Source organism: Peribacillus sp. NPDC097224 (assembly GCF_044761985.1).
In the GTDB taxonomy this organism is placed as follows: Bacteria; Bacillota; Bacilli; order Bacillales; family DSM-1321; genus Peribacillus.
The window spans coordinates 115,343-228,941 of sequence record NZ_JBIWDK010000003.1; the positions used below are offsets into that span (position 1 = coordinate 115,343).

121 protein-coding genes and 5 riboswitches (2 of these 126 cut by a window edge) are annotated in these 113,599 nt (G+C 41.9%); of the genes, 70 read left to right on the forward strand and 51 right to left on the reverse strand.

Translation table 11 applies throughout. The annotated features are described in order from the left end of the window. Positions 1-349, reverse strand: the 5' portion of a protein-coding gene (locus ACIQXR_RS07200) for an MFS transporter (RefSeq protein ID WP_402867561.1). The gene continues 947 nt to the left of window position 1, outside the view; 349 of the gene's 1,296 nt are visible here — the first part of the coding sequence; the start codon lies at positions 347-349; its stop codon lies beyond the left edge, outside the window. Positions 350-882: 533 nt separating this feature from the next. Here ACIQXR_RS07200 and ACIQXR_RS07205 point away from each other — a divergent pair. From ACIQXR_RS07205 to chrS, 11 genes are all read left to right on the forward strand, one after another. Next, positions 883-1,356 (forward strand): flavin reductase family protein, encoded by a 474-nt coding sequence (locus ACIQXR_RS07205; RefSeq protein WP_402867562.1) that lies wholly within the window; start codon positions 883-885, stop codon positions 1,354-1,356. 14 nt (positions 1,357-1,370) lie between these two features. Further along, positions 1,371-2,165 (forward strand): 2-keto-4-pentenoate hydratase, encoded by a 795-nt coding sequence (locus ACIQXR_RS07210; protein WP_403079776.1) that lies wholly within the window; start codon positions 1,371-1,373, stop codon positions 2,163-2,165. Beyond that, on the forward strand, positions 2,162-3,052 hold the full coding sequence (locus ACIQXR_RS07215) for an acetaldehyde dehydrogenase (acetylating) (protein WP_402867564.1): 891 nt from the start codon (positions 2,162-2,164) through the stop codon (positions 3,050-3,052). The genes ACIQXR_RS07210 and ACIQXR_RS07215 overlap by 4 nt, the downstream gene beginning before the upstream one ends. Further along, the gene (gene dmpG, locus ACIQXR_RS07220) at positions 3,049-4,041 is read left to right on the forward strand and encodes a 4-hydroxy-2-oxovalerate aldolase (protein ID WP_402867565.1); all 993 of its coding nucleotides are present in this window, start codon (positions 3,049-3,051) and stop codon (positions 4,039-4,041) included. Before ACIQXR_RS07215 ends, dmpG begins: the two co-directional genes overlap by 4 nt. A gap of 20 nt (positions 4,042-4,061) precedes the next feature. Then, a complete protein-coding gene (locus tag ACIQXR_RS07225; protein WP_402867566.1) occupies positions 4,062-4,859 on the forward strand; it encodes an adenylyltransferase/cytidyltransferase family protein in 798 nt (265 codons plus the stop codon). Positions 4,860-5,324: 465 nt separating this feature from the next. Continuing rightward, the gene (locus tag ACIQXR_RS07230) at positions 5,325-5,927 is read left to right on the forward strand and encodes a YdhK family protein (RefSeq protein WP_402867567.1); all 603 of its coding nucleotides are present in this window, start codon (positions 5,325-5,327) and stop codon (positions 5,925-5,927) included. Between the two features lie 200 nt (positions 5,928-6,127). Continuing rightward, positions 6,128-6,250 (forward strand): hypothetical protein, encoded by a 123-nt coding sequence (locus tag ACIQXR_RS07235; RefSeq protein WP_402867568.1) that lies wholly within the window; start codon positions 6,128-6,130, stop codon positions 6,248-6,250. 166 nt (positions 6,251-6,416) lie between these two features. Then, on the forward strand, positions 6,417-7,142 hold the full coding sequence (locus ACIQXR_RS07240; RefSeq protein ID WP_402867569.1) for a hypothetical protein: 726 nt from the start codon (positions 6,417-6,419) through the stop codon (positions 7,140-7,142). Next, complete coding sequence (locus tag ACIQXR_RS07245) at positions 7,135-7,869, forward strand: hypothetical protein (RefSeq protein ID WP_402867570.1); 735 nt, start codon at positions 7,135-7,137, stop codon at positions 7,867-7,869. Before ACIQXR_RS07240 ends, ACIQXR_RS07245 begins: the two co-directional genes overlap by 8 nt. Before the next feature lie 112 nt (positions 7,870-7,981). After that, positions 7,982-9,280 carry an arsenic transporter gene (locus ACIQXR_RS07250; RefSeq protein WP_402867571.1) on the forward strand — a complete coding sequence of 433 codons (1,299 nt, stop codon included), beginning with the start codon at positions 7,982-7,984 and terminating at the stop codon, positions 9,278-9,280. A 106-nt stretch (positions 9,281-9,386) separates the two neighbouring features. After that, positions 9,387-9,863, forward strand: coding sequence for a chromate efflux transcriptional regulator ChrS (gene chrS, locus ACIQXR_RS07255; protein WP_402867572.1), 477 nt, complete (start codon positions 9,387-9,389; stop codon positions 9,861-9,863). 94 nt (positions 9,864-9,957) lie between these two features. Here the strand turns inward: chrS and ACIQXR_RS07260 are convergent, their stop codons facing one another. Beyond that, positions 9,958-10,779 (reverse strand): purine-nucleoside phosphorylase, encoded by an 822-nt coding sequence (locus ACIQXR_RS07260; RefSeq protein ID WP_402867573.1) that lies wholly within the window; start codon positions 10,777-10,779, stop codon positions 9,958-9,960. 317 nt (positions 10,780-11,096) lie between these two features. Between ACIQXR_RS07260 and ACIQXR_RS07265 the strand changes: the two genes are divergently transcribed. The 3 genes from ACIQXR_RS07265 (at position 11,097) to ACIQXR_RS07275 (ending at position 13,574) form a co-directional block, all read left to right on the forward strand. Continuing rightward, on the forward strand, positions 11,097-11,843 hold the full coding sequence (locus tag ACIQXR_RS07265; RefSeq protein ID WP_403079778.1) for a hypothetical protein: 747 nt from the start codon (positions 11,097-11,099) through the stop codon (positions 11,841-11,843). Between the two features lie 11 nt (positions 11,844-11,854). Beyond that, positions 11,855-12,790, forward strand: a complete 936-nt coding sequence (locus ACIQXR_RS07270; RefSeq protein WP_402867575.1) for a S8 family serine peptidase — start codon at positions 11,855-11,857, stop codon at positions 12,788-12,790. A gap of 268 nt (positions 12,791-13,058) precedes the next feature. Next, a complete protein-coding gene (locus ACIQXR_RS07275; RefSeq protein ID WP_402867576.1) occupies positions 13,059-13,574 on the forward strand; it encodes a hypothetical protein in 516 nt (171 codons plus the stop codon). Positions 13,575-13,654: 80 nt separating this feature from the next. Here the strand turns inward: ACIQXR_RS07275 and chrA are convergent, their stop codons facing one another. Further along, positions 13,655-14,209 (reverse strand): chromate efflux transporter ChrA, encoded by a 555-nt coding sequence (chrA, locus tag ACIQXR_RS07280; protein ID WP_402867577.1) that lies wholly within the window; start codon positions 14,207-14,209, stop codon positions 13,655-13,657. Continuing rightward, positions 14,209-14,796 carry a chromate efflux transporter ChrB gene (chrB, locus tag ACIQXR_RS07285; protein ID WP_402867579.1) on the reverse strand — a complete coding sequence of 196 codons (588 nt, stop codon included), beginning with the start codon at positions 14,794-14,796 and terminating at the stop codon, positions 14,209-14,211. Before chrB ends, chrA begins: the two co-directional genes overlap by 1 nt. Before the next feature lie 267 nt (positions 14,797-15,063). On the opposite strand from chrB, the gene ggt reads away from it, so the two are divergent. The 5 genes from ggt (at position 15,064) to sipW (ending at position 20,868) form a co-directional block, all read left to right on the forward strand. Continuing rightward, a complete protein-coding gene (gene ggt / locus ACIQXR_RS07290; protein ID WP_402867580.1) occupies positions 15,064-16,644 on the forward strand; it encodes a gamma-glutamyltransferase in 1,581 nt (526 codons plus the stop codon). Between the two features lie 691 nt (positions 16,645-17,335). Next, positions 17,336-17,929, forward strand: coding sequence for a TasA family protein (locus ACIQXR_RS07295; protein ID WP_402867581.1), 594 nt, complete (start codon positions 17,336-17,338; stop codon positions 17,927-17,929). A 77-nt stretch (positions 17,930-18,006) separates the two neighbouring features. Further along, the gene (locus ACIQXR_RS07300; protein ID WP_402868512.1) at positions 18,007-19,596 is read left to right on the forward strand and encodes a M4 family metallopeptidase; all 1,590 of its coding nucleotides are present in this window, start codon (positions 18,007-18,009) and stop codon (positions 19,594-19,596) included. 236 nt (positions 19,597-19,832) lie between these two features. Next, positions 19,833-20,321, forward strand: a complete 489-nt coding sequence (locus ACIQXR_RS07305) for a hypothetical protein (RefSeq protein ID WP_402867582.1) — start codon at positions 19,833-19,835, stop codon at positions 20,319-20,321. Between the two features lie 31 nt (positions 20,322-20,352). Continuing rightward, positions 20,353-20,868, forward strand: a complete 516-nt coding sequence (gene sipW, locus ACIQXR_RS07310; protein WP_402868514.1) for a signal peptidase I SipW — start codon at positions 20,353-20,355, stop codon at positions 20,866-20,868. A gap of 110 nt (positions 20,869-20,978) precedes the next feature. On the opposite strand, the gene uraH is transcribed toward sipW, so the two are convergent. Genes uraH through ACIQXR_RS07325 form a run of 3 tightly spaced genes read right to left on the reverse strand, consistent with a single transcriptional unit; the run spans position 20,979 to position 23,222 of the window. Continuing rightward, entirely contained in the window at positions 20,979-21,338 is a 360-nt protein-coding gene (gene uraH / locus ACIQXR_RS07315) for a hydroxyisourate hydrolase (RefSeq protein ID WP_402867583.1), read from the reverse strand. A 46-nt stretch (positions 21,339-21,384) separates the two neighbouring features. Next, the gene (uraD, locus tag ACIQXR_RS07320) at positions 21,385-21,882 is read right to left on the reverse strand and encodes a 2-oxo-4-hydroxy-4-carboxy-5-ureidoimidazoline decarboxylase (protein WP_402867585.1); all 498 of its coding nucleotides are present in this window, start codon (positions 21,880-21,882) and stop codon (positions 21,385-21,387) included. Between the two features lie 14 nt (positions 21,883-21,896). Further along, a complete protein-coding gene (locus tag ACIQXR_RS07325; protein ID WP_402867586.1) occupies positions 21,897-23,222 on the reverse strand; it encodes a nucleobase:cation symporter-2 family protein in 1,326 nt (441 codons plus the stop codon). A 341-nt stretch (positions 23,223-23,563) separates the two neighbouring features. Between ACIQXR_RS07325 and ACIQXR_RS07330 the strand changes: the two genes are divergently transcribed. From ACIQXR_RS07330 to ACIQXR_RS07345, 4 genes are all read left to right on the forward strand, one after another. After that, positions 23,564-23,881: a DUF3870 domain-containing protein gene (locus ACIQXR_RS07330; RefSeq protein WP_402867587.1), complete on the forward strand. Its 318-nt coding sequence runs from the start codon at positions 23,564-23,566 to the stop codon at positions 23,879-23,881. Positions 23,882-24,029: 148 nt separating this feature from the next. Next, complete coding sequence (locus ACIQXR_RS07335; RefSeq protein ID WP_402867588.1) at positions 24,030-25,190, forward strand: DUF819 family protein; 1,161 nt, start codon at positions 24,030-24,032, stop codon at positions 25,188-25,190. Positions 25,191-25,205: 15 nt separating this feature from the next. Continuing rightward, positions 25,206-26,288 (forward strand): dipeptide epimerase, encoded by a 1,083-nt coding sequence (locus ACIQXR_RS07340; protein ID WP_402867589.1) that lies wholly within the window; start codon positions 25,206-25,208, stop codon positions 26,286-26,288. A gap of 26 nt (positions 26,289-26,314) precedes the next feature. After that, complete coding sequence (locus tag ACIQXR_RS07345; protein ID WP_402867590.1) at positions 26,315-27,322, forward strand: C40 family peptidase; 1,008 nt, start codon at positions 26,315-26,317, stop codon at positions 27,320-27,322. A gap of 86 nt (positions 27,323-27,408) precedes the next feature. Here the strand turns inward: ACIQXR_RS07345 and ACIQXR_RS07350 are convergent, their stop codons facing one another. The 4 genes from ACIQXR_RS07350 to ACIQXR_RS07365 form a co-directional block, all read right to left on the reverse strand. Next, positions 27,409-27,918 (reverse strand): DUF2798 domain-containing protein, encoded by a 510-nt coding sequence (locus tag ACIQXR_RS07350; RefSeq protein ID WP_402867591.1) that lies wholly within the window; start codon positions 27,916-27,918, stop codon positions 27,409-27,411. 149 nt (positions 27,919-28,067) lie between these two features. Continuing rightward, entirely contained in the window at positions 28,068-28,628 is a 561-nt protein-coding gene (locus tag ACIQXR_RS07355) for a TetR/AcrR family transcriptional regulator (RefSeq protein ID WP_402867592.1), read from the reverse strand. Between the two features lie 263 nt (positions 28,629-28,891). After that, positions 28,892-29,266 carry a VOC family protein gene (locus ACIQXR_RS07360; protein WP_402867593.1) on the reverse strand — a complete coding sequence of 125 codons (375 nt, stop codon included), beginning with the start codon at positions 29,264-29,266 and terminating at the stop codon, positions 28,892-28,894. A gap of 170 nt (positions 29,267-29,436) precedes the next feature. Next, entirely contained in the window at positions 29,437-31,053 is a 1,617-nt protein-coding gene (locus ACIQXR_RS07365) for a PucR family transcriptional regulator (RefSeq protein ID WP_402867594.1), read from the reverse strand. 290 nt (positions 31,054-31,343) lie between these two features. Here ACIQXR_RS07365 and ACIQXR_RS07370 point away from each other — a divergent pair, with 290 nt between their 5' ends. From ACIQXR_RS07370 to ACIQXR_RS07390, 5 genes are all read left to right on the forward strand, one after another. After that, the gene (locus ACIQXR_RS07370) at positions 31,344-32,399 is read left to right on the forward strand and encodes an aromatic ring-hydroxylating dioxygenase subunit alpha (protein WP_402867595.1); all 1,056 of its coding nucleotides are present in this window, start codon (positions 31,344-31,346) and stop codon (positions 32,397-32,399) included. 203 nt (positions 32,400-32,602) lie between these two features. Beyond that, positions 32,603-33,850 (forward strand): allantoate deiminase, encoded by a 1,248-nt coding sequence (gene allC, locus ACIQXR_RS07375; RefSeq protein WP_402867596.1) that lies wholly within the window; start codon positions 32,603-32,605, stop codon positions 33,848-33,850. 14 nt (positions 33,851-33,864) lie between these two features. Further along, positions 33,865-35,121 (forward strand): pyridoxal-phosphate-dependent aminotransferase family protein, encoded by a 1,257-nt coding sequence (locus ACIQXR_RS07380; RefSeq protein WP_402867597.1) that lies wholly within the window; start codon positions 33,865-33,867, stop codon positions 35,119-35,121. 53 nt (positions 35,122-35,174) lie between these two features. Next, positions 35,175-36,524 (forward strand): allantoinase, encoded by a 1,350-nt coding sequence (locus ACIQXR_RS07385; RefSeq protein ID WP_402867598.1) that lies wholly within the window; start codon positions 35,175-35,177, stop codon positions 36,522-36,524. 384 nt (positions 36,525-36,908) lie between these two features. Then, entirely contained in the window at positions 36,909-37,502 is a 594-nt protein-coding gene (locus ACIQXR_RS07390; RefSeq protein WP_402867599.1) for a DedA family protein, read from the forward strand. 43 nt (positions 37,503-37,545) lie between these two features. On the opposite strand, the gene ACIQXR_RS07395 is transcribed toward ACIQXR_RS07390, so the two are convergent. Beyond that, the gene (locus ACIQXR_RS07395; RefSeq protein WP_402867600.1) at positions 37,546-37,740 is read right to left on the reverse strand and encodes a YjcZ family sporulation protein; all 195 of its coding nucleotides are present in this window, start codon (positions 37,738-37,740) and stop codon (positions 37,546-37,548) included. A gap of 210 nt (positions 37,741-37,950) precedes the next feature. Here ACIQXR_RS07395 and ACIQXR_RS07400 point away from each other — a divergent pair, with 210 nt between their 5' ends. The 5 genes from ACIQXR_RS07400 to ACIQXR_RS07420 all read left to right on the forward strand — a co-directional run bounded on the left by ACIQXR_RS07400 (position 37,951) and on the right by ACIQXR_RS07420 (position 42,294). Next, positions 37,951-38,694, forward strand: a complete 744-nt coding sequence (locus ACIQXR_RS07400; RefSeq protein ID WP_403079780.1) for a metallophosphoesterase family protein — start codon at positions 37,951-37,953, stop codon at positions 38,692-38,694. Between the two features lie 72 nt (positions 38,695-38,766). Continuing rightward, positions 38,767-38,904, forward strand: coding sequence for a hypothetical protein (locus ACIQXR_RS07405; RefSeq protein ID WP_402867602.1), 138 nt, complete (start codon positions 38,767-38,769; stop codon positions 38,902-38,904). Positions 38,905-39,055: 151 nt separating this feature from the next. Further along, the gene (locus tag ACIQXR_RS07410) at positions 39,056-39,979 is read left to right on the forward strand and encodes a cation diffusion facilitator family transporter (protein ID WP_402867603.1); all 924 of its coding nucleotides are present in this window, start codon (positions 39,056-39,058) and stop codon (positions 39,977-39,979) included. A gap of 208 nt (positions 39,980-40,187) precedes the next feature. After that, positions 40,188-40,877, forward strand: coding sequence for a response regulator transcription factor (locus ACIQXR_RS07415; RefSeq protein WP_402867604.1), 690 nt, complete (start codon positions 40,188-40,190; stop codon positions 40,875-40,877). Further along, entirely contained in the window at positions 40,867-42,294 is a 1,428-nt protein-coding gene (locus ACIQXR_RS07420) for a HAMP domain-containing sensor histidine kinase (protein WP_402868516.1), read from the forward strand. The genes ACIQXR_RS07415 and ACIQXR_RS07420 overlap by 11 nt, the downstream gene beginning before the upstream one ends. Before the next feature lie 54 nt (positions 42,295-42,348). On the opposite strand, the gene spx is transcribed toward ACIQXR_RS07420, so the two are convergent. Beyond that, a complete protein-coding gene (spx, locus tag ACIQXR_RS07425; RefSeq protein ID WP_402867605.1) occupies positions 42,349-42,744 on the reverse strand; it encodes a transcriptional regulator Spx in 396 nt (131 codons plus the stop codon). A gap of 179 nt (positions 42,745-42,923) precedes the next feature. Here spx and ACIQXR_RS07430 point away from each other — a divergent pair, with 179 nt between their 5' ends. Continuing rightward, complete coding sequence (locus ACIQXR_RS07430) at positions 42,924-43,085, forward strand: hypothetical protein (protein WP_402867606.1); 162 nt, start codon at positions 42,924-42,926, stop codon at positions 43,083-43,085. Then, positions 43,082-43,735 (forward strand): molybdate ABC transporter permease subunit, encoded by a 654-nt coding sequence (gene modB, locus ACIQXR_RS07435; RefSeq protein WP_402867607.1) that lies wholly within the window; start codon positions 43,082-43,084, stop codon positions 43,733-43,735. Before ACIQXR_RS07430 ends, modB begins: the two co-directional genes overlap by 4 nt. On the opposite strand, the gene ACIQXR_RS07440 is transcribed toward modB, so the two are convergent. After that, entirely contained in the window at positions 43,736-44,179 is a 444-nt protein-coding gene (locus tag ACIQXR_RS07440) for a GNAT family N-acetyltransferase (RefSeq protein WP_402867608.1), read from the reverse strand. 109 nt (positions 44,180-44,288) lie between these two features. Between ACIQXR_RS07440 and ACIQXR_RS07445 the strand changes: the two genes are divergently transcribed. Continuing rightward, positions 44,289-44,783, forward strand: coding sequence for a hypothetical protein (locus ACIQXR_RS07445; RefSeq protein WP_402867609.1), 495 nt, complete (start codon positions 44,289-44,291; stop codon positions 44,781-44,783). Between the two features lie 203 nt (positions 44,784-44,986). Next, positions 44,987-45,184 (forward strand): cold-shock protein, encoded by a 198-nt coding sequence (locus ACIQXR_RS07450; RefSeq protein ID WP_028393295.1) that lies wholly within the window; start codon positions 44,987-44,989, stop codon positions 45,182-45,184. Positions 45,185-45,249: 65 nt separating this feature from the next. Here the strand turns inward: ACIQXR_RS07450 and ACIQXR_RS07455 are convergent, their stop codons facing one another. The 3 genes from ACIQXR_RS07455 to ACIQXR_RS07465 are packed head-to-tail and all read right to left on the reverse strand — an operon-like array spanning position 45,250 to position 48,991. After that, entirely contained in the window at positions 45,250-45,669 is a 420-nt protein-coding gene (locus ACIQXR_RS07455) for a flavodoxin domain-containing protein (protein ID WP_403079782.1), read from the reverse strand. Then, complete coding sequence (locus ACIQXR_RS07460) at positions 45,659-46,711, reverse strand: ribonucleotide-diphosphate reductase subunit beta (protein WP_402867611.1); 1,053 nt, start codon at positions 46,709-46,711, stop codon at positions 45,659-45,661. Before ACIQXR_RS07460 ends, ACIQXR_RS07455 begins: the two co-directional genes overlap by 11 nt. Positions 46,712-46,753: 42 nt before the next feature. After that, on the reverse strand, positions 46,754-48,991 hold the full coding sequence (locus tag ACIQXR_RS07465; RefSeq protein WP_402868518.1) for a ribonucleoside-diphosphate reductase subunit alpha: 2,238 nt from the start codon (positions 48,989-48,991) through the stop codon (positions 46,754-46,756). Between the two features lie 194 nt (positions 48,992-49,185). Further along, positions 49,186-49,367, reverse strand: a riboswitch (cobalamin riboswitch). A 288-nt stretch (positions 49,368-49,655) separates the two neighbouring features. Here ACIQXR_RS07465 and ACIQXR_RS07470 point away from each other — a divergent pair. Beyond that, a complete protein-coding gene (locus ACIQXR_RS07470; RefSeq protein WP_402867612.1) occupies positions 49,656-50,585 on the forward strand; it encodes a manganese-dependent inorganic pyrophosphatase in 930 nt (309 codons plus the stop codon). Between the two features lie 48 nt (positions 50,586-50,633). On the opposite strand, the gene ACIQXR_RS07475 is transcribed toward ACIQXR_RS07470, so the two are convergent. The 4 genes from ACIQXR_RS07475 to ACIQXR_RS07490 all read right to left on the reverse strand — a co-directional run bounded on the left by ACIQXR_RS07475 (position 50,634) and on the right by ACIQXR_RS07490 (position 54,664). Continuing rightward, complete coding sequence (locus ACIQXR_RS07475) at positions 50,634-50,780, reverse strand: hypothetical protein (RefSeq protein WP_402867613.1); 147 nt, start codon at positions 50,778-50,780, stop codon at positions 50,634-50,636. Positions 50,781-50,861: 81 nt separating this feature from the next. Beyond that, positions 50,862-52,310: a SulP family inorganic anion transporter gene (locus tag ACIQXR_RS07480; protein WP_402867614.1), complete on the reverse strand. Its 1,449-nt coding sequence runs from the start codon at positions 52,308-52,310 to the stop codon at positions 50,862-50,864. A 323-nt stretch (positions 52,311-52,633) separates the two neighbouring features. Next, positions 52,634-52,822 (reverse strand): hypothetical protein, encoded by a 189-nt coding sequence (locus tag ACIQXR_RS07485; RefSeq protein ID WP_402867615.1) that lies wholly within the window; start codon positions 52,820-52,822, stop codon positions 52,634-52,636. A gap of 624 nt (positions 52,823-53,446) precedes the next feature. Further along, positions 53,447-54,664, reverse strand: a complete 1,218-nt coding sequence (locus ACIQXR_RS07490; RefSeq protein WP_403079785.1) for an MFS transporter — start codon at positions 54,662-54,664, stop codon at positions 53,447-53,449. Positions 54,665-54,888: 224 nt separating this feature from the next. On the opposite strand from ACIQXR_RS07490, the gene ACIQXR_RS07495 reads away from it, so the two are divergent. Together ACIQXR_RS07495 and ACIQXR_RS07500 are read left to right on the forward strand one after the other, a co-directional pair. Then, positions 54,889-56,193 (forward strand): CitMHS family transporter, encoded by a 1,305-nt coding sequence (locus ACIQXR_RS07495; protein ID WP_402867617.1) that lies wholly within the window; start codon positions 54,889-54,891, stop codon positions 56,191-56,193. Positions 56,194-56,365: 172 nt separating this feature from the next. After that, on the forward strand, positions 56,366-56,992 hold the full coding sequence (locus ACIQXR_RS07500) for a superoxide dismutase family protein (protein ID WP_403079788.1): 627 nt from the start codon (positions 56,366-56,368) through the stop codon (positions 56,990-56,992). 269 nt (positions 56,993-57,261) lie between these two features. Here ACIQXR_RS07500 and trhO read toward each other — a convergent pair whose 3' ends face one another. Further along, complete coding sequence (gene trhO, locus ACIQXR_RS07505; protein ID WP_402867619.1) at positions 57,262-58,227, reverse strand: oxygen-dependent tRNA uridine(34) hydroxylase TrhO; 966 nt, start codon at positions 58,225-58,227, stop codon at positions 57,262-57,264. A gap of 142 nt (positions 58,228-58,369) precedes the next feature. On the opposite strand from trhO, the gene ACIQXR_RS07510 reads away from it, so the two are divergent. The 3 genes from ACIQXR_RS07510 (at position 58,370) to ACIQXR_RS07520 (ending at position 60,096) form a co-directional block, all read left to right on the forward strand. Beyond that, the gene (locus ACIQXR_RS07510) at positions 58,370-59,416 is read left to right on the forward strand and encodes a nitronate monooxygenase (protein ID WP_403079790.1); all 1,047 of its coding nucleotides are present in this window, start codon (positions 58,370-58,372) and stop codon (positions 59,414-59,416) included. Continuing rightward, on the forward strand, positions 59,406-59,867 hold the full coding sequence (locus ACIQXR_RS07515) for a GNAT family N-acetyltransferase (RefSeq protein ID WP_402867621.1): 462 nt from the start codon (positions 59,406-59,408) through the stop codon (positions 59,865-59,867). Before ACIQXR_RS07510 ends, ACIQXR_RS07515 begins: the two co-directional genes overlap by 11 nt. 67 nt (positions 59,868-59,934) lie before the next feature. Then, positions 59,935-60,096, forward strand: coding sequence for a hypothetical protein (locus ACIQXR_RS07520; protein ID WP_402867622.1), 162 nt, complete (start codon positions 59,935-59,937; stop codon positions 60,094-60,096). 44 nt (positions 60,097-60,140) lie between these two features. Here the strand turns inward: ACIQXR_RS07520 and ACIQXR_RS07525 are convergent, their stop codons facing one another. Then, entirely contained in the window at positions 60,141-60,719 is a 579-nt protein-coding gene (locus tag ACIQXR_RS07525) for a GNAT family N-acetyltransferase (protein WP_402867623.1), read from the reverse strand. Between the two features lie 105 nt (positions 60,720-60,824). Here ACIQXR_RS07525 and pdxR point away from each other — a divergent pair, with 105 nt between their 5' ends. Further along, positions 60,825-62,219: a MocR-like pyridoxine biosynthesis transcription factor PdxR gene (pdxR, locus tag ACIQXR_RS07530; protein ID WP_402867624.1), complete on the forward strand. Its 1,395-nt coding sequence runs from the start codon at positions 60,825-60,827 to the stop codon at positions 62,217-62,219. A 45-nt stretch (positions 62,220-62,264) separates the two neighbouring features. Here pdxR and ACIQXR_RS07535 read toward each other — a convergent pair whose 3' ends face one another. Then, positions 62,265-62,687 (reverse strand): MarR family winged helix-turn-helix transcriptional regulator, encoded by a 423-nt coding sequence (locus ACIQXR_RS07535; protein WP_402867625.1) that lies wholly within the window; start codon positions 62,685-62,687, stop codon positions 62,265-62,267. Positions 62,688-63,005: 318 nt separating this feature from the next. Next, on the reverse strand, positions 63,006-63,209 hold the full coding sequence (locus ACIQXR_RS07540) for a hypothetical protein (RefSeq protein ID WP_402867626.1): 204 nt from the start codon (positions 63,207-63,209) through the stop codon (positions 63,006-63,008). Between the two features lie 127 nt (positions 63,210-63,336). On the opposite strand from ACIQXR_RS07540, the gene ytvI reads away from it, so the two are divergent. Further along, on the forward strand, positions 63,337-64,383 hold the full coding sequence (gene ytvI, locus ACIQXR_RS07545) for a sporulation integral membrane protein YtvI (protein ID WP_402867627.1): 1,047 nt from the start codon (positions 63,337-63,339) through the stop codon (positions 64,381-64,383). A gap of 371 nt (positions 64,384-64,754) precedes the next feature. Here the strand turns inward: ytvI and ACIQXR_RS07550 are convergent, their stop codons facing one another. After that, on the reverse strand, positions 64,755-66,107 hold the full coding sequence (locus ACIQXR_RS07550) for a hemolysin family protein (RefSeq protein ID WP_402867628.1): 1,353 nt from the start codon (positions 66,105-66,107) through the stop codon (positions 64,755-64,757). 602 nt (positions 66,108-66,709) lie between these two features. On the opposite strand from ACIQXR_RS07550, the gene ACIQXR_RS07555 reads away from it, so the two are divergent. From ACIQXR_RS07555 to uptA, 4 genes are all read left to right on the forward strand, one after another. Next, entirely contained in the window at positions 66,710-67,285 is a 576-nt protein-coding gene (locus ACIQXR_RS07555; RefSeq protein WP_402867629.1) for a YitT family protein, read from the forward strand. Positions 67,286-67,373: 88 nt separating this feature from the next. Then, complete coding sequence (locus ACIQXR_RS07560) at positions 67,374-68,087, forward strand: FixH family protein (RefSeq protein WP_402867630.1); 714 nt, start codon at positions 67,374-67,376, stop codon at positions 68,085-68,087. A gap of 105 nt (positions 68,088-68,192) precedes the next feature. Further along, positions 68,193-68,366 (forward strand): Lmo0850 family protein, encoded by a 174-nt coding sequence (locus tag ACIQXR_RS07565; protein WP_402867631.1) that lies wholly within the window; start codon positions 68,193-68,195, stop codon positions 68,364-68,366. A gap of 165 nt (positions 68,367-68,531) precedes the next feature. Then, entirely contained in the window at positions 68,532-69,161 is a 630-nt protein-coding gene (uptA, locus tag ACIQXR_RS07570) for an undecaprenyl phosphate transporter UptA (protein ID WP_402867632.1), read from the forward strand. Between the two features lie 43 nt (positions 69,162-69,204). Here uptA and ACIQXR_RS07575 read toward each other — a convergent pair whose 3' ends face one another. The 3 genes from ACIQXR_RS07575 to ACIQXR_RS07585 all read right to left on the reverse strand — a co-directional run bounded on the left by ACIQXR_RS07575 (position 69,205) and on the right by ACIQXR_RS07585 (position 73,023). Further along, complete coding sequence (locus ACIQXR_RS07575) at positions 69,205-70,536, reverse strand: hemolysin family protein (protein WP_402867633.1); 1,332 nt, start codon at positions 70,534-70,536, stop codon at positions 69,205-69,207. Between the two features lie 266 nt (positions 70,537-70,802). Beyond that, complete coding sequence (locus ACIQXR_RS07580) at positions 70,803-71,912, reverse strand: histidine kinase N-terminal domain-containing protein (protein WP_402867634.1); 1,110 nt, start codon at positions 71,910-71,912, stop codon at positions 70,803-70,805. 223 nt (positions 71,913-72,135) lie between these two features. Then, complete coding sequence (locus ACIQXR_RS07585; RefSeq protein WP_402867635.1) at positions 72,136-73,023, reverse strand: cation diffusion facilitator family transporter; 888 nt, start codon at positions 73,021-73,023, stop codon at positions 72,136-72,138. A gap of 250 nt (positions 73,024-73,273) precedes the next feature. Beyond that, a riboswitch (TPP riboswitch) is annotated at positions 73,274-73,376 on the forward strand. Positions 73,377-73,474: 98 nt separating this feature from the next. Here ACIQXR_RS07585 and thiT point away from each other — a divergent pair. Continuing rightward, positions 73,475-74,056 carry an energy-coupled thiamine transporter ThiT gene (gene thiT, locus ACIQXR_RS07590; RefSeq protein ID WP_402867636.1) on the forward strand — a complete coding sequence of 194 codons (582 nt, stop codon included), beginning with the start codon at positions 73,475-73,477 and terminating at the stop codon, positions 74,054-74,056. 52 nt (positions 74,057-74,108) lie between these two features. Here the strand turns inward: thiT and ACIQXR_RS07595 are convergent, their stop codons facing one another. Further along, positions 74,109-74,633, reverse strand: a complete 525-nt coding sequence (locus ACIQXR_RS07595; protein ID WP_402867637.1) for a universal stress protein — start codon at positions 74,631-74,633, stop codon at positions 74,109-74,111. 290 nt (positions 74,634-74,923) lie between these two features. On the opposite strand from ACIQXR_RS07595, the gene ACIQXR_RS07600 reads away from it, so the two are divergent. Further along, positions 74,924-76,900 carry a transglycosylase domain-containing protein gene (locus ACIQXR_RS07600; protein WP_403079792.1) on the forward strand — a complete coding sequence of 659 codons (1,977 nt, stop codon included), beginning with the start codon at positions 74,924-74,926 and terminating at the stop codon, positions 76,898-76,900. Between the two features lie 176 nt (positions 76,901-77,076). Here ACIQXR_RS07600 and ACIQXR_RS07605 read toward each other — a convergent pair whose 3' ends face one another. After that, entirely contained in the window at positions 77,077-77,382 is a 306-nt protein-coding gene (locus ACIQXR_RS07605; RefSeq protein ID WP_402867639.1) for a hypothetical protein, read from the reverse strand. A 176-nt stretch (positions 77,383-77,558) separates the two neighbouring features. Here ACIQXR_RS07605 and iadA point away from each other — a divergent pair, with 176 nt between their 5' ends. The 3 genes from iadA to ACIQXR_RS07620 all read left to right on the forward strand — a co-directional run bounded on the left by iadA (position 77,559) and on the right by ACIQXR_RS07620 (position 80,722). Further along, complete coding sequence (gene iadA / locus ACIQXR_RS07610) at positions 77,559-78,734, forward strand: beta-aspartyl-peptidase (protein ID WP_403079794.1); 1,176 nt, start codon at positions 77,559-77,561, stop codon at positions 78,732-78,734. 78 nt (positions 78,735-78,812) lie between these two features. After that, the gene (locus tag ACIQXR_RS07615) at positions 78,813-80,084 is read left to right on the forward strand and encodes an MFS transporter (protein ID WP_403079852.1); all 1,272 of its coding nucleotides are present in this window, start codon (positions 78,813-78,815) and stop codon (positions 80,082-80,084) included. Between the two features lie 140 nt (positions 80,085-80,224). Beyond that, positions 80,225-80,722, forward strand: a complete 498-nt coding sequence (locus ACIQXR_RS07620) for a kinase (RefSeq protein WP_403079796.1) — start codon at positions 80,225-80,227, stop codon at positions 80,720-80,722. 149 nt (positions 80,723-80,871) lie between these two features. On the opposite strand, the gene ACIQXR_RS07625 is transcribed toward ACIQXR_RS07620, so the two are convergent. Beyond that, complete coding sequence (locus tag ACIQXR_RS07625; protein ID WP_403079797.1) at positions 80,872-81,270, reverse strand: carboxymuconolactone decarboxylase family protein; 399 nt, start codon at positions 81,268-81,270, stop codon at positions 80,872-80,874. A gap of 118 nt (positions 81,271-81,388) precedes the next feature. Between ACIQXR_RS07625 and ACIQXR_RS07630 the strand changes: the two genes are divergently transcribed. The 7 genes from ACIQXR_RS07630 to ACIQXR_RS07660 all read left to right on the forward strand — a co-directional run bounded on the left by ACIQXR_RS07630 (position 81,389) and on the right by ACIQXR_RS07660 (position 85,040). Further along, entirely contained in the window at positions 81,389-81,817 is a 429-nt protein-coding gene (locus ACIQXR_RS07630) for an Lrp/AsnC family transcriptional regulator (RefSeq protein ID WP_402867643.1), read from the forward strand. An 89-nt stretch (positions 81,818-81,906) separates the two neighbouring features. Next, positions 81,907-82,473: an RNA polymerase sigma factor SigY gene (sigY, locus tag ACIQXR_RS07635; RefSeq protein ID WP_402867644.1), complete on the forward strand. Its 567-nt coding sequence runs from the start codon at positions 81,907-81,909 to the stop codon at positions 82,471-82,473. Further along, entirely contained in the window at positions 82,427-82,774 is a 348-nt protein-coding gene (locus ACIQXR_RS07640; RefSeq protein WP_402955578.1) for a YxlC family protein, read from the forward strand. The genes sigY and ACIQXR_RS07640 overlap by 47 nt, the downstream gene beginning before the upstream one ends. Further along, a complete protein-coding gene (locus tag ACIQXR_RS07645; RefSeq protein WP_402955581.1) occupies positions 82,767-82,985 on the forward strand; it encodes a sigma-Y antisigma factor component in 219 nt (72 codons plus the stop codon). The genes ACIQXR_RS07640 and ACIQXR_RS07645 overlap by 8 nt, the downstream gene beginning before the upstream one ends. After that, complete coding sequence (locus ACIQXR_RS07650) at positions 82,966-83,280, forward strand: YbjQ family protein (RefSeq protein WP_402867647.1); 315 nt, start codon at positions 82,966-82,968, stop codon at positions 83,278-83,280. Before ACIQXR_RS07645 ends, ACIQXR_RS07650 begins: the two co-directional genes overlap by 20 nt. A gap of 102 nt (positions 83,281-83,382) precedes the next feature. Further along, complete coding sequence (locus tag ACIQXR_RS07655; RefSeq protein ID WP_402955584.1) at positions 83,383-83,925, forward strand: glutathione peroxidase; 543 nt, start codon at positions 83,383-83,385, stop codon at positions 83,923-83,925. Positions 83,926-84,110: 185 nt separating this feature from the next. Beyond that, positions 84,111-85,040, forward strand: coding sequence for a catalase family peroxidase (locus tag ACIQXR_RS07660; protein ID WP_402867649.1), 930 nt, complete (start codon positions 84,111-84,113; stop codon positions 85,038-85,040). Between the two features lie 79 nt (positions 85,041-85,119). Here the strand turns inward: ACIQXR_RS07660 and ACIQXR_RS07665 are convergent, their stop codons facing one another. From ACIQXR_RS07665 to ACIQXR_RS07680, 4 genes are all read right to left on the reverse strand, one after another. Next, positions 85,120-86,790: an ABC1 kinase family protein gene (locus ACIQXR_RS07665; protein WP_403079798.1), complete on the reverse strand. Its 1,671-nt coding sequence runs from the start codon at positions 86,788-86,790 to the stop codon at positions 85,120-85,122. Positions 86,791-86,805: 15 nt separating this feature from the next. After that, positions 86,806-87,108, reverse strand: a complete 303-nt coding sequence (locus ACIQXR_RS07670) for a phasin family protein (RefSeq protein WP_402955593.1) — start codon at positions 87,106-87,108, stop codon at positions 86,806-86,808. A gap of 242 nt (positions 87,109-87,350) precedes the next feature. Further along, positions 87,351-87,647: a hypothetical protein gene (locus ACIQXR_RS07675; RefSeq protein ID WP_402867652.1), complete on the reverse strand. Its 297-nt coding sequence runs from the start codon at positions 87,645-87,647 to the stop codon at positions 87,351-87,353. A gap of 3 nt (positions 87,648-87,650) precedes the next feature. Continuing rightward, entirely contained in the window at positions 87,651-88,442 is a 792-nt protein-coding gene (locus ACIQXR_RS07680) for a TIGR00266 family protein (RefSeq protein WP_402867653.1), read from the reverse strand. A gap of 251 nt (positions 88,443-88,693) precedes the next feature. On the opposite strand from ACIQXR_RS07680, the gene ACIQXR_RS07685 reads away from it, so the two are divergent. Beyond that, a complete protein-coding gene (locus ACIQXR_RS07685) occupies positions 88,694-89,158 on the forward strand; it encodes a CBS domain-containing protein (RefSeq protein WP_402955599.1) in 465 nt (154 codons plus the stop codon). 178 nt (positions 89,159-89,336) lie between these two features. On the opposite strand, the gene ACIQXR_RS07690 is transcribed toward ACIQXR_RS07685, so the two are convergent. The 4 genes from ACIQXR_RS07690 to ACIQXR_RS07705 all read right to left on the reverse strand — a co-directional run bounded on the left by ACIQXR_RS07690 (position 89,337) and on the right by ACIQXR_RS07705 (position 93,545). Continuing rightward, the gene (locus ACIQXR_RS07690) at positions 89,337-91,454 is read right to left on the reverse strand and encodes a peptidoglycan D,D-transpeptidase FtsI family protein (protein WP_402867655.1); all 2,118 of its coding nucleotides are present in this window, start codon (positions 91,452-91,454) and stop codon (positions 89,337-89,339) included. 280 nt (positions 91,455-91,734) lie between these two features. Continuing rightward, the gene (locus tag ACIQXR_RS07695) at positions 91,735-92,100 is read right to left on the reverse strand and encodes a hypothetical protein (RefSeq protein WP_402867656.1); all 366 of its coding nucleotides are present in this window, start codon (positions 92,098-92,100) and stop codon (positions 91,735-91,737) included. Positions 92,101-92,175: 75 nt separating this feature from the next. Beyond that, positions 92,176-93,291, reverse strand: coding sequence for a DUF2515 family protein (locus ACIQXR_RS07700; RefSeq protein WP_403079800.1), 1,116 nt, complete (start codon positions 93,289-93,291; stop codon positions 92,176-92,178). 83 nt (positions 93,292-93,374) lie between these two features. Further along, entirely contained in the window at positions 93,375-93,545 is a 171-nt protein-coding gene (locus tag ACIQXR_RS07705; protein ID WP_402867658.1) for a hypothetical protein, read from the reverse strand. A 519-nt stretch (positions 93,546-94,064) separates the two neighbouring features. Here ACIQXR_RS07705 and ACIQXR_RS07710 point away from each other — a divergent pair. Together ACIQXR_RS07710 and ACIQXR_RS07715 are read left to right on the forward strand one after the other, a co-directional pair. Further along, positions 94,065-95,816: an ABC transporter ATP-binding protein gene (locus tag ACIQXR_RS07710; protein ID WP_403079802.1), complete on the forward strand. Its 1,752-nt coding sequence runs from the start codon at positions 94,065-94,067 to the stop codon at positions 95,814-95,816. Next, positions 95,813-97,831: an ABC transporter ATP-binding protein gene (locus tag ACIQXR_RS07715; RefSeq protein ID WP_403079804.1), complete on the forward strand. Its 2,019-nt coding sequence runs from the start codon at positions 95,813-95,815 to the stop codon at positions 97,829-97,831. Before ACIQXR_RS07710 ends, ACIQXR_RS07715 begins: the two co-directional genes overlap by 4 nt. A gap of 159 nt (positions 97,832-97,990) precedes the next feature. On the opposite strand, the gene metC is transcribed toward ACIQXR_RS07715, so the two are convergent. Both metC and ACIQXR_RS07725 read right to left on the reverse strand, forming a co-directional pair. Further along, positions 97,991-99,172 (reverse strand): cystathionine beta-lyase, encoded by a 1,182-nt coding sequence (gene metC, locus ACIQXR_RS07720; protein ID WP_403079806.1) that lies wholly within the window; start codon positions 99,170-99,172, stop codon positions 97,991-97,993. Continuing rightward, the gene (locus ACIQXR_RS07725; RefSeq protein ID WP_402867662.1) at positions 99,169-100,281 is read right to left on the reverse strand and encodes a methionine biosynthesis PLP-dependent protein; all 1,113 of its coding nucleotides are present in this window, start codon (positions 100,279-100,281) and stop codon (positions 99,169-99,171) included. Before ACIQXR_RS07725 ends, metC begins: the two co-directional genes overlap by 4 nt. A gap of 85 nt (positions 100,282-100,366) precedes the next feature. Further along, positions 100,367-100,481, reverse strand: a riboswitch (SAM riboswitch). A gap of 331 nt (positions 100,482-100,812) precedes the next feature. Here ACIQXR_RS07725 and fumC point away from each other — a divergent pair. The 4 genes from fumC to ACIQXR_RS07745 all read left to right on the forward strand — a co-directional run bounded on the left by fumC (position 100,813) and on the right by ACIQXR_RS07745 (position 104,618). After that, the gene (gene fumC / locus ACIQXR_RS07730; RefSeq protein WP_402990220.1) at positions 100,813-102,195 is read left to right on the forward strand and encodes a class II fumarate hydratase; all 1,383 of its coding nucleotides are present in this window, start codon (positions 100,813-100,815) and stop codon (positions 102,193-102,195) included. A 107-nt stretch (positions 102,196-102,302) separates the two neighbouring features. Continuing rightward, positions 102,303-102,545 (forward strand): hypothetical protein, encoded by a 243-nt coding sequence (locus ACIQXR_RS07735; RefSeq protein ID WP_402867664.1) that lies wholly within the window; start codon positions 102,303-102,305, stop codon positions 102,543-102,545. Positions 102,546-102,771: 226 nt separating this feature from the next. Beyond that, positions 102,772-103,968: an MFS transporter gene (locus ACIQXR_RS07740; protein ID WP_403079808.1), complete on the forward strand. Its 1,197-nt coding sequence runs from the start codon at positions 102,772-102,774 to the stop codon at positions 103,966-103,968. 239 nt (positions 103,969-104,207) lie between these two features. Next, positions 104,208-104,618: a hypothetical protein gene (locus ACIQXR_RS07745; RefSeq protein WP_402867666.1), complete on the forward strand. Its 411-nt coding sequence runs from the start codon at positions 104,208-104,210 to the stop codon at positions 104,616-104,618. A 68-nt stretch (positions 104,619-104,686) separates the two neighbouring features. Here the strand turns inward: ACIQXR_RS07745 and ACIQXR_RS07750 are convergent, their stop codons facing one another. The 5 genes from ACIQXR_RS07750 to ACIQXR_RS07770 all read right to left on the reverse strand — a co-directional run bounded on the left by ACIQXR_RS07750 (position 104,687) and on the right by ACIQXR_RS07770 (position 109,503). Further along, positions 104,687-105,829 carry an ABC transporter ATP-binding protein gene (locus ACIQXR_RS07750; protein WP_402867667.1) on the reverse strand — a complete coding sequence of 381 codons (1,143 nt, stop codon included), beginning with the start codon at positions 105,827-105,829 and terminating at the stop codon, positions 104,687-104,689. Positions 105,830-105,928: 99 nt separating this feature from the next. Next, positions 105,929-106,825 (reverse strand): PucR family transcriptional regulator, encoded by an 897-nt coding sequence (locus ACIQXR_RS07755; protein WP_402867668.1) that lies wholly within the window; start codon positions 106,823-106,825, stop codon positions 105,929-105,931. 134 nt (positions 106,826-106,959) lie between these two features. Beyond that, complete coding sequence (locus tag ACIQXR_RS07760; protein WP_402867669.1) at positions 106,960-107,781, reverse strand: MetQ/NlpA family ABC transporter substrate-binding protein; 822 nt, start codon at positions 107,779-107,781, stop codon at positions 106,960-106,962. Positions 107,782-107,831: 50 nt separating this feature from the next. Then, positions 107,832-108,500, reverse strand: coding sequence for a methionine ABC transporter permease (locus ACIQXR_RS07765; protein WP_402867670.1), 669 nt, complete (start codon positions 108,498-108,500; stop codon positions 107,832-107,834). Beyond that, positions 108,487-109,503 (reverse strand): methionine ABC transporter ATP-binding protein, encoded by a 1,017-nt coding sequence (locus ACIQXR_RS07770; RefSeq protein WP_402867671.1) that lies wholly within the window; start codon positions 109,501-109,503, stop codon positions 108,487-108,489. Before ACIQXR_RS07770 ends, ACIQXR_RS07765 begins: the two co-directional genes overlap by 14 nt. A gap of 69 nt (positions 109,504-109,572) precedes the next feature. Beyond that, positions 109,573-109,682, reverse strand: a riboswitch (SAM riboswitch). Between the two features lie 326 nt (positions 109,683-110,008). Here ACIQXR_RS07770 and ACIQXR_RS07775 point away from each other — a divergent pair. Together ACIQXR_RS07775 and ACIQXR_RS07780 are read left to right on the forward strand one after the other, a co-directional pair. After that, positions 110,009-110,830, forward strand: coding sequence for an MBL fold metallo-hydrolase (locus ACIQXR_RS07775; RefSeq protein WP_402867672.1), 822 nt, complete (start codon positions 110,009-110,011; stop codon positions 110,828-110,830). Between the two features lie 91 nt (positions 110,831-110,921). Beyond that, positions 110,922-111,123: riboswitch (cobalamin riboswitch) on the forward strand. Between the two features lie 228 nt (positions 111,124-111,351). Then, complete coding sequence (locus ACIQXR_RS07780) at positions 111,352-111,576, forward strand: hypothetical protein (protein ID WP_402867673.1); 225 nt, start codon at positions 111,352-111,354, stop codon at positions 111,574-111,576. 29 nt (positions 111,577-111,605) lie between these two features. On the opposite strand, the gene ACIQXR_RS07785 is transcribed toward ACIQXR_RS07780, so the two are convergent. The 4 genes in view from ACIQXR_RS07785 to ACIQXR_RS07800 are tightly spaced (at most 60 nt apart) and all read right to left on the reverse strand, a layout consistent with a single transcriptional unit that may run on beyond the window. Beyond that, positions 111,606-111,797: a hypothetical protein gene (locus ACIQXR_RS07785; RefSeq protein ID WP_402867674.1), complete on the reverse strand. Its 192-nt coding sequence runs from the start codon at positions 111,795-111,797 to the stop codon at positions 111,606-111,608. Positions 111,798-111,855: 58 nt separating this feature from the next. Beyond that, entirely contained in the window at positions 111,856-112,059 is a 204-nt protein-coding gene (locus ACIQXR_RS07790; RefSeq protein WP_402867675.1) for a YheE family protein, read from the reverse strand. A 60-nt stretch (positions 112,060-112,119) separates the two neighbouring features. Continuing rightward, a complete protein-coding gene (locus tag ACIQXR_RS07795; protein WP_402955655.1) occupies positions 112,120-113,262 on the reverse strand; it encodes a YheC/YheD family endospore coat-associated protein in 1,143 nt (380 codons plus the stop codon). Between the two features lie 50 nt (positions 113,263-113,312). Further along, positions 113,313-113,599, reverse strand: partial view of a YheC/YheD family endospore coat-associated protein gene (locus ACIQXR_RS07800; protein WP_402867677.1) — the final stretch only. It continues 1,081 nt past the right edge of the window; the window shows 287 of its 1,368 coding nt (coding positions 1,082-1,368); its start codon lies off the right edge, out of view — the gene reads right to left on this strand; its stop codon occupies positions 113,313-113,315.

The window sequence follows — 113,599 nt, forward strand, 5'->3', positions numbered from 1 at the left end:
AGTGCACGATGCACAGACCGAGCGTACCACCTTCGAAGAAACCTAAGACAACACGCAGTAAAATTAAGTGTGTTAAGGTTTCTACAAAATAAGCGCTTGCTAATGAAATGGTCCATCCAGTAGCAATCATCATTAATAAGTATTTTGTGTTGAAGCGATACGTTAAGGTACCTAAAACGATACTTCCGACAGCGTAAGCAGCGAAGAAACTACTTCCTACTAAACCGAACTGATCATAAGATAGATTCAGTTCAGTCATGATTGGTTCTGCGGCTAATCCTAAAACCGATTTATCCGTATAATTTAAAACAGATAGTAAGAATAGAAAAGCTAATACAACCCAACGCATGAAAATCCCCCTTGTATTACCGTATTTTCCCCATCCACAATTGTTTTTCAAAAAAGTATTGGTGGTCTGATACTTCTGTCTTTTTCTGAAAAGTAGTGATAGCGCTTTCAATTCGGTATTGGAATCATCAAACACCTCCATTATTGTAAGTAAAGGCACACATTTCACCATTATTTTCACTTTTCTCTACAAGAATAATAGTGAATGGTGGGAAAATTCGGAAATTTTTCTTCCATGAACAGAATTCTATTTGAAAAAAAAGAGATTTACAAGCAAAAAAATAAGGATACTAATTTGTGTTTTGAAAGAGAACAAAAATGAAAAAGAAAAATTTCCGATTTACAATGTGGAATTTATAATGGAAGGATATATGATACAGCTGATTTTTTGTAAAAATAATTCACAAAGAATTCAAATTTATTTTCATGTGCAATTTTATTGTTTTTATCTGAATTTTCAATAAAAAATACAATGATAATTTTAAATGGACTGATTTATGATTGAATTATTCAGTTACGAATGGAGGAATTAGGATGGATGATCGTTTATTTAGAGATGCAATGGGAAAGTTTGCGACAGGTGTAACCGTTCTTTTAACAGAAAACGAAGGTGAAACACATGGAATGACGGCAAATGGTTTCGTGTCAATATCATTGGATCCTAAGCTTGTCTTAATTTCCGTTGGACATAAAGCAAAATTCTTAGAGAAAGTTTCACAATCCAAAAAATACACAGTTAATATTTTAGCCGAAGACCAAGAGCATTATTCACGTCATTTCGCTGGGAGACCTGGTGATGCAGTAGAATTCGAAGCATTGGCTGAACAACCTGTATTAAGAGGGGCCATCGCCCAAATTGCATGTGAAGTCGTATCGGAACATGTAGAAGGTGACCATACATTATTCATTGGTAAAGTAATCGACTTACATCTTGAAGATAAAAATCCGTTATTGTTCTTCAGTGGTAAATATCATCAGTTGAATGCGGTAGAAACAGTCAATTCATAAAAGGAGAATGGTCTATGAATACACAAATAATGGCGGAAGTATTGCTTGAAGCGGAACGTACGAAACAGCCCATTGCACCATTAACTGAAACTTATGAAAAGATTACCCCTGCTGATGCCTATGCCGTGCAATTGGCGCAAATTCATCAAAAGACGGACAACGGGGCGTCTGTAAAAGGGCTGAAAATTGGGTTGACGAGTAAAGCGATGCAAGAAATGTTGAATGTCTATACACCGGATTACGGCTTCATTTTAGATACGATGGTTTACGACGAGGCTGATGGTTTAAGGACTGAGTCCTTCATTCAACCAAAGGTGGAATTTGAAATCGCATTTGTTTTCAATAAAGAGTTAAAAGGACCTGACGTGACGGTGCAGGATGTAATCGATGCCACGGCATATGTTGTGCCAGCAGTGGAAGTGATCGATAGCCGGATTGTGAATTGGGAAATAAAGTTCGAGGATACAGTGGCGGACAATGGCTCTTCGGCAGGTGCCATTTTAGGAGAAAAGCGGACCCTGCTTGAAGAGATTGAAGACATCACGAATATACCAATGACCGTGCATAAAAATGGTGAATTCTTAGATGAAGCAACGAGCGCGGCCGTGTTAGGCAACCCGCTCCAAGCGGTGGTCTGGTTAGCAAATGAAGTGAGTACATATGGGATCTCCATCGAGCCTGGCATGTTTGTTTTATCAGGAGCCCTATCAAAAGCCGTGACCTTTGAAACAGGCGATAAATTCGAAGTGGACTTCGGTCAGCTCGGAAAAGTAAGCGTTAACATTTCTAAGGAAGTGGTGAAAAAATGACGAAGCTTAAAGTGGGAATCATCGGGTCAGGAAATATAGGAACCGACTTAATGTACAAAATCGAGCGCAGCCCCGTATTGGAAATGAGTGTGATGGTAGGCATCGACCCGAATTCCGATGGTTTAAAACGTGCAAAGAAGCGCGGATATGAAATAATTTCAAATGGGATTGACGGACTCATGGAACGTGTTGATTTAGTGGATATCGTTTATGACGCGACAAGTGCGTATGCACATAAGCATAATAGCGATCGATTAACGGCTGCCAATAAAAAAGTAATTGATTTAACACCAGCTGCAATCGGACCATTTACAGTTCCACCAGTAAATTTAAAAGAGCATATCGATAAACCGAATGTGAATATGGTTACGTGTGGCGGTCAGGCGACAATTCCCATCATTCATGCCATAAATCGGATTGTGTCCGTAGAGTATGCTGAAATTGTCGCAACCATTTCAAGCCTTTCTGCCGGTCCTGGTACACGCGCAAATATCGATGAATTCACAAGTACAACTTCTAAAGCGATCGAAGTGGTAGGAGGTGCGAAAAAAGGGAAAGCCATTATCATTTTGAATCCTGCGGACCCACCAGTTATTATGCGTGATACCATCCATGCTTTGGTCGAAGAAGAAGGTCATGAAGAAGCGATCACCAAGTCGATTCACGACATGGTAGCGGAAGTGCAAGCTTACGTACCAGGTTATACATTAAAAGTGTCGCCGATTTTTGAAGGTAGGAAAGTATCCGTATTTGTCGAAGTGAATGGGGCAGCAGACTATCTACCGGCTTACGCTGGTAACTTGGATATTATGACGGCAGCTGCCGTGCAAGTCGGCAATGAAATGGCACGTCATTTACAAAGAGGGAAGGAGGAGGTCATCTCATGACATTAAATATTTTAGATGTATCGTTACGTGATGGAAGTCACTCCGTCCGCCATATGTTTACAGAGGAACAAGTACGTGCTGCAGCAAAAGGTTTAAATGCGGCGGGTGTTCGCTATTTTGAAGTATCACATGGAGATGGCTTGGGTGGTTCTTCCTTACAATATGGTTTGTCAGCAACCGATGAACTGAAACTGATTGAAGTGGCTGTATCAGAATGTACGACTTCAGAAGTCGCTGTATTATTGATTCCTGGAATCGGTACAAAACATGACTTGGAAAATGCAGCGAACTTAGGGGCGAAAATGGTTCGTGTAGCAACGCACGTAACAGAAGCCGATGTAGCAGCCCAACATATTGAATTAGCACGCAAACTCGACTTGAAAACAGCTGGATTCTTAATGATGAGCCATATGGCGCCTGTTGAAAAAATCGTGGAGCAGGCAAAATTATTTGAAAGTTACGGAGCAGAGATCGTATATGTAACAGATTCGGCTGGAGCCATGTTACCAAAAGATGTAACCGAGCGGATTACAGCGCTTAAACAAACTTTACAATGTGATATTGGTTTTCATGCCCATAACAATTTATCGATGGCCATGGCTAATACAGTTGCAGCGGTGGAGGCTGGAGCCACTTATATTGATGGAAGCATGCGTGCATTAGGTGCAGGGGCCGGTAATACACAAACAGAAGTAATGGTCGCTGTTTTAGAAAAACTAGGTTTTGAAACGGGCATCGATTTATATACATTAATGGACACGGCGAATGATGTAATTGCGCCCATCATGCAACAATCACAAGAAATAACTGGCGGTAGCTTAACCTTAGGGTATGCTGGCGTGTACTCAAGCTTCTTATTGCATGCACAAAAGGCTGCAAAACAATTTGGTGTCGACGAACGGGACCTTTTAATGAAAATCGGCCAAATGAAAGCGGTTGGTGGGCAAGAAGATTTAATTTATGAAGTGGCACAAAATCTAGCAAGATAAAGAAAAAGGAGAGAATCGCAATGAAGGTAATCTATGTGAATGCGAATAATTTACAAGAGATTAAGCAAACCGCTCCCCATGTAGCGATGGCCCTTGGTTATTTTGATGGTGTGCATTTAGGGCACCAAAAAGTTATTCGAACCGCTAAAGAAAAAGCAAAAGCACAAAACTTATCACTAGCGGTTCTCTCTTTTTTTCCGCATCCTAAAAGTGTGCTATTTTCGGATAAAGAAGTTTCCTATCTTGAGCCGCTAGAACAAAAGGTTGAGAAACTAGAAAGGCTTGAAGTGGATATTTTTTATATCGTGGAATTCACAAAGGAATTAGCTAAAGTAGAAGCGAACGATTTTTTAGATGATTATATTATTGGGTTGAATGCTAAGGAAATCATTTGCGGTTTCGATTACACATATGGGGCAAAAGCGAGTGGAACTGTTCATACCCTGGCAACTTATGCAGCAATCCAGCAAGTAGGCCTCTCAGTTGTCGAAGAGCTAAAGTGGAATGATCAAAAAATCAGTTCGACCTTGATTCGGAGGTATTTATCAGAACGAAAGCTTAGTGAATTACCGAGGCTATTGGGACGCTTTTATAAAACGAAATATTGTCAGAAAAATGGTCTACTACCTAATTATTCGTTACCGAATGTAGGTAGCTATAAAGTATTGATAGAAGATCAACATTCTATTATTGAGTGTGTTGCGACAGTGAAGTGCAAAAAATATATTCAGATTCATCATGAACTGTCGACTCTGCCGAATTTATTAACGATACAATGGGTTGATCAAGTTGATCGACTAGAAACAATACCTAGCTAGCTGAATACTCTTTGAATCATGTGGCAGAACCATTACTGAAATTGTTCTGCTTTTAGTTTTTTTGAATGCAGATCCCCTAAAAACACTTATTTCAAATCTCTCCTCATGGACGACTTTCTTCTATTATATATTAACTGCAAACGCTTCCGATTTTCCCATATGAACTTTCCCTTTCAAGAATTCAGCAGACTCTAACCATCTCGGAATAGGGGCTGGAAACTATTGAGATTGCTTAAACAAACGAATCAATTTTAGTCCGAACAATCGGGTTAAGGAATCAATATAAAGAGATAGTGTTGTTCATCATGTCATATAATCCATGTTTATGGTGATTCTAATGGGGTAAAAATATAAGAGAGACAGGATACTTACACATGTAGTAAGGGTGAGCAGAGTACATACATATATTTTAGGCTAGCATTCTGTTTCGACTTATTAAATAATCTATTAGGAGTGACTACAACTATGAAAAGCAAAAAATTAGCAATTGGTTTGGTTTCTTTGGCATCAGCTTTCGCATTATCCGCATGTAATGATGATAATGAGGAGAAAAGCACGGATCAAACACCGAAAACGGAACAAAGTACGGATACAGATACGACTAAAGAGGAAACGAATCATATGGACCATGCTAAAGATACTTCCAATGAGGCAGAGGTTCCTGATGGTTTGAAAGCTGCAGAGAATCCAAAGTATGAAGTGGGAAGTAAAGCAACGATTAAATCAGATCATATGGAAGGCATGGATGGAGCCGAAGCAACAATTGTCGGAGCCTATGATACGACAGCTTATTCCGTTACGTATACACCTACAACAGAGGATAAAAAAGTTGAAAATCATAAATGGGTGATCCATGAAGAAATCGAGGATGCTGGGGAAGTTCCGTTAGAACCAGGTACTGAAGTGACTCTTGATACCGATCATATGGAGGGTATGGAAGGCGCAAAAGGTGTCATTGAGGAAGCCGATACCACTACCGTTTATATGGTTGATTACAAACCTACCGATGGTGGGATTGAAGTGAAAAATCATCAATGGGTAACAGAAAGTGAACTATCATCTAAATAATGATGATGAGCTGTCAAAAGACCTTATCCCTTTATCGATAAGGTCTTTTTGGCATTGAGTTCATATAGTCATTCATGACCTCTAAAAAACATGTCCTGCTAATGGAGGACATGTTTTTTATTTTAGTTTGTACAAATTATTTTGCCTTAAGGAAACATTTTGTCGGAATTGCATAGATTATAAAAAAGGAGAGGATTCATATGAATTTTACGAACCGTACCCAAAAGAAAATCATTGGATATTCCACCTTGTTCAAGAAGTTGGGAATCATCAATGATAAGGAATATAAAAATATAATGAATACTGTTCAATCGAAGGATTAAGCTGTGGATACCTATAACCGCGGTTTTCAATAAAAGGTAAGACCCCATCTTTATTACTAAGTAAGGTGGGGGAGGCTGCGGTTACAAAAGAGATGCGATATGATAGAGTGACTATATTACATTTAATAGGTAAATATCCGTTTAGTGGTGGGAGGATGAGTTGAAAATGAAGCAGAACGTGTTTGTACATATGCCCTCTTTTATTCTATTAGTCTTCAGTTATTTACTTATTGCCCTACTATTCTTTGTTGTTTACAAAAAACAACAGAATCCGCCAAAGGTATGGAAAGGGCTCCTAGTTATGTTCATCGGGATTTTTTCTTTTAGTATTCATTTTAATTTATCAAGTGAAGTGGCAAAGATACCAATATTGCCATTAGGAGTCGTCTTTTTATATTGGTTTTTGAGAAGAAAGGGAAATACAGAGCGTTGGTCGCGGTACCGTCGTTATGCTTGGTTAGGGTTTTGGGTGAACTTCATTTTTTTGGCTTCTTCATTCTTAAACTCGCCGCTTGAACATTTAATGTTCCCAAAAGATCAACCCTCGACCTATATGCAGGACGTTGAAAAAGCTTCCCTGATTATCACTCACCCAGCTAGCAAGGATGTCACATTGAATAATGAAGTGTTGCAAGTACAGGTGGACAAGATGAAACAAAATCAAATCAAAAGTGAATCTTGGTATTATAAAATTAATGAAAAGAACGGGTATAAAGAACAGTTCCCTTATCTTTTGATAGGAACGGTTCCTGAAAAGGGAAGCGGACTTAAAACAGTCATTTATGTAGAAGATGATGGAAAGGGTTTCCTCATTACACCGAATAATGGAGGCCAGGTTTACTTCCGGTCTGAAGAATCTGTGTTGATCGGAGGTGCTGAAAGAAATGAATAAAAAAACGAAAACCATCATTTTATTGATCGTGATTTTCCTTATAGTGGGTGTCCTTTTTATCATTCGAGCTCCTAGAGAACCTGAAGCATTTCTTACGGATAAACAAGTGATTAAACGAATCAATTCTTTTTTTCCTGAAGCAGAACCCAAGGTTATTCAAGACGTTCTTTATTTAGATGAAACCCATGTTTTTGTCCCTTTCATCAATGAAAGCAAAGAATATGGGATGAGTTTCTGGGTATGGAAGGACAAAAAATGGAGAGCGGCTTCCGTAGATAATGGGGGTGAGCCAAAGGCCTGGAATGGAGAAGGAGATTCATTTTTTATGTGGAATCTAAATCCAAAGGACGAAGTGTCTGAAATTAAGGCGTTTATGAAAAAAGATAGGAATTTCAGTGTATCAGGGGATGAGGCGACCTATGAACCCGGTTTAGAAGTGATGCACAGCATCACGGTTGAGGATAAATCATATGGAGTGGAAAAATATCCGGATAGCTGGCGGACTCTTATGGATCAGTATGCAGAAGTACAGAAAGAATCCAATTTTGATGAATTCTTTGAGGATAGACAAACATTTAAAATAGGTAATAGATTCTATGACAAGGACGGCAAGGAAGTTTTTCCGACGGTGCCTACCGATGGAATCGGGTATTCAACAGGGAATGATTATGTGGATGTGCCTTATCTAATGGATTTGGTAGATGATGAATTGGAAGGCTCATATTAACAGGGGGCTGCCAAGAAATTGGTGGCCTTTGTGCGTTGTGTAAAAACTAGTATTCTTATATAGTTAAGGGAAGAAAGTTTTATAGAAGGAGTGGCTTAGAGGTGCTGGCATCATGAGTTCGACGTTTTTAGCTCTACTTATTTTTATGATTACATTAGTGTTGGTCATCTGGCAGCCAAAGGGTCTGGGAATTGGCTGGAGTGCCTGCGGAGGGGCGATCATCGCTCTTTTGTTCGGTGTTGTTTCATTCCAGGATGTAAGTGATGTGACGCAGATTGTTTGGAATGCGACATTGACGTTCGTGGCCCTGATTATCATTTCGTTAATTTTAGATGAAATTGGATTTTTTGAATGGGCTGCGCTTCACATGGCCCGATATGCAGATGGTAAAGGCTTCCGTCTCTTCATTTTGGTGATGATTCTAGGAGCCATCGTTTCGGCGCTTTTTGCAAACGATGGGGCGGCATTGATCTTGACGCCGATTGTGCTAGCGATGGTGCGAGCATTGAAGTTCGACGATAAGATGGTGCTCCCATTCATCATGGCGAGCGGATTCATTGCCGATACGACTTCCCTGCCATTCGTCATCAGTAATCTGGTGAATATCGTGTCTGCGGACTTTTTCGGGATCGGTTTTGGTGAATATGCCAGCCGGATGATCGTTCCGACTTTATTCAGTTTAGGAGCTAGCATTCTCGTATTGTATTTGTTTTTCAAAAAGGATCTACCTGTAACCTATGATTCCTCTCATTTGAAGCGTCCTGCCGAAGCGGTAAAGGATCCACGTATGTTCAAGATTTCCTGGTTCGTCCTGGCTATTCTTCTAGTCGGCTATTTTTCAAGTGAGTTTGTAGGTGTACCCGTTTCGTTTGTGGCTGGTGCAATCGCCATTGTCCTTTTGATTTTGGCAAGAAGAAGTCCAGCCGTGAAAATCCGTACCGTCCTAAACGGTGCCCCATGGAATATCGTATTCTTCTCGATTGGGATGTATGTGGTCGTATATGGACTGCGAAATGTAGGACTGACTAGTTTGTTAGCTGACGTCATTAAGGCAACGGCCAATCAAGGTTTGTTTTCGGCGACGATTATCATGGGATTCATTGCGGCTATTCTATCTTCATTCATGAATAATCTGCCAACGGTCATGATTAATGCCTTGGCCATTGCGGAAGTTCAAACAACGGCGCCTATTAAGGATGCTCTGATTTATGCCAACGTCATCGGTTCCGATTTAGGACCAAAGATCACGCCAATCGGCTCTTTGGCCACACTTTTATGGCTCCATGTATTAAAGCTAAAAGGTGTCCGGATCACATGGGGATATTATTTTAAAGTAGGAATCATCCTGACTGTTCCAACACTATTCATCACTCTGTTTGGACTATATATTTGGCTATTGATTCTTCATTAACGAAACTGCCGGTTTTCTGGCAGTTTTTCTTTTGCATGAAAATAATTGGTGAAGGGCCCTATCCTTTGAGATAATAGAATAAATGATTCGAAAAGGAGTTACATAGATGGCAGAGGACTTTAGCATTCCAAGCACCAAGGTGGATGAAATCGATAAGAAAATCATTTCGATCTTGCATGAAGATGCGCGGATTTCGTATACGGATTTAGCAAAGCAAGTGGAACTGTCGAGAGTGGCGGTTCAAACGAGAATCAATCATTTAGTGGAAAAAGGGGTGATTGAACGTTTTACCGCTGTCATCAATCCGGCTAAGATAGGCATTCATGTTTCTGCATTTTTCAATGTCGAGGTGGAGCCTAAATATTTGGAATCGGTGGCACAACAACTGGAGGATGAGCCTGCAGTAACGAGTTTGTATCATATGACGGGGCCTAGTAAGCTGCATATGCATGGAATCTTCACGGATAATCAGGAGATGGAACGCTTCCTTAATGAAAAGTTATATCCGGTCGTCGGGGTTGTCAGCGTCGATTGCCAACTCCTTATTAAACGCTATAAGAGCCGGATGGGAATGAAGCTCTAGGAAAAGCTCCATGTAGAGATAAAAAAAGATTGTCGAGAAGATATAGTTATCTCGGCAATCTTTTTTTGTCGGCAAAATGCCTACAATTCTATTACTATTCCATTTCTTCCACAATTCCTTTGACCAATCCAACGAATTGCGTTCTAACTTTACTTGCAACTTCAATCACTTCATCATGACTTAATGGTTGATCTAAAATCCCGCAAGCCATATTCGTTAAGCAGGAAATCCCTAGCACTTTCATCTTGCCATGGACGGCTACAATGGCTTCCGGAACGGTTGACATCCCTACAGCGTCTGCCCCCAGCGTACGAATCATTCGAATTTCCGCTGGTGTTTCATATGCGGGACCACTCCACCAAGCATAGACGCCCTGTTGCAAGGAAATGTTCTTTTCCTTAGCTACTTTGGACGCAATGTTTCGCAAGTCAGGATGATAAGTTTGGGAAAGGTCAGGGAAGCGAGTACCCAATTCATCATTATTAGGTCCTATGAGAGGATTTGTACCAACTAAATTGATATGGTCGGTAATGAGCATTAAATCACCTGGATTAAAGTCTGTATTAACTGCGCCACAAGCATTGGTAATGATCAATTGCTCCACCCCTAATGCCTTCATGACACGTACGGGAAATGTCACTTCATCTAGTGTATATCCTTCATAATAATGAAAGCGTCCTTTCATAGCCACTACAGTCTTACCTTTCAATTGCCCGATTACTAGTTCGTTTGCGTGTCCGATTGCTTCGGATTTTGCAAAGTGAGGAATTTCACTATATGGAATTTTGAATGGGTTCTCAATTTCATCAGCAAGAGATCCTAACCCCGATCCTAAAATCATACCGATTGTTGGCTGATTGTCCGTTTTACTCATAATAAAATCTCTGGTCTCTAAAATTTCTTGTAATCTTTGCATACAAAATTCCTCCTCGATAAATGAAAATCCAAGTAAACTCAATTTGATTATTAGTTTAATGGCTTAATAACTATTATAAATAAAATATTGTGATAAATGGGAATTTTTATTTTTTTGAAAACATTCTTGTCTTAGAAATATCCCCAACACCTGCAACCCACTTTGCATGAAGGAGCGGGGAAGGGAACGGCCATTATAGGTCCAAGGATTCATTGATATTATCCTGAAATTTCATTAATATGAATATTGTGTTTTAATTGTTGGTATTTTCACAATATTACATAATTTAATTTGGTAAGAATTACGGGAGGGGATAAATGATGAAAACAATTAAATTTTTATTTGCTAGTCTTTTATTAATAACGGTTCTTTTCCAAGGGTCACAGACTTTTGCAGAAGAAGTTGTAGATTATAATGAGATTGCTAAAGAAATGATTTCTAACTATGAAACTATTAATGAAATCAAAACTGAACAAGCAGATCAAGATAATCGTTTTGTGAATGAAATGGTTGTAATGCAAGAGAACGCAAAAGAAGAGTTGGATAAAAGATTTAAAGCTGCAGAGAAAAAAAGAGAGAAATTTTATTCTTCAGATCAAATTTTAAAAGCTAGTGCAAAAGATTTTGGAATTAGTGAAGAGGATATGAAAAAAATAAAAGAACTTGTATTAGCTGAAAAAACTGATTTTGAAAATTTATTATTGGCATTTGAAAACTTAGGTCAAAAAAATCATCCTATTGCAAAAAATATAAAAAAAGAATCCCAAAAAAAAGTCCCAAAATCGGAGATTTATATTGATCATTCTGTAGATAGTCAAGACGGTAAGATTTCTGGAGGGGGTTGGCCATATTGTTTAGATGATAATGGATATGGCTATCAGAATTTTATAACTTCAGATTGTTATAAAGCTATTATCGGTTATCTAGTATGTGCTTCAGATTCAACATTAGGTAAAATGGACAGTAATTTAAGATATTGTAAAGCTTATTCAAAAAACTGTTCTCCCTTAATTGGTCATAGTAAATATAATCATACTCATGCTTGGTATCAAAAAATTCCATGAGGCTGGTAAAAATGCGAAATAGTATATTAATTTCAATTGTAATTATATTTTCTTTATTTTTATTAATAGGGTGTTCTAAAGCTAGTAGTTCTGAAATGGACCATTCTAATATGGACCATTCTGATATGGAGGATAAACCTCTTCCAAATACAAAAGATCAAGAAGAGGTTAAGCAACAAGAGTTTTCAAATTCTATTAGTTATTGGCATAATAAAAATATTAAAGGGGAAAATGTGAAAATTGCAGTACTAGATACAGGAATTGATAAAGATAATAAAGATTTAACTTATACTAAAGGTATAAATTTTGTTGGTAAAAACAAAGAAGACTTTGGTGATAACAATGGACATGGTACTAAAATATCAGGGATTATTGGAGCACGTAAAAATAATTACAATCTATTAGGTATATCACCAAATTCTGATCTTTATATTTCTAAAGTTGCTGATGAAAACGGGAATGTAAGGGTTGGAAATCTCATAAAGGGTATAAATTGGGCTGTTGAAGAGGGCGTTGATGTAATAAATATTAGTTTAGAACTTCCTAAAGGTACTAAAGAATTACATCAAGCTATCAAAAAAGCTTATAAAAACGATATAGTTGTTATATCATCATCAGGCAATATAAAATTCCCGGATGATACCGATTTGTCTTATCCAGGTGCTTATTCTGAAGTTATTAATGTTGGTATTTTGAATACAGAGGGAGAAATATATAGTCAGGAATTCAAAGAAAAGAAAGTTGATGTATATGCTCCTGGCGAAGATATTATTTCATTGTATTTAAATAATAAAATGACTATAGATACAGGTGTATCATTTTCAACAGCATATACAACAGGATACACAGCCTTATTAATCCAGAATTATAAGGACAAAAAAGAAAATTATAATACAAAAAAGGTCAAAAAAGATTTACAAAAATATTTAGATCCAGATAGAAAATAAAAGTTGTATTTTGATTATTCAGTACGACTATTTATAGTAAAAATTATTGTATCAAATAAGTACGACTATTTTCCCCTTAAATGATCTCATAATTAATTTCTATTTATCTTAAGTTAAGAAAAGATAACAGCTTATTCCATTTGAAAAGCAAAACACTACATTAAATAGATTAAAGTGGTGTTTTGTTTTTTTATGTAAAAGTAATAATTTATTTTAATTTTTGAGAGTACTTCAATGGCTATCAACTAATTTATAAGGAGACAATTTAATGTTTGGATTTTTCCGTATGTATCGATTTACATTATCAATTTTACTATTATCAATTATTGTATTAAGTGGTTGTGGAACCACTAATAAAATGGATTTCTATGAAAATACTGATAGCACAAGTTTGTCAGAGGAAGTAAATACAATTTCTTTAAATTCAACAGAAGATAAGATTAAAGAAGTTTTAGGAGAACCAGACTTTGTTGAAGAGGTAGAAAAATCAAAATCTACCTATTTAATATATGGGAAAGATAGAGATAATAGTGATATAGAATTTCAAATAGTTAATGGGCAAGTTGCTAGTTATTTTTTTTCAAACAATACATATAAAACATCAAAGAAAATAACAAAGGGCAGTTCAAAGGAAGATGTTATACAAGAATATGGAGAAAATTACTACGAAAGAGATGATTCTGGTGCGAAAATAATGGGGTACTTTGATAAAAACCAAAAGGTTAATATGGAATTTTCTTTTAATGAAACGATAGAGGGTATAATCATATCAAAAATTAATTAATTTAGCCGTTTAGTTATAGTATCCTTTTCAAATAGTTTTCTTGCTACCCTAATAAAAAAACCACCTTTAAGGTGGTTTTTTTATGTGATCGGGAGGATGAACCCTCCATAGGCAAAGGCAAAAATGATGACGAAGGCAGGGTGAATCTTGAATCTCCCCAATGCTAGGAAGGCAATTCCGGCAATGATTAAGGAATGAATATATCCAATGGAGCCGACAGCGTCAGCAGCCATCTGCCATGTAAGCAATAGCATCATGATGGCGATCACGGGCTGAACGAGTAAGGACATGCCTTTTACGATGGGCGACTGCTTGTATTTTCGCAAGATTTTCAATAAATAAATCAAGGCCACGGCAGAAGGAATGATCGTCCCCGCCAAAGCGACGAAGAACCCGGGCCATCCGTAAACATCGTAACCGACATAGGCGGCGATTTTTGTGGCAATCGGTCCTGGGAGGGAGTTTCCAAGCGCAAGCATTTGTGAGAATTCCGTATTAGAAAGCCAACCATAGCGGGTGACAATTTGGTCGTACATAAGCGGAATCGAAGCTGGACCTCCTCCATAGCCAAGGATATTCGCTATGAAAAATGCCAAGAACACAGCTACACCAATCGGGATGAAAATGGCACCCATTATGCTGATTCCTCCTTCTTATCCTGTTTCTTATTTTTCAATCTGTTCTTCAATTTAAAATGAAAGGCACCATATAAAAGGAAAATCATGATGACGATACCAGGATGCAGGGAAACGACCTGAAGAAGTAAGAAGGAGATGGAAAAAAATAAGATGCCAAGCACTTTCCCTAACCCTTTAACGGCCTTTTCACCAAACTCATATGCCATTTGTCCAAGCATGACAGCAACGACTGGCATCACGGCAGCAATCATATTGGTAATCATCGCCGAATTACTGAGGACGTTTATGAAGGCGATCAAGAATACCATGGCAAAGGCAGATGGTAAGATATGCGCCGCCACACTTACGATGGCACCAGGCCATCCTTTCAGTTTGTACCCCAGATAGGCGGCCATCTTTGTGGCAATCGGACCAGGGAGTGTATTGGCAATGGCCAATGTATCACCGAATTCGTCATCATCTAGCCAATGATAACGGGAAACTGCTTCATGCCGGATGAGTGGAATGACCGAGGGACCACCACCGAACCCTAAAATCCCCGTCCGCATCATTCCCACGGTTAATTCGCCATATGGATTGTTCATATTGGTTCCTCCTGTTCGAATAATAATTTCCATGATTATCTATTAATCATAACAAAATAGGTTTCGAAATGCTCATAAAATTTTAATAAAAGTATCGAATTGTATGTAATTATATAACTTATTAGTTCAATAGATGATTTAAAGATGAAAATGATTTCTATTTGTTAATAAAAACAAAAAAGTGGATTACGTATTGTGAGTTAATGGTTTATAATACAAATATAGTTAATTTTCAGAAAAAATAAAATAAATGAAAGGAGCAACTGTATGACACAATCGATTATCGGAACGAAGAGCATGGTAGTGAGCCCCCACTATTTAGCATCGATGGCGGGAAATCATATTCTCGAAAAAGGAGGCAATGCTTTTGATGCAGCGGTGGCTGTCAGCGCCTGCCTGGGTGTTGTTTATCCGCATATGACGGGACTTGGCGGTGATATGTTCTGGCTGAATTATGAAAACAGTGACGGGAAAATAAGTGTTTATAATGGTAGCGGACGATCTGGGGCAAATGTCAGCCGTGAAACGTATGCAGGGGAAGCGGCCATTCCCTTTCGTGGCATAAGGAGTGCCATCACCGTTCCGGGAATGGTAGATAGCTGGGATGCTATATTAAAAGAATTAGGTACCTTATCATTGGCTGAAGTTCTTGTACCGGCAATCGAGTATGCGGAAAATGGTTTTCCCATTACGAAGAACCAAGTGGACTATACAAAGCAGAACTGGGACTGGCTTTCAAAGATGCCGATCACAGCCGATATTTATGCGCCAGGAGGAAGAATTCCGGAAGTGGGGGAACGTTTTTTTCAAAAAGACTTGGCCCGTAGTTTAACCTTGATTGCTGAACGGGGGAGGGATGTTTTTTATCATGGCGAACTTGGTCAATCCATCGTTACTTATTTGCAGGAACAGGGTGGACTGTTAACCGCTGCTGACTTTGCCAACCATGAAGGTAACTGGGTCGAACCTATATCCACTACCTACCGCGACTATACCATTTATCAAGTCCCACCCAACTCTCAAGGGTTCGTCGGTTTGCTGGCGTTGAATATTCTAGAGAACTTTGACTTGGAAAACATGGAGCATGGATCTGCCGATTATTATCATCTATTGGCGGAGGCGTTAAAAGCAGGGTTTCGTGATAGAAACGAGGTATTAACGGATCCTGAATTCTTTGAGATTCCCCTGGGTAAGCTCCTTGATAAGCGATATGCTGCCAAGATCGGGGCAGCCATTCAACGAACGAAGGCAGAAAAGGTGGCTAGCCCGCCGATGGGCAGTGACACCGCTTATGCCGCCGTTGTAGATAAGGATGGGAATTCCGTATCATTCATTCAGAGCCTGTACTTCGAGTTCGGATCGGGTGTCGTTGCCGGGGATACAGGAGTGATTCTTCAAAACCGGGGGTCCTTTTTCTCGCTAGATTCCAACCATGTCAATACTTTGGAACCTAACAAGCGTTCCTTCCATACCCTGATGCCGGCAATGGCCTGTAAGGATGGAAAACCTAGCATTATTTACGGAACGCAAGGTGGGGAAGGTCAACCGCAGACGCAAACCGCGATCATTACCCGGATGATCGATTATGGGATGGATCCCCAAACGGCCATCAATGAGCCTCGTTTTGTCTGGGGCAGGACCTGGGGAGAATCTAGTGAGGCGTTACGCATCGAAAGTCGTGTCGAGCAAGACGCCATTAAGGAACTTCAAGAAAAAGGGCATCTTGTCGAAGTCGTGAAGGAGTTTGATGGAGCGATGGGACATGCGCAGGCCATCCGGATCGATGAGCATGGATTCCTTAAAGGTGGAGTCGACCCACGGGGAGACGGTGCAGCCGTCGGATCTTGAAAGAGTACGAACGTAACCTCGATATAACCTGATTTTATTTCATAAAAAACGTAGGGCCCAGGATTTTAAGCCGGGGCCCTACGTTTTTTACTATTACCTTTGATGGTCACCAATTTTGTTCATACGAACGGCGTATATCTCGAATCTCTGGAAATACTATTGTGGTCCAATAAGTTATTTTAATATAGAGAATGTCACACCTGTGATACGAAAGTTTCGAAGAAATCCAGAATTTCACTCGCCTTCTCATGTCATTTTAAGTCGTCAATTAAAAATAAACTTTAAGTATTTGTCAACTGTAATTTAGGATTATATACGCGAAAAGGTAGGAAAAATAAGATAAAATGACCGATTATATAGAACTAGTTTTCATTTGAGTATAAACCTATATGACTATTTACAATAATATGTAAATGTAGGTATGATTATGTCAACGCATTCTTTATAGAGAACTTACCAATCTTAATAAAGAATACAGTGGGTCTAAAGTTCTACTAATATAGTTTTGGAGTGGTAGCCTCATGAGGTTCCATCTGTATGTGAAATAAAAAGAGAGGAGATTATTTTTAATTTACTTAATATTTAGTCAATTAAATTTAATTTGTAACCATTTAAAAGAGTAAAGAACGCTGGGAAGTAGCTCAGCAAGTTTCATGGTATTTTAAAAAATAGAGATGCGGGGGGAAATGAAGTGGGTATTAAGAAAAAATTAGGTTTAGGCATTGCATCAGCAGCATTAGGACTATCACTGATTGGTGGGGGTACATATGCTTATTTCAGCGATCAAGAAGTGACGAATAATACGTTCGCAGCCGGTACATTGGATTTGTCCATTAATCCACAAACAATCGTCAATCTTGAGAATATGAAACCCGGTGACTCGAAAACAACTGAATTTAAATTAGCGAATAATGGTTCGTTGAAAATAAAAAACGTCAATCTTAAATCGGCCTATACAGTCATAGATGCTAAGGGTGACAATGGTTCTGAAGACTTCGGGAAGCATATCCGGGTGAATTTCTTATGGAACTGGGACAAAGAGAATGAACCTATTTTTGAAACAACTCTACTAGAATTAAAAAATATGGATCCAGACGTTGTTGAAAAAAATGTTTTCGATCCTTTCTTTGCGAAAAATGGAGGACTTGAGCCGGGTGCTGAAAATGATCTTTGGGTACAGTTTGAATTTATCGATAATGGTGAGGATCAAAATGTATTACAAGGAGATCAACTTAAACTTGACTGGACATTTATCGCCAATCAAGCGGATGGTGAAGCTAAGTAAAATTTTTCATATACCTATGAGAATTAATTTGAAAACTATTTATCAGGGAGATGAGATAATTGAAAGTAAATAAGAAAATGATTTCTTCTACTTTAGCTCTATCCGTTTTTTTAGGGACGTTCGGTACAGCTGGATCACTTGTAGGTGCTCAGGACACTATTAAATATAATGATGAATATAAAACTCCTTCTTTTATCGGGGAAACTTGGTCCCCAAAAGGGAAAAGTGGCTTAAGCAAGAAGGAAATCGCCTATTCTTTCCTTAACGAGAATAGTAAGAAGTTTAAATTAAAAGGTGATATGAAAAAAAACTTTAAAGTAATAGACGAACAAGCTGATAAAGAGGTCGGAACCCATCACTTTAGACTGGTTGAACAGTATAAAGGAGTTCCTATATTCGGATCGGATTCGACGATAGCGATTGACGAGGATAATAATGTTACGTCGTTCTTCGGTGAAGTAGTACCCGATCTAGAGAACGAAAATATCAAGACAGAGGTTGCCATTTCTGAAACAGAGGCGATTGAAGTAGCCAAACAGGATCTTGAAAAGAAAATTGGCAAGGTAGATCAGTACGATGGTGACATTGCTGTTGAACAGTATATTTATGAATTCGATGGAGCATTCCATAATACTTTTCTAGTTAAAGCCTCTACTATTGAACCCGAGGTTGGATACTGGCATTATTTCATTGATTCTACCAATGGAAAAGTTGTAGATAACTATAATGCTTCCCATGAAGTTACGGCATTTGGTAATGGCGTATTTAATAACAAGCAGATGTTTGAAGCGCAATATGCTAACGGGGTGTATGGACTCACTGATGTGACGCGAGGAAAAGGTGTAGTCACCAATGATGCAAAGAACGGCAATCAACTAGTCACAAGTCTTATTAAAATGTTTAAAGACGGTGCTGCTGTAGATGCACATGCAAATGCACAAAAGACCTATGATTATTTCAAAGGCACATTTGGCCGTAATTCGGTGGATGATAATGGCCAACAGTTAATTTCTTCGGTCCATGTGAATAATAATTGGAATAACGCATCCTGGAATGGAAGAACGATGTCATATGGTGATGGTGATGGCATCGCCTATCATAATTTCGCTGGAGGTTTGGATGTTGCTGCGCATGAGATGGCTCATGGTGTGACTCAACATACGGCAAATCTAATCTATCGAAATGAATCCGGGGCTTTAAACGAATCCATGTCCGATATATTTGCTGCCATGGTAGACAGAAGTGATGAAGAATGGCTAATTGGAGAAATGATCGTTAAAGATGGAAGAAAGGGTTTGCGTTCGATGAGTAATCCGGCAGAAATCGTTGACGTCAGAACGGATAGTGGCTATTCTCCAGATCATTGGAGTAAAAGGTATACAGGTTCTTTAGATAGTGGTGGCGTTCATATCAACAGTAGTATCAATAACAAGGCCGCTTACCTGATCTCAGAGGGTGGAACTCATTATGGAGTTACCGTGAGTGGGGTTGGACGTGAAGCGACGGAACAAATTTATTACCGCGCCCTTTCAAAATACCTGACAGCCAGTTCAAACTTTACAATGATGAAAGAAGCGGCCATTCAGGCTGCAACGGATTTATATGGAGCTAGCTCAAAAGAAGTAAGAGCTGTAAAAGCTGCATATATCGCTGTTGGTGTGAACTAAGAGTTTAAGAAGTGGAGGTGTCCCAAAAGTGTTCTTTTGGGCACTTCTTTTATATCGAATATCTCTTGAAATAAATTCTATACATAAGAGTTCCAAGAGAATATAAGTCTAAGAATCGTTAATCTGTAAGGCAGCAAGCACTATAAAGAATGAAGCCTAGGGAGAAGGGGTTTCCAATACTAAATAAAAAGGGAAATGAGAAGAGAAAAAAACGATTATGGACATTAACCAAGCTTGTGGCTATATGGTATTTATTTTTAGGAACAGTGGTGGTTGTTACGGGTCAAACGAATGCCTATTACACAGACATTGAACTAGTAAACCAAGAGATTCAAATTGGGATTTGGGAGATAGCCGAGGACATGGAGGACATGGATTGTTCTAACGCGAAAAAGAATGAAGATCATGAAGAATGTGAAGAAAAGAAGGAACCAATCGAAGATGAGCCAGATCCAAATGAAAATCAGGAGAATGAGAGTGATGAGCCTGAAACTGAAGAGAATGAAGAAGCAAAGGACTCTGATGAAAAAGTAGATGATTCCACTAAAGACGAAATTGAAAATATGCCTGAAGAAAATAAGGCTATCGATAAAGAACAAGAAAAAGAAGAAAGTGAGTTACCGATTGAAAAGGATTCTAGTACAAAGGATGAGAACACGGAGGGTAAGGGAGATAATAAGTCAGGAGGCGAAGAGTTTGAAAAGAACGCTGAAAATAATAAGTAATTTGATTACACTGGTACTATTTCTGAACTTAATGGTAATGGTATTTCTTATCATATCTTCAAAAGCGTCTGGGGGGGAACCCCAGGTTTTGGGGTATCAGCTTAAAACTGTTTTGTCCGGATCGATGGAACCTACCTTTCAAACCGGGTCAGTTATTGCTGTCAAGCCGCTAAGTTCAGACGAGAAACTAGCCCTTAAAAAAGGGGACATCATCACATTCCAAACAAGTGAGGAAATACTCATAACGCATAGGATTGCCAAGGTGAACAGTAGCGGAGAGCACGTTCTTTACGATACGAAAGGTGATAATAATAAAATGATAGATGCCGATCCGGTTCTATCCGATAATATTGTAGCTCTATACTCTGGATTCACTATTCCTTATGTAGGATATTTCATCGATTTCACCCAATCAAAAGAAGGTGCTGCTCTCTTACTGATTGGTCCGGGTTTATTGCTCTTAGCTTACTCAGGTTTTTGTATCTATCAAGGATTAAGAGAAATGGAATCAACTGAAAAACTAACACCCAAGAAAAAAATAGTGTGATGGTGTATGGGCTTAAAAAGACTAATGAATCAATAAGCAGGAAACCCCCGGCAAAGGGACAATGTATATGCCTCTTTGCCGGGGGTTTGTTTGTAGTATTCCTAAATTCATTAACTTCCCCGGTATACCTGATAGCCCCATGGGGAGACGAGTAAAGGCACATGATAGTGGGAAGCGGGGGACGCTAGACCGAAGCGGATAGGAACTTGGTCCAAAAAGGGAGGGTCAGGTAGCTCAATTGATTGACCGCGGAAGTAATCGCCGATATGAAAGACGATTTCGTACTGTCCGGTTTTTGCCTCTTCCCCGGTGAGGAGAGGGGCATCGAGCCGCCCATCCGCGTTCGTGACAGCTGTTTGGAGTAGCTGCCAGGTAGAGGATGATGATTCGGAGTAATATAATTCAATCGTGACGTTTGCAGCGGGTTTCCCGTGTGTTAAGTCCAAGATATGCGTTGTTAAACCAGACATATATGTCTCCTTATCCCTTGCATTCTTCGGCCAAGGCCGAGACTATTTAGCTTTTGATTTTTTCCTGTAAACGAAAGAACGCTATTTGATAAATCTCTGCTAAGGCCGTTTCAAACTCGGTTTCTTCTGTATGGTGAATCCTCAATTCCATTGCTTCATATATGTCATGCTTATCCTTGCCGCGTACTGCGAGGATGAAGGGGAAGTTAAACTTTTTTTGATAACGCCTATTTAATGAAAGGAAATTTTCGTATTCCAAAACGGTAAGGTCCTTTAATCCCGCTCCTCGTTGTTCCTTGGTCGAGTCAGCTGTCATTTCGACTTTGTCACCCAGGTTTGGGTGCTTCCTTATTAAATCCATTTGCATTTCCTTAGGTGCGTGGTTCACGATATCGACCATGCATTGATGAAGGCTTAATAAGGAAGAAAACGGCCTGGACGCTGAGGCTTGCTCTGGAATCCAAGGCGAGTCCTCGAAAATATCCCCGAGAATCTCCGTGAATTCCTTATGGCTTTTTTTCTGTAACATCTCCAATGTGATCATGTTCTAGACTCCTTTTATACGCTTTTGGCTAAGAGTTGGTCCGTTTCAGGCACCACTCTAGGATCTGATTTTTTATTCCGGGGAGTTAAAATTAAGTTCAGGATGATGGCTGTCAGGCTACCGGTAATGATTCCATCGCCGACAACAATACGAATCGCTTCCGGCAGGCTCGAGAACAATTCGGGAACGACCGTTGCGCCGAGACCCAATGATACCGAACATGCGATGACCAATAAATTCGAGTTATCGGAAAAGTCTACATCGCCTAACATCTTGATTCCTGAGGATACAACCATCCCGAACATGACGACAGTGGCTCCACCAAGAACGGCTGTAGGGATCAATGTAGCGAGTGCTGCAATTTTTGGAACCAGTCCAAGCCCGATTAAAATGAAACCTGCCGCGATGGTGATGGATCGTTTTTTCACGCCGGACAATTGAACCAGTCCGACATTTTGTGCGAATGTGCTATAGGGAAAGGCGTTGAAGATTCCTCCTAAAGTGAAGGCAAGCCCTTCTGCACGATAGCCCCGTACAATATCCCGTTCCTTTAAGTCACGCCCGGTTATTTTTCCAAGGGCAAGGAAGGCACCGGTCGATTCGATTAGGATGACCGTTCCGACTAGCATCATCGTCAGGATAGGCGCGATTTCAAAGGTGGGTATGCCGAAGTAGAATGGAGCTGGGACATGAAACCACGAGGCTTCCATGACGGTGGAAAAATCCATTTTTCCTGTAAATGCGGAAACGACCGTTCCTGCGATGATGCCGACCAATACGGAAATGGCACGGATGAATCCAGTGAAATACCGATTCATCAGTAAAATGATGGAAAGGACACCGAATGAGAGCATGAGGTTTTCAGCTGAACCAAAGTCTTTGCTTCCTGCACCGCCAGCCATGTTTTTAATGCCGGTGGGAACTAAGGATAATCCAATGATGATGACGACTGTCCCAGTCACGACAGGAGGAAATAACTTTAGTAGCTTGCCAAAAATATTGGAGAAAAAAATGATGAACAGACCTGCTGCGATGATCGATCCATATATGGCGGAAATGCCATAGTTACTTCCTATGGAAATCATGGGAGTGACCGCTACGAAGGAAGTCCCTAAAACAATCGGGAGCCCAATGCCGAAGAATTTGTTTTTCCATGCTTGGAGTAACGTCGCGATTCCACAGGTTAATAAGTCAATGGCAATGAGGTAAGCAAGCTGTTGAGGAGTGAAGCCTAAGGCGCCTCCGACGATGATGGGCACCAGGATTGCCCCTGCATACATGGCGAGGACATGCTGTAGGCCTAAGGAGAAAACCTTGGACTTGCCAACTTTTTCATTCATATAAGTAAAACTCCCTTCTTGAAAAAATGTCATATAATATAACGCATACTTGTTATGATTAATATCATCATAATAAATATTCTGATAATTGTCATTGGGTATTGTAACTAATTTTCAGAGGGGATTATGGACAAACTATATAAAGAGAGAACAAGGTAGTCCAAAGGATGATAGAGTATTTTCCTGCTGGCTTACTTGAAAAGTGGGGATTTGTCGTAATATGCGAAATATATTGACAGATTCATAATGAACATATTAGTATATATGTAATCATTTGGTTGGAATTTAGATATCTCCATATATACCTGTTGGATGTCTGTAATGACAGGAGGCCACTAAGGATGTTTCAGAAAAATACAGTGTACATAGTGGGCGAGTCAAAGGCGGCGTCCAATAATCCGATTACTCAGCAGTTTAACTGCTTTTTTATTGGATTGGTCATTGATAGTGATACACACGAGATCGTGGATGTGGAATGTTCGACTACAATATCGCTTACATCCAAGTTCATTCGCTCCATGTTGAATGGACATTCCATTCTTCAACCTGATGTGTTGGAGAAGGAAATTGAGAAACGGTATTTTGGTTCTTCTCAGAAAGCTCTGACCGTTGCCATAAGGAATGCAAGTATTAAATATCTTCAACTTAATAAGGTATAGCTGCTTCTTTTGTTAGACGCAATTGAAATCCAGCTGTTAAAGAGTGTATTCGTGCGCTCTTTGGCAGCTGGATTTTTTTATTAGGGACATGTTGACTAAATCATAGTTTAGTAGAACGGAATCCCTTGAATATAAGGAGGTATGGGAAATGATTCAAGATGGTGTGATGTTTGTCTGTTTTTTATTGGCATTTACTGCTGCGATTGCCGTAGTGGAGAAGAAAGTAGGAGGAAAGTTCTTCAAGTATGTACCTGGCATTGTCCTCATTTATATTGGAGCGGCCTTGATGAAGACATTTGGGCTCTTTTCAGACAGTGAATCAGTCGAAAATGCATATGGTACTGTCAGGGGTCTCCTGCTTCCAGCCATGCTAATGCTTATGTTGTTGCAATGTGATATGCGTAAAATACTGAGACTTGGACCGAAGATGCTTTTAACTTTTTTTGCGGCGTCAATCAGTATCATAGGAGGGTTCACTCTAACTTACGTCTTGATGAATGGTTTTTATGCGGAAGGAACTTGGAAGGCATTTTCAGCTTTGAGTGCAAGTTGGACTGGGGGATCGGCCAACATGGTGATCCTGCAAGGGATATTGGATGTACCTGAAAATATCTTTGGTTATGCGTTAATCATGGATACAGTCAATTACTCCATTTGGGTTATGTTTTTGTTCTGGTTGGTACCTCTAGCCGGGAAATTCAATTTTTGGACCAAAGCGGATACTTCTTTCATTGAACAAATGACCTCCGAGCTTGAAGCGGGGGAAACGACAAAGACGGAATTTGGCTTCGTGGAATTGATCGGTTTCTTGGCGCTCGCTTTAATCGTATCAGCAGGGGCAACGAAAATCGGGGAAAATCTGCCGGTGTTGGGTGCTGCAGTGAATGGGACGACGTGGACCATCATCATCGCGTCGACTGTAGGGTTGCTTCTAGCCGTCACGAAGGTTGGGCGCATCGCGGGCTCCATGGAAATTTCCAAAGTCATGCTGTATATAGTCATTGGTTTAATTGCCTCCCATGCCGATTTTTCACAGCTGTTTCAAGCACCTGTGTATATTCTATCCGGTTTCATGATTCTATTCTTCCATGGATTGATCATGGTCATTTTGGCAAAAGTCTTCAAGTTGGATCTATTTACAATGGGAGTTGCCTCATTGGCTAATATAGGAGGGGTTGCTTCAGCTCCGATATTGGCGGGCGCATTTAACCGGGCTCTAATACCCGTCGGAATTCTGATGGCTGTTTTGGGTAGTCTTCTGGGTACCTATTTTGGAATATTTACGTCATATATACTATCAAGCTTTTAAGGAAGGAATGTTACGATGAAGATTGAAAGTTTACAAGTATCAGTGGAAACTCTACCACTGGTCAAACCATTCAAGACTGCCTTGCGCACTGCAATGGAAATTGAGAACATCATGGTTTTCGTGAAGTTGGAGGATGGTACGGAAGGATTGGGTGCAGCAGCCCCAACGGTTGCCATCACAGGAGATTCCACTAATGGAATCATGACGGTCATTGAAGAAGTGATCGCGCCACATCTCATTGGCCGTGACATTGAGAGTATTCATGTATTGTCTCAGGTAATCCAACAATCCTGTGTAGGCAATACAAGTGCAAAAGCTGCTGTTGAAATCGCTTTGTATGATGCAGTCAGCAAAAGGTGGCAGCTCCCTTTATATCAATATCTGGGTGGGAAATCGAATGAGTTGAAAAACGATATGACAATCAGTATTGATACACCTGATGAAATGGCAAAGGCGGCCTTGTCTCTAATAGAAGGTGGATTTTCAACGATGAAAATCAAGCTGGGGAAGGATTGGAAGAGTGATGTGGAACGGGTCTCCCGCATTCGAGAAGCTGTGGGGGATCAAGTCATCATCCGGGTCGACGCGAATCAAGGATGGACAACAAAACAAGCAATCTCCATCATTCATGAAATCGAGGAGAGGAAGCTGAACGTTGATTTGGTGGAACAGCCTGTACAAGCACATGACATCGATGGTTTGAAAGAAATAAAGAGGTCGGTGAACGTGCCGATCATGGCCGACGAAAGTCTGTTTTCCCCTCGTGATGCCTTGAGACTTTTAAGTGAACGGGCTGTTGATTTACTGAATATTAAATTAATGAAAACCGGAGGAATTCGGCGTGCACTTCAGATCGCGGATATGGCAGAAGTAGCAGGGGTTGAATGCATGATCGGGAGTATGATGGAATCAACCATAAGTGTAGCGGCCGCAGCTCATCTGGCAACCGCGCATCCAAACATCACGAAGATTGACCTGGATGCACCATTATGGATTAAGGATGAACCATTTGAAGGACTTCAATTTAAGAAAGACCAACTCTTCATTACCGATAAACCTGGACTAGGGGTCAAGAGGAAATCCTCTTTTACTCAATAAAACTTTTTGGAAGGGTGATTATGTAAATGGAAAGAAAAAAGGTATTGGTTTTCGTGCTATCTTTCTTTGCACTTAGTATTTTACTATTCATTTCAAGTGAAGCAAGCGCAAAAGAAAAAGTGAGAAGTGCCTATGTAGATGTAGCGGTTGCCACTCTGTGGACGGAGCCGAACCTATTAAGACAATTGGATGCTCCTTCTGCGTCGAACCCCGTTGATTTGAATGCCTGGATCAAGTCCATGAAGTATGAGGACAAGCTGTGGCTTGTGGGTAACCTGGAAACACAGGCGTTATATGGGTCAAAAGTGACCATACTCGAAGAACGAGGAAATTGGGTGAAAGCAGCAGTAGCCAATCAGTTGACACCCCGAAATGAAGCGGGTTATCCAGGATGGATGCCAAAAGGGCAATTGAAGACAGCAAAGGCCTTTGAAAAACAACTCTCTAAAGGGTTAGTCCTTGTGGATGCTCCCAAGACTTGGCTTTATTCGGATTCGAAACAGCGGTCGAAATTCATGGAAGTCAGCTTTGATACACGCCTACCACTTTTACAGGTGAAAAAAGATAAGGTAAAAGTTATGACACCAAGTGATGGAGCCAAATGGATAGATAAGAAAGACGTAGAGATCTATCAAAATGAAAATCAAATTCCAAAACCGACGGGTACGGACATCGTGCAATCGGGCAAAGGATTTTTAGGTCTTCCTTATCTATGGGCCGGAATGTCTGGTTTTGGATTTGACTGTTCCGGGTTTACCTATACGATGTACCACGCTAATGGAATAACGATTCCAAGGGACTCTTCCGTTCAGGCGCAACAGGGGGAAATGGTGAAACGGGAAAACCTTGAACCAGGCGATTTACTCTTTTTTGCCTATGATAAAGGAAAAGGGAAGGTCCACCATGTAGGGATGTATATAGGAAAAGGGAAGATGATTCATTCGCCAAACACCTCTACACATGTAAGGATAGATGAAATCGATACATCGGGTTACGGTGAAGAATATGCTGGGGCAAGAAGATATCTAGATTGACTTTAGGCGTTATGATAGACAAAAGGGGTTCGAAATCTTCATTTCGAACCCCTTTTATTTTGATATTCAGTTCGTCATCCTGGGCATTATTTTATAATGGCAACGGCAGGATCTTTTTTATCTTGATTAGCATGTATTTTTACCATGGCCATTCTTGCAAGGGGTTGAATGACTAAACTCTCAGCAATAAGAACGATGAAGAAGTTTCTTGGCCAATATGAAATAAAGTTGCTAAAGGTATCCGAATTAAAACCGTTACCGATGATTCCGCCAATGAAAGTCATGCACATGGACATGCCGAATACAGTGAATACGATACGGAATAAAATCTTTGCGTTAAAGCTATCTGTTGGTTGGGTGAACTTTTTAACCATGTTTTCTGCAATGCGTCCTACAAGGACTGGCTCAATGACCATGGCGATAATAAACATGATTGGCCAAATTTTGATAATATCCATTGCAATTTCCCCATTAAATTCACCAGTTACTGTAATGATACTGAATGACGACATGAATAAAGAGGTAAGAAAACAGATGATACCTCCGTATAATGCGCCCTCTTTGCCGTTTCTTGGTAATCTAGTTTCGTTTTTCAATGTTTTCTTCCTTCCGAAAATACATATTTAGACGTTGTGGCTACGTGATCAATACACGTAAAAAGTATTTACACTACTGATTCTAAGGCGTAATGAAAATCCCTCAACAAGCAAGTCGAGGGGCTTTGTATGGACTTGATTATATTACATTAATACGCCTTTAATAAATTGGGCAATCCCTTCGAAATCGTTCTTAATGGTTCGCTCGAGTTTTTTGTTAAACAAAGCATGATCCCACCTTCGATGGTAGCGGTCAGCATTAATGCCAGTGCCTGAGCTGCTTCTTTGGAAAAGCCATCTTCTATTAATTTGATTGAATAAATATCTTGAATCTTTGTGAAAGTGAGAGCACATGTGGTTCTCACTGGTTCGCTTAGTGATCCCATTTCGCTTACGATACTACTGAATGTATAACCAGTAATCATCCCATCACGATCATACTGAACGGCCAGTTTTTCAATCATCGATTGAGTAGCCATTTGTGTAGTTGGATGTTGTTGGAAAATTTCTTTCATATCCGAAGTGATCATAGTATTCAAAGATTGAAGACAAGCGATGAGTAATTCTTCTTTTCCGTTGGGAAAGTGGTGATAAAGTGAGCCTTTTGAAATGTTACATTTCTTTAAGATCTCATTTAATCCTACGCCTAAATATCCTTTTTTCTGAAAAAGGTTTGTAGCGATGTCAATGATCAGTGATTTTGTATCCAATCGCAGGAAACCTCCTCTAAACCAACCGGTCTGTTTTTGAATATATCAAAATAATGTTTTATAAGTCAAGATAATTATAAATTCACATTTTTAAGAAATTAAAGTTTATCCCCATTCCCTGATCCTACTAGGATAACGCATATGTGGATGGTGTATACAACGGTATATTCTTTGCTTCCATAAAAAAGAGAGCCCTTAACAGGCTCCTGAATACTCCCAATCATTCTTATTCTTTGTAAGTTCTGTCTGGTCTTGGAAGGTATTTAGCTTTTGACCCGTTCAAGCAATTCCATGCGGTTACCGAAAGGGTCGGAAATGAAGAATCTTTTAACACCTGGGATTCTATCGTCCTCAGTGACATCGATTCCGTTTGTTACTAAATGCTGTTTTAAAGCTTCTATATTCTCTACTTCAAAAGCGGGATGAGCTTTTTTCGCTGGATAAAATGGTTCTTCGATTCCGATATGTATTTGGTGATTGGCGAATTCAAACCAAACGCCACCGCGTTTCTTTAGGGCTTCAGGTTTCTCGACTTCATCAAAGCCTAGCAGGTCCTTGAAAAATGTTCTTGCCTTGTCCTCACTGCCTTTAGGGGCGGCGAGCTGAATATGGTCAATGGACTTAAAAGTAAATGGCATGTAAATCAATCCCCTCTGGATCCAAATGGATAGTATGTTCTTGATTCAAACTTTACACTTATTGTAATAATAAGGAAATTACAATGTTGTTATTTAAACCGATAAGTCTTGCTTATGGTTAACGATCCTAACGTGTTTGTAATGGAAGGATATAATTGGAAAGGCGAAATCTAAGTGGTTAGCAGGGTGTTGATCCTTAGGGCAAGTCGTATTTGCAGTGTGGTTTCAGGGTCTTTCAAGCTCTTCCCAAGTAGTTCCTCGCATTTCTCGAGTCTGTATACAACGGTGTTCCGATGAACAAATAATCTCTTGGCTGTTTCGGAAATTTGGCAATGGGTCTCCAGGTAGACGGATAGTGTCTGCAATAATGGTTCTTGCTCTTCGTTCTTTATTTTCGAAAATCCTTGTAGGGCGAAGTGGTTAAAGTTCTTTAGGTCTTCTTCAGGGATGATTCGTAGCAATTCCATGATGTCTTTTGTCCGGAATGTCTGGATATATCCAGCCCTTTTTGATAGACCGCCTTCCTTGAGGGAGTCATTCGCTTCCTTGAAGGCGTGTTTGATCTGAAGAAATTTCGGGGCCATATGGCTGACTCCGAACGACATGGTACAGTCAAATTGTTTATTCACTGTTCTTTGCAAGGCATGTAAGGAGGATTCTACATATTGAAGGGAACGGTTTGAATCTTCGTTTACCTCATATAAAAGAATGCACTTCTTTCCTTTTGTAAAGAGGTGGATAGGGAGGGTTGAGTCGAGAAGTTCCTCTTCTAAAAATGCATAAACCGAATCGGCTTTTTCCTGTTGCTGTGTATAGTTTTTACTTTCATGGGTTTCGTCCATTTTCCCAACGACGCATATATATGTTTGTTCGTTATGTAAGGAGAACTCTTTTGCCCGGTTTATGATTTCCTCATGTGAGGAGAAGCTGCCATCAAGGACATGGAGGAAGAATTCATTTCGTATATTTCGATCATGCTGTTTGAGTGCGTGCTCTTTCATTAATGCGAAGGAGATGACGTTTGTGGCCTGTTCGATTGTTAAGGTAATCAAATTGTCGCTAGACTTGATTTCTCCTGAAATGGTCAAATATCCAAATGTTTTTCCATCCAGATAGATGGGGAAAACAGTATAGGTTTGCTGATTGGATAGGACTGAAAATGAGAAAAAAGGAGACTTGGTTAGTTGGAAATTGTATCCTTCACTGATCATTTTTTTGATTATTGAAAAAACTGAAGAGGTGCGATATGGATGAATCATCGGTTTAAGGTATTGATCAACCAATGTGATGGGATATTCAATCATATTGGATAAATGATCGAGTAATTTCTGAATTCCTTTTCCACGCATAATGAGATTGGTGAATTGTTTATGTGTTTCCATCGCGTGCGTTAATTCATTGGCTCGTTGATCGAGAATTTGCCGGAGTATGAGATTGGTGATTTCACCGAGAGACAAGTCTGCGGGAAGATCGATGATAGGAAGAGAGAGTTCGTTGGCAAGTTGAAGTATCTCCTCAGGTACTTCCTTCAAGTACCGTCGAGTCTTGATGCCGAGTGCGGCACAACCTTGTTTGGCCATGCCTTCGATGAGAGTCTTGAATAAGAGTGGCTGGTCCTTCAGGTGGTACGCGGTCGTTACGAGAAATTCATTAGGTTTTAGAAAATGGATGATATCCGGGGCATCCATCATGTTGACCGTTTGTACTTCCCCATCCAATCCTAATTCTCCAGCGATAACGTGCATGCCGGGTAAAAACGGCAAATGTAAAAGTTCGGCTACCTTCATCTAAACACACCTCATTCATTAAGATTTTGATTATCTAGGGGTGTGCGAGTGTAATAGTCTTTTCCTATAGAACGTGCTGTGGACTATTTCCTTATCGCCTTCATGATGTGAGTTTTTTTCTATCATATCATACAATTCCTTTGACAATCCTTACAAATTTTCCATTTTATTTTGTTGAGATAGCCAAAATTATATTTTAATGTAAGGTTTTATAACATTGGTGGTGACATAATGTCTGAATATTGGTACTATTTATAAAAAGCTATGAATGAAAAAGGGGAGATGAAGGAATGAAGGAAACCAATGTTGCTACGAAGAAGAAAAAAAGAGTGACACCCTATCCAAAAGAATGCACGTTCAGTAAAGAGGATTGGGATGTATTGACGCAGTATTGGTTTCCGGTGGCGGCGGTCGAGGAAGTGACGGAAAAGCCCCTCGGCATTAAATTGCTGGATGTCCATCTTGTACTTTACCGTGCGAGCGGAAAAATCATTGTGGCTAGGGATCTTTGTCTGCACCGGGGGGTTCCGCTAAGCATGGGGTGGGTGGAAGAAGACAATATCGTTTGTCCTTATCATGGATTTAGATACGGGCCAGAGGGGAACTGCACGGGAATTCCCGCACACCCTAATGCGAAAATATCTCCTCGTCTTTGCATTACTATCTATCCGACGGTAGAACGTTATGGATTGGTCTGGACTTCGATAGCAAGCGATGTTGAGGATATCCCGCCATTGCCGGCATGGGACGATCAGGCATACCTGAATATTCTGCCTCCGTTCATCGACATTGCTGGTTCTGCAGGAAGACAGATGGAAGGGTTTTTGGATGTATCTCATTTTGCCTGGGTTCACTCAGAAAGCTTCGCTGATCGTGATAATCCCGTTGTGCCAAGTTATAAAGTGGATAAAACGGAATACGGCTTACATGTCGAGTATAGAAGTTCGGTCAGCAATTACGGAAAAGACCTGAAACATTTGGAACCGCCGAATTTTGAGTGGCTACGCGTGTTTGACATTTATCCTCCATTAGCGGCGAGGTTGACAGTCCATTTTCCGGAAGGTGGGAAATTATTTATCCTGAATTGCGCTAGTCCAGTCTCGGCTAGGAAAACAAGGATGTTTTCCCCGATGGCGCGAAATTTTGATTTAGATGCACCTCTTGAAGACACATACGAATTCAATTTACAGATTTTTAATGAAGATAAGGAAATGGTCGAAAATCAAAAGCCGGAGGAGTTGCCGCTCGATCTTCAAGCGGAAGCCCATATCGCGGCGGATAAGACTTCGATTGCCTACCGTCAACTATTGAGGGAATTGGGGTTAGGCTCAAATTATACAAGTTGATGTGTGAGGGTGTCCTTGTGGACGCTCTCGCTTTTTTTCTACCAAATAAGTTTGTCGTTTAGTGATGGTGTACAAAAATATCTTTGATTTCTAACAGAATTGTCAATGAAGTTCATCATGTAAGCAAGTAAAATAATCTATATAACATAATTTTGTGAAGATTCATAACATACAATAGGGCTGAATAAGAGGAGGTAAACGTGATGGCCATGCAAATCAAGGAATCTCTTTATGAAAAAGATAATGTTGCTTCTATGATTGAATGGTTGGCTTCTTTCGGGTTAACGGAGAAGCAGGGAGTAACTCGGTTATTATATTCCAAGGCATGGGTGCAGGCCCAGCGAGCATTGAAAACGGAAATGGAAAAAGTGGGTTTACGGACGCATTTTGATAGCGTAGGCAACTTGTTTGGAAGATTGGAAGGGACGAATCCCGGAAGTAAAACAATCCTGACGGGGTCGCATATTGATACGGTTGTCGAAGGAGGGAAGTATGATGGTGCATTTGGGGTCATCGCTAGTTTTCTAGCGGTACAAAGGTTGCATCAAACCTATGGGCCTCCCCGGAAAACGATCGAAGTCGTTTCCTTTTGTGAAGAAGAAGGGAGCCGTTTCCCCTTGACATTCTGGGGATCGAGGAATATCCAAGGGGTGTATGGTCTGGACCAAGTGAAAGGGCTGATGGATTCAGAGGGGTATCCATTTTTGAAAGCCATGAAGGAAGCAGGTTTTGACCCTGATACATATATAACGCCAGTCCGTGATGATATTGAGGGATTCGTCGAGATTCATATTGAACAGGGAAGTATCTTGGAAAAAAATCAAAAGACGATCGGGGTCGTCAGTCATATTGTTGGGCAGCGTCGCTATACGATTAGGGTTCTTGGTGAAAGTAATCATGCAGGCACCACTCCGATGCATGATCGAAGGGATGCAGTCAGTGCAGCTTCGGAATACATTTCTTTTTTAACGAGTAAGGCCAAGGAAATGGACCCTCATTTAGTGGCGACGGTCGGTAAAGTGGATGTGTTTCCAAACGTTCCGAACGTCGTGGCTGGTGAAGTGGCATTTAGTTTAGATATCAGGCATCACCAAGAAGATGTCCTTGATTCGTTTTGTCGGGAGATTTTCTCTACCTTCCAATCTCATGCTGATGGTAACGAGATACAGTTGGAAGTTGCACAGTGGATGGATGTCGTGCCGGTTGAATTAAGTACAGAGATGAATTCCTTGGTTCGGGAAATTACCGAAAATCATAAGATTCCTTATCAAGATATCATTAGCGGTGCGGGGCATGATGCACAGGTGTTTGGTTCGATTTGTCCGACATGCTTGCTCTTCGTTCCAAGTCGGGATGGAATCAGCCATTCACCGAGAGAACTTACGAACATTCAGGACTTAGAAAAAGGAATCGATGTGTTAAGCGACCTATTATATAAATTAGCCTATTAAAGGGGGAAGATGAAATGGCATATAAAGAATTATGGACACCGGTCAGGACCATCATGACTCCAGGGCCCGTGGAAGTGGACCCCCGGGTTTTACGGGCGATGAGCACTCCGATTTTAGGGCAGTTTGATCCTGCCTTTACGAATATTATGAATGAAGTAATGGAAATGCTTCGTCTCGTATTCCAGACGAACAATCACTGGGCTTTTCCAATCGACGGGACATCCCGATCCGGAAATGAAGCGATACTATGCAGCATTATTGAGCCTGGCGATAAGGTCCTGGTTCCGATTTTTGGGCGGTTCGGTCATTTGCTGGTTGAAATTTGTGAGCGATATGGTGCGGAAGTGCATACGATCGAATGTCCGTGGGGGGAGGTTTTTGATCCAGCGGATGTCATTGCGGAAATCAAGAAAATATCCCCGAAAATAACGGCAATTGTTCACGGGGAAACGTCCACAGGATGCATGCAGCCGTTAGCGGAAATCGGTAAGGCCTGTCGGGAGCAAGATGTTTTGCTTGTGGTCGATGCGGTTGCGTCGATTGGAGGAACGGATGTAAAGGTGGATGAATGGTATATTGATGGGTTGATAGGTGGTACGCAAAAATGCCTGTCCGTTCCTTCGGGTATGGCGCCAATCACATATAATGAAAGAATTGAAAAGATCATTCAGTCCCGTAAAAAGGTGGAACGGGGGATTGAAACAGAAGAAGATCGTCAACGTATTTCTAGCCATCGTCCCATTCCCTCCAATTATTTCGATTTGGGCATGCTGCAGGATTATTGGGGACCACGTCGTTTGAACCATCATACAGAAGCAACTTCGATGATTTATGCATTACGTGAAGGACTACGCCTTGTGCTCGAAGAAGGATTGGAACAGCGATTTGCCCGCCATAGGCATCATGAGTCCGCACTTGTTGCTGGCATCAAGGCGATGGGGCTTACGTTATTTGGGGATGGGAAAAATAAATTACCATGCGTAACTTGTGTTGAAATTCCAGAAGGGGTGGATGGAGAGCAAGTCCGGTCGATGCTATTGAATGAATTTAGTATCGAAATCGCATCCTCGTTCGGTCCCCTTCACGGGAAGATTTGGAGAATTGGAACAATGGGATTCAGTTGTCGGAAAGAGAATATTCTCTTTGTGCTGGCTTCTTTGGAAGCGGTCCTTTTACGCCAAGGGTTCGAGGTGAATCGGGGGGGAGCTTTGCAGGCTGCACTCGACATATACGTAGGGGAATCGGGAAAACGGATCGGAGTGAAATCATAACGGGAAGGTGACTTCCTGTATCTTTTGCCAAACGATTTGAAGGAGTGAACAAGATGTCCACATACGAACTCATTATCCGTAATGGCTACGTGGTATTGCCTGAAGAAGTGAAAAAAGCCGATGTTGCCATCCGGGATGGCAGGATTGCCGAGATTGGCAATCTGATCGATGATAAAGGGCTCGAAGAATATGAAGCATCGGAACACTATGTTTTTCCTGGAATGATTGATGTTCATGTCCATTTCAGTGAGCCGGGACGTGCCCATTGGGAAGGGTTTGAAACCGGTTCGCAGATGATGGCAGCAGGCGGATGCACGACCTATTTTGACATGCCATTGAATGGGATCCCTTCCACGATTGATCAACTGGCGCTTCTTGAGAAGGCGAAAATCGGTGAAGCGAAGTCGGTTGTCGATTTTGGTTTATGGGGTGGTTTGGTACCCGGAAATATAGATGAATTGGAAGGGCTAGCTAAATCAGGGGTCATTGGTTTTAAGGCCTTTCTTTCTGCGACGGGCAATGATGAGTTTGAACGGGCGGATGATTTAACTCTGCTTCATGGTATGCGGGAAATCGCCAAGTTGGATAAGATTTTGGCACTACATGCCGAAAGTGATTCAATTACTCGCTGGTTGAAGCAAGGGAAAGAGGAGCAAGGATTATACAGCGCTGACGACTATGCGGCGACTCGTCCCGTATTAGCAGAAGCAGAGGCAGTCGAACGAGCCATTACATATGCAGAATTGACAGGATGCCGACTGCATTTTGTCCACATCAGCAGTGCATTGGCGATAGAAAAGATAGAACGGGCCAAGCGACGTGGCCTGGATGTAACGGTCGAAACCTGTCCTCACTATCTACTATTCAATCAAGCTACACTCATCGAGAAAGGGTCGGTAGCAAAATGCGCACCTCCACTCCGTGAGAGGGACGAACAGGAAAAGTTAATTGCTTTATTAATAGAAGGAAGGTTTGACATGATTTCATCAGATCACTCCCCAAGTCCTTATGAAATGAAGGATCCTGCGGTGCATAACCTGTTCGAGGCATGGGGTGGAATAAGTGGCGGGCAGTTTTCCTTACTATCGATGATCGAACTGGCCATTACATACGATATTCCTTTATCGAAAGTGGCTGATTGGATAGCGGCAGCACCTGCTGAGCGATTTGGACTTTCTTCAAGGAAGGGACAAATCAAGGAAGGAATGGATGCGGATCTTGCTGTTATTTCCCTGAGTCAAAACTATACAGTCAGTAGGGACAATTTTTATGCCAAGCATAAGCAAAGTGTCTATATGGGCCACACCTTCCCCTGTCAAATAACCGCCACCTTCAACAAGGGAAAGCTAGTCTATGATAAGGGCGAAATCAGGAAACAGGCGCGGGGAACGTGGCTAAAATAGTAGGGAAATCGAATTGCACATCTAATATTACAATATTATATGAAGTGGAAAGAAGGTGATTCTCCTATATTTAGATCGCCTTCTTTCGTTGTTTTTGCGGAAAGGGTGAAATGAAAAATCTATATAGTGTAGACTAGTATAGGTATAAGTAGCGATGAATGCAGGGAAGAGACTATCCTCCAACGGTACTAGAAAAATATCCCGGTAATAAAACGTTGACTCTTTATGAACCGTTGTTATAGGATTACGGTATGAAAAAATGTGTAATAGGTATAAAATCCACACGATAGATACCGGTAACTGTCCTTTTAGCAAACAAAGGGTGCCCGTGAACAGCGGGGGCATCCTTTTTTATATGTAATTGTCAGAAAGGGGGAAACCTCTATGGAATCTTTGATCATGGATATGATCGAAGCGTTTAAATCTTTATCTTATTTCGGGGTGTTGCTTGCGTTAACATTTGAATTCATCCCAGCTGAAGTCGTTCTGCCGCTTGCCGGCTATTGGGTATATCAAGGTGAATGGAATTTAGTCTTGACGATACTGGCTGGTTCAATTGGTGGGGTAACGGGTCCATTGACACTTTACGCCCTAGGAAAGTATGGGGGAAGGCCGCTAGTAATGAAGTTTGGGAAGTACTTCTTGGTGAAAGAGGAACAGCTGAACAAGGCTGAGTACTTCTTCGATAAGTATGGAGCGGGAATTGCATTTTTCGGAAGATTTGTTCCCGGAATCCGTACGGCCATTTCATTACCTTGTGGTATTTTGAAAATGAATATCTGGAAATTCATGCTTTATACATACTTGGCGATGCTTCCTGTGACCACGATATATGTGTATCTAGGGTATAAGTTAGGGCCACAATGGGAACAGGCTGGAGCGATTTTTGCGCAATATGCGAACTTCTTGCTCATCCCAATCGTCTTGATTGTCATTTGGTTGTTCTTCAAAGCAAAGAAAAGAAAAGCGAAACAATAACAAAGAAGGCGCCGTTTCAGGCGCCTTGTTTTTATTTAACTTGTTAGCAGCATCCGCCGTAGCCGCCGCCATAGCCGCCACCATAGCCGCCGCCATAGCCGCCGCCGAAGCCCCAGCTACAACCAATGATGACTAGTAGGATAAACAGTACGATTAATAAGGCAAAGCCGTTATCGAAACCGCCACCGCATCCATCGTTACAACTTTCGTTACATCCATTATGATTATGACCACCCATTAAATTTCCTCCTCATAACATTTGTGATTTACATACCTAGCAAAACATCTTTACTGGGAATACTCCATACTATGTATTCTAGGCCGAAGTGTTTGCTTATTCATTAAAAATGGGCGTGGGTAGACAGGGGGAGATGAGCCCGAATAATTTTTCCTGGATTTTAAAGATGTTATAATATACCACATATATAGAAGGGGGCTGGTCTTCTCCGTGAAAGTTGCGATTATGACAGATATACATGGCAATGCTTCGGCATTGAAAGCCGTTCTTAAGGAAATTGATGAAAGAAATGAAGTGGAGCGAATCTATTGTTTGGGGGATATGATCGCAATAGGACCCGATACCAATGACGTCTTGGATTTGTTATTTTCGAGAGATGACCTAACGATGATCAGTGGAAATCATGATGAAGCCGTATTGGCCATTGTTAAAGGGGAGGAACATCCAACGGGACATGTCCATGTTAAAGAGCACCATGAATGGATTGCGAAAAGGATGGACCTCCTATTCGTGCCGCTCCTGGAAAAACTGCCTCGCACCCTGGAGGTTCCGGTTCATGACCGCACTCTTTTCTTCACCCATTATCATATGGAAAAGGAAAAGGGGAATGCACACATCAGTGAAAATCCCTTCAGCAAGATCGTTGAACCCAATTTAGCTAACTTGGAGGCCCTTTTTAGAAATCGGTCAGAAGATTTGATAGGATTTGGGCATCATCATCCTCTTCATCACTTTCAAAACGACCAAACGATTTTCCTGAATCCCGGATCGCTTGGGTGCAATAGTGAACCAATTGCACGGTATGCCGTGGTTACCATCGAGGACAACGGCATTCAGGTTCATCTGGGAAATGCGTCGTATGATAATGCTGCCTTTCTTTCGTCCTACAAAAAGTTACAGGTCCCGGAGCATGAATTCATTATACGTGCCTTTCATGGAAATCAGATGATATAGATTCAAGCATAAAACATCTTCCTGAGGATATGATAAAAGTCAAACTGTTACATATTCGAGGAGGAGAGTCCCATGAAGGATTCGGAACAGAACCGTCATCTTCAAGATCCCGAAAATGCAGAGCAGCAACATAGCCTCGTCTGCAATGATGAATTATTCAATAAGGACCTGCGTGCGATCGTCGATGATACCATGCAAAATGAAGGATAGCTTGTTAGGACACTGTAGGACATCGCCTGCAGTGTTTATTTTTGCCCTCCCGTACCTTTTACGCTTTAAATGGGTAAGTCAATCATTTGAAACCATTCTGAAATTATCCCATACTATATATAAGGTTATAGATACGAGAGGAGGGGAAATCATGGGACATCATGAGGGTCACTCCCATGACCACGGACACCACCATCATCATTCAGATAATAAAAAAGCTCTGCTGGCGTCGTTTGTGCTGATCTCGACATTCATGGTAATCGAAGTGATTGGAGGGTTCATGACGAATAGTCTGGCCTTGCTATCGGATGCAGGGCATATGCTGAGCGATGCAGCGGCTTTGGGGCTCAGTTATGCAGCGATTAGGCTAGGCGAGCGAAAGGCGACCCAATCCAATTCCTTTGGATACAAGCGTTTCGAAATCATTGCCGCCTGTTTAAATGGTTTGACGTTAATCGTAATCTCGGTATTCATTTTCGTAGAGGCGATTCGGAGGTTTGTAGATCCGCCTGAGGTTCAAAGTTTGGGAATGCTAATGATTTCAATCATTGGCTTGTTTGTGAATATCATTGCCGCATGGATTCTAATGAGTGGCGATAAAGAAGAGAACCTGAATGTACGGAGTGCTTTCTTACATGTAATCGGCGATATGCTCGGTTCAGTGGGCGCCATTGTGGCAGCACTATTGATTTACTTTTTCGATTGGGGAATGGCGGACCCCATCGCGAGTATGATTGTCGCAATTCTAATAGTTATAAGTGGGTATAGAGTGGTGCGCGATTCTTTCCATATTCTAATGGAAGGCACACCAGAACGAATCGACATGGAAGAAGTGAAAGAGAATTTGAAGGAATTGCCGCATGTATCGGATGTCCATGACCTCCATATCTGGACGATTACCTCCGGATTTCTCTCGTTAAGCTGTCATGTCGTCATTGATGCTGGTGGAGACCACGATTCAACCCTTGCTGTTGCCCAAAAACTGCTTCATGACCGACATGGGATTGAACATAGCACGATCCAAGTGGAAAAACAGGATGTGGGGTGCCCGAACCCGCATGAGACATGTAATTGAAACAAGGCCGGCTCATCGATGAAGCCGGCTTTTTTGATGTGTCGTATTTCGGATGAAACCGAGAAGTGTCCAAAAATGTCGAGGAATGATTAGATGAACATATTCCTGACACATTAAGGGGATATGATGGGGGATAAAAGACTGATGCACAGTTAGGTTGGATAATGCAATATGATTCAACTATAATTTAAGAAGGAGGAATTCCTTTATGAAAAAAATTCTAGTCGTTGAAGATGAAATTGCCATTTCGATGGTGTTGAAAGCATATTTACAGCGTGAAGGGATGGAAGTCGTACAAGTTTTCGATGGACTCAAGGCTATTCCGACCTTCGAAGAAACGAACCCTGATCTGGTTCTACTTGATGTGATGCTGCCTGGTAAAGAGGGCTGGGACATCTTGAAAGAAATCAGGGAGAAGGATATGTGTCCTGTGATCATGCTGACGGCATTGAATGATGTGGATTACCGCCTATCCGGCTTTAAGTCGGGAGCGGATGATTATATTTCCAAGCCCTTTGTGGCGGAAGAAGTGATGGCCCGGGTGCATGCCGTTTTAAGGAGGAGCTCGACACCTGTAGTCGAAGAAAAACATGTACATCAATTTGGCAGCTTGTCCATTGATAACAAGGCCTATGCGGTGCACTTAAAAGGGGAGGAAATCAGCTTGACGCCCCGTGATTTGTCATTACTCATTTTTTTCGCAAAGCACCCCAATCATATTTTCACGAGAGAGCAACTCCTCGATCAGGTGTGGGGCATAGACTATGACGGAAGTGACCGTGCCGTGGATTTGGCCATCAAACGAATCAGGAAAGCCCTCGATGCCTGGCCATCATCTGAAGGGGAGATTAAAACGTTGCGTGGATTGGGGTATCAATTGAGTGTCTATGAAAACTAGGAAACGGACTACCTTGCAGCTCTATTGGACAAAAAGATATGTATTGACGTTGATTTCGGGCTTATTGTTATTATCTGTCTTTTCCTTATGGTGGATGGAAAAAACGGCCCTGGAATATAGGCTGAGCCTTCTTAAGTATTTAGCGGATGAAACGTCCGACCGGGCAATGAAGGAGAATGGCCAAATTGTCGTTGGTCCCATCCTTTCCGAAATCGTGGAAGAAAGGGAAAAAATCCTTCAGCTCAATAAGCAACCGATCATTTATATCGTTGATCCTGATGGCAGTATCATCTATACGATGCCTCAATTATATCTTAATGAAGATAATAGTAAGCTTCCTCACGCCATCATGGATAGTCAGGAATTGATCCAGAAGGTCAAGATTTCCGAAAACAAGGTATTTGTCGTCAAGTCGCCGATCACATTTGAAGGCGAGACAAAGGGGTGGGTCGTCATTGCCCAGGAAGAAGGGGCATTGAAGGAAGTCAACCAGGATCACGGTTTGCTTGCATTCCTGATAGGAGGTTTGCTATGCCTTGGGACGGGCGTCATTTATTTTCTTTCAAGAAAGATATCGAGACCCATCCAAGATGTGGCTAACGCTGCTGTCCAAGTGCGGGAAGGCAACTATGATATCCATTTTAAAGAAGAAGAGGAGATACGCGAAGAAGAGATATACGAACTCGTGGAATCCTTCAAGGAAATGACAAACCGGTTGAAACTCATGGAGAAATTACGGGCCGAATTGCTTGCTGGTGTCACCCATGACCTGAAAACACCGGTCACATCCATTAGCGGGTTGATTCAAGCGGTAAGGGATGACGTGGTTACTGGCGAGCAAAGTAAGGAATTTCTTGATATATCCTTGAAGGAAACTCAACGCCTACAGGTGATGATCGAGGATTTGCTGGATTATAATGCAATGTCGGCCGGTGCCTTTAAAATTCGATTGGAAAGAGAAAATCTAAATACATTCATTCAGGAGATCGCTTATCGTTGGCAGATTACCCAGGAGGATCAGAACTTCACCCTGAATGTGCAGGTTCCGGATGAACCGATTCATGGGCAGATTGATTCACTGCGGATGCAGCAAATTATCATAAATCTGTTGAACAATGCGAAGCATTCCCTGGATGGCAATGGTCAAATCGAGATAGGTCTCTATGATCTGGAAGATTCCCGAATAGGAATCGACGTGAAGGATAGTGGACGCGGCATTCCGCAACATGAACAACAGTATGTGTTCGAACCCTTTTATCGGGGCGAAAACAAAAAACTGAAAGTGCGTGGATTAGGATTGGGCCTTCCCTTCAGCAAGATGCTTGCTAAAGCACAAAAGGGAGACCTCGTGTTGAAAGAAAGCAATGAACAGGGGACGATTTTTACCATTACAGTAGAGAAATCAGCGCGGGTATAACAAAAAAAGGGTTGTCCATTTCTAGTGGACAACCCTTTTGTCAGGTATAGTTGATTAGGCGAGTTGGCTGATGGCACGCCACAATTGAATGTGACGGACTTTTCTTGGAAGGAAGCGGCCCATTTCTTCTTCATTATAGCCAGCATGCAAATTCTTATGATCAAAAATGATCGGGCGACGTAATAAATCTGGATTTGCTTGAATGAGCGTACAAAGGTCGTTAAGTGGGGTATTGTTTATATCGATATTCAAGCTTTTGAATTTTTTGGAACGGGTTGAGATGATTTCATCTGTACCGCCTTCCGTTTTACGTAAAATCGCTTTGATTTCTTCTATAGATAAAGGTTGAGAATATAAGTTCCGTTCATTGTAGGAAATTTCATTTTTTTGAAGCCAAGCTTTTGCCTTACGACATGCTAAACTGCTTGGTGTAGTATAAATTGTAACCATTAAAATCGACTCCCTTAAGGTTTCATATTTTTTATAGGTTTTTTTTGGGTTTTTGCTTTTTCGGTTTATGGGTTAAAATTATTTTGTATTTGTTATACTCTTACTTTAACGTTTGTATGTGTCAGCAATATGTCAAGAAAAATAAACTTAAAAGTTTTTTTGGAAAAGGGAGAATTCGAATGTGGATGTTTAAAATATCGGGAGTGCCTGCATCTGAAGGAAATCCGGGGAATAGGATGAGGGTGGCTGAGCCGTTTTTAGCTAAGGAAAACTATTTCTTAGAAGAGCAACTGTTGCGTTTTCCTTCATTGATGATGTCGACTGTGGGGCAAGGATCATGACCGCGGACTTTTGGTCACCTGTTAGACTGTCCGTTCAGATAGCCGGAATCTCGGGAATCCTCGTCTTTATTATAGGAATCATGCTTGCCCGCATCATGGCCAAAAAGCGCTTCAGAGGAAGGGTCATCCTGGAAACCGTGTTTTTGTTGCCCCTTGTATTGCCGCCTTCCGTCGTCGGGTTTTTACTGATCGTGTTTTTCGGTAAAAACGGAACGCTAGGTCAAGTCATCGAGAAGGTGTTTAGCCAACCAATCATGTTCACCTGGTGGGCGGCGGTTATTGCTTCTACCGTTGTAGCCTTCCCGCTTATGTACCAATCGGCCAAAACGGGTTTTGAGGGCATAGATGAAGAAATAGAAAATGCCGCGAGAGTGGATGGAGCGGGTGAATGGAAGTTATTCTGGTATGTATCCCTTCCATTAGCCGGCAAATCCATCCTGACCGGAGCGATATTGAGTTCAGCACGAGCCTTGGGGGAATTTGGGGCGACACTCATGTTTGCTGGAAACATCCCGGGACAGACCCAGACGATACCGACCGCGATATATATAGCCATGGATTCAGGGAATATGACTCTAGCCTGGCTATGGGTCGGTGTGATCATCGCCATCTCTTTCATCATGCTTTTCATCGTGACGTACATAAAATGATTATTTTTCGTATAAACTAATGAAAAATTGAGGTGCGACTTCCACGTCTTTCTTATGAATAAAGCCATTTTTTTCATACAGTTTACGTGCAGGCATGTTCAAGGTACCGGTCGAAACGGATAGCTTCTTCCATGGAATCGTCAGTTGTAGGTGGGTAAGAAGGGCCTGTGCAATGCCTTTTCGGAAATGATCTGGGTGTACGACCAATCGGCAAATCTCTATCAGTCCATTTTCACTTTTATAGGAAATGGCCCCGGCAACCGTATCGTCAACAAAAAAACCGATAAATGTTTCTTTGCAGCGTAAGAATTGATTAAACGTTTCTACCAATGGGGGTATTTCGTCAAATCTAACTAATTCCGCTTCCACTGCATAGGCTTTTTTTTGAAGGGAAAACAGTTGTTGTCCATGGATGGAGCGTAATTCTGGAATATTCATCATCATGCGTAAATCATCTCCTTAAAATCCATTATAATAGAAGTAGGTAAACAGAATGATGGTTTCTTGTGTTATAATCGACAAACAAGATGAACTAATGAAATGAGGAAGAAATTTGTTAACATTTGAAGAAAAATTAAGTATCATTGAAACTTTCCCGGAATTAGAACGGAAAGATGTTTCACTAGGACGCGTCAATTTCCATTTTCCCGGCAGTGTTCAGGAGAAGAAAATTGTCGTACAGCACCTGCATCCGAATGGCAATGGCTTCGTATACGCAGGGCATTTGAAAAAGAAGGAAACAGACCGCAAAGGATTCATCAATATACGTGACTATTCCGAAGAGGAATTAAAAGCATTGATCAAAACTGCCCTATCCTATTTATCCGAACCTCCTGTTATGCAAGAAGAGGAGGCGGACGATGAGTTCGCTAGGTTGGAGGGAACTTGGATTGGCCGTGAAAAGCAGGAGCTTTCGCTTGTTAGAGAAGATCAGCTTTGGAACGTATACTCAGGACCGAACTTAGAGGAGTGTTTCGAAAGTCCAATCGAAGCGGAGCGCTACTTATTGGATGAAGGATTCCGTCAAAGCAAAAAAAGAAAAATGTAGAATTTTAGGATAATTTGTCGGCAAAATTACTCCCATTAATATTGTTTTCAGTTAATTACCCATGATATAATATGGGTAATTATTTTTGTTCGGAATAAGTTGTTTGATAGAAGGATTTACCGTTTTAGGGTTCCTCTTGAGACATTATCCAGAACCAAAAATAGTATAAAAATGGATTTTTTCCAAACACAGGAGGAACTAACATGGTACAAGGTAAAGTAAAATGGTTCAACGCAGAAAAAGGTTTCGGTTTCATCGAAGTTGAAGGACAAGACGACGTATTCGTACATTTCTCAGCTATTCAAGGTGAAGGTTTCAAAACACTTGAAGAAGGCCAAGAAGTTTCTTTCGAAATCGAGCAAGGCGCTCGTGGACCACAAGCTGCTAACGTTCAAAAATAATTGAATGTTAATAAAGACCCCAATTTGGGGTCTTTTTATTTTGTATTTACAAGCTTGGGAGTTTGTTAGTTTGTAAATAGAGAGGCGAACTTTTTTATCCTGGGTAGGTCAGCTTCTTGATACATTTGTTCGATTTTCAATGTAGCGACCAATTGGCTCTTGGCAAATAGCATGTCCCGAAATTGGTCGACGGCTCCGCAAAAATGATTGTAATTGGTTTCACCCGTTCCGAAGACTCCTGTTTTCAGGTGGGAAATCGGCATTTGCTCTAGCTCCGAATAGAAGGCGGACATTCTGGCAGGAAGCTCGCCATTTCCCCAAGTATAAGTACCGACAATCAACGAATCATACTCATGCACTGTACGTATATCAAATTCAAGAACCCGAAATAGCTCTGCTTCGGGCAAAAGGGATGCAAGGACTTCAGCAAGCGCCTTTGTATTGCCGCCTGCCGAATGATGGACGATGGCGGCTTTAAAGCTCATCGAACCCGTTGCTTGCATTTACTTGGCTATAGGTCCTTGATTTTTGCTCGAAGAAGTCGGTCTTCGTCAGCCCGATGGATTCATCGTCGAACGTTTTGATCCAGGGCATCGGGTTCTCGCTATACTCTTGATACAAGTTTTCAAGTCCAAGCATGCGTAATCGTTTGTTGGCGATATATTCAATATACTCGTTGAACTCGTCCAAATCGAGATCTGCTTTTGTTTGGATATCCTCAAGCATATATTCGGACCATTCTTTTTCAAGCTCGACGGCCTTTTCAATCGTCGTATAGATGAACTTCGTATTGTCTTCATTATTCAGTTCCGGATATTCATACATTAAAATTTGTACAAGCATGCCAATGAAATCGAAGTGGACCATTTCATCGCGATGAATATAGGAAATCATCGTTGCCGAACCGGTCATCAGATTTTGCCGGCCCAGATTGTAGTAGAAGGCGAAAGCCAGGTAAAAATAGATCCCTTCAAGGTTCGTGGAATGGATGAGCGCCTCGAATAAGTGCTGAGGGCTAGGGTCGTCCACAAATGTTTGGTAGGCATCCACGATCGGATGGTTCCGCTTGATTACTTCCGGGTGTTCTTTGATCCGGTCAAAAAGCTGTTTTTGCTTGCCGACAGGAATCAAGGAAGCAAGGATGTAAGAATACGATTCATTATGAATGGATTCCTGCTGGGCCATGTTGGCGAGGATCGCCTTTGCTGCCGGATCCTTGATGTATCGAAGGATCTCCACTAATGTTGGTGTTTGCAGGCTGTCCATCCCGGCAATCATCGTGAGGATGTCGAGGAAAGCATCCTGGATATCCTCATCCAATTCACCCCACTGCTTTTTATCCTGGATCATGTTCACGCTCGATGGCTTCCAAAAATTGTTGATGAGCTGTGTATAGGTATCATAGAATTTTTCATACTGAATGTCGTTCCAAAGGAGAAAGCCTGATGCTTCTCCTTTGAAAACGCCGGTTGCCTTGGTAGGATGGGTTGGTTCGAGCATCCTGATTTTCTTGATATGGTTTGTCATCTGTAAAATCTCCTTCAATAAAGTAAATTCCATTCCCACTCGTTAACTGGAGCAGCTCTCACAGGCATTGTCGTATTCGGATGAAGTGGAACGAAGATAATAAGTCGATTTCAATCCGCTTTCCCATGCTGTTAGGTGTATGTCCAATAACACTTTAGCCTTGATCGTGTTTTGTACATACAGGTTGAAGCTGATGGCTTGGTCGATATGACGTTGACGTGCTGCATTTTGCTTGATGCTTTCCTTTTGGTCCAAATGGAAGCGCGTTTTTTTATAGTATTCATACGTAGTGGGCGTCAATCCAGGCGCTGTCACTTTAAATTTGAAGTTTTTCTTTTCTTCATAAAACTCGATTTCATATAACGGGTCGATGCCATCCGTGGAATGACCGATTTTGGCAGTCGATGAATTGGGGGCGATTGCCATTAAATAGCCGTTTCGTGTACCATACTGCTGCACTTCTTCTTTTAATTCCAACCATTTTGGATCTCTATAGTCACGAAGGTCGAAATACTCCCCCGTTTGCCAATCGGACCCTTCGAAGTATGGGTAGGTTCCTTTTTCCTTGGCCAATTCATTGGATGTTTTAATGGTTAAATAAGCGATTTTCTCATATAAGGTATCGGCGTACTGAACGGCTTCATCGGACTCCCAGTAGATATTTTGCGTCGCGAGTAAATGATGCCACCCGAAAGTTCCTAAGCCGATTGAGCGGTAGCGCTTATTCGAAATGGAAGCTTGCTTGACCGGTAAGGTATTCACGTCAATGACGTTATCGAGCATGCGGATCTGAATCGGGATCAGTCTCTCCAATACATCGCTGTTCACCGCGCGTGGCAGGTTGATGGAAGAAAGGTTGCAGACAACGAAATCCCCGCTTTTGCGAACTACGACGACATCGCCATCTTCCGTTTCATATTCGTCGGTGATCGTTGAAGGGCTTAAGTTCTGGGCGATTTCCGTACAAAGGTTAGAACAATAGATCATCCCTTTATGCTTGTTCGGGTTCTTTCTGTTCACTTCGTCCCGGTAGAACATATAGGGTACGCCTTCTTCTAATTGTGAAATCATGATGCCTTTCATAATGTCCATCGCTTTGATTTTCTCGAAACTATAGCCTGGAAGTATGCCATTCTCCGCCGCCTCTACAGCAAGGGCGTAATGGTCCCTGAAACTGCCATCCCCTTTTTTCTCGTCATAAAAATCCTCGAGGGAGAACCCAAGGGTTTGCTTCACGGTATGCGGGTCGAAGAGATACCAATCTTTCCGGTCACGCACGGCTTCCATGAATAAATCGGGGATGCAGACACCAGTGAAGATATCATGCGCCTTTAGGCGGTCATCGCCGTTTTGCGTCTTCAAGTCAAGGAAGCTCATGATGTCCTTATGCCACGCATCCAGATAGATGGCGATTGCGCCTTTACGTTGTCCCAATTGATCGACGCTGACGGCCGTTTGGTTAAAGAGGCGAATCCAGGGAGTCGTGCCTGAACTGTTACCGGAAAAACCGCGGATATCAGAACCGAGCGAACGGATTTTTCCGACATATAGACCAACGCCGCCACCGAACTTGGAAACTTTTGCGGCATCATAGTTTGATTGATAAATTCCGTCGATGGAATCCTCGATTGCATCGATGAAGCATGAACTCAATTGCCCGTGGGTTTTGCCGGCATTTGAAAGGGTAGGGGTCGCAACCGTCATATATAGGTTCGACATTGCCCAGTAGGCCTCTTTGACAAGCTGCAGGCGGTGTTCCGTTTTTTCCAGTCTCATGATTTCCATGGCAATGATCATGAAGCGCTCCTGGGGAAGTTCATAGACCTTGTCTTTTTTTGGACGGGCCAAGTAGCGATCATTCAAAAGATAGATTCCGATATATGAAAATAGTTTATCTTTTTCCGGATCGATGACCGAACCCAATTCTTCGATTTCCGTTTTTGTGTAGGAGTCGAGAAGCTCTGCTTTATAAACAGGGTAACGTTGCCCTTCATGCTGCTGAGAGAGTTCTTGAATCAATTCATAGAAAGGTCCATAGTTCCGGCCTTCATAGCCCCGGTTCTTTTGGGCATCACGATACATGGCATTCAATAGTTCCCTTGCGGCGACGAATGTCCAGTCTGGGGCATCGATATCGACACTTTCAAGTGCAAGCTGGATCAACTTTTTCGATGTTTGTTCTTCTGAAGCATCACCTTTTCGATCGAGCCATTTAGTAAAACGCTTTTTGAACTTTTCCATATCAAGACGGCCTTCGAAATCCTTGGATAACATGTCCATCTGGATTGAATTTGTTTCTGTGTCATTTTTTATGGTAGGGTTATATGTTTGAGTCATAAATGTTCCTCCTCTTAAATGTACGCGAATAAAAAAAAACCGCCCAATAAATTGAGCGGATCAAACGATAGGATAAAAGAGCCATGAAAAAATAGCCGTTACACTATCGTTTCATCATCTCAATCCCCGAAGAATAAGAAACTTGAAAAAACCAGGCAGGTCTCCTGACTCATGATCATCCTACTTTGAGTCCTTCCCGTATAGAGAGCTATACAGTGGTTTTCTCATTTCGTCACATTTACAGTTGCGGGGACAGTTCCGGGTTCACACCGGATTCCCTTTTCAGCCATCTCTGGCACCTTGGTTAATAATTCTATATATAGTTATTTATGTTGTTAGAAAAGTCAATATCTAGTATGTATGCTTATATTATCGTAAGCCATCCATGCTGATAATTCAACATATATATTTGTGGAAAACTGATTCATATCTATTGACAAGGTCGGATAAAGGAAGAGGATGATGAAAGAATATAGGGAGGAATACAAAATTCCATCGCGGAATGTCAGGGTTTTTGTGTTAAAATAAATTGCATAGCAAAACTAGGGATTCTGGTTATGAAAAGAAAAATCCCTGCCAAATCATTTAGGAAAAAGGAGAAAAAATCGTGGAAAAAATATTAGTTTTTGGACATAAGAATCCGGATACCGACACTATCTGTTCAGCAATCGCTTATGCTGACCTAAAAAAGCAGCTGGGCATCCAAGCTGAACCTGTTCGTCTTGGTGAAGTGAATGGTGAAACACAATATGCGTTGGACCAATTTAAATTCGAAGCACCCCGCCTTGTTGAAAAAGTGGCTGGGGAAGCGGATGGCGTGATTTTAGTCGATCACAACGAACGTCAGCAAAGTGCCGAAGACATTGACCAGGTACGCGTATTGGAAGTCATCGACCATCATCGTATCGCTAATTTCGAAACAAGTGATCCTTTATATTACCGCGCAGAACCAGTTGGCTGCACGGCTACTATTTTAAATAAGATTTATAAAGAAAACGGAATTGAAGTGCCTAAAGCCATTGCAGGACTTATGCTTTCAGCCATCATTTCCGACTCTTTATTATTCAAATCGCCTACTTGCACGGAGCAAGACGTCGCAGCTGCTATGGAATTAGCGGAAATTGCCGGCGTGAATGCTGAAACATATGGCTTGGAGATGCTAAAAGCGGGTGCTGACCTGAGTGACAAAACCATCGATCAGCTCATCACACTTGATGCAAAAGAATTTTCAATGGGAACGGCAAAAGTTGAGATTGCTCAAGTGAATGCTGTTGACCCGAATGAAGTGCTTGCAAAGCAATCAGAAATTGAAGCAGCGATTCATGCAGTTATTGCCGCGAAAGAATTGGATTTATTCTTATTCGTCGTAACGGATATCTTAACGAATGATTCCGTTGCCTTGGCTCTAGGAGCATCAGCGGATGCAGTGGAGAAAGCGTATAACGTAACATTGAATAAGAACATTGCTGTATTGGAAGGCGTCGTATCACGTAAAAAACAAATTGTACCAGTTTTAACAGATATCTTCGCTAAGTAATAAAAAAAGGACTCGATGCCACTTTGAAAGTGGCTTCGAGTCCTTTTTTCAATTCAACGCTTCTTTCTCTTTTTCATACGCAATCACGATAAGCTCTTTGTTTGATTCCTCACGTATTTTTCCTTCAAAGAGTTTTAACTCATTGAGAAGGTCAGGTGATAAATCTGCTGCAGTATAATCCTGTTCGGATGACATGATTTTCCCTCCAATCCAGAGTATCATTCACTCTAGTTTGGCGGTTCAGCAAGAATTTATGCAGGGGAGCCATGCATCCTTTTACTTTTCATATGAGGCGAGGCTCTTTAGCAGCTGAGAACTTTCCTGATCAAGGCCAAGCACTTGAACCGTTTTCCCCTGTACTCTGTATTTTAAGATGACTTTCTCGACGGCTCCTACAGCCGAGGCATCCCATATTTTCGAATTGGAAAAATCAATGATGATGGAATCTGCTTTTTCCTTCGTATCAAACTTCGAAATGAAGTCTTGGACCGATGCAAAAAACACCTGGCCTTTTATCCGATAAGTGATTTGCCGAGCCTGGTTGTCCGCTGTTTTCTCGACAGACACTTTCGAAATTTTAGCCGAGAAGAAAATCATACTCAAGAGTACCCCGGCGAATACGCCTTTGGATAAATCATGCGTATAAAGAACAACGATAACCGTTACGATCATGACTATCGCCTCGGTTTTAGGAGTGATCCGAAGTCTCTTCAAGGAGGACCAATCAAAAGTCCCGATGGAAACCATGATCATGACCGCAACAAGGGCGGCCATCGGAATTTTAATGAGGACATCATTCAATAACACGATCAAGATTAACAAAAAGGCCCCGGCGACGAAAGTGGACAGCCGACCTCGTCCCCCGGATTTGATGTTGATACCGGATTGTCCAATCATTGCACATCCGGCCATCCCGCCGAAGAAACCGGCCACGATGTTCGCTATTCCCTGACCTTTGGCCTCCCGGTTTTTATTGCTATCCGTATCGGTCATTTCGTCAACGATTTGAGCCGTTAGTAAGGATTCAAGCAATCCGACAAACGCTAGGGCAATGGAATAAGGAAAAATGATGGCCAATGTCTCGAATGATAAAGGGATATCCGGAATCAAGAACATGGGAAGAGCCTCGCTCAATTGCCCCATGTCGCCTACGGTCCGTACAGTAGCCCCTGTTGCAACGGCCACGATGGTCATGAAGATGATTGCGACCAGCGGGGAAGGAACGACCTTGGTTATCCGTGGGAATAGGTAGATGATGGCGAGTGAACCAGCTGTCATGACATACATGACCCACGTTTCCCCTTTGAAATGAGTGAGCTGAGCCATGAAAATCATAATGGCCAAAGAATTCACAAAGCCAGTCATAACCGGCTTCGGTATAAACTTCATGAGCTTCCCAATTTTAAAGACGCCCAGTAGAATTTGAAGGATCCCAGTTAATATAGTTGCGGCAAGTAAATAGTTCAAGCCATGATCCTTTACAAGGTCAACCATCACGAGTGCCATCGCCCCGGTCGCCGCTGAAATCATGCCTGGTCTTCCACCAACAAAGGAGATGACGATGGCGATGCAGAAGGAAGCATACAATCCCACCATCGGGTCGACCCCGGCAATGATGGAGAAAGCTATTGCCTCAGGAATTAAGGCCAGGGCAACGACGATTCCGGAAAGTACGTCTCCGCGAACGTTGCAAAACCACTCCTGTTTTAATGTAGATATATTCAAAACGACACTTCCTTTTTCTCTATATAAGTATGGATTGGCTATTGTAACGTACTAGATTATAGCATGACTTCATTATTCTATCTATGGATTCATAATTGAATGGAAATTTCCTTATTTATATCAATTAGGCCAAATAGAAAGATCCAAGTGGGCCACCTTCAACAAAAAAAGACCCGTAATGGTCTTTTTTTGTTGAACTTACGAGTCATAAGTAAATTCCGGTTCCTTACACTGTGGGATGAATGAAATAATACTATGAAAGGGGTGGACTTGATTGCATGAGTATGTAGAAGCATTAGAGAGAGGAGGGGGATATGTCCTGCTTATTCTTCTTTATGTATAATGCTAGATTTACATGCTGTACAGGTAACTTCTTTGTAATGCTTGAAGATGATCTTTCTAAGATCTCTTCTGGTTAACATAGCGAATACATTGTATCGCGTACCACATACACACGTATGTTTGTCTTTTACGATGTGTCTTTCATCCGTTTTGATAGTAGGAAAAAGCATTTTAACCCTCTTTTAAACTAATTTTAGGCGAAAAAAGACCAAGAGGAAAGTAAATCTTGGAAATCCAACCACTACCACAAAAGCTTGATATGTCTGGTTTGTGGATTTTCACCTTAAATAATCTTAACATAAAAAAGAATCAAATCTATAAATATACAGAAAAACACGATAATGTTTAAAAAAACAGAAGTAGGAAAACGAGGGAATGAATAGATATCCCTAGGACTTAGGGTTTTCGTTTAAGAACTTTTCCCGACAAGATCTGCAGGTGATATCGGAAACCGATTTAAACTTAACCTTCTTCAGGTCTTTTTTCTCGAATATTCCCCGGTAGTTATGAATAATTCCACATTCACAATAACGCTGATCCTTGATGATGTGAACTTTTGCATAATATGTGAAGGTCGGATACATGTTGACACCCCTTGTTAGGTATATATTACTAGGTATATTATACTATTTTATTATAGCTATGTAAAAAATAAATTTCTAAGAAATTAGGCAAAGAAAAGTTCTGTTACAGAGAGGGTCCAACCATCTTGTTGGGTAAGTTTGAATGAAAAAGAAGACACCCGTTAGAAGGATCATCTAACGGGTGTCTTCTTTTTGCTAAAGGTCTTCTAATCAATGTGAATGCCGGGCCAACTCCGGGTTGCGATGCAACGCCAAATACAGGACCAGTCCTGCTAACAGCAGCAGGAAGCTGGTCGTTATAAAAACGGCTGAAAATCCATAAAATCCTGCAACCATCCCTCCCATTGCCGGGCCGATGATATTGCCTAAAAAACGGAGACTAGTATTATATCCAAGCACTTCCCCCTGCATGGCAACGGGAGCCTCTTGGCGGATATAGGCAATCCTTACAGGGATAATTCCCCCTATGACTATACCTAATGCAAACCGTACAAATACAAGTTGCCAAAAGTGATTGATGAAAGCTCCAGGCAAATATACGAGTGCTGTGAGGAAAAGAAGGAGCACCAGAATCTTTATATGTCCATGGTGGTCGCCTATCCTGCCCCAGTACCTGGCCATCAATAAGTTTCCGAGACCAGCTGCGGAAAAGGCGATGCCTGAGTAAAAGGCCAGATTAGTAGTTCCGTGCAGTTCCCCGACATATAAAGATAGAATGGGTTGGATGCTGAAATGAGCCACCTGGACAATCGTTGATATGAGCATGACATTCACTAGAATGGGGTTCCGTAAAATGTGCGAGAGGACCTCCCGGCTCGAATAACTGGCTTTTGTTCCTTTTTGTCGCTGAACTTGATATTCCTTGGTTGCGAATACAAGAAGTCCAGAGACGAAAATTGTGATGGAAGTGAACTTAAACGCTGTTGAGTAGCCGAGAGTATCCGCAAGTACGCCGCCAATCAATGGTCCGAAAAGGGAGCCGGTTATATTTCCCGTTTGAAGAGTACCCAAGACCCTTCCGGCAATCTCTTTAGGTGTCTGTGTGGAAATGAAAGCTTGTGACATGGAGATGAATCCAGTGAATATGCCCATGAACATTCTTAATAAGAACAACTGCAGGACATTTTCTACAAATCCCATCAAGAAAATCGATAGGCCCATACCGAAGGCGCAGGCAATCAGGATTTTCTTTCTACCATAACGGTCCCCGATTCGTCCCCAAATGGGGGAAAACAAAAAGGCTGTCACAAAGGTAATTCCGAATGTCCACCCCGACCAATGCTGGACATATTGTGCCGAATAATTGCCAAAGGTACCGATGTATAACGAGATGAAGGGAAGAACCATCGTCATGCTACCACCGATGAAGAAGTTGGCAAACCACATGATGAAAAGATTCCGTTTGGCCAATTTAACATCCATATACATGTAACACTTCTTTCTACCTGATATTTACTATTCAGTATACAGATTTACCCTATTCTATTAAATGTATTTGATTCAGACATGCTTCAGGGCAAGAAAAAAATCTAGTTTGAAAAAGTTGTTTTTTAATGAAATACCCAGTGTTATACTAACTAAATACTAATTTTTCAGAAAATATAAAATATTTGATGAAAGTTAATATTTCAAATAGTAAGGGGAGAGTCTACATGTTATCGATTCTTGGATTTTGCATGATTTTTACATTTCTTATTTTGGTCATTTCAAAGCGCCTTTCTGTAGTGGTTGCCTTCATTTTCACTGCCATCCTTTTTGCATTGATCGGTGGGTTTGCGTCGGAAATGGGAGAAATGATGATGGCGGGGATTATAAAGGTAACGCCAACGGCCGTTATGATTGTATTTGCTATTTTATATTTTGGCTTGATGCTAGACGTTGGTTTATTTGAACCTATGATTACCAAGATACTAAGCCTTGTGAAGGGGGACCCACTAAAGGTTGTGATGGCCACTGCCATCATCACGATGCTAGTAGGGTTAGATGGTGACGGGTCTTCCACCTTCATGATCACCGTAACAGCCATGTTGCCGCTCTATATAAGGTTAGGGATGAATAGGCTTATATTGGCGTGTGTGGTTGCTTTAGCTGCAGGCGTCATGAATATCATCCCTTGGGGCGGCCCGTTGGTAAGAGCAGCAGCCAGTCTACAAGTGGAAGTATCAGACTTATTCATTCCGCTCATTCCGGTCATGATTGCAGGGCTGATATGGACGCTGTTTTCCGCCTATATCCTTGGGAAGAAGGAAAGAGCCAGATTGGGCATCACTCCATTGCAGACACCAATGCCTTCAGGGTTGGGTGAACAGGCTGCTGCGGTTGAAGCTACTAATGGTACAACCATGAAGTTTTGGTTTAATTGGTTATTGACGATCGCATTAATGGTATTTTTGGTAATGGAAGTGTTGCCTCTACAAATCTTATTCGCTTCGGCTTTTGCCATAGCATTATTCGTTAACTTTCCAAATCCAAAAGAACAGCAGGAAAGGATATTAAGCCATGCCAATAGTTTTGTTATGATCTGTACACTTATCTTTGCAGCGGGTATTTTCACGGGCGTCTTCACGGAAACGAAGATGATGGATTCGATGGCTTCTTCCATCGTGACCGTTATTCCAGATTGGCTTGGTGCACATCTACCTGTTGTTGTGGCACTTACTAGCATTCCGATGGGCTTCATTTTTTCACCTGACGCATATTACTTTGGAATTATTCCCATCATTAGCGAGGCTGCGGCGAACTTTGGAATTGCCCCAGTTGAAATCGGGAGGGCCGCTTTATTAGGTCATTCCACAACAGGCTTTCCCTTATCCCCCTTGGTTCCTGCCACATTCATTCTGATTGGGCTGGTTGGTGTGGACTTTGGTGATCATCAAAAGTTTCTATTTAAATGGGCGTGTGGGACAACGATTGTAATGACAATCGTGGCTATCACTCTTGGGGTGATTCCATTATAAGAGGTGAGTCTAATAAACTAGTATGGAAAATCTTTTACTGTGAGATTAGTTAGGTTTTTTATCATGCTCATAGAATCTATTTTCCCATTTATCCCTCTCTCTGTTTATCCTTTCAAAATAGTGGAAATGATTAAGAAGACTATACATAAATGAAAGAGAGAGGGTACTGATGATGAACTATAAGCAAAAGCTGCTGTTGCCAGCATGTGCCGCCTTTTTGTTGTATGGATGCAATTCAGAGGATAACTCAACGAATGCAGACAAAACCGTGGAAGATTCAAAACCGGTACAGGGAACACAAACGGAAGTGGACCCACAAGCACAGGCGGAAGTTAAGGATACTGCGGGTAAAACTTTAGGTACTGTCAATTTTTCCGCGGAAGAGAATTCCGTCTTGATCGAAGCGGCACTGGAAGGGTTAGAACCCGGTTATCATGGGTTCCATATTCATGAAAATGCAGCATGTGAAGCGGATGCAAAGGAAGGGCCTTTTACTACAGCCGGGGGGCACTTCAATCCAACAGATGAAAAGCACTCCCATCATGCTGGGGATATGCTTCCTCTTTTTGTTAAAGAAGATGGAACAGCCAAATATACAGCCACGTTGGATAACATGACAGTGGAACAACTGAAGCAAGAAGAGCTTTCGGTCATCGTTCATGCAAATCCGGACAACTTTGCCAATATTCCTGACCATTATGAAGCGGATGGAGAAAAGGGACCGAATGAAGACACGTTAAAAACAGGTGATGCCGGTGACAGGCAAGCATGCGGGATTGTAGTAAGCACAGATAAGTAAGGGCATGAGCGATTCTTCTATGGAGGAATCGCTTTTTGCATACTATTTGTAGCTTAGCTTGGCCTAAATCAACCACGAACGGCGATAATTCGACCGCAATCCGAATTATTTCAACCATACCAAGCAATATTTCAACCACGCAACATATTAATTCAACCATAGACAAAAAAGCTGAAAAAAAGGATTTTTCTATCGTGATATAGAAGTAAGAGAAAAGCATGAAAAAACCCGAATCAGGACAAGGAGTCGATTGATTCGGGTTTCATGGCTTATTCTGCTGTAGCGGTTTCTTTAATAAGTTGTAGTCGTTCTGCCACTTCTTCTTCAGACAAGTTATGCTCGACTACATAGCGATTACGTGGGTGCACCCGACATTCGTGGGAACAGCTGCGTAAGTGTTTGTGCTCGTTTTCTTCACTGCAAAGGATTTTCTTGTTGCATTCCGGGTTCGCGCAGTTCACATAACGCTCACATGGTTCGCCGGAGAAGATATCCCTGCCGACGATGACATGTTCCTTTTGATTGATCGGAACGGCAATTCTTTGATCGAATACATACATTTGACCATCCCAAAGATCGCCTTGCACTTCAGGGTCTTTTCCGTACGTTGCGATGCCTCCGTGAAGCTGGCTGACATCTTCAAAGCCTTCTTTGACAAGCCATCCGGAGAATTTTTCGCAACGGATTCCGCCTGTGCAATACGTAAGGATTTTTTTACCTTCAAACATCTCTTTATTCTCACGTACCCATTCCGGAAGTTCACGGAAATTTGTGATATCTGGCTTGATTGCGCCGCGGAAGTGACCCAAATCAAATTCATAGTCATTTCTCGCATCAAGTACGACTGTATTTTCATCTTGCATTTGCTCGTAAAATTCTTTTGGGCTTAAGTAATTCCCTGTCGTCTGGTTTGGATCGACGTCATCTTCCAATCGAAGCGTAACCAGTTCATTTTTTGGACGGACATGCATTTTTTTGAAGGCATGGCCATCGGCTTCATCGATTTTATAGACCATATCAGCAAAGCGGGGATCGCTTTTCATCATGTCCATGTATTTTTCGGTTTGTTCGATTGTACCAGATACCGTACCGTTGATCCCTTCCTGGGCAACTAAAATCCGGCCTTTCAATTCAAGTTCTTTACATGCCGCAAGATGTTCGGCAGCGAACTCTACGTGATTCTCGATTGGTGTATACAAGTAATACAATAAAACTCTATATGGTTTTGTTTCCATTTTTTAATTACCACCTATGATTTATATTTGCAAGATATAAAGGGTGATCAGTTAAGACACTTTTCTCTTACAGACAATCATTATACCAAGAAAACATAACTTTGATAAGTGAATCATGAAAAATGAAAGGGGCCTGTTAAAAATGCTTCAAGATTTAATGAAATATCCCATCATTCAAGCCCCAATGGCTGGAGGCGCATCCACACCGAAACTGGCCGCAACGGTTTCTGCTGCAGGAGGATTGGGGTTTCTCGCAGCTGGATATAAAACTGCAGAGGAAATGAGAAACGAAATGGAAGAGGTGCGCCGATTGACTGGGCGGCCTTTTGGCGTGAATGTGTTCGTGCCAAGTAAAGAGGTTGTGGATGAATCCAGACTCACCGCCTACCGGGAAAAAATACAAAAAGAGGCGGAAAGTGTAGGGGCTTCAATAGGGGAACCCATGAGCGACGATGATGACTGGGTCAATAAAATAGCCGTGTTAAAAGAACTCCGGGTCGCCGTTGTGAGTTTCACATTTGGGTGTCCAGAATCCGGTATCATCAAGGAACTCCAACATGCCGGTACGCTTGTTACGGTATCGGTGACGAACCCTACAGAGGCACAAATTGCAGTTACGGCGGGAGCGGATATCCTTTGTGTACAAGGGATTGAGGCAGGCGGCCATCGTGCCAGTTTTGATAACGAGTCAGAAAGTGACCAAGCGCTTTTGGAATTGATCAAGATTGTAAAAAAAGAAACGAACGTGCCGATAATTGCCGCAGGCGGATTGATGGATGGAAAAGACATTGCCGGTGTTCTTGCAGCAGGGGCAGTAGCGGCACAGTTGGGAACCGCTTTTCTATGTTGCCCGGAAAGTGGCGCAAGCCCAGCTCATAAGGCAGCGCTCCATAATCCACGGTTTACCGATACGGCGATCACCCGGGCTTTTAGCGGCCGCCGTGCTCGGGGATTGGTGAATCGCTTCTTAATGGAATATGACAGGGTCGCCCCGGCAGCCTATCCTTATGTTCATCACATGACGAAACAGATGCGAAAGGTGGCGGGACAAAAAGGCGAACCTGAATTGATGGCTCTATGGGCAGGAGAAGGATACAAACGGAGTCGAACGCTTCCCGCCTCGGTATTGATGGGAGAGTTGGTTGAAGAAATGAATATAGAATCTAGGAGAGGATGTCATGAAAATTAGACCCTTGAATCCAGATGAAGTACCACCGATGGAGTTACTGTTGCTTGCTGATCCTTCAAAAGAATTGGTTGAGACCTATTTGGAGAGGGGCACGTGTTTTGTCGCTGAATCGGATGGGCTGATAACCGGCGTGTATGTCTTGAAGGGATTGACCGATGACACGATAGAAATCGTCAACGTTGCTGTCGCGGAACAATACCAAGGTGAAGGCCTGGGGAAAAGGCTGGTCAATCATGCGATTCATCATGCGAAGTCACTGGGGTATCACTCCATCGAAATCGGCACGGGTAATTCAGGGATGGGGCAGCTGGCCCTTTATCAAAAATGTGGATTTAGAATAACCGATATCGATCGCGATTTTTTCACGAGGAATTATCCAGAGCCCATTTATGAAAATGGGATACAGTGCAGGGACATGATTCGTTTATCTCAAACCATCGGGAGCACCTAATGCCGTTAGGGAAATCAATCCAATGTAGGCATCCCATCTTACTGGATAGAACATAGGAGGAAAAATCATGCTTTTCGGCGATTCCATTTATCTATTATTTGCGTTGCTCATGCCACTTTTTTTCGCTATTGTCGTATTCATATTCATTCGTTCTATTAAAAAGCAGAATGAATCTTTACAGCAAAAGGAGAAGGAAAGTACAGCTCATAAACAATCATCCGAAAATTAATCCATGGTCAAGAGAGTGTCCAAATGAATGGGCACTCTCTTGATTCATTTCCCCAAAAACCCTTCCAACTTCTGCTTCACATTCGGCCACTCTTCTTTGAGGATGCTGAACACCATGGTGTTTCTGACTCTCCCATCTTTCAGTATTTTTTCTTTTCGTAACATCCCCTCTTCAACAGCTCCAAGCCTAGCAATGGCCGCACGTGAAGCTCTGTTCAGCTCATCTGTCCTGAATTCTACACGATTCATGTGCCACGTTTCAAAGGCATGCTGTAAAAGTAAATATTTGCATTCGGTGTTGACGGCTGTCCTCCACTTTGAAGGGTGATACCAGGTCGAGCCGATTTCCACTGTTTGATTATCGAATCGTATATCCCTTAGGCTTGTGCTGCCGATAACCGATTGAGTCGAAGAATCGATTACCGCAAAGGGATGGTGCTGATTCTTTTCCCTTGATAAGATGCCTTGCTGTACAAATTCCACAGCGTCTTGATGAGACAAAATCTTCGTCGCACTCCACACCCAGATTTCTTTGGGGAGGGAGGCTGTGTAAATCGGTTCGATATGATTTTCCATCAGGGGTACCAGTGAAACGTATTTCCCGGTTAATTCAAACGGCTTCATGTTCATTCCTCCAATCAAGTAATATCCTGATTATAAAAAAAATCTGGTACTATAATAAGAACCAGAACTGTTATAATTTATGGAACCAGTAAAGGGGTGGGCGCCATGTACGAAATCACTTTTCAACTCGAAAAAACAAAGGATCGACCATTATATGTTCAACTGTATCACTATTTGAAAAGGGAAATTCAGAATGGGCAAATAAAGGCTGGAATGAAGTTACCCTCAAAACGAAAGCTAGCCGTTCATTTAGGTATTGGCTTGAATACGGTGGATTCAGCTTATCAGCAGCTAATCGCGGAAGGGTATGTGGAGAGTCGGGTGAGAAAAGGATATTTCGCAGCGGAAATCGATCGGATTTCTTCCATTATGGAGCAAGTAACCACGACTAGTAATTCAGAGACCAGTTTGCCAAGTGTAACCAACATGATAGATTTTCATTATGGCCATGTGGATATCGACTCCTTCCCACATACCGTGTGGAAAAAGTGCATGAATAATACGCTGTACCTTCAGGAAAGGGACATGTTCATCAGTGGGGACCCTCAAGGGGAGCATGGTCTTAGGGTCGAAATTGCGGACTACCTTTTTCAGTCAAGAGGGGTGCGGTGTGTCCCTAATCAAATCATCATCGGAGCGGGTACACAGTATTTCATTCATCTTTTGCGGCTTCTTCTTGGCAAGGAGAGAGTATTTGGGTTGGAAGACCCCGGGTTTCATCGGGTGAGAGAAGTATTGAAAGTGGAGGGAGCTGAGATGAGGTTCATTCCTTGTGATGAAAGCGGGTTGTGTGTGGAATCATTAAAGGAAAGCCAAGCTGATATCGCCTATGTTACCCCTTCTCACCAATTCCCGTTAGGAATGATCATGCCCATATCACGAAGGGTGGAATTATTGAAATGGGCAGGTAGAAAGAATGGCTATATTATTGAAGATGACTATGATGGGGAATTCCGACATACAGGCAACCCTATACCGTCTCTGCAAGGTCTGGATACAGGTGGAAGGGTGATCTATTTAGGCACGTTTTCTAAATCATTGATTCCCACGATTAGAGCGGGATATATGGTACTACCTCCTGAGTTAGCCGATCTTTACCAAAGAAAATTACAAGGATACAAACAGACCATTTCCAAAATGATCCAAGAAACGGTCTGTCTTTTTATAAAAGATGGCCATTGGGAACGGCATCTGAATAGAATGAGAATCCTGTATCGAAAAAAGAATCAAGTGTTGCTTGCTGAACTAGAAGAAACCTTCCATGATCAAATAACGGTAATAGGAGAGAAGTCCGGACTACATATTCTAGTGCAAGTCCATAGTGATAAATCCGAAGCCGAGCTTATTCAAACCGCTGAAAGAAAGGGAGTGAAGGTGTACCCCACTTCGGTTTATCATTCAAAGAAAGACAACCATCCAACCATTTTGATGGGATATGGCGGTTTATCTGAATCAGATATCAAAGAAGGGATTCGCCTGTTAAAAAAGGCGTGGCTCTAGCTTTTGAATCGCTTATATAAAAGGGATTTAAAAGAATGATGGCAATTAATCTCTAATATTATTTAGAATTTTAAGCAGTGTTTGGAAAAATAAGTCCTGCTCTTCTTCGGAAATGCCATCTAAGGCTTTTCCTTCGATCTTATCCGCAATCTTCATGCATTTCATATGTACTTCTTTTCCTCTGGGCGTGAGTTCAATTCGCTTTTCCTCTTCATCCTTCCCAGGGACTTGTTTGATCATATGGTTCTCTTCCATGCTATTCACGGAACGGGTAATGATCACGCTATCAACGTCTAGATAATTGGATATGTCATTGATGGTAGAATAACCACAGTTCTTTAAATAATTCAAGATTGTCCATTGGTTATGATAAATATTCAGGCTTGTGATCTGTTCGTTCATATTTTTTACGATAGTTCTGGATAATTGTAAATGTTGATGGAATAGCTGATTTTGTTTGTTTTTCATATAATTCTCCTTCATAATGAGCGGCCACTTCATTATAATTTATAAATTGAAAAAGTCTAAGATAAAGAAAGATTCATATGATTCATTTTACTCATAACCGATTTTATCTTCAAGACATGTAAGGGGTATCATTTGTCGTACTTTGTGAGCAGTTGAACATAAACAAGTGCCAAAAAGAGAACGACCCTTTGTATTATACGACAAACATACAGAAATTTTAAGTATCGTCTTGAAAATCATGGGGAACTATCTTTTTCCAATTTGCCCCTTACAAAAATATCAACTAAAAAAACCAGCATGGAAGCTGGTTTTTTGTCGTTAAATTCTTTCGCTTGCGGAGCGGTGTTTGGTTTCTTCTTTATTTCGTTCTTCTTCTTTTTCGTATTTAATGTCTTCTAATGGCAAATCGTCGATGGGCATGACAAGCTGATCACGTTCTAGTTGTTTCTCTTGATTTTCTTTGAAAGCCTTGGATTTATCATTACGTTCCTGCAGAGTTTTATCTTTTTTTAAGTTATCCATAATCGATCCCTCCATCTCTTTCCTTATCTTTTCCCTTGAAATGAGAAAATAAAACGTATAACCGAAATATATGGGAGATTCTTTCATAAATATAGGAGAAATAGGAAAGGGCAAGGGGGTGTAGTAATTGAATTTCGCTATGTTTTTTCGCTGGTTTTGGAAGGCGGCTATCCTTTTAGGGATTATATTCTTGATTCCTTACTCGTGGGCGCTGATTTTTGCTCTAGTAACCGCCATCATATTGGATGGATTAGTGAACTTTATAAGCAAAATGTTAAACGTACATCGCCTTTGGGGCGTGTTGGTTTCCTTCATTATCTATGTAGGTGGCTTTATCGGCTTGATTTATTTCTCGCTTTCCGTTCTTATCAAACGGATCATCGTCCATTCTGAAAAGCTACCGATTTTAATTCGAGAAATTTATCTCACGGCAATTTTGCCGGTCATCAGGCAATGGGAGCAATATTCCCAAACGTTGCCGCCTAATCTCATTCAGTCAATCGAACTTACGATGGAAAAAGGGGTCATGGCTCTTGAAGGGTTTACGAAGGACTTTGTCCAGGACATGGTTCAGCTTGTTACGCTCGTACCCGCCTTTTTTATAGATTTCTTAATCTATTTAATTGCTTTATTCTTAATCAGTCTTGAGCTTCCGATGTTGAAGAGAAAGCTAGTTTCTTTTTTAAGGGAGTCAACCTACCAAAAAATCACCATGGTTTATCAAGATCTTAGTATGGCGGCTGTCGGATTCTTTAGGGCGCAGATTGTATTGAGTTTATTCACGTTCTTGATGGCCTATGCGGGACTATGGATTCTAGATGTGAAATACACCTTGCTCTTGGCTCTTTTAATCGTCATCGTCGATATTCTCCCGATATTGGGAACAGGGTCAGTGCTCGTTCCTTGGGCTGTCATTGTATGGACGCAAGGAAATCATCACCTTGGCATTGGTCTAATCATCTTGTTCCTGGTCATAACCGTTGTCAGGAGGACCATTGAGCCAAAAATCTATTCAGCAAATATGGGTTTAACCCCGCTAGCGTCGCTTGTCAGTCTTTATTTAGGATTTAAAGTGCTGGGGGTAATCGGACTTTTCCTAGGGCCGGCTATTCTCATCGTTTATAATACATTGAAGAGGGCTGGTGTCATCAAGCTTCATCATTTTAAAATATGAGCCATTGTTAGAAATTCTTAATGGAGTTTACTGAATTGGACATATCTTTAACCGTTTTACCTTTTCCTTTACAATGATTGCAGTTCCGTGAAAAGAACTGTAGATAGCGAGTTTTGCCTTTCCCTTTGCATTGCTGGCAAATGGTTATAACTTTCATCAGTCTTCACTCCTTAATTATGATGATGTTTCTTTAACAGTATGAAACAAGAAAGGTAGAACTATACCTCAATCACTATAAATAGAGGGGGATTTCTTACTATAATATGAAAGTTTTTTGTCTCATGTAACCATAATGAAAGTGAAATCATGGAAGATGCCATGATGTAGGGTAGAAAAAACCCCGTCCTAATAAACTAGGGCGGGGTTTTCCATTAAGAAACGATTTCAGTCTGCGACATTAAAGGAAATTCCTTTACTTCGCTTACTGCTTTTGCAGGTTTATAAATCTCGATATAGCTGATATGGTGGTCTTCCATTTCTTTTATTTTAAAATGGTAAGGTCCATAATTCAGAATATCGCCTTGTTTGGCTTCGTAGTTCTCGGTAAGAATCCAGCCACCCATCGTATCGATATCTTCATCGTTGATATCGATGCCAAGTAAATCATTTATTTCACTGACCAATACCTTTGCATCGATAATATAATGATTTTCCTTCACTTTACGAACGTCAGGGACTTCATCTAAGTCGAACTCATCCCGGATATCACCGACAATCTCTTCCAGGATATCTTCAACGGTGACTAATCCCGATGTGCCGCCATATTCATCCATGAGGATTGCCATGTGTACACGTTCTTTTTGCATCTTTAATAGTAAATCGTGGATGGGGATGCTATCGATGACACGAATGATCGGACGAACATAACGATTGATCGTAGATGTTGCCTGATTTTTCTTGTCTATCATTTCCGTGAAAAGTTCCTTGATATTGACCAGTCCGATGATATGGTCTTTATCACCATCGATAACTGGGTATCGAGTGAAGTTTTCTTCAGCCATGATGGAAAAAAACTGCTGTATGGTATCATCTTTGGAAATCGTGGCGATTTCGGTACGAGGAACCATGATTTCCTTTGCTATGCGATCATCGAATTCAAAAATTTTATTCACATATTTAAACTCAGATTGGTTAATTTCGCCGCTTTTATAGCTTTCTGAAACAATGATGCGAAGCTCTTCTTCCGTATGAGCCAAGTCATGCTCAGAAACTGCTTTTAATCCAAACATTTTTGTTAGCACTCTTGCAGAGCCATTAAGTACCCAGATGAAAGGATACATGACTTTGTTAAATCCAATTAGCGGTTTGGCAATGAATAATGTTACTTGCTCTGCTTTTTGAATGGCCATCGTCTTTGGTGCCAGTTCTCCCACCACCACATGAATGAAGGTGATCAAAGAAAAGGCAATCGCGATTGAAAGGATATGTGAAGCAGATTCAGGGATATTTAATTGAGTGAGAAGCGGGCCCAAAATACTTTCAACTGTCGGTTCTCCCAGCCACCCAAGTCCTAATGCCGTAACTGTAATTCCCAGTTGGCATGTTGACAGGTATTCATCGAGATTGGATGTGACCTTCTTTGCTGCTAGGGCATTCGGCTTACCTTCTTCAATTAATTGATCGATCTTCGTGCTCCTCACTTTAACAATCGCAAACTCCGAAGCTACAAAAAATGCTGTTAAAGCAATTAAAATGGCAATAAGTACCAAGTTTATTATGTCCAAAAAGTCTCCCTTACATCGCCTATGAGACGAATAAGGAGTCCACCTCCTACATTTTTAAAATATACAAGTATATTTTTTTTGTCGTGCTAAATAGCTAAATACGTACTGGAGTCGTGCATGAAGGCTGCAAGTTTACACTCCGTTTTTAAATGAATAGAGTACTAGTATATGTGTATTAGCGATACGTAGACGGGAAATAGAAGAATTTTGCAAGGAAAATGCAAGCAAGATTATTTAATACCGTGCACTTTTTCGCCAGGCAAAGCAGCGTCCGTCCGTCACAACGAACGTTCTTTAATGTCCCATCCAATCACCTCAGTTTAATTGATTTAAATACTTTCATTATAGAAAGAGTTAGTCATCCAGTCAAATTGCCTAATACTCGCAAAATGGTGGAAATGGCTTGTAAAAGGTTCATTTGTTTCACTATTTGACGGTTTTTGACCAATTCCTTTCCTATAACCATTATATAATGGAATATTCAGAAAATTAAAGGTCTATGCCTATAAAAAATAAAAAAGGCCTTTTATTAATTTTTAGCTTCTCTGTACATAGGATATAGGATTGGGACAAGATTATCCATTAAAAAGGATGTGGAAGTCATGATGATCATCGAAAAGATGGCAGCCATAATGGCCGGAAGTTTGCTTGTGGGCGTAGGAATTAATTTTTTTCTCATTCCTTATCACTTGTTGGATGGTGGCATGATTGGGATTGGTTTAATCATTCATTATTTTCTAGGGCTTCCAACTGGGTTAGGCGTTATTCTGAGCAGTATTCCCCTATATATATATGCTTGGTATTACGAAAAAAAACTATTCCTCAACAGTTTGCATGGCCTACTTTTCTCTTCGTTATGTATCGATATTTTTTCCGAGGCTGTCATCGATTGGAATCTTCCCATCTATATAAGTGCCATAATCGGAGGGGGATTAATCGGGCTGGGAATCGGGCTCATGCTCCGGTATGGTACATCAACAGGCGGGACCGACATGCTTGCACAGATCATTTCCAGGAAAAGCGGGCTTAATGCCGGCATGTTAATTTTCTTCATAGATGGATGTGTCCTCATTGTGGGCTTGAGCGTGGTGGACCTGACTGTGTTTTTCTATTCATTTTTGACCATCATCGCTGTGGCGATGCTGACTTCGGTAACCGTGATGCGGACCGCAACTTAATAGAATGTATATATTTCAGTTATCTGGGAAGGATGGTGTATAAAACGACCGTCTTATCGGTTAATTATGAAAAAGAAGGAAGTTTTCGATGAAGAAATTTTATTTGTCAGCCATATTATTGTTTGCGTTAGCAGGATGTCAGGAAACCGAAAAGCCAGAAGATAAAGAAGTGAGCAATGCCATACCTGAAACCATGGAGGCTACTATATCCGTTAAAGGGACATTGGTTTCCGGAAAAGAGGTCATCCTAGAAACCACAGTGAAGGAAGGAAGCCAACTTGTAAATGAAGCTGGTGAGGTTCTTTTTGAAGTGAGGAAATCCGGACAGGATAAACGGGAAATGTTAGATGCAAAGAATACGGGAAGCGGGACATATCAAGTGATGCACACCTTCAAGGAACAAGGGAAGTATCATGTAATTGCCCATGTAACAGCTAAAAATCAACATGTGATGCCGGAAAAAGAAGTGGTCATTACTGATAATGAAAGTGAAAACACCTCGGTACACCCAAGGTCGAATGTCTTGATCGAGTTTCATAACAATCCTGTGACGGCGGGGAACAGTTCCACCTTTGAAGCCAATGTGCATTTGGATGGGAAGCCTTTGACTGATGCAGATGTAAATTTTGAGGTGTGGAAAGAAGGCAGTGAAGAAAGTTATTTCACCAAGGCGAAAGAAGAGGGAAAAGGGACTTATCTAAATAAAGTGTCCTTTGACGAGGCGGGAACTTATAAGATTCAGGTGCATGTGGAAAAAGAAGAAGTGCATGAACATCAGCTACAAACGATACAGGTTAATTGATGAGAATATCTACCCTTTTTGGCGAGTATTTATCCAGATAGGTTTTAGCCTTACTTTTAATGGGAACGTAAAGGATAACGAATACAGCAGGAAGGGAGGGTAAGCATGAAAAATGAAATAATCAACAAGTACAAAAATCTCGGGGTCCATATTCAAAAAACGAAATCACGTCAGGAGATTTTCACGAATATTTCTCACACTGATTCATCCTTACTCACCTTAGAGTTCGCAACTGCTTTTTCAAACGATGTACAAAAACAGGAAATAAAAGAATATTAATCACAAGGAGACCGGGAAAGACAAGCTGGTCTTTTTTTTTGTTATCTAAAATCATATCACAATCTGACTGTTCCTTTTTTCAGGAAAATGAATAGAACGGATTTTTCCGCAATAGGATAGAAGGACAACCAAGTCAAAATTAGCGGAAAAGGGAGTCATTACATGATGTCAGAGCTGATTATGAAGATACTGAATTGGTTTGCGGAGATGGGATATATCGGTATTTTATTGGGGTTGATGGTGGAAATCATCCCCAGTGAGCTCGTACTTGGATACGGTGGCTATTTGATCGGAATGGGTAAGATGAACTTTTTGGGTGCCGTTATCGCAGGGGTGATGGGAGGTACGATTGCCCAATTATTCCTTTATTGGGCTGGTTATTATGGAGGACGGACATTCCTTTTAAAGTATGGAAAATATATACTCATTAAAGAAGCTCATATGATAATGGCCGAAGAATGGTTCCAACGGTATGGGGTGGGGGTGGTGTTCACAGCTCGCTTCATTCCTGTCGTACGACATGCCATTTCCATACCAGCTGGGATTGCCCGGATGTCCGCCTGGACATTCACTTTTTATACAGTGGCAGCCGTCATCCCTTGGACGATATTGTTCTTGTCATTGGGTCGGATTTTGGGGGAGAATTGGCAACAAATTAGAGAAATCACTGCACCTTATTTGATTCCTGTAGCAGGTTTTTCATTCGTCTTGATCATGTTGTATATCATTTGGAAGAAAAAGAGCCCGCCGCCAATCGTGACGGTCAAAAAGGTTGGGTCTGATAAAAGAATATAAAAAAATGGCCCCGGTAAGAATACTAGGGCCATTTTTCTTATTCTTAATCTTGTGGAAGGTTCTCCTCAAGTGTCAGCTGTTCTACTTTTTTTGTCACTTCAATAAAACGGATGGCGTGTTCATCCATCTCAATGACTTTGAAACAGAAACCATCTTTTTCCATGATGTCGCCAACTAGTACATCATAATTTTCCGTTAAGATCCAGCCACCGATTGTATCTACATCCTCTTCATCCAGGTGAATGCCAAGTAAGTCATTCACGTCTTTTACTAGAAGTTTGGAATCCAAGATATAGTGTCCATCCTTGATCTTACGAATGGAAGGAACTTCATCGATATCGAATTCATCACGAATTTCCCCGACGATTTCCTCAAGGATATCTTCAACGGTGACGAGACCGGAAGTACCACCATATTCATCCATCAAGATGGCCATGTGAATCCGCTCTTTTTGCATTTTTAGCAGTAATGTGTGAATGGGTATATTCTCCATGACCCGAATGATCGGGCGGGTATATTGTTCAATGGTTTTGGACTGGATATCCCGGTCCTTAATTAGGTCAGAAAAAACTTCTTTCAGATTGACCAAGCCAATCACATGATCCTTATCACCTTCGACAACGGGGTAACGCGTGTATTTTTCCGTTTTGGCAACATCGACGAAACCTTGTACGGTTTCATCTTTGGAAATGGTAAGGATTTCTGTTCTTGGAACCATGATTTCCTTGGCTACCCGGTCATCAAAATCAAATATATTGCTTACATATTTGAATTCAGATTGATTGATTTCCCCGCTTTTATAGCTGTCCGAAAGGATGAAACGCAATTCTTCCTCCGTGTGAGCAAGCTCGCTTTCCGAAGCGGATTTGAAGCCGAATAATCCAACGACAAACCGAGAGGAATGATTCAATAACCAGATGAACGGGAACGCGATCTTATGGAAAAGGATCAGAGGTTTGGCGATGGCCAAGGCCACCTCTTCCGCTTTTTGGATGGCAACCGTTTTAGGTGCGAGTTCACCTACGACGACATTCAAGAAGGTCATTAGGGAAAATGCAATGATAAAGGACAGAATACCTGCCACGTTGTTCGGAATATGTAATAGTTCGAATAAAGGTTCTATCAATTTATAGATTGTCGGTTGCCCAAGCCACCCAAGTCCAAGGGCGGTCACGGTAATGCCGAGCTGCGTTGCCGATAGGTACTCATCGAGATCTGATGTCACCTTTTTTGCAGCTAAGGCTTTCCTGTTTCCTTCTTCTATCAATTGGTCGATTCGCGAGCTTCGTACCCTAATGATTGAAAACTCGGAAGCAACAAAAAAGGCGGTTAAAGCGATTAAGATAATGACTAAGGCTAAACTAAATATGTCCAATAGTGAGGGATGTAATTGAACCGTTTACTTGCACCAAACGGGTGAATTATCCCAGTCACCTCCCAAAAACAAAAATGAATAAAATGTATAATGACTGTAAAAAAAGTAGATGGAATGATCTTGAAATGAATGTCTTCGAGCTTTTCTTTACGAATCTGTAGATTTATTCATCACGATTATACAAGTCACCTAATTATAGTATAAGGAACTATCAGGGAATCAGTCAAAAATTACACACTACTTCCCCGTGATTTGGTGACTTTTACTTATGATTTTGTTTTTACGCGTATGGAGAATGTAGTTAAGAAGTCCGTTGAATGACAAGTCAAGGTCCCTTGATGCTTGAGGATGATTTCCTTGCAAACGAATAGTCCCAACCCTGTGCCCCTTTTTTTCGTTGTGATGAAGGGTTCAAAGATGCTAGGAAGCACCTCGGAAGGTATCTTTGGACCGTTATTAGAAATATTCAAGGTTAGGAAACCTGATGCTACCGAACCGGAAATGTCTATGGATGGATTTGGCGTTTCCGTAACTACATCCAGGGCATTCAATATGATATTGAGTAACACTTGCCTGAATTCCTCCTTGGAGCCGGCCAACTGGGCTTCGCCCTCAATATTACAGGAGACGGAAGCATTTACTTCCAAGATGCTAGGGTATAGGAATTCAATAACTTCATCTACCAGGGGGGCGATTGGAAATATTTCAATTTGTGTAGTATCCGTTTCCCTCTTTGAAAGGTTAAGAAATTGTGTAATCCGATAATTAAGCTGATCCAATTCCTTTGAAATGATGTCCAGATACTTAATCTCTGGCTGTTCGGCTTGTAATAATTGAATGAAACCCATGATGGAAGTAAGGGGATTCCGGAACTCATGGACAAAACTTGATGTCATCTGGCCTAAAAGGGTCAAACGGTCTTTATGATTTGGATTGATCAGCTGATATTGCTCCGCAACCTGCTTCGTCTTTAAATCGGTATAACTGGATAAAGCGAAATAAATGAGTTTATCGAAGTACGCATTTATTTGGTGGATAACCGCAGATAGTTCTCCTTTGATGGCTTCGTAAGAGAGAAATTGATCAATGATGATCGATCTTCCGGTAGAGGTTATGGAAAAGAACATATCCATATTCAAATGCTGTTTAACCCGGCCGGCTGAAATCTTTTCCCCTAAATCCTTCAGCATATCATCTATGTTAGTATCTGTATTTTTCAGTTGTTTCATCAGTGAATTTAGAATTTTTTCTATTTCTTCTTCAAAATATTCTATATAGCCATCTGACAAATGCTTTAATCGCTCTTTCCATTCGGTAAGGATAGTAGTTTTATGAGAAGATAGGAAGTGAAGAGTCATTTCTCGATTCAATACCATTTTGCCCTCCATGTGTAGGAAAATGAATTTATCTTACTTAATTATGAATGAATTAGAATATAATTCCAAAATGTAATATATGGTTTTAATAATAACAGATTGAAAGCGTTCTTTAAATACTCATTCATGCGGTAAATGATCGGTAAAAGGGGAAAGGCTTTGTTTATATTAGGTAAACATTGTATTAATAGGGGGTTTACACATATAAAAAAGGCACCGTTCATTATTGACGGGTACCTTTTTTTTGAAATGTATAGGGTTCGATATGGACAATGACATGTTTGATGTCATGTTCCTTTAATAAGTTTTCTTCAACCTTCACTGTAATGTCATGACTTTGGATGACGGTCAAGAGCGGATTGACATGCACGGTTGTTTCAACCAGAATTTCATTCCCATGCATCCGAGCTTTAATTTCACTCATGTCTTTCACCCCATCCGTCAACAGGATGGTTTGACCTATTTGTTGGAGATGCTGTTCATCGAAACCGTCGGTCAAGGAAAGTGAAGCGTCGTGGAAAATATCCCAAGCCGTTTTACAGATCATCAGACCTACCACTAAAGCCGCAACCGCATCCAACCAGTCTATGCCGATTGTGGTACCGATAATACCTACGAAAGCACCGATACTGACAAGAGCATCAGAACGGTTGTCCTGTGCGACAGCATGGATGGAGGCGCTGTTTATTTTTTTGCTTAAAGCCAAGTTGTAACGATAAACCCCGTACATGAAGATGGCGGAGAATAAAGCGACATAAGCTGTGAACATATTCGGTACAACTGTCGCATCCTGCGAAAAGAATGATTCGATGGCGCTGTATATGACCTGTAATCCGACGGTGATCATAATGAAGGCGGCAACCAGAGACGCTACGGTTTCAGCTCTCAGATGACCGTATGAATGATTATTATCAGGTGGTCGCTTTGATATTTTTAAGCCTATTAATACAGCGACAGAGGCAATGATATCGGTCGTGTTGTTTAAACCATCTGCCCAAAGTCCTTTCGAGTCTCCAAAGTAACCAAACGTTAATTTGAGGGCCGACAAGAATATGTATGCGGCTATACTGATATAGGCGCCCTTTTCAGCAGAAATTGAATGTTTATCCATGTCTTTTCCCCCTCGTGCAAAATAACCTTTATAAAGATATCAAATTGAACCCTAGTGAGTCTATAGAAAAATTGTCGTCTTTATCCATCTAACTTGGCGTATGGCATGTGTATTGAGGCCATGTAAAGAAGTTGGCTGGATGAAAAAATATAACCAGTAATAGGGAAAAACGCTCGTGGATATAATCGTGTTATTTACTTGTCAATTAGAGAAACTAGTAGTATATTCTAACCGAGGAACAAAAATTAAATACTTCCACAAGGGGAGCCAAGATGGCTGAGAGTGAACGTTTGAGTTCAGACCCTATGAACCTGTTAGTTAGTACTAGCGTAGGGATGTGGTTTTGGATAGCAATACTGGGCATCCATTACCGCCCTGGTGTTGCTTTTTTGCATGCCGAAAAAGCTACACGGGACTCATGGGCACTTTTGCACGTGGAGAAGGGTGAGAGATGATGAAACATAAAACATTATTCATGACAGAGGTCGCGATTTTTTCTGCATTGGCATTACTGCTGGATATAGTCTCCGGTTTTGTTTTTGCAAGGATATGGCCACAGGGGGGATCGATTTCCATTGCCATGGTACCGATATTCTTAATGGCCTATCGTTGGGGAATCAAGGGCGGAATGGCCACCGGTTTACTATTGGGGCTTTTGCAGATTGCCACTGGTTTGGCATTTCTGGCAACGCCGCTTCAAGGATTTATCGAATATTTCCTTGCTTTTACCGCCGTGGGATTATCCGGGTTGTTCATGAATAAATTTGTGAATAACCGTAAAGGGGGAAAACGGTTAAGAGGGGATATATATGCGGTTTGTGGCATGTTTGTGGGGAGCTTCCTGAGGTTTCTTTGCCATTTTACAGCAGGTATCGTTTTCTTTGGGGAATATGCGCCAGACGGGCAACCAGTCGTCCTCTATTCCTTGATTTACAATGGGACATATATGCTGTTTAGTTTTATTTTATCAGCAATCGTGGTAATGGTGCTTTATTCGGCTGCTTCGAATGTCTTGTTGAAGAAAGCCATCTAAGGACAGACCTATAAAAAGGGCCGGCTCAATTATGAGCCGGCCCTTTTCTCCATTATTTTGCAATAAATACCGAGCAAGGTGCCTGCTTGGCTATGGAACTGCTGGTGCTTCCGAGGAAGAACTTTTCCAGGCCGCTTTTTGCACTGTTGCCGACGATGATTAAATCGGCATTCGCCCGCTTTGCATAGTCACATATACTATCGGTGGCATTTCCCTCTAAAATCTCGATATTTCCATTAACCTGGCATTCACTGAGCAATCTCATCATATTGCTTTCAGCCATCCTCACATTGTTTTCATGAACGGTGGGAGTATCGTTCATGTGCATTTGACTTTGTTGTTCTACTTCTGTTACGGGATGCGTTTGTGAAGGGTCGACATAAAATCCTGCTGCCGGTACGAACCCAGGAGCGGATGCACTCTCGATGATGCGGCTTTCACCTTTTGGATTCAGAACTTGAACAATGGTCAATTCAGCTTCCGGAAAGGCCTTTTTTAATGAAGCTCCATATTCCACTGCGCGGTTGCTCTCTTCATTTCCATCATAAGCGGCGACGATACGTTTTAATTGTTTCATCTAAAATCATCTCTCCCCATAATTTGTCATTATAGGTTATATACCCGTTTTTATTGGTTTCATGCCTTTTTCAGGTGTATATTGATTTATAAATGTGGGTAAAGGGTATGGAAAAAGAAAAGACTAGGCATGAAAGGGAGAAATATTGTAGGCACTTTGTATGGAAAAGGATAATGGGAAAAATGTTGTGGAATTTGTTTTCCCTTTTAGCCATTGCAAGAGTTTTCTTTCATAAAAAGGGCAAAATATTTTTAATGGAGCATGTCGCATCTGGGAAAATGGGGGTACAAATGAGAGCGTTATTGAAAATAGGTCTTATAATTATATCAATCATTGTCGTAGTGGGAGCCGGTTTGTTCATATATTTTAAACAAACTGTGGATATAAGCAATCTCCAGGATCAACTTCAGCAACCGACCAAGATTTATGACGAGGATGGGAACTTAGCCAGTACCGTCACGGCTAATAAATCGGAAGGCGTCGCGATAGAGGAGATCCCGGAACATCTCATTCAAGCGGTCGTATCCATTGAGGATCACCGTTTTTATGAACATCATGGCATAGATTATCAAGCGATCATGCGTGCGATGGTGAAAAATGTCAAGGCGAAAAGCGTTGTTGAAGGCGGGAGCACACTTACCCAACAACTTGTAAAAATCACCATGCTTGAATCAGATCGGACCTTGAAAAGAAAGATAGAAGAGTTTTTCATCGCTCAAGAATTGGAACGTACGTATACAAAGGATGAAATTTTGGAAATGTATGTGAATCAAGTTTATTTTGGACATGGAGCATGGGGACTCAAAAAGGCAGCGAACATATATTTTTCAAAAGATGTTTCTGAGTTAACCGTCGCCGAAGGGGCTTTGCTTGCTGGGGTCATTAACTTGCCTTCCAAGCTTGATCCGTACAAAAATCCAGAAGGGGCGGTTAAACGACGGGATTTGGTACTGTCTAGAATGACCGAACACGGATATTTGACCGAAGAGGAAGCGGCTTCTGCCAAAAAGGATGAAGTATCACTACAGTTAGGTGAAGATACAGATCCTTTAAAAGGGAAGTATCCTTATTATATAGACCATGTCCTATCTGAAGCCTCCACCATGTATGGATTGGAGCTCCAGCAATTACTCACTAGGGGCTATAAAATATATACCACATTAGATCAACCGATGCAGCAGGCTGCCGAATCAGTCTATAGTCAGGATGCCAATTTCCCTTCTGGGACAAGCAATGACATATTGGTGCAAAGTGGGACGGTCCTTCTTCATCCTAAAACAGGCGGCATTAAGGCACTTGTTGGGGGGAGGGGCGAGCATCAATTCATGGGATATAATCGGGCGACGCAACTGAAAAGATCTCCTGGTTCGTCGATTAAACCGCTCGCTGTTTATACACCGGCAATTGAAGAAGGATATGAAATGACCGACTCTTTAAAAGACGAGAAGATGGAGTTCGGGAATTATGAACCATCGAATTTGAGCGGCACTTATAAAGGGGAGGTCCCAATGTATGAAGCCGTGATGAATTCCTTGAATGTACCAACCGTTTGGCTCCTGAATGAAATTGGAATCGACAAGGGGCTGGATGCGCTCAAACGGTTTGGGATTCCTTATGACAAAAAAAATGACCGAAATCTATCGATAGCCTTAGGCGGGATGGATAAAGGGGTGTCCCCACTCCAAATGGCAGGAGCTTATGCGGCGTTTGCAAATGAAGGAAAGCGAAACGAAGCGCATGCCATTATAAAAATAGAAGACACGGATGGGAAAGAAATAGCAGCCTGGAAGGAAAAGAAGACAAAGGTGGCTTCGAAGGATGTCGTCGATAAGATGAATGCGATGCTTCTTGGGACAGTTAACTATGGAACGGCTAAAAATGCCGCGGTCTCTGGCTATGAAATCGCAGGAAAGACAGGATCCACACAGGTCCCGATCGAAGGCATATCAGGTGTGAAGGATCAATGGTTCGTGGGATACACCCCTTCTTTAGTAGGAGCTGTATGGGCTGGCTACGATAAAACGGATAAAGAACATTATTTAACCACTAACAGCAGCCAGGGAAGTACACTCATCTTTCAAAAGATCATGGCTCAGGCCTTACAGAACGAAACGGCTGAATCATTTCATGCAGAAGACATCGGACCATTGATAGCAGAACAGCAGGAAAAGGAAGAAGAAGAGGAAAGGAAGCAATATTGGATTGATAAGGGGAATGAAATCAAGGAGGGGCTTGGTAAGTGGAAAACATGGGATTTTCCTTGGTGATGATTGGGGATATATCCATATTCCCAGTAATGAAAAAAAGCTGTCATTATTGACAGCTTTTTTTCCCTCATTAAAAGATGAAATTTACAACTAAACCGATTACGACGATAGCCCCGATAATCATTAAAATGGTTCTCATATCTACACCTCATTTATATGTAATTTTTTTTCGTATATTAAATCCCAACGGTTTGGTTGGAGTGAAATCCTATTTTTTCATCATTTTCTTTACAAATGGCCTGAACCTTTTCCAGCATTGCATGTACATTTTGTCCTTCTAGGATCACTTTCATATCCACACACTCTTGTAGAATGAGAACGAATGATACAAATGTTGAAAGTTTTGTGGCATCGACCATTTTATGATTGCAGATAAAGTAGATGTTTCCTTTGAATTCTTTTGTCACTTGGTATAAGTTCATGATTTGACGCATGGATAATCGTGTATTTGTTTTAATATCAGCAGAAATTACTTTGTTCATGGTTGTTTACTCCTTTAATTTTTATATAATTAAATGTTTGTGCCGTAATACTTATAAGATAGAAAAACTAAGTTAAGTTCTTTTGAATTCATGTAATTGGGTTATGGTGTATATTTACCCGCGTATATCGTTTTGAAACCTATTAGAATATTTAAACTTGGAGGGAGTTTGGCCCTATGCTGACACTGATAAAGAATGGTGAGGTTTATACGCCGGAATACATAGGTAAGAAAGACGTTTTGTTGGTCGGAAAACAAATTGGCTTCATCGAGGATAAAATCGACGTCCCTGCCAATTTCGTTGCATTGCAAGTGATTGACGCGAACGGTCGAATCATTGTACCAGGTTTTATCGATGCACATGTTCATATCATCGGTGGCGGCGGTGAAGGGGGATTCAAAACAAGAACGCCCGAAATTCAGTTGACCGACGCGACGCTAGCCGGTATCACGACATTAGTCGGGGTCATTGGCACGGATGGAACGACAAGGACGATGCCGGACTTGCTCGCTAAAGCGAGGGCCCTAGAAGAAGAAGGGATTAGTTGCTTCGTTCAAACAGGTTCGTACCAAGTCCCGGTGAAGACCCTAATGGACAAGATTGAAGATGATTTAATCTTAGTGGATAAAATCATTGGAGTTGGTGAAATTGCCATTGCCGATCACCGTTCTTCACAGCCAACCGTGGCAGAGCTTGCAAAACTTGCGTCGCAGGCCAGGAATGGAGGACTTTTGTCCGGGAAAGCCGGTATCGTTAATATACATGTCGGGGATAGCCTGGATCATGTACAGGTAATCGAGGAAGTCGTCAGGACGACGGAAATACCGATTACACAGTTCTACCCTACACATATGAACCGGAACCCGCATTTGTTTGAGGCCGGGATACAATTTGCCAAAAAAGGCGGGTACATCGATTTCACGACAAGTACCATTCAAAAATTCCTGGATGAAGGGGAAGTAAAAGCAAGCACGGCAATAAGGAGAGCCCTCGACGAAGGTGTTGATATCCGCAACATCACGCTTACATCAGATGGACAGGCTAGCCTTCCGGCATTTGATGGCAACGGAAATATATCCGGACTGAGTATGGGGACCTGCATGTCGCTGTATGAATCGGTTGTCGATGCGATTATCGATGATGGAGTTTCGATAGAGGATTCCATCCGTGTGGTCACGGAAAATCCCGCGAATATTTTGAAGCTAACTAATAAAGGACGGGTGGAAACGGAAAGGGACGCAGATATACTGATTTTGAAAAAAGAGACCTTTGAAATAGATACCGTCATCGCAATGGGTCAGATTATGGTCAGTGAGGGCAAAGCGATGGTGAAGGGCACATTTGAAAAATAATTCATTGATTTCTCTTTCTTGAATTGGAATTTTTGGGTAAAATTAACCAGAAAGTCGGATGAAGGGGGATAGAAAGAGATCATAAAACTTTTTAACAATCGAAATTATACGAAATTATTTTTAGCGAACGTAACATCACAAATGGGCGGGACCATCGGCATGACTGCATTTATGTTTTATTTACTGGACCGCTTCACCAATCAGCCGATTTATGCGACGGTTACGGAATTAATGTATTCTTTGCCTACCCTTGCTGTTTTCTTACTGGTGGGGGTTTTTGCTGATAGATTGGACAGGCAAAAGATTGCTTTGTATTGTGATTGGATTTGCGCAGGGTTGTCTGTTTTATTCTTACTTTCGTTAGAGCTAGATGCTCTCATGGTATCGTTTGCCGTCATTTTTCTGAGAAGTGCCGTCAGGAATTTCTTTGTGCCAGCGGAGTCAGCGTTGATTCAAGGCATTTTGCCTAAAGAGGATTATACGATGGCGGCTGGTTTAAATCAGATGGTATCGAGTCTGTTCATGCTTTTCGGAAACGGAATCGGCATTTTTATCTATTGGTCAGTCGGCATCGAGGGAGCCATTATCTTCGATGTGATCGGATTTATAATCAGTGGTTTCTTGATCCGTTCCTGTCGGATTTCAAAAGAAGTCAGACAGCCGAATGGAGTTTACAATTTGAAGGAACTGAGTGTAACAGGCGTTTGGGCAGATTTTAAAATTGGCTGGCAATATATATGGCAGTATAAGCTATTGTTCACGTTAATCAGCGGTTTTCTAGTATTTGGGATTGTGAATGGTGGATTTTCCGTGATGCAGGTTTTTATCTTGAAGTACAAACTTGAACCTGTTGATTATGAAAAGTATGCCGTCATCTTTGGTGTCATTTTCGGGACTGGAGTATTGCTGGGAAGCATCTTAGCTTCGGTACTGGCCAAAAAAATGAAGCTTCATCATATGATGGTCGTAGGCTTGCTGATATCGGGAGTGGGCACGGTGGCCAGTGGCCTTGTCGAAACAACCCTGCAATATATGATTGGGTTAGCTATCGTGGCTCTATCGCTTCCCATACTTAATGTGTCCCTTGGCGGGTGGCTGCCAAGCCTCGTTGCTCCCAAAATGATGGGGAGGGTCCAAGGATGGATCAACCCCTTGGTGATGTTATCGCAATCAATCACGTTATTCTTGATAGCCGTTGGATTCCCCACCTACATAGCAGTAGAAACGTTATATTGGGTAGTGGGAGGGTGTCTGATCTTCGTAGGCTTTCTATATATGGCCATCATACCGAAGTTCATCCATGAAAAGGCGCCAGAAGCTACTGTGATGATGAAGGATCAAGCGAAGTAATTAAGCAAGTAAGGAATGGAACAAGGAACTTCTTGTTCCATTTACCTTTTCTAAACGGTACAGGTTCAACTTCAATCCGAGAAAATGTCTTGCTAACTATCGGGGTTTATATAAAGAGCGCAAGGTTATGGGGGGAGACCATGAAATCGAAGCTAATCATCATACGAGGGAACTCTGGCAGTGGAAAAACAACGATAGCAAAGAGCCTTCAAAATCAGTTAGGAATAGGTACCCTATTGGTTTCTCAGGATACTGTTCGCCGGGACATGTTGAATGTTCGTGATAGAGAAGGCAACCTTTCAATTGATTTGATCCGTCAAATTACGGAATACGGAAAAGGAAAATGTGAATATGTCATTTTGGAAGGAATCTTACATAAAGATCTTTATGGTGATATGCTACATCACTTAATACGGTTCTATAACGAAAAGGTTTTAATTTGTTATTTTGATTTATCCTTTGAAGAAACCGTCAAACGTCACAACTCTCGTTCAAAAAAGATGGAGTTTGGAGAAGAGTCTTTACTTGCTTGGTGGAAGCCGAATGATTATCTAGGTATCAAAAATGAAATGATATGGACTAACGAAACGTCACAGGATGATGTATTGAATCAGGTTTTTGATCATTTAGAAGATTAATTGATGTATAACGAGAATGAGTATAAAAGCAGAGTGAATTCACTCTGCTTTTATATATGTATAGCGAAGCGGTGTTTAGCTTCTTACACTATATTCATAACATGTACCAATCCACTGCAAGTCCAAGAAATTGTAACTGAATGCAGACGTTATTTTAATCCCATCAAGGCCCCGAAGTATTGTTGTGCAGTGGAAAAACAAATGAAGGCTATTAATTCTGATATTTCTTCGTCGCTGAATACTTCCTTTAATACTACCAAAAAGCGTTCTTCTGTTTTCTCGCGTTGCACTAAAAATATTTCTGCAAAGGCGATTGCGTAGCTTTCTTTTATATCGGCCGGTTCCATTGGAATGCCTTTGGCCTGACAGTACGCACAGCCATTTCCGTAGGCTAGAACTCTTCTGACATTTTCCTTCACTTGCTTTGTAAGCACCCCATCAGCCGAAATGGTTTCTGAGAGGTCATTCCAATTCTGAGCAATTCCTTCGTTATGAAACAATTGCTGAAATGGACTTGTTCCAAATTGTGAACTTTTAATTCTTGGCATCGATATCTCCCCTTTGAGATAATCATAATCTAGAAGAAATGAAAAATTAATCGCATATGAAAAGTGATAGGAACAAAAAAATACTAGATGAATGGAAAATAAGGAGAATAGTATTCATATGAAATTAGACGATAAAGACCGCAGCATTTTAGCCGTACTGAAGAATGATAGCAGGGTTTCCATGAGAGAATTGGCAAAGAAAGTGGAGATGTCAGCACCCGCCGTTACAGAACGTGTCCGGCAAATGGAGTCTTTTGGTATCATCAAGGGTTATGGAGCCGAGATTGATTATAAAAAAATGGGCTTTCCGATAGAATGCATGATTGAAGCGACGGTGAAAAATGGGGAATATGACCGATTCAGAAAGTTTATCTTGGATCAAGAAAATGTGGAATTTTGCTATCGAATCGCGGGAAAGGCTTGTTTCATGCTCAAAATTCGCTGTGAAAGCCTTCAAAGAGTGGAAGAATTCATTAATCTCGCCATTCCTTTTGCATCGACGGTGACGCATGTAATTCTTTCTGAAGTAGAGAGACTTTCTGAATGAAAAATTTTTTTTACAAGTCAGTGAACGAATTCATTTCCTTAACCGTCATATAAGTAACAAGCTAAGGATCAGGGAGCAGGTGATGATAGATGGAAGAACGGGAGCTGATTAAAGCGGCGAAAAAGGGGGATGATCAGGCGTTAGCCTCACTATTTCAAAACACGTATCCTTTTCTGCTAAAATACTTGCTTAAATTGACTTATGATTTACAAACTTCAGAAGATGTAGCTCAGGAAACCTTTTCTAAGGCCATCGAGAATCTTTCAAGGTACAAAGGGACTTCCAAGTTTTCCACATGGCTGATTTCCATTGCGACTCGGGTTTACTTGGATCAGAAGCGGAAGGAGAAGCGGGAAGAGTCCTGGTTAAGGCAAGAGCAATCGGTCAGAAAGCTCAAATGGGAGACGCAGGCCAACAATCAAGCATGGGATGATGTAATGGAAGCATTGGGGAATGTAGAGGATGATCTGCGAATTCCAATCATCTTGAAGCATTATTACGGATTTTCTTACGAAGAGATTGCGAAAATCATCAAGATACCAGAAGGTACCGTGAAGTCACGTGTCCATATTGGATTAAAGAAGATTAGAAAGGAGTTGGTCAGTAACGATGAAAAAGAACCATCCGGTTTATCAAAACCACTCAGACAAGAGTGATCAAGAGACGGTTAGTCAAATCAAGAAAAGCTTGGAGGAATTTGACGATACGATTTCCATCGATGTCCCACAAGTATCTTTTTTTGAGCAAACCATTAAACGAAAGCGTCAAAAAGCCAGAAGGGAATGGCGGAAAGAAGTGCTTATGTTTCTAGTGACGGCTGCTCTCATTCTCTGCTTCTTGTTTCTATCTTTATTTCATCAACCTGAAGTATTTCTCACATTACAAGTGTTGAGCGTGATTTTCATCGGCATATATACGTTTTATGTAAAAAGGAAGGTGGAAAGCAGTCATGGATAGAATGCAGATGTATGTATTGATTATGTGTGGGCTTATCTTGTTGGCCCAAAGCATATATTTATTCACCGATGCAAAGAAGAATGGTTTCAATCATTGGTTATGGGGCATTCTTGGTTTGATTCAAGCACCGGTTCCGCTAATTTTTTATTTAATCGTAAAAAAAATAAGAAAACGGGAAGAGGATGAGCTCAATGATTATCGTGACTACTAATGAAGTGCCGGGTAAAGAAATAAAGGAACTGAAGGGACTCGTTAAAGGGAACTCGGTCCAATCAAAGCATATCGGGAAAGATATTATGGCGGGTTTGCGGACCATTGTCGGTGGGGAAATTTCTGAGTATACGGAAATGATGAAGGAAGCTAGGCAAAAGGCCATTGGCAGAATGGTGGATGAGGCGAAGGAAAAAGGAGCGAATGCCATCGTTGCGATGCGCCTTGAAACATCCGCTATCATGCAGAACGCTTGTGAAATCATTGCCTATGGAACTGCCGTATATGTTGAATGAAGGTTTTTATAAGCAATTAGTCATAGGTATTTAAGCTTATTTCTTTTGTTCCTTCTATTCCTATCGTATAATTCTAGATAGAAATATAAGGGGGAATGAAGAGTGGGGATTTATGAATTTTCTGCAGAGCGAATCAATGGACAGGAAGTTTCTTTAGAGAAGTATAAAGGTGAGGTCCTTATCGTCGTCAATACGGCAAGTAAATGTGGGTTTACCCCGCAATACGAGGATTTACAAAAGCTTTATGACCGATATAAAGATAAAGGATTGAACATTCTTGGTTTTCCTTGTAACCAGTTTGGAGAACAGGAACCAGGCCAAAACCAAGAAGTGGAAACATTTTGTCAGTTGAATTACGGCGTGAATTTCCCACTATTCAGTAAAGTGGATGTCAGGGGAAGTCAGGCACATCCATTATTTCACTATTTAACAATGAATGCGCCATTTACCGGTCTTGTCGACAAGCCAGGCGGAAGAATGCTGCATGCAAAATTGCAAGCGGAGCATCCAGAGTTTTTGATAGATGATTCAATTAAGTGGAACTTCACGAAGTTCCTTATCGACCGCGAAGGAAATGTCGTGAAGCGTTTTGAATCGGTAGAAGCCCCATTTGATATGGAACAGGATATTGAAGCCCTTTTATAAAACCCTAATGGAAAAACGGCAGCGCTTGGATTCTTTCAGGCGTTTTTGTCGTTTTCACGTTAAAAATATCTGCATATGGAAATAAAGAGAAGGACGATGTGTTATCCTGCGTTTTATATGGAATAGACAATCGAGATTGAGGGTACTGGTAAAAGATAACTTTAGCGGAAAGAAGGGTGATCAACGTGGAAAATGAAAAGGCAAAACCCGAATTAGCTAATCAGGCGGTGGATGCCATTGAAAAAGTCGTGGGTACGTTTCCGGGTAATCGTCGAGCTCATGCGAGGGGGAATTACTATGAGGGCGTGTTTACCCCAAATGGTCAAGCCGCATTGTTAACTGACGCACCACATCTTCAGAATCAGGCAGTTAAGGCCACCATCCGATTCTCCAATAGTTCCCCGAACCCCAATCATACGGATGCCCATTCTCCCGTAAAAGGGATGGCTGTCAAGTTCCATTTGCCTGATGGGGAGGAAACAGATCTTATTGCCGTGACGATTCCTTTGTTCTTCGCGAAAAAACCAGAAGCGTTTGTTGAGATTCTTGAGTTTGTCAAATCGGCCAAAGATGGTTTCCCGAATTTGAAAGAACTCGCAACGATTGCGATGAAATACCCTGAAAGCAAAGCGGGTCTACAGATGATTAAAGAAATGCGTTCCCCTGCCAGTTATACAATGGCACGATACTTTTCCATACACGCCTATTATTTCGTGAATGAAAATGGGAAGCGCCAGGCCATCAAATATCAGTGGGAGCCGGATGCCGGGTTAAGTATGCTGGAAAAGGATGAATTGGCCAAGCTTCCACCAGATTTCTTGACTGGAGACATGGAGGAAAGGCTGAAACGAGGACCAGCCAGCTTTAATTTAAACATACAAATCGGTAAGGAAAATGCCCCGACTGATGATCCTACCGTCGTGTGGCCGGAAGATAGTCAAATCATTACGGTTGGGAAGTTATCCATCACAGGTAAATTGGACTCGCAGAATGAGGCAATCCGGTTCGATCCAACGAATGTGACGGATGGGATTGAGTGTTCGGAAGATCCCATCTTGAATTTCCGTCATAGCGCCTATGCCGTTTCTTATGACCGACGCACACATAACCAGTGATTGGGCAGGCGAATTTGTGAATGTCCATGAAAAAAAGAGAAAATGCCAAGAAGGGATTTTCTCTTTTTTCATGATGAAACTACATTCTCCCCGATCTAAAGATGGTATAGATCATCAATAAGAACATGAGGGTTGCGACGACAAACCCGATTTCGATGGCCGGTATATTCCAAAGGATGTTTGCTTGGCCGGCAATGGCAGAGCCGACGATTAGACCGACCATGATGATGCTAAAGGCCAACAGGATTATACTGAAGGACAGCCGATTCGAGATTTGATCAAGTTTATGTAAGAAAACCTGGAGTTCGGGGATGTTGATGTCCAACCGTAACTTTCCTTTTTTGATGATATCTGAAACGTCCCTTATATCCTTAGGAAGCTCGGAAATTGCTTCTGCGGATTCAATAAATTGATTCCATGTTTTCTTTGCCAGGTTCTTAGGATGGAAACGCTCTTTCAATAGCCTTTCACCAAAAGGTTCTGCGGCTTTCATGATACTGAAGTTCGGGTCCAATTCTTCGACGATGGCTTCCATGGTGAGCACAGCCTTACCAAGCATCGTGAATTCGGGTGGAATCATGACCTTGTGTTCATTGGCCACGGAAAACAGATCATTGACTGCACCACCCAAGCTTATCTGGCTCAAGGGGATGTCATAATATTTATTCCGCAATTCATCAATATCATATCGTAACGAAGACATATCCGTTTCGTCCGTGAGAAGTCCCATATTGGAAAGGGTATTGATCAATCCAGTGGTGCTTCCTCGCTTTAGATTTATGACAAGGGAAGCAAACTGATACTTCATCTCTTCCTCAAGACGGCCGACCATACCGAAATCCATCAGAGACACTACATTCCCAGGTAAGATGACGATATTCCCTGGATGAGGGTCACCGTGATAAAAACCATCAATCAAAATCTGCTGAAGAATGGAATTGGCTAATCTATCCGCGATTATCCTGCGATCATATCCTTCTTCATCAAGCTGTTTGTAATGATTGATCTTGATGCCTTTGATGAAGTCCATCGTCAGGACCTTTTTGGTTGAATAATCCCAGTGGATCTTCGGTATCTTGATACCTTGATTGTCGATGAATTGCTTGGCTATCCTTTCTCCGTTCCGCCCTTCTGAATTATAATCGAGTTCAGCTCGCAGGGACTTAGCGAACTCATCAATCATTTTTCTGATTTGATATCGCCTTGCCCAAGGTATCCGGGCTTCCATAAGCCTGGTCAAATCATCGAGGATCTCCAAATCCGTTTCCACGTTTGGCAAAATGTCGGGTCGTTGGACCTTGATGGCGACCACTTCCTGTGAGTGAAGCCGAGCAACGTGGACCTGACCGATTGAAGCGGTCGCAAGAGGGGTTTCTTGAAATTCAAGAAAAAGGCTTTCCAAGGAATCCCCCAATTCAGCTTCAATAATCTGGCGTGCTTTTTCAAAAGGGAAAGGTGTGACCTGATCCTGGAGCTTCTCTAGCTCGCGGACAATTTCTTCCGGTACAATGTCACGTCTGGTACTGGCAATCTGACCAAGCTTGATGAAAGTCGGGCCTAAACTTTGTAATATCTTATGTAGCCGTTCCCCGATCGACCGCAGGTTCAGGTTTTCTTCGGGTGCGACTTTCGATGTGGATTTTCCATCAGATAATCCCAATCGATAGATGAAATAACCCATGCCGTTTTTTAAAAAGGCATTCGTGATTTCCTGATACCGATGTGCATGTTTCAATCGCTTGCCAAACATTCATTTTCCTCCAGATCAAGGTTGTATGGATTGGTTTTTTTGTTCTAAAGCAGCTATCCGGCGCTCTAATGCCTGAACTTCTTCTCTTGTGGCCAAATTGAGGCCATTCAAAGCCTGGTTGACTTTCACTTTGACTGAATCATCGATTTGCTTTTGGGCCTGTTCTCCTTTTTCTACCCACTGTTTAATAAGGTCCTTTGATTCTTCTTTACTGATATCGCCTTTTTTTACCAGGGTATCCACCGTTTTCTCAATCTGCTCTTTCGTTGCTGCAGCAGCACCTATGCCTAAGGAAAATATGTTTTTTATTAAGTCCATGTTTACATTCCTCCAATATAAAGTTTTTTACACCTTAAACTCCAAGAGTAAACCATGCTTTTCTTCTATCATACATGAATCATGAACACTACTAAAATATTATGGGTCAGAGTATTCGAAATGATGGGAAGAATGTGGCTACAAGGTGAAAGGTGAACATGCACTAAAGATTTGTTAGAAACCGACTTGATACGGAGAACCATGCAATATGAAAGCCACTGACAAGATAAGTAGAATGAATGTCATTTTTTACGGTAGAGGTATTGCCATTCGGTTCCGAGCTCCCGGTTAAGCAGTCGTTCCATTTGTTCGAGTTCGTTTCTGCCAACAGGCTCATCGGCAGGTGTCCACTGAATGGTGTAAACAAAATAGTACTCTCTTATTTTTCTGAAGATGACGGGGGAGTTGGGGTATTGGTCAAAAATCGCTTTGATATTGTATCGTCTCATGTAGGACCATTTAACAAGCTGCATGTCGATTCCACCCTTTTCTGCTAGATGATATCTGTGGCCGAAAAGCCTGCCGGCCACAGACTGCATCAATTATTTATCGTTGAATAAGCCGAACAAGCCTTTTGCTATGCTTCCTTCATCGGATGACCCACCGTTTTGTGGCATCGCAGCAAACACACGGCTGGCCAGGCGGCTGAACGGAAGGGATTGAATCCAGACGGTTCCAGGACCCTTCAATGTCGCAAAGAAAAGACCTTCTCCGCCGAATAGCGCAGTTTTTACACCTTTGACGAATTCGATGTTATAATCCACCCCGCTGGTCATGGCGACTAGACAGCCGGTATCCACACGGAGTACCTCACCTGGGGCCAATTCCTTTTGGTGGATCGTACCCCCTGCATGGACAAAAGTCATTCCGTCCCCTTCGAGTTTTTGCATGATGAACCCTTCACCACCGAAAAAGCCTGTCCCAATTTTCCTCTGAAATTCGATTCCAACCGATACACCTTTCGCTGCCGCTAAAAAAGCATCTTTTTGACAAATGATTTTTCCGCCGAGCTCACTCAAGTCCATAGGGATGATCTTACCTGGATAAGGGGAGGCGAAAGAAACATGCCTTTTTTCATGACTTTCATTGGTAAAGGTGGTCATGAATAAGCTCTCGCCCGTAAGCAGCCTTTTACCGGCACCAAAAAGTTTTCCCATCATCCCTCCATCACTGCTAGATGACCCATCGCCAAAGATCGTTTCCATTTTGATTTGATCTTCCATCATCATTAAACTGCCTGCTTCGGCAATCACCGTTTCTTTGGGATCCAATTCGACCTCGACAAACTGCATGTCATCCCCGTGTAATTTGTAATCTATTTCATGATTATTCATTGTTTATCCTCCATTCTGATCTTATTTTCATTGTAAAAGAAATTCATCCAATCTTCCAATATTATTCAATGATTTGTTTTACGGAAAAAGAGGGGGCTGATTGTCCAATAAGAGGGTGGGGCAGATGAAAGTAGAAAAATTGACAAAGAATGCACAAGTACCAATGTTTTTTAATGGTATGATTAAATGGAAAGTAAGTGAAAATATAGATATTGGATATGGAACATCAACTTAATAAAAGGGGTGGTTGGATGTTAGTCAAGGATTATATGATCAAAGAGGTATATGTGGCTCGCCCGAATTTTACATTAAAGGAAATCATGGGGCTCTTTATAGAAAATAAGGTTGGTGGGGTTCCTGTGGTCGATGATCAGGATAAGCTTCTAGGGATGGTATCGGATGGAGATATTTTACGTTACCTGGCACCCGCGGAAGAATCCGTCAAGGGATATTACACGTACATCACGATTTTGCCTGGCGAAAACCTGGACGAAAAGGTCGCCTCTAAAATGAATGATAAAGTCTCGCAAATTATTAAGAATAAGAAAATCACGAAGTTATCCCCGGAAGATCCATTGTCTGATTTGATAAAGGTCATATCTAAACACCACTTCAAGAAAATCCCGGTGGTGGATGAACATAATAAGGTTGTCGGGATAATTAGCAGGGGAGATGCGCTACGGGCCCTTTATAAAGAGTTCGTCCAAAAGCTATAGTATTAAGTATGAAAATGAAATGGGGCTGTCCCAAAAGGGATAATTACACCGAAATTGAATAAATGGTAAAAGGCAGAAACGTTGATTTAACAACATTTCTGCCTCTTTATTTTTGTCAAATTCCCTGGAATAAAGACTTATTAGACAGCCCCATTTTTGTCGATTCACCCGATTTGGATCACTCGGGATTTGAATCAACCGCCTTGTCTTTCTCTGTTTCTCCTTTTAATCTTTTTTCCTTTAATTTGAAATAAGCATCCATCGCCCTTTCACCAATCCGCTTGTTGATATCATCTGCGGCGGAACCTTGGTAAACCCATGGTGCTACGACGGAAAACGCCACTTCTGGTTTATTGTGTGGGGCGTAGCCTACAAGCGTTAGATTGATAGTTGGTTCGGGTTCGCTATATTCATTTCTTCGAGGCCCGTCATAAAAGGCCTGGGCCGTCCCTGTTTTCGCAGCCGGGCGGTATGACTTGCCGGCAAAAGCACTATATGCCGTTCCACCAGGTTCCTGTGCAACCTGTCTAAAGCCTTCTTGGACACGTTGAATCCAAATTTCTTCCCCGCCCAGATCGTTTAAAACTTTCGGACTCACCGATTGAAATACAGATCCCAATTCCCCATGCTTATCGGAAGGGTTCCTGATTTCCTTAACAACATGAGGCTCAAGTCTTTGTCCACCATTAGCAATCGTCGATACGTACTGTGCCAATTGCATCGGTGTATAGGTATCATACTGTCCAATGGATAAATCGAGTAGCAATCCATCTGTCGAAGTATCGACCCCTTTAAATCCCGCCGATTCATTGGGAAGGTCGATGCCCGTACGAACGCCTAAACCAAATTGGGCATAATGGTTTCTTAGTGTGGTAAAGGACCCACTCTTAAGACCTAACTTTTGATGTGGACTATAATGACCCCCGCCAATCTTGATTGCCGTTAGGAACATATAAACGTTCGATGATTTTTTTAATGCAGTTACATCTGATAGATACCCCAAGTTGCTATATGACTTTTTGGGTTTAGCCCCAGCCAGATAAAGTGGCTGGTCATACAAGGTTGTCCCGGGAGAGATGACCCCAGTTTGAAAACCTGTGTAAACCGTCGCCCCTTTTACAGAGGAACCCATCGTATAAGATGTGGTAATTGTTCCAAGGGCAAAATCGTTAATCTCGGTCGCACCGGTTTTAGCGTTGTGCCCGTATTGTTTCCCGGACATTGCCAGGACTTCGCCAGTATTAGGATCCATTAAAACGACGAAGGCACGATCTAACAAATATGTATTACCCTTTGCTTTCGTTCTTCTTAACTCCGTTTCAATGATTTCGTCTACTATTTGCTGCAGCTCCATATCGATGGTCAGGACCAGGTCCTTTCCACTTTCTCCGTCAGTCACGGGAATCGTGTCAACCACTTCGCCTTTACTTAAGATGTTTTCCACTTTCGCCTTTTTCCCACGGAGGACATCTTCATATTGTTTCTCAATATAACTTTTTCCGACTCGATCATTCCGGGTATAGTCACGGGCTAGATAATAGTCTAGATTTTCGCTAGGAAGCCCTTCTTCGGAAGAGGAGACTTTTCCGAGTACCGACCGCAACGTTTCATCATATTTATAGGTCCTATCCCAATCCGTCGTAACATCGACACCAGGAAGGTCGGATAAATGCTCACTGACCCTGGCGAATTCTTTTTTGGTCACGCCTTTATTCTTAACGATGGATGGGGTAAGTGCGTATCCACTATTAAACTCTCGAAAAATTGCGAGAACTTCCAATTCATCCTTGGTGAATTCTTTGATGTTTTCTTCGGTTATTCGCTCTAATTGAAGTTCATATAACTTTTTTTCTTTCCACTTATTTTCTTCGACTTTCTTCCGTTCCGCTTTTGTAATCAAAGCCTCCGCTTTTTTAGGATTTTTTAAGATCCAGAAATCCTTCCTATCCCGCTCCGTAATTTTTTTCGTATCCTTTTTTATCAAGGTAGCGAGGATTTCGGCCGTTTCTAGCATTTCTGCTGTCTTTGTATTTGGATATTTCGTATAGGTGATCGCATTAAGAGGATCATTATCGACGACTGGGTTCAAGTACCGGTCGTACATTTTACCACGGGGAACGGGGCTGTTGACCACATCATTTTCGGTTCGATCCACCTCGCGTAAATAATTATCTCCATAAACAATTTGAACGATACCCAGCCTTATAACCAGGGCGGAAAATAATATGAATATGAAAAAGAACATAAAGTTCAGTCGGAAAGGAATTGGATTCTTTTTTTTCTTTTCTTTCTTCATTTAGGTCATTCCCTTCTTAATCAAAAGTAAAAAATTCCTAAATCTAATGATATATAAAAACAGCCTATATATCTATGATTATTCCATAAAATTATTTAATTAGAAAAAATAGGTCGGAAGAATAAGAGAATAACCAGGAGAATTCGGGAGGACGAGAAGAAAGAAGCAGAGGATGAGGGGGAGTATGTACCCTTTTAGATGGGGGCTGGAACGCCGCCAAATTAACTGCGAATTTCCCTTCTTAAGGAATTATAAGGAATATACGGAATGCGAGCAATGCCTAATTGGCTTCTTTTCCCTTTGGTGTTAGTGAATAACTCATACGGTCGGATACGCTGATTACTTCATTGAAATATCCGCAAAGTTCAAGCCACTTTTCAGGATAAATCGTGATAAAACGTTCCATTGTTTCGATTGAATGCAGGACAAGGCAATCAATTTGCTTTACTTGTTTATTCTGCAGGTTAAAGAGAAGTACATGAGGGATGGTGTAATACGGATAGAGCTGATATGGGTTCAGTATGACCGGAGAAATATTCTTTTCTTCTATATACTTGTCCGTCATGATTTTTTGGATTGCAAAACTCTCACTCGGATGTAAGTCTCCTATGGCGTGATTCGGATTCATCAGTACAATGCCTCTCATTTGGTTTCTCCCCTTCTTTTTGGTACTCATTGTTTCCAAATGATGGGGGTTGTATTCGTAATGAGAGGCATGGATTCAAATGAAAGATTTCAGTTCATTGATGGTCTTTAAGTGTTGGACATTTTCTAACACCTTGCTTGTCAGGTCCACCTTTTGAACAAACGGCAAGTCTTGTAAATCATAAATGAAGGCTTCTTTCGTAAACCAATCAGTCCGGGGCAAAGGGAAAACCGGACGATCACTCCAGGCGGTGGGGAGGGTTGGGCTGTATACCTTCGATTCCACGCTGGAAATGGATGTAGAGGTATACACATCATCCCAATAGTCTGCCCGGGAAGCGGTGTGAGGATGATTGGTTGCGAATTGCTCGACACCTTGTAGGATCATGGGGTGTTGAAAGAGAAGCTGGTATAGGGTCTTGCCGGTCTTGATTCGTTGAAGGGGATCAGCAAATCGCGAAACGGTCAGGCCGGTTAATGAATAGCGCTTTTTCTGGTATGCATAAGGAAAGAGCACCGTCGTAAAGCCTAAAAGTTCCTGTAGCCGGAAATCGAGCCTCCGGAGGATTTCACCATGACGGGAGCGTTTCAATACGCGTTCTTCCAGCATCCTTTGTTCATTGATAATGAGGGCGTTTGTTAAAAGTGGAGAATGGGGCTCATGGATAAAGGACTCCCATATGGGGGCCATGAAGTTGGAGATATGGAAGATCCGCAAATATTTCCTTAAGGGAATATTTTTTTGCTTGGCCTTTTCATATAAAAGGAGCTGTGGAAAGGCATCGGCAAAAATGGCCGAATTTGCCCGTTCTAGGAAAAGGAAGAATTTTTGCCGATCCTCGCTGTTGAGAAGATGGGTCATGGAAGAACTGGCCAAGTCCGTCATATGATAGCCACCGTTCCTAGAAACCATATGAGCTAAAAAAGACCAATGCACCTCGGGGTTTCGCTTGTAATAGGAAAGGTAAGCTTGAGTCCTGGTCACGTTATTCCGGTTCTGGGTCGCAGTCTCAGCCCGGATGTTTTTTATAAGGGAGGATTCTTCAGGAAAGAAAATGATGGATTCTTCCGTAGGCTGCTTAAGCTCGAGTTCCAATCTGGATTTCAATGCATCGAAATTCCCGGCATCCAAGACGGGATGAATCTTTTGTGGAGCTCCACCTAACAGCTTCTGCACATATTGCGAGAACATACAATCACCACGAATGTTTTTCGGTTAGTATATGCAGAGCAGTCAAGAAAGGGGCGTTGCTCCTGTAGAGCCATCGTACTAGATCAACGGTTCTTTTTCTTCTTATTCAAATACATGATGATATAGTAGACGACCCAGAAAAGCCCAACTGGAATGAAAGCTAACGGACTGTATTTTTCGGGAACGACAAATGCAATGAAAATGGATAGTAATAAAAATGGAACAGCCAGTAGTATATAGCTTCTCCAATTCATAGAATGAACCTCCTTTAGGGTTACGTTATCCCTATAGGATAAATGATTATTCAACAATAATCTAGAAAAGTCACAATTGACAAAAATATACACCCGTAGTAATCTTTAAAAACAAGTTAATTATTTCCAATGTATCTTTAAAAGGAGGAGGACGTCATGACGAAATTCGATAAGCAAAAAGAAGCAATGATCGTATATTTTCATACGTCAGCCTGGCCCGAAACATTGTCTATATAAGTAATAGACTTATATGTTTCTTTAGATAGCATGTGCGCAGGTTGTGGATATTCGCGGCCTGCTTTTTGATGCGTTTTCTTACGCATATTGAAAGCTTCTGCTAAATGATGCGGGAGCTTTTCCTGTTTAGAGAGCATTGTGGGCAGGCCAGTATCCTTTCCGTATACACGTGTAAGAGGAGGAAGGTCAAGGGGGGCAAAGCTTTGGGATATCTGCTTCGAGCGGGAGAGCCAAATAGTGGCCAATCAACCTTGGTGGTGACTACATAAGGAGGAGGAATTCATGTTTGCGATATTCAAGAAGCTGAGCTGGTTCTTTAAAGAGCAGTGGCGGCGGTATACCTTGGCTATTATCTTTTTATGTTTGGTAAATGTAATGGAAGTCATCCCCCCACGGCTCATTGGGAATGCCATCGATGATATGAACAATGGCAATATGACCCAAGATGCCTTGGTGCGGTATGTTACTTATTTGCTTGTTCTTATGTGTGTCAGCTATTTATTTGGATACTTATGGAGTTACCTTTTATTTGGTGGCGGGAATTTGGTCGAAAGGAAGATCAGGTCAGGATTCATGGGGCATTTATTGAAGATGACACCGACCTTTTACGAGAAAAACCGTACTGGTGATCTGATGGCAAGGGCGACCAATGATTTAAAAGCCATCTCGCAAACGGCTGGTTTCGGAATATTGACACTGGTCGACTCGGTCGTCTTCACATTCATGGTCGTCATCATGATGGGCGTGACCGTCAGTTGGCAGCTAACGATCGCGGCTATACTGCCCCTACCCATCATGGCCCTCATGATGCAGATTTATGTGAAGAAAATTTATAAGCGATTTACGGATGCACAATCAGCATTCGGTGAGCTGAATGACAAAGTGTTGGAGTCCATTTCCGGCGTGCGTGTCATACGTGCATACGTCCAGGAAAGGGAAGATGAAAAGAGATTCGATGAGATGACGGAGAATGTTTATCGCAAAAACCTGGCAGTGGCAAAGATCGATGCCCTTTTCGATCCGACGATCACCATCATCATCGGCATTAGTTACTTAATCGGCCTTGGATACGGAGCGTACCTTGTTTTTCAACAAGCCATCACGCTTGGAGGCCTTGTATCATTCAATGTATACCTAGGCATGTTGATTTGGCCAATGATTGCCGTAGGCGAATTGATCAATGTCATGCAAAGGGGGAATGCATCTTTAGACCGTGTTCAAGAAACCCTTTCCTATGAAGCCGATGTGAAAAATCCATTGAAGCCCGGGCAATCTTTGAACGGGGATGATATCGCGTTTCACCAAGTGAGTTTTACCTACCCTTCTTCAAAAGTGGTGAATCTGTCTGATATATCGGTTCAACTGGAACAAGGTCGCACTTTAGGGATTGTCGGTAAAACAGGAAGCGGGAAAACGACGTTCGTGAAGCAATTGCTGAGGGAATACCCACTGGGAAGCGGGGAAGTCGTATTTGCGGGAGTGCCGATTGAACAGCTTGAACTCGGGGGTGTCCGCGGCAAAATCGGGTATGTTCCACAGGATCACTTTTTATTTTCAAGGTCCGTGAAAGATAATATCCTCTTCGGAAAACTGGACGCCTCGGAAGAAGAGCTTGCAGAAGCAATCCGACTTGCAGATTTCGAGAAGGATGTAACGATGCTACCTAACCGGCTTGAAACGCTCGTCGGTGAAAAGGGGGTCGCTCTATCAGGAGGACAGAAACAGCGGATATCGATAGCAAGAGCCTTGATTAAAAATCCGGAAATCCTGATCCTGGATGATTCCCTTTCAGCCGTGGATGCTAAAACGGAAACGACGATCATCAAAAATATCCAAAATGAACGGGCGGGGAAAACGACAATCATCACGACCCACCGCTTATCGGCCGTTCAACATGCGGACCATATCATCGTCCTCGACAATGGGACGATTATCGAAGAGGGTACACATGCAAGTTTACTCAAGCAAGAAGGCTGGTATAAGGAGCAATATGAGCGGCAACAAGTTAATGAAGGAACGGAGGTCGGGGCATGAAGGTTGTAAAAAAACTCGTTCAATATGCTTCCCTTTACAAAAAGATAATCATCGGAGCACTGATCATGCTGGCCCTTTCCGTTGCCGCCGATTTAAGCGGTCCATTCGTCGCTAAAAAAATCATCGATTCTCATATAATGGGAATCGAATCATCTTGGCATGAAACGGAAAAAGGGCAAGATGCCGTGGAATACGAAAATCACTGGTACAAAAGGGATGCCTATTTTTCAAAAGGGGAAGAGAAAGGGAAAGAGGTCCGGGTGCTACAGGTCGGTAGCCAATTCGTCTTCGTCGATAAAGCGGTCCCGGTGGATGGGCGCCGCAGTTTAGATGGAAATACATTAGTCATTGAAAAAGGCGGAAAAGAAACGAGGACGGCATTTGAACCCTTATCAACCCAGGAGTTGATGGGGTTTTATCAACCGGAAATTCCAAGGATATTGGGACTCGTCGCTTTTTATTTCGGTCTAGTCCTCATTTCCTCCGTCTTTCAATACGGACAGAGCTTTTATTTACAGAAAGCCGCCAACCGGATTATCCAGCGGATGAGAAATGATATTTTCACCCACATTTCCCGTTTGCCAATCCGCTATTTTGACAATATGCCTGCTGGTAAGGTCGTTGCCAGGGTCACAAATGATACAGAGGCCATCCGCGAATTATATGTAACCGTCCTGGCCAATTTCTTTTCGAGTACGATCAACATCATCGGTGTACTCATTGCCTTATACATTTTGGATGCACGTGCGGGTCTCATGGGTCTCCTACTTGTTCCCATCATTATTATCTGGACGAAGGTATATCGTAAATTCGCCTCGAAATATAATCATATCATTCGGGAACGAGTCAGTGATATCAATGGGATGATCAATGAATCGATTTCAGGAATGAATATCATTCAAGCATTCGGACGTGAAAAGGAAACGAAACAGTCATTTGAAACCTTGAACCGAGATCATTACTTTTATCAAAACAAGATGCTTCATTTGAATTCCTTGACGGGGGGAAACTTGATTGGAGTCATCAAGGTTATCGCACTCATCGCATTTGTATGGTATTTTGGCGGGATGTCTCTTACAGCGACCTCAGCCGTTTCACTCGGGATGATGTATGCCATCGTCGACTTGATCAGCCGACTGCTTCATCCGTTACATGGAATCGTCAATCAGTTCGCGAACCTGGAACAGGCATTGGTTGCGGGGGAGAGGGCTTTCAGTCTGTTGGATGAGCCGGGCATGCAAGTCAGCGATCGAAACATTCCCAGATATAAAGGCAATGTGGCATTCGAACATGTATCGTTTGGCTATAAGGAAAATGAATATGTCTTAAAGGACATATCCTTTTCAGCTAGTCAGGGAGAAACGGTCGCATTGGTGGGCCATACTGGTTCAGGGAAAAGTTCCATCATGAATTTACTGTTCCGTTTTTATGACAGCAATGAGGGGACCATTAAGATTGATGGAAAGGATATTTTGGATATCCCCCATCAAACCTTAAGGGAACATATGGGGATCGTCCTTCAGGATCCTTACTTATTCACGGGAACAATTGCTTCCAATATCAGTCTAGGCCAGGAAAGGATCACAAGGGCCACCATAGAAAAAGCGTTAAAGGATGTTGGTGGAGATAAAGTGTTGCGGCATTTGCCATTAGGGCTTGATGAACCGGTGATTGAAAAAGGTGGGACATTGTCCTCGGGACAACGACAGCTGATTTCCTTTGCTCGCGCCCTGGCCTTCGATCCGGCGATTTTGATCTTGGACGAAGCAACGGCGAGCATCGATACGGAAACAGAGGCCATCATCCAAGAAGGCATGGAAGTGTTGAAAAAAGGAAGAACGACTTTCATCATCGCGCATCGATTATCCACGATCAAGAATGCCGACCAGATTCTCGTATTGGATAAAGGGCGGATAGTGGAACAGGGGACACACGAAGGGTTGATGGAACAAAAGGGGAAATACTATCAAATGTACGAACTGCAGGCTGGACCTAATAAGGGGATGGCTGGATAGATTCATAATATGTAGGATGAGAAAGAAGAGGGGCATTTGCTCCTCTTCTTTCTCATTTGCTCATATAGATTACATTTCCTTGTAAACAAATTCTCGGTATTTTACAAACTCATTCTTCTTATCCTCGTTATTTAACCAATAGCTCAGTGCTCAATCCGATTATTTAGTAGAAACGGCCTGTCTTTCTGCACTTTTCTTAAGGGCTAAATCAAAGTCCCTGATCAAATCATCAGGATTTTCCAAACCGACGGACAAGCGAAGCAAGCTGTTCGTGATGCCGCGTTTTTCCCTTTCTTCTGCAGGCATGGCCGCATGGGACATTTTAGCCGGGTAAGATAGAATCGATTCGACGGCCCCGAGGCTTACAGCAAACACGGGTAACTCGACATGGTTTACGAACGAGCGGAAAATTTCTTCGCTTTCCAATTCGAATGATAGAACAGCTCCCGCTCCCCTGGCTTGATTTCCCTGGATGCCGTGTTGTGGGTGGTCGGAAAGACCAGGGTAATACACGTTTTTCACTAACGGTTGCTGTTTTAAATATTCCGCAATTCTCTCAGCACCTTTTTGAGAGTGCTCCATCCGGACGGATAGGGTTTTCAGACCTCTCATCACAAGCCAGGCATCCTGAACACCGAGCACCGCTCCAAAAGAGTTTTGGAGGGAACCAAGTCTATCGGCAAGGTCCGGGTCTTTTACGACGGCAAGGCCTGCTACGACATCACTATGTCCAGACAAAAATTTTGTTGCACTGTGCAGGACAATATCGGCCCCGAGGTTTAACGGTCTTTGCAGGGCAGGTGTCAGGAATGTATTGTCTACAAAGCTTAATGCGCCAATGCTTTTGGCGATATCACATACCGCTTTAATATCGGTTACTTTAAGCAAGGGATTGGAAGGCGTTTCAATATAGATTGCTCGCGTATTTGGCTGGATGGCCGCTTTTACACTTTCAAGATCCGTCATATCCACGAAGGTATGTTCGATGTTAAAACGGGTCAGCACGGTTGTTACCATTCGGAATGTGCCTCCGTATACATCTTCAGAGATGACGATATGGTCACCGGCAGAAAGCAGGAGGAAAGCCGTTGAAATGGCAGCCATCCCGGATGAAAAAGCGAATCCGCGCGTGCCTTCTTCCAGTTCCGCAATGATATCTTCCAGTGCTTCTCGCGTCGGATTCCCGCTCCGGCTGTAATCGTATTTGCCAAATTGATCAATGTCGGTTTGATGGAAGGTGGAAGCATGCTGAATCGGAACACTCACCCCACCTGTTGTTGGATCGAATTTATGTTGGTTGTGTAGTAATTTGGTTTCAAAACTGAATTCTTGGTTTGTCATCGTATTGCCTCCTTTTTAACTTGAGCAAATGCCTGCTGCAGGTCTTCGATTAAATCTCCGCTGTCCTCGATGCCGACAGAGAATCGAAGGAGTCGATTGCAAACTCCATTTGCCGTTCTAACTTCAAGAGGCATATCGGCATGTGTCTGTGTCGCCGGATACGTGATGAAGCTTTCGACGCCACCAAGGCTTTCGGCAAATGAAATCAATGAAAGGGACTGTAGAAATGGGTTGACCACCGCTTCATCATTGACCCGGAATGAAATCATGCCGCCACGACCTGGATAGAGAACATCCGTTACACTTTCATGTTCCGTCAAATAATCAACGATAACCTTGGCGTTCTTTTCATGACGTTCCATTCTCAGTGCCAAGGTTTTCATCCCGCGCATCAACAGCCACGAATCAAATGGGCTCAAGACCGCACCCATACCATTATGGTGGAAAGCAAGGGACTCACATAACTCGGCGCCTTTTGCCACAATCAAGCCGGCCAACACGTCATTATGGCCACCTAGATATTTCGTTGCACTGTGAATCACGATGTCAGCACCAAGTAAGAGGGGCTGTTGGATGATCGGCGTGTAAAAAGTATTGTCAACAATCAATAGTAAATTGTATTGTTTGGCAAGAGCGGCGACGGCTGGAATGTCCGTTTGCTGCATAAGAGGGTTTGTGGGAGTTTCAATAAAGATGGCCTTTGTTTGAGGGGTGATTGCTTTTTCAATATCCTCCAGGCAACATGTATTGACATATTCGCATTGTAGCCCCCATTTTTTAAAGCCATGCTCTAATAAACGATATGTACCGCCATATAAATCTTCGCTACTGATCCATGCATCCCCTGATTTGAATAAGGAAAGGATGGTGGCAATGGCAGCCATTCCCGAACTGCATGCATATCCTTGATCGCCATGTTCTAGTTTGGCGATCGATTGCTCCAATAGCTGGCGTGTAGGGTTTCCTGTTCGTGTATAGTCGAATCCTGTTGATTGACCAATTCCTTCGTGACGGAAAGCCGTCGAGAAGTAAACGGGCGGATTGACCGTTCCTGTCGCCGTTTCACTGCGGTTTCCAAGCTGAGCAAGATAGGTTTCTGTTTTGTACATAATTTTTCACTGCTCCTTTTAGTTAAATAAAATAAAAAAAGTCTTCTTTAAGAAGAAGACTTGAATAAGTAGGATAGAGTCATTCTTCTTATCTTCCAAGTTACACAAACTTGTGGAATTAGCACCTTTTCATTGGTTTGAAACAAATGAAGGTTGCTGAGGTGTCATAGGGCCATTCCCTCTACCTCTCTCGATAAGAGTTTTGATTATTCAATTTCTTTTGAATTTACTATAAATATAGGATTCTGTCAAGGACATTCCTAATAGACGGTTATTTGGGACTAGCTATTATGGAACATGTATCATGTTATGTATCATGTTTATCATTATAAAATTACGAATTCAACAGAGTAATAGAACCGGATTCAGATTAAACGGACTTTTCTGAAGGAAAAGGTCATTTGTGTTCCGTTTTTTTTGCTTTACAATAATAATGTTTGTACAATATATAGGGGATCATATAAAACGTCATTATTCATTACATATACATATTGTTTCTCAGTGGATAGTGCGAATATAGGAGGAGAACACATGGAATTTAGAATCGAACGAGATACAATGGGGGAAGTAAAAGTTCCTGCTGATAAGTACTGGGGTGCTCAAACGGAAAGAAGCCGTAATAACTTCAAAATCGGTTATGAAAAAATGCCGATTGAATTAGTTCATGCATTTGCTTACGTAAAACAAGCGGCAGCAAAAGTGAATTTTGAACTTGGCGATCTTTCAGAAGTGAAGAAGGATGCCATCGTTAAAATTTGTGGTGAAATCCTTGAAGGGACGCTTGACGAACATTTCCCACTTGTCGTCTGGCAAACAGGTAGCGGCACACAAAGTAATATGAACGTGAATGAAGTGGTCGCAAACAAAGGGAATAAATGGTTAGAGGAAAAAGGCGAAACTGAGATGCTTCACCCGAATGATGATGTTAACAAAGCACAAAGCTCTAACGATACATTCCCGACAGCCATGCATATCGCAGCTTATATGGAAGTTGCCGAAAAATTGGTACCGGCCATTAAAGTGCTTCGTGACACATTCGAAGCCAAAGAAAAAGAATTCTGGGATGTCGTGAAAATTGGACGTACCCATCTTCAAGATGCGACACCACTAACTCTTGGCCAAGAAATCTCCGGTTGGAAAGCAATGCTTGATAAAGATTTGGCGATGATCGAAGAAAGTAGCCAAAAATTATTGAACCTTGCATTGGGCGGTACGGCTGTAGGGACTGGAATCAATACGAAAAAAGAATTCCCGGCACTTTCTGCTAAACAAATCGCAGCGGATACAGGACATTCATTTGTCACATCGGATAATAAGTTCCATGCTTTAACAAGCCATAACGAAATTGTTTATGCACACGGTGCTCTTAAAGCATTGGCTGCTGATTTAATGAAGATTGCCAATGATGTTAGATGGCTGGCAAGTGGCCCAAGAAGCGGAATCGGTGAAATCGCCATTCCTGAAAATGAGCCAGGCAGCTCCATCATGCCAGGTAAAGTGAATCCGACCCAATGTGAAGCAATGACAATGATTGCGACACAAGTTGTCGGAAATGATGCTACAATCGGTTTTGCAGCAAGCCAAGGGAACTTTGAATTGAACGTTTTCAAACCGGTCATCATTTACAACTTCCTGCAAACCGTTAAATTATTGACTGATGGCATTCATTCCTTCAATGATAACTGTGCGGTAGGAATTACAGCGAATGAAGATAAGATCAAAGAAAATGTTGATCGTTCTCTTATGCTCGTAACGGCATTGAACCCACATATCGGGTATGAAAAAGCGGCTAAAATTGCGAAAACTGCATTCAAAGACAACTCCACTTTGAAAGAAGCGGCGTTGAAACTTGAATTCCTAACGGAAGATGAATTCAAAGCATGGGTTGACCCTGCTAACATGGTCAATAAATAATCAACAGGTAAGCATCCTTCCTCGCATGTAGGGAGGATGTTTTAATGTGTTAAAATGATGGAATAAACGAATACTTAAACTAGATAAATCGAACAGGAGGAATGGTCATGTCTTTATGTCCACTATGCAATGGTCTTAGAAAAATGCATTTGGAATGCCCTAAATGCAGTAGTGACCTTGAAGATCAAGGGAAATTGATGGATTATGCCGATGATTACAGTGCTTATATGGATATTGATACATTGAAAAAAAATGACGGTTTTCCCGAATCCCTTCAAAAGGGACAATGCCCGCATATTATGAAGTGCCCCAACTGCGGACACGATGAAGTGATTTTGGTACAGGAATAGAGTTCTTGAATAATAGGGTGAGACCTTAGAATAATTAATGATCGAGACTTTTTCATAAAAATGAGAAGTCTCTTTTTTATGTGGATCATTTTTTCATGAAAAGGAGGTTACCTAAACTTGGAATTGGAAATTCATAGTGGAAAAATAGAGGGATAGTGGGCTTGTCTCGCCGTATAATGTTATGGTAGTGAGTTATTCGTGGAGAATGGAAAGTAGGGTGGTAACCTTGGCAATGCTCTTATTGGTTATGATTTACTTGGCTTTCATAAGCCTGGGTCTTCCAGATTCCTTACTGGGTGCTGCCTGGCCGGTCATGCAGTCTGATTATGACCAGCCACTGGAGACTGCAGGCTTACTTTATATGATTGTTGCAGCAGGGACCATTTTCTCAAGCCTGGCTAGCGGCTGGTTAAATAAACGACTGGGGACGGGAAAGGTCACGTGTATAAGTGTGGCCCTGACAGCGGTGGCCTTATTTGGCATTGCCTATTCTCCCTCTCTGGATTGGCTTATTATCTGTGCGATCCCTTTGGGGCTGGGTGCAGGAGCTATCGACGCTGCGCTGAATAACTACGTGGCGTTGCATTATAAAGCCCATCATATGAACTGGCTTCATTGCTTTTGGGGAGTGGGGGCAAGCATAGGACCCATCATGATGTCTTATTATATGGCTAATCAAGGCACATGGAGAGCTGGTTATGTAACCATTTCCTATATCCAGTTCACCCTAGCCCTTTTACTCGTGTTAACCCTTCCATTATGGAAGCTAGTCTCTCGGAGGGTGCCAATCGATGAAGGTAGCACAGTGAATCCGGATTACTTGGAAGAACGGGTATCCAAGGAAAGGTCGCTTAAAATCAAAGGAGTCAAGTATGCATTGTTCACGTTCTTTTTCTATTGCGGCGTTGAATCAACGTTAGGACTGTGGGGAAGCAGCTATCTTGTGAATAGCAAGGGCATGTCAGCTGCTTTGGCCGCTCAAGGGGTCTCTTTTTTCTATACGGGTATTATGCTAGGACGGCTTATAACAGGATTTATTCTTTTGAAGGTCACCAACCATCAGCTCATGATCCGATTGGGACAGATTGCAGCACTTATTGGGACGGTACTCCTTATCCTGCCCTTGCCGGTTACGATGTCGCTTGTCGGTTTTGTTATAGTCGGATTGGGCTTGGCCCCCATTTATCCTTGCATGATTCATGAGACCCCCGCCAGGTTCGGTAAAACCCATTCACCGTCCATCATAGGATATCAAATGGCTGTGGCATACACGGGGACCACCCTTTTGCCGCCCTTTCTAGGGTTAATTGCTTCGTACACTACGCTTGATGTATTTCCGTACTTTGCTCTGGTTTATGTGATGGCCATGCTGTTCGGATCTGAAAAGTTGAATGGAATGTTGAAGAAGCGTTGGGCTAATTAAGATCCCTACCTTGGATGGGAGGACTACCTCATGAATCGTTATGAAGTGATGAACGTGAATGCCATATTTTAAAGTCTTATTGCTTCGTGGTAGGCAGGCGATTAGACGCAGGATAATGAAGCTGAAAAAAGAAACGTGGAGCGGGTCGATAGAAGTGGATGAGGTAAGTTTTTGGAATAGAATAGTTCGGCGGATCGTCCATATATCGAGGAAAAGAGGAGTATAAAGGAGCATGTAATGTGAGTTTAGCGAGCTATATTGGGTGTAACGTGGAACTCCGTCTTAGTGAAGATGAAGAGCATAACGCCTTAATTCAGATTGGAGATTGTTTTTCAAGTAAATACGACAAACAACATGTGAAAAAGTATCAATTCACGGCACAGTTTGTTTATGAAGTGTCATCCGACTGGGGAATTGAAATTTCAAAAGATATGAGTCCAAGCCAGTGTTTTGAATCAAAAAAGAAGCTTACGGCATTATGTGAAATGATGAATGACTATCTTGAGAAAGGTGAGTATTTCGAATTGTATAGTTGCTGGGTAGGGGAGGAGAAAGAAAAACGAGTAGGTGAGTTAACGTTAAAAATGGATACATTGAATGTTGATTCGATTGAAATGCCTGAAAAGACATTGGTTCGATTTGAGAAATAAGTTGAGGGAAGCCTTGGTCGATAAGGCTTCCCCCATTTGGATGCAAATCCAAATCAAAAAGTAATTACTTAAGCCATCTTCGTTTGCTGGTTGCCTTCCATTTCTGATTCTTCGTCAAAAATACGTTGCTCGGACTCTTTATCAAAGAAATGGGTTTTATTCATATCAAGGGCCAGGTCAATGGCATCACCAGCCTGGATGATATGTTTGGCATCCACCCTGGCAACAAAGTCCTGTCCGGCGAATGTCGAATAGAGCATGATTTCGGCACCCATTAGCTCGGCCACATCGACTTGAGCCGTGAATGTTGAAGTGGGCGATGCGGAAATGAACGTTTCTTCGTTATGGAAATCCTCAGGCCGGATGCCAAGAATGATGTCTTTTCCGATATAGCCTTGATTACGAAGCGTATCCATTTTGAAAGGAGGCACCTCAAGTGTTTGCTCCCCAATTTGAATGAATCCATCCTGCAAGGTACCTGTAAAGAAGTTCATGGCAGGTGAGCCGATGAATCCGCCTACGAAAACATTTACAGGCTTTTCATAGACATCTTTCGGTGCACCCACTTGCTGGATGATGCCATCCTTCATGACTACAAGCCGGGTGGCCATGGTCATGGCTTCTGTTTGGTCATGGGTGACATAAATCGTTGTTGTATTGATCCGTTTGTGCAGTTTAGCGATTTCTGCGCGCATTTGTACCCGAAGTTTTGCATCAAGGTTGGAAAGGGGCTCATCCATCAAGAAGACTTTGGCATCCCGAACAATGGCCCTTCCAAGTGCCACACGCTGGCGCTGCCCGCCAGAAAGGGCTTTAGGCTTCCGTTGTAAGAAGTCTTCAAGTCCAAGGATCTTGGCAGCATCATGGACGCGTTGCTTGATTTCCTTCTTCGGCGTTTTCCTTAGCTTCAGTCCAAAAGCCATATTGTCATAGACGGTCATATGAGGATATAAAGCGTAGTTCTGGAAAACCATCGCAATGTCCCGATCTTTTGGAGGCACATCATTGACCCGCTTGCCATCTATAAAAAGATCCCCTTGGGAGATGTCCTCAAGGCCGGCAATCATCCTTAAAGTGGTCGACTTTCCACACCCCGAGGGTCCGACGAAAACAATGAATTCCTTATCGGCCACGCTAAGGTTGAAGTCTTTAACGGCTGTCACCTTATTATCATAAATCTTGAAGATATGATCCAATACTAACTCTGCCATGAACTATTCCTCCTCTTAAACTCCTAAATTCGTAATGATATTTATAGTCTACTCTATCAATGCTGAAATAAATATGGGCACACTGCACAAAAGGGATAATTATCCTTTTTGCTCATTTAAGAGAATGAGGAGGTAGGCAGCCAAAGCATGCGGGAAATTCCGTACATCCAGTCCTGTTTTTTCAGCGAATTTATCTATCCTGTATTGCAGGCTGTTCCGATGGATATAAAGTTGTTTAGCTGCCGATGAGGCGTTGGAATTACATTCGATATACGTTTTAACCGTTTTGATCAATTCATGATCCTGCCGCGTCTTGCCAAGCAATTCATTGATGTACCATCTTTTATCCATGTCAGTACAGGCATTCATGAGTGCGTAGGGGATAATATTGGGTAATTCCGTCACCTTAACATCGGATAGATGGAGCAAAGAAAGTGTGAAACATTTTCTCTCTTGTATCAGATGGTGATGAAGGTCCGCATCGACAGGGTGAAATCGACCGGCATAGACCCTGATCTTCACGTAAAAGTCACTCTCGAGTGTGGATGAGATGGCGAGAAAATCATGCGTCGATAAGGGTTCATCCATGTCTGATTCAATTAAGGTTCCCGCCGTTTCATTCTCCCAGACCAGGATGGAATCGGATGGTACGAATGAGAGAATCGCTTCCTCGAAATGATCGTGTGAAAAATCCCCATGGGCTAGGTTAAAGTAGGTGAACCGGACATTCTCCCAGTTCGTTAGGGGCTGGGAGGCACGCGGCCCAAATAAAAAATCATTCCAAGTAGTTTGGGTAGTGGAGGTGTTTGGACTTTGGAGTGATGGAGTGTCAAAGAGTAGCGTAAGCAAACGGATTTCCTCCGCCGATATGTCTGAGCGGGGAATGCCAATTGTATGGCCGAATGGATCTTCCAACCAGAAATATGCCGAGATGTCCTGTGCATCTTTTTTATCTGAAAGGGAGTTCGGGAATGTATGTTTAAGCTTATTAAGCATCATGTTCACCTTCTTTCCATTCCATTATATCCAAAAAGGGCAAAGCGGAAAAGAAAACAATGACTGCGTTCATAGGTATTGTTAATCAGTAAAGGCCTGCCCCAGACAGGAGCAGACCCATACTTGCTGTTTCCTTATTTCATCCAATCAGGTTTACCGAAGCCTTGGAACTTGTCATCAATCACCTTTTCAAATTCGGCACTTTCTACAACTGATTTGATATCTTTTGCAAATTGGGCGTCTTTATCCTTAGTGTTTACAGCCACGACATTGCGATACGTATCTGGCATGTTTTCTAAAGCAAGAGCATCTTGAAGGTCCATTTTGGCGGCAATCGCAAAATTACCAGGAACGGCCGATAGGTCAACACTGTCCGTTGCACGAGGTAATTGTGCCGATTCCAGTGGTTCGAATTGAATGTTCTTCGGATTCTTTGTTACATCTTTCTCGGATATTCTTAATGGGTCAACATCCGGATCCACTTCAATCAGGCCCTCATCCAATAAAACTTTAAGTGCACGGGAGAGGTTGACTGGGTCATTGGGAACGGCGATGGTCGCACCATTTTTAATATCGGCCAATGATTTGTATTCCGTGGAGTAAATGCCCATCGGTGCCGTTGGAACAATAATAAGGTCAGAGAGTTCTAAATCATGTTCCTTTGCGAAATTATCCATATACACTTTATGCTGAAAGAGGTTGGCATCGATCGAACCATTACCAAGTGATTTATTCGGCTGGATATAATCACTGAATTCGACGATGTCCACTTTGTAGCCAAGGTCTTCAAGTCCGGGTTGTATGGCCTCTATCACCATGTCGGCATAAGGGCCAGTCGTTGCCCCAATTTTTAATTCTTTTTTGCCCTCCGTTTTAGTTGTCGCATCGTCATTTCCGCAAGCTGACAACCCAAGGGCTAATGCACATATAGATAATAATGAAGTGATTTTTTTCACGAAAAATTCCTCCTTGTTTAATGTAGTGTCATCGTTAACATTCATGAATCTTATCGTTTGTTTACATAGTGAGAGGCCTTATCGCCTATCATTTGGATGATTTGGACAAGACAGATCAGAACGACCACCGTTGTGATCATGATCGTGTTGTCATAACGGTAATAGCCGAAACGAATCGCGAGGTCACCGATTCCTCCTCCGCCGATTGTTCCTGCCATAGCCGAGAAGCCGATGAGTGATATTGTCGTTAATGTCACGCCTTGGATGATTCCAGGCCTTGCTTCAGGAAGAAGCACATCCTTGATGATCATCCATGGGGAAGCGCCCACGGCAATCGCGGCTTCAATCACTCCCTTATCTATTTCCCTCAATGCAGATTCTACGATCCTAGCGAAAAAAGGTATGGCGGAGACTGATAGGGAAACGGAAGCCGCTAGCGGTCCAATTGTTGACCCGGTAAGGAATTCGGTTAAAGGAAGCAAAGCGACTAAAAGAATGATAAACGGAATCGAGCGGACTAGATTGACCACGAAACCGAGGGACCGATTCAACGTGATATGTTCAAAGAACAAATTTCTGGTCGTCGTAAACAGCAACACTCCTAGAGGCAGTCCAATCAGGAGGGCAACCGCAAGGGAAATTCCGACCATATAAATCGTTTCCAGAAAGGCTTTATTAAGGTCAGGCAAAATATTGATGATGGAATCAAGCAGTGACATGATTTAACACCTCCACGGATTGGGTCCGGCTTCTTATGTATTCAAGGGCTACTTGCACTTCTTCAGGCTCACCAATCAATTCGATGATCAAGATTCCTAGAGGGACATCCTGGATATATTCAATTTTCCCGTGCAGGATATTCCCTCTGACAGAATAGTTTTGTAGAGTATCCGAGAGTATCGATTCACCAGCGGTTTGCCCTTCAAATTGTATTTTGATAATCGTTCCTTTGTTTTCCCTAATAAGGTGGGGAGGAAGTTCAAAATCCAATACGCTGCTGATGAACTGCTTAGTCAGTTCTTGTTTGGGTTGTGAAAATATTTCATAAACAGGGCCATCTTCGATAATTCGTCCATCTTGCATGACGGAGACACGATGGCACAGTTCCTTGACCACTTCCATTTCATGGGTGATCAACACGATGGTGATGCCCAGTTCTTTATTGATCTTTTTCAACAACTGTAAGATCGACTTCGTTGTGGTTGGATCAAGGGCTGATGTCGCTTCATCACATAATAGGACGGTAGGGTCATTCGCTAAGGCCCGTGCAATGCCGACCCGCTGTTTTTGTCCGCCACTGAGTTGAGCCGGATAAACATCTTTTTTATCACGAAGGCCAACGATATCCAAAAGCTCTAGAACGCGGTTGGTAATGACCTCCTTTGGTTGATGGGCGGCTTTCAAGGCGAAGGAGATATTGTCAAAAACCGTTTTGGAACTGACTAGGGAAAAATGCTGAAATATCATGCCGATTTTCTGGCGTTGTTTGCGAAGCTCCTGGCTTGATAAGGTTGTTAAGTCGACGCCATCGATGATGATGCTACCATTGGTCGGACGCTCAAGAAGATTCAGACAGCGAATCAATGAACTCTTTCCCGCGCCGCTATACCCGACAATCCCATAAACCTCTCCCGTTTGAATGGTTAAAGATACATTATCCACTCCGATAACTCGGGTATTCTTCGAGATATATTCCTTTCGAACTGAACGAATTTCAATCATGATGCTATCCTCCTTATACATAAAAAAGCTACCTCTATCATTCAGAAAGAGGCAGCGAAATTATATCCCGTCTTATCTTTCAGAATGGTATTTCATTCTGCAGGAAGGGGCACCATTCCCGATTTGGGGCGGTTGCCGGACGTCATAGGGCCTGGTCCCTCAGTCACTCTTGATAAGTTAATTACTATTTTAGTATTTTATTATTTTTTTAATATAATCTATATTATTTGTTAAATACAGTAATGTCAATTATTTTTTGAATTTTATCAAGATTATGAATCGAATGATCTACTTGCCCAGATTATAGTGGCCATTTGCTAAGTTACACGGAACGTCCCGGATCTTACATGGCCTGTCTGCGTAAGAATATGGACTTTGATCACTCCCATCATTAGAAAAAATATTATACTTGTAAAAAGTATGGAGAGATAATACATTTATTGTAAGTGAATTAGAAAATAAAGGATGATGAGGTTTTCCAAAAAAATGATTGGGGTGGAAAGTCATGCTGGAAATGAAAACGATAAACGATGTGGTTTGCGTAAAAGGGACACCGGAAGGAAACAAATCAGGCATGAGCGTGAATGTGTTCTTAACCGATGGCATGTTAGTTGATACGGGGGCAAAAATCTTGTTGAAGGAACTTACTCCATTCTTTGAAACCGCTGATTATGATATGGTGGCGCTGACGCATTATCATGAAGACCATACGGGTGGGGCCGCATGGATACAGGAACATAGGAACGTCCCCATCTATATTCATCCGATGTCCCTCGATATTTGTGCAAAGGATGCCGAATATCCCGATTACCGCAGAGTTTTTTGGGGAGACAGGGATGCCTTCAAGGCAGAACCATTGGGAGGGGTCGTCCATTCACGCACTCAAACATGGGAGCCAATCTTTACACCAGGGCATTCGAGGGACCATATGGTTTACCTGAATCATAGTAATGGCATGCTGTTTTCGGGTGACCTGTTTGTAACGCCGAAAACAAAGCTCGTTTTAAGGGAGGAATCAATTCCGTTCATCATGGAATCCATCAAGAAACTGCTTCGGTATGATTTTGTAGAGGTCTTTTGCTGCCACGCCGGGTATGTCCCGAACGGGAAGGAAATGTTTGAAAGAAAGCTCAGCTACTTGGAAAATCTGCGCGGTGAAATTTTGCGTTTGCATGATCAAGGATTGGAAGTCCATGAAATTCAGCAAAACGTGTTGCCTAATCGGTATCCGCTTATCGAGATATCCGGTCATGAATGGGATTCGGAGCATATCATTACATCGATACTGAAAGAGAGTAGGTTGTATTCAGAGGAAAGGAAGAAATGATGAATAAGAGGATGGGGGATAGGGTCGAAGAACAAGGCGGGAGCCTCATTGTAATCCTAGTGAAAATTTGATACAGTTAAACTGAAAAATAGTATTTCGTCTAGAAATGGGTGCAGATAAGAACATGTAGCTTATCTGCTTAAAAGGGAAGTCGGTTAGAATCCGACGCTGTCCCGCAACTGTAAATGAGAGCGATTCGAAGGAATGCCACTGTCTTTTTTGCAAGAAAAGATGGGAAGGTTCGAAAAGCGATGATCATGAGCCAGGAGACCTGCCCGTTTTTAGCACAACGCCAGAAACCTACGAGGATAGGGGGTGTTAAGTGCGAAAAATTAGCAAGAACATGCTTTCTTATTTTTGTAGAAAAATGGGGAATCATGGTCATTTTTGTTATGTTTCGTTTGCACTCTAACAACTTCTGAATGGGAAGTTGTTTTTTGTTTTTTACAAGTCCATATTGGACAACATTCAAAAAGAATCCTGTTAATTAGACAGGACAGCTATCATAGGGGGCCATATCATTGTTTGGTACAGTTGAGCATTTTACGGACTATTTAAAAGCGCAAATCATGCGTAACTTTTGTGTGGAAGAAATGATATCTTTAGATGATTGCCGAGCAAGCTTGATTGAGGAAATCCAGGTTCATGGCAAAAACGTAGAAGATAGGAAAGAATACGAAGCAAATCTTGAAAGAGCCTTTAGCCAAGTGAATCTAGAAATATTCGGCTATCAAGAAATCAAGTAAAGAGCCGCCCATAAGGGAAGCTCTTGTTTTCAATCTTTATTGATGTTCGGTTCCGTTTCATCATGAAAGTCATGGGCTTCCTCAATGTTCAAGGTGTCCGCGGCTTCATAGACGTTTCCGCCAGCAAGTCCTTCATTGATGATACGATCGATATCGAGATATACAGAATCCTTACCGTCATACTCGGTATCCTTCAGAAATGTAATCTTTTCTTTATCCAAATGAACTCCCTCCTTGGCTTTTTATTAGTGTTAGCCAAAGAGGGATTCTTTATTCTATTTAGTCGTACACGTGGTACACCATTAAATCATGAATCATGCCCTTGAGTTTTTCTTCCTCTGACTCTACAGGCGGATTGGTTAACCACTCAATGGACCCATCTTTATGATAGAGGGCTTGGACGGCCAATTTATTGAAGTAAAAGGAAATCTTCCAGCCAGGTAAATTCTTGTGCAACGGCTTCCATTGAAAATGCGTAATCATATGTATAACCTCCATATCGCTGTTTCTCATTTCATTATAATGGAAAAAGCAGGATGGAGGTTATTTTCTTATGTGATTCGGAAAAGTTAATTCAATGAACAGGTTTTTTAAATGTAGTAGGCGGCTCGCTTCAATTTCCTCTTCATCAAATTGCATGGGTTTTGAATTGACTTCATAAATGAATAGAGCACCGGATGTATCTTCCCCGATATCAATGGAGAATTCCCCAAGAAAGCCAAACTTCCTGGAGAGGATGATTCCACATCTTTGCGCAATGTTCGCCAACTTCCTGTTTAACGGCCTCGTTTGTAGCTGCTGATAGGGAAAAAGCTTTCCCCCCCTTGGCGTATGGGTTGTGATTTCCTGGGTTTGCGACATCCTCACGCCCTTGCCGGTCACTTTATAAAACCCATTTTCATAATGAACAAGAATACGGTAATCGTATCGGTGTCCATTCAGTTTCTTTGGAATGACCGCTCGTTGGGCCAGATACCCCCTCTTTTTGAGCGACGCCTTATTGGCTTCCCAAAACGCGGAGAAATCAGGGTACAATTCCTGATGTTTCAGGCTATTGAATTGGAGGGTGCCATCAGGTTTTTCTAGCAGGGTGTAGATGCCCTTACCTTGGCTTCCTTTGCATGGTTTCAAATAAATATGTTTGTGGAAATGTAAGAAGTCCGCTAGTTGGGTAGGGTCGGATAGGTCTATGGTCGATGGAAGATGGCGGGCTAGAGATCCATCTTCCGTCAATGCTTCGTACATCAAGTACTTATCCAAAAAATGAGGGTTGAATAAAGTGATGCGATGTTCTTTAAAAAAGGAAAGGAGTTCTTGAAAACTTTCCGATGCTTCGAATCCCCTTTTGGGAATGCGATTATAAACGATATCGGGCAGTGGTAATTTTACCTCATTCCATGTGTTCGTTTGTGAAGAAAAGATGAAGCCTTTCATGTAGTTGGAAAGCAAGGATTCAACCGTGAATACATAGGCCAATATCCCATGATTCGATAAATATTGAGATAAATTCTGAAAAAGTGTCAAATTCCCCCCTATACCTGATTCCTTCTTTGGATCTAGAGAGGTCAAGATACCAACGACTAGCACCCGGTTTCCCGGAAATAAAGTAATCGGAAAAAGTGCCTGATCCTGGGTGTCCTGCTTAAAAGGGATTTCCTCATTCGCGGCTCCCGCATATAGCTGCATATCTTCCTCGTTATGGCTCCATCTCTCAGAGGGAACATCATAAAAAATGTTCATTTCTGTGTACCAATCGTTTGTGAAATCGTCTGTTCGGTAAGATAAATGGCATAATCAAGGCTGAGCTTCCTGGTTAAAAGTTCAAATTCCTTTAACTTTGGATGGGAAAAGATAGAACGGCCTGGTTTAGAATTAGCTTCGAACATCCATACTTGCCCTTTTTTATCCAATCCGAAATCGAAGCCGATTTCTCCTATGATGCCATCTAGGTGCTCCTCGATGCTTTCACTTAATATAAGAGCGGCTTCTGATAGCTTTTCCTCGATCCGTTTAGCTTCTTCGT

What these genes read in the sequence shown, in the direction of transcription:
- ACIQXR_RS07205 (WP_402867562.1), top strand. Translation starts at nt 883, where the DNA reads ATGGATGATCGTTTATTTAGAGATGCAATGGGAAAGTTTGCGACAGGT.
- ACIQXR_RS07210 (WP_403079776.1), top strand. Translation starts at nt 1,371, where the DNA reads ATGAATACACAAATAATGGCGGAAGTATTGCTTGAAGCGGAACGTACG.
- ACIQXR_RS07215 (WP_402867564.1), top strand. Translation starts at nt 2,162, where the DNA reads ATGACGAAGCTTAAAGTGGGAATCATCGGGTCAGGAAATATAGGAACC.
- dmpG (WP_402867565.1), top strand. Translation starts at nt 3,049, where the DNA reads ATGACATTAAATATTTTAGATGTATCGTTACGTGATGGAAGTCACTCC.
- ACIQXR_RS07225 (WP_402867566.1), top strand. Translation starts at nt 4,062, where the DNA reads ATGAAGGTAATCTATGTGAATGCGAATAATTTACAAGAGATTAAGCAA.
- ACIQXR_RS07230 (WP_402867567.1), top strand. Translation starts at nt 5,325, where the DNA reads ATGAAAAGCAAAAAATTAGCAATTGGTTTGGTTTCTTTGGCATCAGCT.
- ACIQXR_RS07235 (WP_402867568.1), top strand. Translation starts at nt 6,128, where the DNA reads ATGAATTTTACGAACCGTACCCAAAAGAAAATCATTGGATATTCCACC.
- ACIQXR_RS07240 (WP_402867569.1), top strand. Translation starts at nt 6,417, where the DNA reads ATGAAGCAGAACGTGTTTGTACATATGCCCTCTTTTATTCTATTAGTC.
- ACIQXR_RS07245 (WP_402867570.1), top strand. Translation starts at nt 7,135, where the DNA reads ATGAATAAAAAAACGAAAACCATCATTTTATTGATCGTGATTTTCCTT.
- ACIQXR_RS07250 (WP_402867571.1), top strand. Translation starts at nt 7,982, where the DNA reads ATGAGTTCGACGTTTTTAGCTCTACTTATTTTTATGATTACATTAGTG.
- chrS (WP_402867572.1), top strand. Translation starts at nt 9,387, where the DNA reads ATGGCAGAGGACTTTAGCATTCCAAGCACCAAGGTGGATGAAATCGAT.
- ACIQXR_RS07260 (WP_402867573.1), bottom strand. Translation starts at nt 10,779, where the DNA reads ATGCAAAGATTACAAGAAATTTTAGAGACCAGAGATTTTATTATGAGT.
- ACIQXR_RS07265 (WP_403079778.1), top strand. Translation starts at nt 11,097, where the DNA reads ATGATGAAAACAATTAAATTTTTATTTGCTAGTCTTTTATTAATAACG.
- ACIQXR_RS07270 (WP_402867575.1), top strand. Translation starts at nt 11,855, where the DNA reads ATGCGAAATAGTATATTAATTTCAATTGTAATTATATTTTCTTTATTT.
- ACIQXR_RS07275 (WP_402867576.1), top strand. Translation starts at nt 13,059, where the DNA reads ATGTTTGGATTTTTCCGTATGTATCGATTTACATTATCAATTTTACTA.
- chrA (WP_402867577.1), bottom strand. Translation starts at nt 14,209, where the DNA reads ATGGGTGCCATTTTCATCCCGATTGGTGTAGCTGTGTTCTTGGCATTT.
- chrB (WP_402867579.1), bottom strand. Translation starts at nt 14,796, where the DNA reads ATGAACAATCCATATGGCGAATTAACCGTGGGAATGATGCGGACGGGG.
- ggt (WP_402867580.1), top strand. Translation starts at nt 15,064, where the DNA reads ATGACACAATCGATTATCGGAACGAAGAGCATGGTAGTGAGCCCCCAC.
- ACIQXR_RS07300 (WP_402868512.1), top strand. Translation starts at nt 18,007, where the DNA reads ATGATTTCTTCTACTTTAGCTCTATCCGTTTTTTTAGGGACGTTCGGT.
- sipW (WP_402868514.1), top strand. Translation starts at nt 20,353, where the DNA reads ATGGTAATGGTATTTCTTATCATATCTTCAAAAGCGTCTGGGGGGGAA.
- uraH (WP_402867583.1), bottom strand. Translation starts at nt 21,338, where the DNA reads ATGTCTGGTTTAACAACGCATATCTTGGACTTAACACACGGGAAACCC.
- uraD (WP_402867585.1), bottom strand. Translation starts at nt 21,882, where the DNA reads ATGATCACATTGGAGATGTTACAGAAAAAAAGCCATAAGGAATTCACG.
- ACIQXR_RS07325 (WP_402867586.1), bottom strand. Translation starts at nt 23,222, where the DNA reads ATGAATGAAAAAGTTGGCAAGTCCAAGGTTTTCTCCTTAGGCCTACAG.
- ACIQXR_RS07330 (WP_402867587.1), top strand. Translation starts at nt 23,564, where the DNA reads ATGTTTCAGAAAAATACAGTGTACATAGTGGGCGAGTCAAAGGCGGCG.
- ACIQXR_RS07335 (WP_402867588.1), top strand. Translation starts at nt 24,030, where the DNA reads ATGATTCAAGATGGTGTGATGTTTGTCTGTTTTTTATTGGCATTTACT.
- ACIQXR_RS07340 (WP_402867589.1), top strand. Translation starts at nt 25,206, where the DNA reads ATGAAGATTGAAAGTTTACAAGTATCAGTGGAAACTCTACCACTGGTC.
- ACIQXR_RS07345 (WP_402867590.1), top strand. Translation starts at nt 26,315, where the DNA reads ATGGAAAGAAAAAAGGTATTGGTTTTCGTGCTATCTTTCTTTGCACTT.
- ACIQXR_RS07360 (WP_402867593.1), bottom strand. Translation starts at nt 29,266, where the DNA reads ATGCCATTTACTTTTAAGTCCATTGACCATATTCAGCTCGCCGCCCCT.
- ACIQXR_RS07365 (WP_402867594.1), bottom strand. Translation starts at nt 31,053, where the DNA reads ATGAAGGTAGCCGAACTTTTACATTTGCCGTTTTTACCCGGCATGCAC.
- ACIQXR_RS07370 (WP_402867595.1), top strand. Translation starts at nt 31,344, where the DNA reads ATGAAGGAAACCAATGTTGCTACGAAGAAGAAAAAAAGAGTGACACCC.
- allC (WP_402867596.1), top strand. Translation starts at nt 32,603, where the DNA reads ATGGCCATGCAAATCAAGGAATCTCTTTATGAAAAAGATAATGTTGCT.
- ACIQXR_RS07380 (WP_402867597.1), top strand. Translation starts at nt 33,865, where the DNA reads ATGGCATATAAAGAATTATGGACACCGGTCAGGACCATCATGACTCCA.
- ACIQXR_RS07385 (WP_402867598.1), top strand. Translation starts at nt 35,175, where the DNA reads ATGTCCACATACGAACTCATTATCCGTAATGGCTACGTGGTATTGCCT.
- ACIQXR_RS07390 (WP_402867599.1), top strand. Translation starts at nt 36,909, where the DNA reads ATGGAATCTTTGATCATGGATATGATCGAAGCGTTTAAATCTTTATCT.
- ACIQXR_RS07395 (WP_402867600.1), bottom strand. Translation starts at nt 37,740, where the DNA reads ATGGGTGGTCATAATCATAATGGATGTAACGAAAGTTGTAACGATGGA.
- ACIQXR_RS07405 (WP_402867602.1), top strand. Translation starts at nt 38,767, where the DNA reads ATGAAGGATTCGGAACAGAACCGTCATCTTCAAGATCCCGAAAATGCA.
- ACIQXR_RS07410 (WP_402867603.1), top strand. Translation starts at nt 39,056, where the DNA reads ATGGGACATCATGAGGGTCACTCCCATGACCACGGACACCACCATCAT.
- ACIQXR_RS07415 (WP_402867604.1), top strand. Translation starts at nt 40,188, where the DNA reads ATGAAAAAAATTCTAGTCGTTGAAGATGAAATTGCCATTTCGATGGTG.
- ACIQXR_RS07420 (WP_402868516.1), top strand. Translation starts at nt 40,867, where the DNA reads ATGAAAACTAGGAAACGGACTACCTTGCAGCTCTATTGGACAAAAAGA.
- spx (WP_402867605.1), bottom strand. Translation starts at nt 42,744, where the DNA reads ATGGTTACAATTTATACTACACCAAGCAGTTTAGCATGTCGTAAGGCA.
- ACIQXR_RS07430 (WP_402867606.1), top strand. Translation starts at nt 42,924, where the DNA reads ATGTGGATGTTTAAAATATCGGGAGTGCCTGCATCTGAAGGAAATCCG.
- modB (WP_402867607.1), top strand. Translation starts at nt 43,082, where the DNA reads ATGACCGCGGACTTTTGGTCACCTGTTAGACTGTCCGTTCAGATAGCC.
- ACIQXR_RS07440 (WP_402867608.1), bottom strand. Translation starts at nt 44,179, where the DNA reads ATGATGATGAATATTCCAGAATTACGCTCCATCCATGGACAACAACTG.
- ACIQXR_RS07450 (WP_028393295.1), top strand. Translation starts at nt 44,987, where the DNA reads ATGGTACAAGGTAAAGTAAAATGGTTCAACGCAGAAAAAGGTTTCGGT.
- ACIQXR_RS07455 (WP_403079782.1), bottom strand. Translation starts at nt 45,669, where the DNA reads ATGAGCTTTAAAGCCGCCATCGTCCATCATTCGGCAGGCGGCAATACA.
- ACIQXR_RS07460 (WP_402867611.1), bottom strand. Translation starts at nt 46,711, where the DNA reads ATGACAAACCATATCAAGAAAATCAGGATGCTCGAACCAACCCATCCT.
- ACIQXR_RS07465 (WP_402868518.1), bottom strand. Translation starts at nt 48,991, where the DNA reads ATGGACATGTTATCCAAGGATTTCGAAGGCCGTCTTGATATGGAAAAG.
- ACIQXR_RS07475 (WP_402867613.1), bottom strand. Translation starts at nt 50,780, where the DNA reads ATGTCATCCGAACAGGATTATACTGCAGCAGATTTATCACCTGACCTT.
- ACIQXR_RS07485 (WP_402867615.1), bottom strand. Translation starts at nt 52,822, where the DNA reads ATGCTTTTTCCTACTATCAAAACGGATGAAAGACACATCGTAAAAGAC.
- ACIQXR_RS07490 (WP_403079785.1), bottom strand. Translation starts at nt 54,664, where the DNA reads ATGTATATGGATGTTAAATTGGCCAAACGGAATCTTTTCATCATGTGG.
- ACIQXR_RS07495 (WP_402867617.1), top strand. Translation starts at nt 54,889, where the DNA reads ATGTTATCGATTCTTGGATTTTGCATGATTTTTACATTTCTTATTTTG.
- ACIQXR_RS07500 (WP_403079788.1), top strand. Translation starts at nt 56,366, where the DNA reads ATGAACTATAAGCAAAAGCTGCTGTTGCCAGCATGTGCCGCCTTTTTG.
- trhO (WP_402867619.1), bottom strand. Translation starts at nt 58,227, where the DNA reads ATGGAAACAAAACCATATAGAGTTTTATTGTATTACTTGTATACACCA.
- ACIQXR_RS07510 (WP_403079790.1), top strand. Translation starts at nt 58,370, where the DNA reads ATGCTTCAAGATTTAATGAAATATCCCATCATTCAAGCCCCAATGGCT.
- ACIQXR_RS07515 (WP_402867621.1), top strand. Translation starts at nt 59,406, where the DNA reads ATGAAAATTAGACCCTTGAATCCAGATGAAGTACCACCGATGGAGTTA.
- ACIQXR_RS07520 (WP_402867622.1), top strand. Translation starts at nt 59,935, where the DNA reads ATGCTTTTCGGCGATTCCATTTATCTATTATTTGCGTTGCTCATGCCA.
- ACIQXR_RS07525 (WP_402867623.1), bottom strand. Translation starts at nt 60,719, where the DNA reads ATGAAGCCGTTTGAATTAACCGGGAAATACGTTTCACTGGTACCCCTG.
- pdxR (WP_402867624.1), top strand. Translation starts at nt 60,825, where the DNA reads ATGTACGAAATCACTTTTCAACTCGAAAAAACAAAGGATCGACCATTA.
- ACIQXR_RS07535 (WP_402867625.1), bottom strand. Translation starts at nt 62,687, where the DNA reads ATGAAAAACAAACAAAATCAGCTATTCCATCAACATTTACAATTATCC.
- ACIQXR_RS07540 (WP_402867626.1), bottom strand. Translation starts at nt 63,209, where the DNA reads ATGGATAACTTAAAAAAAGATAAAACTCTGCAGGAACGTAATGATAAA.
- ACIQXR_RS07555 (WP_402867629.1), top strand. Translation starts at nt 66,710, where the DNA reads ATGATGATCATCGAAAAGATGGCAGCCATAATGGCCGGAAGTTTGCTT.
- ACIQXR_RS07560 (WP_402867630.1), top strand. Translation starts at nt 67,374, where the DNA reads ATGAAGAAATTTTATTTGTCAGCCATATTATTGTTTGCGTTAGCAGGA.
- ACIQXR_RS07565 (WP_402867631.1), top strand. Translation starts at nt 68,193, where the DNA reads ATGAAAAATGAAATAATCAACAAGTACAAAAATCTCGGGGTCCATATT.
- uptA (WP_402867632.1), top strand. Translation starts at nt 68,532, where the DNA reads ATGTCAGAGCTGATTATGAAGATACTGAATTGGTTTGCGGAGATGGGA.
- ACIQXR_RS07580 (WP_402867634.1), bottom strand. Translation starts at nt 71,912, where the DNA reads ATGGTATTGAATCGAGAAATGACTCTTCACTTCCTATCTTCTCATAAA.
- ACIQXR_RS07585 (WP_402867635.1), bottom strand. Translation starts at nt 73,023, where the DNA reads ATGGATAAACATTCAATTTCTGCTGAAAAGGGCGCCTATATCAGTATA.
- thiT (WP_402867636.1), top strand. Translation starts at nt 73,475, where the DNA reads ATGATGAAACATAAAACATTATTCATGACAGAGGTCGCGATTTTTTCT.
- ACIQXR_RS07595 (WP_402867637.1), bottom strand. Translation starts at nt 74,633, where the DNA reads ATGAAACAATTAAAACGTATCGTCGCCGCTTATGATGGAAATGAAGAG.
- ACIQXR_RS07600 (WP_403079792.1), top strand. Translation starts at nt 74,924, where the DNA reads ATGAGAGCGTTATTGAAAATAGGTCTTATAATTATATCAATCATTGTC.
- ACIQXR_RS07605 (WP_402867639.1), bottom strand. Translation starts at nt 77,382, where the DNA reads ATGAACAAAGTAATTTCTGCTGATATTAAAACAAATACACGATTATCC.
- iadA (WP_403079794.1), top strand. Translation starts at nt 77,559, where the DNA reads ATGCTGACACTGATAAAGAATGGTGAGGTTTATACGCCGGAATACATA.
- ACIQXR_RS07620 (WP_403079796.1), top strand. Translation starts at nt 80,225, where the DNA reads ATGAAATCGAAGCTAATCATCATACGAGGGAACTCTGGCAGTGGAAAA.
- ACIQXR_RS07625 (WP_403079797.1), bottom strand. Translation starts at nt 81,270, where the DNA reads ATGCCAAGAATTAAAAGTTCACAATTTGGAACAAGTCCATTTCAGCAA.
- ACIQXR_RS07630 (WP_402867643.1), top strand. Translation starts at nt 81,389, where the DNA reads ATGAAATTAGACGATAAAGACCGCAGCATTTTAGCCGTACTGAAGAAT.
- sigY (WP_402867644.1), top strand. Translation starts at nt 81,907, where the DNA reads ATGGAAGAACGGGAGCTGATTAAAGCGGCGAAAAAGGGGGATGATCAG.
- ACIQXR_RS07640 (WP_402955578.1), top strand. Translation starts at nt 82,427, where the DNA reads ATGAAAAAGAACCATCCGGTTTATCAAAACCACTCAGACAAGAGTGAT.
- ACIQXR_RS07645 (WP_402955581.1), top strand. Translation starts at nt 82,767, where the DNA reads ATGGATAGAATGCAGATGTATGTATTGATTATGTGTGGGCTTATCTTG.
- ACIQXR_RS07650 (WP_402867647.1), top strand. Translation starts at nt 82,966, where the DNA reads ATGATTATCGTGACTACTAATGAAGTGCCGGGTAAAGAAATAAAGGAA.
- ACIQXR_RS07665 (WP_403079798.1), bottom strand. Translation starts at nt 86,790, where the DNA reads ATGTTTGGCAAGCGATTGAAACATGCACATCGGTATCAGGAAATCACG.
- ACIQXR_RS07670 (WP_402955593.1), bottom strand. Translation starts at nt 87,108, where the DNA reads ATGGACTTAATAAAAAACATATTTTCCTTAGGCATAGGTGCTGCTGCA.
- ACIQXR_RS07675 (WP_402867652.1), bottom strand. Translation starts at nt 87,647, where the DNA reads ATGCAGTCTGTGGCCGGCAGGCTTTTCGGCCACAGATATCATCTAGCA.
- ACIQXR_RS07680 (WP_402867653.1), bottom strand. Translation starts at nt 88,442, where the DNA reads ATGAATAATCATGAAATAGATTACAAATTACACGGGGATGACATGCAG.
- ACIQXR_RS07685 (WP_402955599.1), top strand. Translation starts at nt 88,694, where the DNA reads ATGTTAGTCAAGGATTATATGATCAAAGAGGTATATGTGGCTCGCCCG.
- ACIQXR_RS07690 (WP_402867655.1), bottom strand. Translation starts at nt 91,454, where the DNA reads ATGAAGAAAGAAAAGAAAAAAAAGAATCCAATTCCTTTCCGACTGAAC.
- ACIQXR_RS07695 (WP_402867656.1), bottom strand. Translation starts at nt 92,100, where the DNA reads ATGAGAGGCATTGTACTGATGAATCCGAATCACGCCATAGGAGACTTA.
- ACIQXR_RS07700 (WP_403079800.1), bottom strand. Translation starts at nt 93,291, where the DNA reads ATGTTCTCGCAATATGTGCAGAAGCTGTTAGGTGGAGCTCCACAAAAG.
- ACIQXR_RS07705 (WP_402867658.1), bottom strand. Translation starts at nt 93,545, where the DNA reads ATGAATTGGAGAAGCTATATACTACTGGCTGTTCCATTTTTATTACTA.
- ACIQXR_RS07710 (WP_403079802.1), top strand. Translation starts at nt 94,065, where the DNA reads ATGTTTGCGATATTCAAGAAGCTGAGCTGGTTCTTTAAAGAGCAGTGG.
- ACIQXR_RS07715 (WP_403079804.1), top strand. Translation starts at nt 95,813, where the DNA reads ATGAAGGTTGTAAAAAAACTCGTTCAATATGCTTCCCTTTACAAAAAG.
- metC (WP_403079806.1), bottom strand. Translation starts at nt 99,172, where the DNA reads ATGACAAACCAAGAATTCAGTTTTGAAACCAAATTACTACACAACCAA.
- ACIQXR_RS07725 (WP_402867662.1), bottom strand. Translation starts at nt 100,281, where the DNA reads ATGTACAAAACAGAAACCTATCTTGCTCAGCTTGGAAACCGCAGTGAA.
- fumC (WP_402990220.1), top strand. Translation starts at nt 100,813, where the DNA reads ATGGAATTTAGAATCGAACGAGATACAATGGGGGAAGTAAAAGTTCCT.
- ACIQXR_RS07735 (WP_402867664.1), top strand. Translation starts at nt 102,303, where the DNA reads ATGTCTTTATGTCCACTATGCAATGGTCTTAGAAAAATGCATTTGGAA.
- ACIQXR_RS07750 (WP_402867667.1), bottom strand. Translation starts at nt 105,829, where the DNA reads ATGGCAGAGTTAGTATTGGATCATATCTTCAAGATTTATGATAATAAG.
- ACIQXR_RS07755 (WP_402867668.1), bottom strand. Translation starts at nt 106,825, where the DNA reads ATGCTTAATAAGCTTAAACATACATTCCCGAACTCCCTTTCAGATAAA.
- ACIQXR_RS07765 (WP_402867670.1), bottom strand. Translation starts at nt 108,500, where the DNA reads ATGTCACTGCTTGATTCCATCATCAATATTTTGCCTGACCTTAATAAA.
- ACIQXR_RS07770 (WP_402867671.1), bottom strand. Translation starts at nt 109,503, where the DNA reads ATGATTGAAATTCGTTCAGTTCGAAAGGAATATATCTCGAAGAATACC.
- ACIQXR_RS07775 (WP_402867672.1), top strand. Translation starts at nt 110,009, where the DNA reads ATGCTGGAAATGAAAACGATAAACGATGTGGTTTGCGTAAAAGGGACA.
- ACIQXR_RS07790 (WP_402867675.1), bottom strand. Translation starts at nt 112,059, where the DNA reads ATGATTACGCATTTTCAATGGAAGCCGTTGCACAAGAATTTACCTGGC.
- ACIQXR_RS07795 (WP_402955655.1), bottom strand. Translation starts at nt 113,262, where the DNA reads ATGCAGCTATATGCGGGAGCCGCGAATGAGGAAATCCCTTTTAAGCAG.